Genomic DNA, 115343 nt, shown 5'->3' with positions numbered 1-115343 from the left:
ATCAATTGTTGTCAATGTTCAGCCTGAACATTGACCAATTATTGGTGATGTTTTACTCATCATTATGTTCATAAAAAGATATTCTTATTACGCTTTAGATTATTCTGATTGTCATAGCAGTTAAGGTTTAATCGATTTTCTTTTTTTGCTATTTGCAACTGAATTAAAAGATCGTTTTTTTAATTTTGTTACTCCTATTGTTCTACATGATATTAAGTTACACCGTAACACTCTAGCTATGTTGAGATATTGGTTATTCAGTGATTGAAATTGAATTTAACGTTCACTGTGCAAGTTGACACTGAAACTACTTCAGTTAGTCGAATTTTTGATTATTATAAAAATAATTTTCAATAATTATCAGTAACTTATAGATAATCTAATTAGGTTACCAAAAGTATACTAATTGAACTTTGTTTTTAGGTTACCATAATAAACCACTATCGGATGGGAAGTTCCCTCCCCTATTCAATTTAAGATAGTGAAAGGTAAAGACAATGATTAATGTACTGATTATTAACGCACACGAAGTTTCTCCTTATTCCCCAGGTCGTTTGAATGCGACTTTGGTTGATAAAGCTCAAACACTTTTACAGAGCAAAGGTTATGAAGTTCGTACTGTTTCTATGCAAGATGAAATAGATGTTGAAGAGCAACTTGAACATTTTGCATGGGCAAATAGAGTGATCATTCAGTCTCCCGTCAATTGGATGTCTGTACCGTGGTCATTTAAAAAGTATATGGATGATGTGTTTACTTCTGGTATGGGCGGTGCCCTTTGTGCATTTGATGGTCGAAGTGAAAGTGACCCTAAGAAAAACTACGGCACAGGTGGAACTCAAACCGGAACAAAGTACATGCTATCACTGACATTTAATGCTCCTGAAGAATCGTTTGATGATGACAATGAATATCTGTTCCAAGGTAAAAGCGTTGATGATTTAATGTTCCACATGCATGCAAATTTTCGTTTTTTTGGTATGACTTCTATTCCAACTTTTTCTTGCTTCGATGTCATGAAAAATGCGGATATTGAGCGTGATTTTGAACGCTTTGAAGCTCATCTTCAGGAGCATTTTTAAGTTTATATAGGTTGGATTTAAGGCTTTCATTATCAGCGTGGGCAGACCTAAAATCAGTTGCATTCGTTTCCAATGTAGGTACTACCGAACAAGCGTGCAGTATCGACTTGCTGTATACTAAGTTCAGTTAATGTGGAAGTTTATCGGGGTATTCATTATGCAAAGTTCCATTACTATAGATACGAAAGGTCGTAAAACGGTTGCGAATGTCTGCACTGAACCTTGTGCTATAGAAAAAGGTATGCGTTTAATTGGCGGTAAATGGAAAGGCTCCATTATCTATCACTTGAAAGATGGTCCCGTCCGTTTTAATGACTTAGCGAGAATGCTGGGTGGCGCGAGTAAAAAGATGATCGACCAACGATTAAAAGAGCTTGAATCTGAAGGCATGATTATTCGTAAAGTTATTAGCGATCGTCCAATTGCTGTGAGTTATGAACTGACTGAGTTTGGTTCAACAGCGTTGGGTATCCTTGAAGAATTACGGGTGTGGTCGGAAGATCACAACATACAACTTAAATAAATTTAATGTTACGTTAGATAAATAAAAGCCAGCTTAAGTTTCACTTAGCTGGCTTTTTACTTCTGTTTTAGGTTAGTAATCTAGTGTGCCGCGAATTGGGTAATGGTTATTAGGATCTCTTATCCAAGCTAATCCGCGTGTTAACGCCCCAAGTTCTGGACGTACGAAAGGGTTGTTTGAAATATCAACGACGTGTAACTCCCCTTTTTCATTAACGACGAACAATCCCGGTTCTGCAAAGTTATGATCGGTTTCTTGCTCTGAACGTGGAAGAGAAATGTAGACGCCGAGTATTTTCATTTGTTCTTCGGTGAGTCCGTACGCAATGGGAAAAGAGATATCGAGTTTCTCTAATTGTTCTTCTACCTGATGTTTTGCGTCTGCTGAGACTGCAAGAATATCGACACCAGCATCATTGAAGGCCTGTTTATAGCTTTCAATCTCATTGAGGTATTTTGTACACAATGGACAGTGCTTGCCCCTGTAAACGAATACCGCTTGCCATGTCATCCCTGATTTTGGCTCACCTAAGGTGACATTTGTTCCGTCGAGCAATTTTGCATTAATCGTAGGAAATGAATCCCCGGCCTTGAGTTTATTTGAGTGTCCCATCTGGTTCCCTTTTTTTCGAAATTGGATTCTTAAACCACTTCAAATATAGAAGTGATTCCCTTTAGTGACAAGCAGTTACCATTTAGTAACCTACCCTATCTATCACTCCTATGATGAGTTTTTTTGTCAATGTTCAGCCTGAACATAAGGCAATGTTGCTTGCCCTCAAATCTTGTTAGTCTGCCCTACTCTACTGGTTACCGGAGTTAAAGGTTTAAGTACAGGAGTAGATTGTGAACATTTAACCTATTATCAAGGCTAAAGAGTAAGCGCAGATTCTATAATGTAACTTCCAGTGTACTTGGCTACTGGAAGGTAGATTCGTGGCTTGAGATGTTGTCAATGTTCAGCCTGAACATTGACACATTTGATTGTCGTTTTTGTACAAATTGTTTTTGTAATAGATGTTGCTCGCTAGGCCACATCAAACCAATAAATAATGTTATATGCTTTTCAATAAGTAGAACCAAACATTAGTCTTTAAGGTCTCTCATGTTTACAAGCTTGGCGACACCAGAATTACCTGAAGAGCTGTACTTATCTGATACGGTAAGACAGGGAGAAAAACGAGTCGCAGAATTTCTCAATATTCCGATGTATGATTTGATGGAGCGAGCTGGAGAGTCAGTATTTTCTGTCATTCAGCAAAGGTATGAGCATTGTCGCCGTATTTTGGTGGTTACTGGAACGGGTAACAATGGCGGTGATGGTTATGTTGTTGCAAGGCTAGCATTGATGTCGGGATACAAGGTGACCTTATGGCAAGTTGGCTCACCTCAAAAGATAAGTGGAGATGCGAAGTCTGCAGAGCAACTCTTTCTATCTGCTGGCGGCAAAGTGCATGAACCAAGCTTTGAAGTAGACGATAGTGTCGACCTCATTGTTGATGGAATTTTGGGGACAGGGCTCAGTGGCAAACTCAGGGGGGCCGCCGAGTCAGTCATCATCACATTAAACAAGTCTAGCTGCCCTATCATCTCAATCGATGTTCCATCGGGGCTAGATAGCGATACCGGTAGACAGCTTGGAACGACGGTTAAGGCAAATGCGACTGTCACCTTTATTGCCATCAAAAGAGGCTTAGTTACTGCTCAAGCTCGAAGTCATGTCGGTGAGTTGCTGTTTGCAGGGCTAAGCATAGATAGAGCTTTTATTGATCATAATACACCAAATGCTTTGCTCACGAGTGCAAGGTGGCTAGATAACATGAAAGTCAGAGCTCAAGACTCACATAAAGGTAGTCACGGGCGTTTGTTGATTGTTGGCGGTGGAGACGGCATGAGCGGTGCAGCGTATCTCGCCGCTGCAGCTTCGTTGCGTTCCGGGGCGGGGTTGCTGGCCTCTATTGTCCATCAGTCTAGCTGCCTCCCTATGCGTTCTTTACTGCCTGAAGCTATGGTGTCAGATGTCGAGCAATTGTCTGAAAGACTAGAGTGGTGCACGAGTATCTGTGTGGGTGTCGGTTTAAGTAGACTCGATTGGGGTAAAAATGCTTATGAAGCGGTTATGAGTCGAGCTTATGATATGCCTAAAGTGATAGATGCGGATGGCCTCTATTGGTTAGCGCAAGATGACTTAGATACTCGTCCGGTAGAGAATACAGTTATCACGCCTCATCCTGGTGAAGCGGCAATGTTGCTCAATTGCAGTGTCAAAGAAGTTGAAGCCGATCGCTATCTCTCTGTTAAAAAGCTATGTCAAAAATATCAATGTGTAACTGTACTTAAAGGGGCAGGAACCTTAATTAGCGATGGTCACAAGACGGTAGTATGTCACGCAGGTAATGCTGGGATGGCAACTGGTGGGATGGGGGATGTACTTGCTGGCATCATCTCTTCATTCCTAGCACAAGGGTATCAAACTATTGAGGCTGCAATACTAGGTAGCGTCATTCACAGTATGGCTGCTGATCACAATGCCAATACGGATGGGCAGGTCGGTATGATGGCATCCGACGTATTGGGCTCTGTTCGTCATATCATTAATCGTCTAGATGACTAATCTGGAACTGCGATTATGTCCCTTTTTTGTCAATGTTCAGCCTGAACATTGACAACATAAAACCGCAATTCAATGTAGAACGTCGCGTCTAAGTTAGCGCTACGTTCTGCCGATGCCTCTATCCTTACATCGAATCAAGCCTTTTGATTTCTTTATATCTGGTGTGAAGCTAGGGGAGTTAAGCTCCCAAGTAAAAGATGTCGCTTTCTCTGAAAGCGCCCAGAGTCTTTCCGCCGCTTCTTCATCTAGGGCGATTGTTTGGCACGTATAGGTTCCTAGCGACCAAGGTTTTATATTTTTGTGACACTGCAATTCGATAGTTGCCACCTTTATTCGGACCACTATGAATGACTTGCTGCAATCTCTGCTATGTAAAAATGAGGAACAGTCGCAGTGATAATTCTTTTCAGTGACGTTGTCACCTTTGTGGTTAAGGAGAATCAACAATCAAGTTGACCGAGTCTGTTGGAGGCCAATATGAATCTATAGCGCTCAACATTGATGCGTTTTTTTGGTTCAACAAGTATTGAGAGAGGTTGAAAGTCCATTCATCTGATCGAGATACTCTGTTCATTTGGTTATACCTATCCGAATGAGCGCCATATCTAGTGGCACTTCTTACATCTTAGAAACCTATAAAATAGGATGTTCAGCCTGAACATTGACAGCGTTTAGATCTCTGTTTCTAATTAAATATTGAATACATTACCTTTACTTATCGGTATGTTGGCTAAGAAATGGAGTTACATTAAGCGCTAATATGTACCTACGTACCCGTATTAGCAGAAATAGGTCTACTCTTAATAGTATAAGTCACTAAGATTAATGCTATCAAAGAGTTATAAATGGACCCATTGACGCAAGGGATGCTGGGCGCAGCGTTGACACTGTCAGTAAGTAAGAGGGAGCACTTGAGAGCTGCAGCGGTTTTGGGCGGGCTCTCTGGTATGGCACCCGACTTGGATGTTCTCATCCGCTCGAGCCAAGATCCATTATTGTTTCTGGAATATCATCGCCAGTTTACTCACTCCTTATTGTTCATTCCTTTTGGCAGCTTGCTTTGTGCGTTAGTTTTCTATTTCATTTTTTCAAAACGGTGCGATCTCTCTTTCCAGCGGACATGGTTCTATTGTGCGCTGGGGTACGGTACTCACGGCGTGTTAGATACTTGTACCAGTTACGGAACGCAGCTGTTCTGGCCGATATCCGATGAACGAGTTGCCTTTAACATTATCTCTGTTATAGACCCGGTTTTTACACTACCACTATTGGTACTGGTTATTTTTGCTTTCTGGCAGTACAGATCTAAGCCAGCTCTGGTAGCGATGAGCTGGACGTCTGTCTATTTGATTATTGGTGGAATACAGAAAGATAGAGCGGAAACCGCTGGTTTGGAACTAGCCAAAGAGCGTCAACATACTCCTGTTGTACTAGAAGTAAAACCAACTCTAGCTAATCTTCTTGTTTGGAAAGTTGTTTATGAAGTGAATCAAACCTATTTTGTGGATGCGATTAGGGTAGGGGTTAACACGAAAGCTTATTCGGGTGATTCTATTGCAAAGCTAGACGTTGCAACAGACTTACAGTGGGTGGTGCAAGACAGTCAGCAGATGATAGATGTTGAGCGGTTTTCTCGCTTTTCAAATGGCTACCTCGCATTAGACCCTGACAACCAGCATCGAATTATCGATGTGCGATATTCAATGGTACCGAATCAAATCGATGCACTCTGGAGCATTGAGTTGTCTCAATCTGCTAATATCAGTGACCATGTAAAATACTTGGTAGACAGAGAGAGCACTCCTGCATCGATAAAAACCTTTACCAGAATGCTATTAGGGCGAGATTAAAGAGCCGATATGAGCCAGGCTCAATGACGGCTATTCCGGTACAGGATTAACAGCTGACCATGATGATGGTTCGCCATCTGTGGTTAGTGGAAACACACTTTTGTCTGGCTTAGCATAGCTTAAGCGGTTGATACGTTGAGTTCTGTGGTAACTGTCTAGCCCTGAGATCGTGACTGTGCCTAATGCGTCGAGGTCGAGAAAGCCATCATGCATGATCGCCATTCTTGGAACGTGAATGGTGTTGACCTCTCCAACAAGCATTACCGTGTCATTGCTTTTAATGTCAATACGTTCCTTCAGAGCTAAGGCGATCTTCAAACGGCTCTCTAGAACAAACGGGGCAGGGCAGTTGCCGTCGTAATAAGGCGTGAGTCCTACCTCATTAAACTCTGAAATTGATTTTGAGTATCGAGCCGATGTTTGATGTGCTTTTTGGAAAATCTTGTCGTTGACGCTGTTCACTGTGAACGACTTGGTCTCAATGATGTTTTGAAGCGTGTGTCTTGGCGTTTTACACGGGCGAACAACAAAGCCCAGTAAAGGAGGATGTGAACCCAAGTGAACGACAGAACTAACAATTGCAAGGTTCTCTTGTCCCTGTTGGTCTCTAGTCCCTATAAGATTCGCGCTTTTGAATCCCGATATCGAGTTGACCAATCGAGTACGAAAACGCTTTTCCATTGTTTGAATATCTTCGTGTGAAAAAGTTAGCTCTCTCATGTGTCTATCCGTAGTCTCAATGTCTTTGGTGAAGGCCTTATTTAAAAATATAGTTACGTCAAAGGTTTGTTCTGCGATCAACTGGTTGCGCGTTTATTGGTTTGACGTACATGTCTATCTAAAATTCGCGCTCCTTCATTTTTAACATCAATGCGTTTTTTCCACGACCACAGTCGTTCTCTCGCTTCGCGTGCTCTCTCGTTCAGATCGAAAATTGGGCCTAGGTATGGAGAATCTTGTTCCAACTGATACATCGCGGCTTCCATTGACGTCATCTTCCACGGTTCGAATATCAACGGCGTAGGAACTTGTTCTAACTCAGGCACCCACTTTTTGACAAACTCACCCTCTGAGTCATGTTCTTGTGCTTGCTTGATAGGGTTGTATATGCGGATGGTATTAATGCCGGTCACACCAGCTTGCATCTGGAACTGGGAATAGTGAATACCAGGCTCAAAGTCGAGAAATAACTGGGCTAGGTGAGTCACGCCTTCGCGCCAATCCATGCTCATGTGATGGGTGAGAAAACTAACCAGCATAGCCCTCATTCTGAAATTGATGTATCCGGTGTGATGTAAGCAGCGCATGCAGGCGTCGACCAAAGGGAAGCCAGTACTACCGGTTTTCCAAGCCAAAAGGTGTTTCTGATCTGTCGAGCAGGACTGCGAGAGCAAGCCCTCGTAGGCAGTATTGGTGCAACGAAACTCCATCTCACACTCTGATTCGAATTTTTGGATGAAATGACAATGCCAATGGAGCCGAGATGATAGGGCGATTAAGCTACGACGAAAGCCCGGCACGTTCCAATGTTGCAATAGCTCTTGGTAGACCTCACGAAGCGAGATGTTGCCCCACGCAAGATAGGGAGACAAGCGCGTGCAAGCATTTCTCGATGTGATTGGGCTAGAAAGGCTGCGATAGTAGTCTTTACCTCTGCGGTTAAAGAAGTCGTGAAGAGTTAGCCATGCAAGCTTACTTCCGCCTGTTTGCATACCACGACTTAAATTCGTCCATGATTTGGGAGGGATGAACGCATGGTCAGCTTGTTTAGAGTCTAAAGTATGTAAGTGTTCACTACACAGTTGAGGCTTTAAAATTTCAGAATGCATGACCAAAGACCAGTTTTTATCCCAATCCTCTCGGTTTGCTAATCCGCGCAAGATGGCCCCCTGCTGAGACTCTTGCCAAGCGATACTTTGGGCATCGAACCATCCCTTGAGCAAGCGATCGCGCTCGAAAGTACAATTCAAGCCGATCTCTTGATGGGAATAGACGGTGTCTATGTGGTATCTAGATTGTATCTCTTGGAAGCACTCTAACGCCTCTCCCTGCATTACAGAGACTTGATGTCCGTGATGAGCTAGCGTTTCGTTCATGCACTCAAGAGACTGCCACACAAATCGCCAATGCCGCTCTGAGTAGTGAGGGTTGTTGAGCAGTGATGGCTCAAATATGTAGAGCAAAATTGTCGGTCGCTCAGACGATAGTGCATTGAATAGAGGAGTATGGTCGGTGAGTCGAAGGTCGCGTTTAAACCATACTATGTTGACTGTTTGCATGTGGTTTCTCGTTTTTTAAACCACTACGTATTAGCAAACAAAATGTCTCAATTTTTATCAAAAAGTAACGAATATAGCCGGTGATACGGAGTGAGTGAGGATAAGTCGTCAAACTTTTTGAATGTCCAAAGCTAGCGCAATAGCTAAACTCAACCAAAACCAACAACGGCTAGGTGCTTAATTAAACAGCTCGTTTGGGTAAGGTTAGCTCATACTCTACGGCATCTCTAACTTCAGCGTGTAATTCAGTATAATTAGCAATGTTTTTCACTTTAGTGAAACCATTTCGTTCAAGTACTTTTTGTGAACCTTCGTTACCACGAAGAACTATCGCTCTCAAAGTATTCAGCTGCGTTTCTGAAACTAAGTAGTCGACCAGCTTACCGACCGCCTGTGACGCAATACCTTTTGAAGTAAATTGTTTCCCTATGCGATAGCCTAACTCACCTGAGTATGTATTTGATTCTATTCGGTGAATATTGATTCTGCCGCAAATTTCTTGAGAGTTACTGCGAATAAGCATTGGATACATTTCACCATTAGCATACTGTGACAGAAACTCTGAAATATGATTTCTTACCCCTCGTGATGTATAAAACTGATCATCTCGAGATGGAACGTGTTGCTCAAACCAACAACGATTATCTAATTCAAACGCTAGCAGTGCATCAGCATCTTCTAGAGAAATCAATTCAACTGATATATCCATTTAAGTTACCCTGACATTGTGTAAAGTTGTGCGTCACGCAGTATTGAAATATCCGCATAGTAGTTCATTTGTTTCAACTTATGTGAACTTAAAATACCGCGCGTGCAGATTCATTCGTAAGTGATTTTTAATAATATGTCGCTCACGGGATAAGTTTAATTTCTACCGTGTACTTCCACACGACAGCCTTATCTTCTATCAACTCATAACTCGCACTTTGGCCTTCTGAACTGAGAACAAATATTGGCATGTCCATTTGATAGTCAGTCTCTTCGTCGCTACATGACATCACTGCTTCAAGTTGTACGCTGTTTTCACTTTGTTGTGTCAACTTTCCCTTATAAGTACAACCATCGACGTGACTGGTTCCACTTTGGCCATTAGTCGAGACTTTAAATGTAGGAAAAACGAGTTTTGACTCTGGCTCTGTTACTGTCGCGAGTACTTCGTAATGAGCAGCTGCAAACGCAGTGCTATGAATTACTAACATAAATAAACATAGAATTTTTGACTTCATAGATTCTCTTTTTCTTCATACTGCGTTCTAACGTCTTGTACGGAGATTATCGCATTTTTGTTGTTGATGACTTATTGTTTTGTGCGAGCGCATCACATTCAAGGTGAAAACCTTACTCCTAAGATGAACTCAATGCCAATAGTGAACGTAGCAGTCTTTTTTTTATAGCGGTATTGATGAATGGCATTGAGTAAAGAGAGTGAGTCGCGGATTATCGAGATGGCTTGGGAAGACCGGACTCCGTTTGAAGCTATAGAGTTGCAATTTGGGTTGAGTGAATCGGAAGTGATTCGATTTATGCGAAAACAACTTAAACCAGGAAGCTTTAAGCTTTGGCGAGCGAGGGTTTCAGGTCGTAAGACCAAGCATACTAAGTTTCGTAGCCCTGAAGTCACGCGAGGTTATTGCTCGACGCAATATAAGCATCGCTAGGCGAAAGGCTAAAATGCAAAAGGCTGAAACTTATATTGGAAATATAGGTTTCAGCCTTTTTTGAACTAAATAAAGTGGGACTAGTTTTAACTATTTCGTTAGCTAGTCTTGCGTTGCTTTATCCAGTACCGCTTGTATCGCTTCGTCGAGTTCCGATTGCAGCTCTTTAGATAAGCGGCCAAACTCGTAAGAGAAATTACGACCTTTAACTTTCTTACGCGCAAACATTCCTTTACTAGTAAATTCAGCAAGTTGAGTGACTTCAGCTTTGTCGGTTGCTTTTTTAGATTCGGCTATTTTCAACTCTGACTTGATTAAAGAGAGTAAGGCTTCTTTGTTCTCGTCATTGCAATGTTCAACCTGAACATTGACAGCTTTTTTTCCCAGTTTTTGGATAAACGCTGTTAAGCCTTTACTGTCTTCTTGGTATGTCTTCATCACTTTTCCAAGTAGTGCATAATCTGTATGTGATAGTGCATTGACTACTGGGAACAAGGCGATGATTCGTTGGTCGATGCTCGCCGCTTTCAGTGCTTTACTTACCGCTGGTCGGCTGATGCCAATCATCGCAGCAACGTCTTCTTGAGTGTAGTTGCCACTGTTCATGATTGTTTGGCATTGAAGACCAATTTCACGTTGGTTGTGCTCTTTCGCTGTTTGTAACTGCTTTGCTAATGCCTTAGCATCGGAAGTCGAAATCTCATCTTGAGTGACAAGAATTCGGAACTCTTTTACACGCCCTTTATGAAGTAAGAACCAAGCACGACGTCGAGAACCATCGAGTACATCAATTTGACCATCGACTTCACGGCCAACGGCTGGATAAAATTGCTGGAACTCTAGAGAATTCAGATCTTCTAGAGACTCTTTAGTAAGTAGACTTTGGTCGCGACCATTTACGTCGAAAGTTACGTAGGTGTCTGCTTTTACTTGTTCGAATGACAGTGTCACTTCATTGAACGTTGCTGTTTTACCAGAAGCCAGTTTCCAAATCATTTGTTGGCCAACAGATTCAATACCGAATTTTTCTTGAAGAAAGTCAGCTGCTTTTTGCCCTGACTTTTCAAGCTCTTTCGTTAGTTGGCTAGTCAGCGTGTCTACTGTTGCTTTTGCTGCTGACTGTTGTGCTGCAATTGAACCGGGTGTATTTCCTAGAGGGCTACCGCCACGTTTCTTAGCCATTAGCTATTCTCCTGTTCACGCCACACGTTCAGAATATCGCGGAGGATCTGGCTTGTGACTTCGTAGCTGTTTTGTTGAGCGCTTTGGAAAGTCGCTTTACTTTTTGGGTACTCACTTTTCGACATATCAAAGACTGTCGAAAGAAGAGAAGACGCCTGACGAACCGCTTCGCTGTGTTTGAACTCTTTCGAGTATAGATACGGCGAGAATTGGTCGTAAAGGCTATTCATTAAGTCGGTTGTTGTTGAGCTATCACGATGATTTGTAAGTAAAATCTTCATGAAGTCGTAACCTTGATGGTTGGCGTTCTCTAGCAGTGCCCAAACTTGTGGGATGTAGCTAAAGTACGAACATGTCGCATCGATATCGTTTTCAGTAATAGACAAAGGGAACACTACATTGGTCGCGGCGTAGTATGCGTTAAACGTCGCATAGCCAAGTGATGGCGGTGTATCGATGATGATGATATCGAACTCGTCTTCAACGCTTTTGATTATGTCGTGTAGCAATGAGTATGGTGACGCCAGCGCTTGACTGAACACTCGCTCGTGGAACCAACCTTCCATAGCGCGGTCGCTTTGCGCTGCAGGCAGAATACGCAAGTTAGGGATGGTGGTTTCTAAGAATGCTTCGGATACGGCTTGCTCAAATGTCTCACCTTCGTCTAAATCAAAAGTGCGCATCATAAGATCGCCAACAGAAAGGTAACCTTCTTGTTCCGCTTCTGGTGCGTAGTACATAGAAAGTGTTGCTTGGCCATCCATGTCGATTAGGCCAACGCGATACTCTTGGTGGAACTCGGTTGCTAAACCAGAAGCAATAGTTGCAGCTGATACGGTTTTACCCACACCACCTTTTTGGTTTTGGATAACCATAACTTGCGCTTTTTGCTTATCGCTGCGGATAAATTTCGCATCTTTACGTAGGTTTTCTGGCAGTAGATCGCGCACTTTGTACATTTCTGAGATGTCGATAGACCATTGTGAGTCTTCATGGCGACGTGGATCAATCCCAGCAGAAGTTACGTAGCGATCGAGTGTTTTCGCATCAATACCTAAATAGGTTGATGCTTCTGCTCGTGTAAAGTTACGCAGTTCTTTACGGTGGTTGGCGAGTAAGCGTTGATTACGACGCTGAATGTAGGCGTCTGCTCCAGCTTTTAGCTGTTGAAACGTAGTCGTGGTGTTTTGGGTATCCATTTCTGCCTCCATCTAGGGATAAGAAAGAGTATATACCTCAATTTTAAAGGTGGGTAGTAAAAACTGATGGAATTGTATTTTATGAATGGTCGATTGCGCGAGATGTGACCTGTCTCGCGCAAATAATGAACAATTTTACAAGTTCTAAGGTTAAATTGTCCTTTTTCTTCTACTTACATTGAATAGTTCAAGCCCACCCAGAAAGAACGTCCAATCTGGTAATTTGATTCGCTGCCGTTAACTTCATCGAATAGGTTCTTGATTCGTAGGTCAATTGACGCATTGTGTTGCTTATATTTTAGGAAGCGATACGTTGCGTTTAGATCGACAGTGGTTTTTGCTTTCTGTTCTTCAACATCATAAATGTCATATTTGCTACCGTCTGTGTCGGTGTAGTTCGCTTTCGTATCGGTAAGGTATTCATACTTACTGCGGTAGTAAAGTGTTGCGTTAGTCATTAATACATCATCAAACCACAGTGCTGACCATGACGCTGATGCTCTAAACGGAGCAGCATAGTTTTGACGAGCATCATGCTCATACATGTCAGCTTTGGTCATGATTTGACCGTTGTAATAGATAAGCTCGGCTTCATCACTCGGGTTAGCAGTATAGTCGACTAAGCCATTGTTTTTGGTTTCAGACCAAGTTACGTTGGCATTGAAGAAGTGCTTTTTGTAATTCCCCGACCATTCGATTGAGTAGCCGTAGTAATCGCTCTCTCCGTTATTTGTCATTTCGTAGTAGTCGTCACCATTCGCATCAGTTAGCTCTTCACTCTTCGCAAACTGTGATCGGTTTTGACGATAAACGGTTTTGAAGCGTGCATTACCGTCTAAGAAAGTAGGGATAGTAATCGCTAGTGTCAGTTCGTCACTGTATGGCGTGTCTAAGTCAGAGTCGCTGTAGCTATCAACAGCTGGTTGATTTGAACATTCGTACCAATCACCAGGAACTCCGCCCCAACGACCATCGCTGCTATCTTTCATGTCACGCTGGTAACAGGTGTGGGCAGGTGTTTGTTCTTTGATCGCATAGCCAATCATCTTGTTGGCATAGTAACGGTTTGCACCCACGGTTAGGTATGTTTCTTCAATAAATTCCCAGCTCGCAGTTAAACGCGGTGCAAGGTTATGGTTTTCCATAAAGTCATCGTATGAGTAGCGCGTACCAGCTCTCATCTCTACTGGACCAAATTGAGTCAGATACTCTGCCCAAAGTGCATGGCTGTACACACCGACATCGGCATCAAACGCATCGTATTTGGTATGTTTCCAGTTGGCCATATCTGGGGTACAAGACTTATCATTGGGATCGCAGATGAAATCATCGGCTGCAGATTTTTTTGCACTATAGTAGTAATACACATCTTCTGGTCGTGATTTACCAACATCGGTGTATTTTATTTCGCTACCGTAGCTTAATGTCCCTTGGTCTAGCATCGTTGAGAACGAAGTTGTCCAAGCGTAATCGGTCTGTAATTGCTCTAAGTCGCCAATGCCGCCATCGTTACAATTTGATGTTGTATTACACCAGTCTAAGAACTCTCCATCCATTTGGTATCGTTCGTTGTTAGACGTACGTGATGCATCGTTATGCAAGACAGAAAGTTTGGTGCTCCAATCTGTCGCTCCGGAAAAGCCAGTCGCACTCAAATAACCTTGAGTGCCTGACGAGTTGGTAACTATCAGGTCATTACGAGCGTCCGGTAAGTCGCGTTCACTTTCGTAAGGGCTATGGATGATCTGGCCTTCGAAGGTGAGATTGTCTCTATACTCATACACGCCTTTTAATATGAAGTTTTCAGAAGTGTCACCATTGTCGCCAGTAGTGCCACCGTATTCTTCGTCTTGTGTGTATTCGACTTCCGACGTACTTTTGCTGTATGCCGCAAGGACACTAAGCTTTTCTGTCAGAGGCAGATCAAAGCTAACGGTCGTTTGTTGTTTAGTGAATTCTGGAGGAGCAATTGCATCGTCATCAGGATCGTACTCGGTAGGCTTGTGGTATTCCACCATGCTGTCGTTTTGGAAGCTGGTGCTCAAGCTGAAGCCAAACTCTTTTCTAGGCTTACGAAGCTCATAGTTAACAACACCACCAATGAAATCACCATATTCAGCAGATATGTTGGAATCCATGATCTCAACAGAGCCAATCAAATCGGGTGTTACATAAAGGCTTTGGCTCGTTTGGCCGACGACATTATTCCAATCTAAGTAATTGGTTGTGCCGTCAAGTTTGGTTGGCTTAACGACATCATGAATTGACGTTGCCGATACGCCATCGATTTGAATGTTGTTGTCGTAGTAGTTACCGCCTGAAATCGAGAAGTTTTGCGGGCGAATAGACTGTATATTTTCTTGCGTGGCGTCGTCTAAACTGTTGTCCATCTGAACATATGGTGACGATTTCAGTAAATCGGTTGTATCCATACCACCTGATTTATTGTTCTGGACGCTGGTTTCACTCATTACCGATGTACCTGAATCGATCGGGTCATAGCTTTCATAAATAACATCAGAATTTACAGCGCTGTCGTTACTGCTGTTTCCATCCGATATTTCAATATCCCCAAGATCAACTGGCTCATTGGCACAGCTGATCGGGCTTCCCAAAGCTGACAAAATTGCCAGCGCAATAACATTTTTATTCATTTAGTCGATTCTTTTATTTTTATTTAAAGATTCAAATGATGACTTTTCAAGCCATTCCACTGCACATTTTTTGATACCGTTACCAGAGGTGGTTTGAATGGTATTGATAATCATTCAACAATCTTTCCCCAATAATCCATGTCTAAAATGCGTTTTAATCCAAGTTCATGTACAGAAATAGTCCGCTTTGGGTACTTATTGGCTATTTCCACTTACTTGGGAAGCATTATTGAACATATTCCCATAGTAAATTTATGGATGATTTCCATAAAAATCTTGGATGTGCGTCGCATAATATAGTAGTCTTGGAATCGTTTTCAATGCTAATGAGAAAATTATTGATAATCATTATCAGATCGTTTTCTTATTTTCATGACTTTTTATTCACCATGTTATCGTGTTGTTATTATTATGTTTATTAGTAGGTGTGTTTCTATTTGTGTCATTGCATCCAGTTTGGTATTGGCCAATGTAGGAGCCTTCGCAAAAGAAATTCAATGGAGTGAAAACCTCAATCACGGCTATTTGGACAACGGCTTTCAATATGTTTTTCATAACAGCCAAGACCCAGAAGACCCTTTTAACCTTCGTTTGATCGTCAACGCCGGCTCTGTTGATGATGAGCATCGAGGTATGGCTCATATTGTTGAGCACATGGTTTTTCGTGCGAATCGAGCACACAGTATTGATATGCACCGTATGTTCGACCAAATAGGTTGGAAAACTGGCACTCAGATCAACGCAATGACACGTCAAACTGAAACTCAGTACATGGTGAGAACGCGTCCTAATGACTCATTAGATGCCCCGCAATCTGTTAAATTACTGAGTGATCTAGCCTTTGGTGCAAAAATGAACGATCACGATTGGCAGCTTGAGCGTGGAGTCATATTTGAAGAAATGAGGAGAGGGGCTGGTGTTGCTGAGCGAGTCAATACCGCTAAGAAGGAGGTGGTTCGCAATGGTTCTCGCTACGTAGACCGTCCAACTATTGGAACTAAGGAAGATATCTTAGATGTAGAAATTGAAGATATTCGTGCTTTCTACGACAGATACTATGTGCCTGGCAATATGACGTTGGTAGCGAGTGGCTATTTTGATGATCGCCAACTCATTGAGGCAATCGAAAACACTTTTGGGTATGAAGACGCTGCTCCTGTACCAAATAGAGACTATGTGAAGCTTCCTCTCAAAGAAGGCTTAGTGATCGGTAAGGTTCAAGATCCAAAAGGCACAACCTCAGCTGTTGTTTATGGTTTCAGAAGTGCAATGGATCCAAGTATCACCGAGGCGGGTGCCTATCAGAGACTGCAAAATTACTTCATTAGAAAGCTAGTAAAGCCTTCTGTTCGTTCATCAAAATCTGAGTACGATGCGTCGATTTCATCTGTTCATATCTCTTTTAGCCAACCGACCAATGATCGATTGATTGCTGCGATGGCTGCTAAGACAAGCGATCATGCTTTAGGTCAGCAAGTTGTACTGACTGAAATCGAACGACTAAAGCAGAACGGAATCAATGAGTCAGCTCTGCAGGCCTTGAAAGAGAAGGCGAGAGCCTCTGTCCAAAGAAACCGACAAATCATTCCAAAGCGTGATTTTGCTAAATGGGAAGACAAACTCACGTCTGCAGTGATGCAAGAAAGTGTAGAAGAAGATTATGAAATTAAATCTGTACGTACGCTTAAGTGGATCGATGCTCTAACGGTTGAAGAGCTTAACGAACGTCTTAAGCAAATCCTTAGCGCACCAGACCAGTTCATGTTCTATCAGATCCCTGGTGGACAGCAGCGCACACTGCCTACGATTGAGGAAATTGGACAACTTTCAAAGCAAATTTCATCGCAACGATATGCGGCTATGAAGGTGATTCCTGCACCAAAAGTAAACTCGGGCCAACTCACTGAAAGCCTGAGGAAGGAGAAAGCAATACAGACAGTTGAGCTTGCTAAGCCTGTACTTCCTACTCCTCATGTAACAAGCAAGCATAAACACTTTTCACCAGCCATTGTTCAATGGAAATTGGCAAATGGTGATCAAGTTATTTGGTTAGATCGCAAAACGTCCGATGGTGAGCTCTACGTTAAGGCTTTATCTAAAGCCGGTTACTACAGCTCTACATATCAATCGTGGCTTTTACAAGCAGCTCAACAAGTTTGGCAACAAACGGATTTTAATATGATCTCTAACCAATCGTTGCAGCAATGGCAAGACCAGCACAATGCGACTTGGAGCTGGGCACAATCAGGCGGTCAATTAGACTTGTCTGCAAAAGTGGCAGCTCCAAACCTAGAGCCGTTAATGCGTGCGTATTGGATTACTCAAACAAGCTGGATGCTGAATGCGGAACAGTTTGAAGAAGCTAAAGAAGCCATCAACGATTCTGTTCATGTTATGTCCACATACGAAACCGAACGTGCGGCGTTGTGGGGAACACCAAAAGATGCTTCACCAATAAGCAGTGATATTGAAGCGCTAAACATGAACCGTTTTACGTCAGCTGTTGAGGCCCTAAATCAACAACCTGTGTCTCTATTTATTGTTGGGCAAACCACTGAAAAAGAAATTGAAACTTCGGTACTGCCATACTTGGCTGCGGTGCAACGTCAATCTAATTTTGAAACGCTTCAACCTGTATTGCCAAGTGGTCATCACACGCTACAACAAGCGGTTCATGAGGAAGATAAATCAACGGTCACAATTAAAAGTGAAACAGATATGGTTTGGACGCCTGAAGCGAGCTTCTTAGTCTCGACGCTGAATCCAATTGTACAAAAAGCGTTGAAGAACAAGCTACGTCACGAATTAGGAGGTGTGTACTCGATCCGCTTTGAGATGACGCTCAACAAAGATAATAAAGTGCGCTTGTCGACCGAATTTACAACAGCACCAGAGAAAGTCGACACGTTAGTGGCCGCCCACAATACCGTTTTAGAAAACCTCTCTGAGCAGTTGCCATTGGAAAACTATCCGCGTATTCAACGCGATATTGAGTTCGCAGAGTCCCTGAGGCTTTCTGACGCAAATACTTGGCTTCGCCGCTTGGCACTCAGTTACCAAAAGTATCAAGGCCCAGATTATTTACAGTCGATGCAGACATTACCGCAACAAGTGACTGAGCAGCACTTAACTGAGATTGTTGACCAAATTATCCCTCTTTCTAGACAAGCAATTTTGATTGGCACACCAGTGTCATCTGAAGGTATGTAATTCATGTTTCGTAGTTTTTTCTTTAATAAGCGTTGGTACGTTTGGTCTTGGTTAGGCAGTGTGATCATTCTTTTCGCGACTTGGTATAAGGTGCAGTTAGATGTACAAGTCAACGAATGGTTTGGTGATTTTTACAATGCTATTCAACAGGCATTGACGAATCCGGGCTCTGTACAAGCCAATGATCTCTATGGCCATTTGTGGACCTTCTTACGAATCTCAGCGATCTTTATTGCGGTAGCTATTTTGCTAGAGTTTTTCATGCGTCATTACGTTTTTCGCTGGCGTACTGCTATGCACCACTACTACATGGAACACTGGGACAAAGTTCGTCATATAGAGGGTGCTTCCCAGCGTGTTCAAGAAGATACGATGCGTTTCGCCAACATTGTTGAGCGCTTAGGGGTATCCTTCTTACGTTCATTGATGACGTTATTGGCGTTTCAGCCTGTTCTATGGGAGCTGAGTAAACAAGTTAAGTCGGTGCCATTTTTTGGAGAAGTTGAGCACGTTCTTATCTACGTAGCTATTCTTTCTGCGCTATTTGGTACGGTTTTACTTGCGGTCGTTGGTGTGAAACTACCTGGGTTGGAATTCAACAACCAAAAGGCCGAAGCTGCTTTGCGTAAAGAGCTAGTGCTGGGTGAAGACGACCAAACACGTGCTCAGCCACAATCGATGAAAGAGCTGTTTCAACATGTGCGTACCAATTACATCACTATGTATCGCCACTACCTCTATTTTGATTTGTTTAAAGTGAGTTATCTGCAGCTCTCTTCAATACTTCCATACATCATGTTAACGCCGACTATCATTGCTGGTCTTATTACCTTCGGCACCATGCAGCAAATAATCCGTGCCTTTAATAAGGTGGAGGGATCGTTACATTACCTTGTGTTCAGTTGGTCTACCATTGTTGAGTTGATCTCTGTTTACAAGCGACTTAAAGCCTTTGAGCAACATATTCAAGCCGCAGAAGAACAGGAGGTGAGCTATGTTAATTGATTCTTGGACCATCGCGACAGGCGCGCCTTTGGTATTGTGCTCGGCATTCGCTCTAGCATTGGTGTTGGAACGCTTGTTTGTTGTGCTACGAAAGCGAGGCCTCACAAGAAGTGACAATCAAGCGATCTTTCAGGCGCTGCATAAACACGAAATGCAGAGTGCTTTGAACATTTTGAAGCATTCAGGAACAGGCTATCAGTTTGTCATCGATGAGTTGATTCATCATAAATCTAGCACCAAAGATGTTCGTGATGAGGCGATTAAAATTATGCTCGTTCGTTATTCGAACCGGCTAAAACGTCGATTGTCTGGTTTGACGACGATCGCATCGCTTGCTCCCATGTTGGGTCTGCTTGGCACCATCATTGGTTTAATGCGTTCATTTCGCGACATCGGTTTGAGTGACGGTCCAGTAAATCCGTCGATTGTCGCCGATGGCTTGTGGCAAGCACTTTCAACAACGGCAGCGGGTATGGTGATCGCCGTGATATGTGTGCTTTGTCATGCTTTGATTAAGTCGAGAATTCGAATCCATTTGGCTGAAGCTGCAGATGTGCTTAATCACTTCTCTCACTGTATTCAGTTGGAAGAGACTGAACATGATTGATTTGGAAGATGAAGAGGTATCTAGCTCACTGCAAGATGCGATGACGCCAATGATAGACGTTATTTTTGTCATCATCGCGTTCATGATGTTGATGATTAACGTACCGTTGTTGACGATGGAGGTCGAACTTCCAAAAGCCGTTGAAAAGCCAACGGTTACCAACGTGCAAAAAAATGTGGTTTCAATTGGTGTCGTTGATGGTGATGAGGCTTGGTTGGTTAACGAGAAACGAGTGGTTTCGATGGAAGCGCTTAAAGATGAGCTTGCTAAGCAGAAGTTGTTGTATCCAAGCCAACTGAGTGTCGTCATCCATAGCGATAAAAAAGTGCCAATGGAAAGAGTTGTCGCACTGTTTGGTGCATTGCAGGAGCTAGAGCTGAATGTATCGCATCTGGCTTTACAACAATAAGGGTAGAGCATGAATGTAAGATGCTCGGCCTTTACGGGTTTTGTGTTGCTTTCACTGGGAATTCATGTTGTTGGGGCCATATGGTTTTATTTCTCCCCCAAGGAAGAGACTGTCATCGCTAAAAGCACTGATATGCTGAGAATTAGTGTTGGCTTACAGGCAGCAATGATGGGGGCGACTGTGGTGACGCCGCAGAGTGTTGCGACGCCACAATTAGACACGGTCGAAGATGTTGTAGAACCTCCTCCAGAGCCAATAAAACAAGCGGTTCCTAAAAAAGCACCTTTAAAGAAACCTGAGGTACAAAAGAAAGAGCCAGTGAAAAAGAAAGCTCTCCTGAAAGAAAAGCCACCAACGAAAGAGCGCAAAGTTGAACCTAAGCCCAAAGAGAGGAAAGTCGAACCAACGCCTCAAAAGATGAAGGTACAACCTTCCCCTGAGTTGCTCGCGCAAAAGAAAGTTGGAGAGCAAGGTGTTGACGGTTCTAAGCAGCAAAACGTTCAGCAAAAGGAAACCGGTGCAGGGAACCAAGCGGGTGGTATCGCTGATGAGGCACAGTTTGACTACTTCATTCGACAACATCTGCTATCTAAAAAGGTGACGCCAAAAATACTAAAATCACGTCGCAAACAGGGTGTCGTCGTGGTGGTATTTACTCTCGATAGGTTCGGTATGATCAAAGATTATAAAATCGCGAAACCTTCTCGTATTCGTGAGTTTGATCGAGCCGCAATTAAGCTTGTCCGAAAAGCGGAACCGTTTCCTGCTGCGCCTGATTTCGTTACATGGAAGCAGCGCGAATACAGTATCGATATCTCATACAGTGTGAAATAGATAATTCACAGTTTGTAAGTGAACAACAAAGTTAAGTTTTAGAGTGAAAGTAAAATCAATCCAGGTCGCTTCCTTAAAGGCGGTTTCATCGGGCCTTACCACAACGGACTTTAACCTCCTGCAGTCGTTATGGGGTGAGAGAAAACAGTGTTCGCTGGGTCTGGCGTTGAACGAATTAACACAGGTTGATCAACGCCATGAACTCAACGTGCTTAGCGACGAAAATATCGACTTGAATACTTGGCTAAACGAATCCTTCGCACAGTTGATGTCTCTACATGCAGAACACACCCAATTGGGAACTGCGGTATGCGCATCTTTATGGCACAAGCAGTTAGTGGAGCTTATTTTCCCGACTTTAGTGGCATTACGTTGGAAGTACGGCATTGTTCCAGACATTGATGCAAAAGTGATTCATCTGAACATTGAATCAAATGGCCGAATCAATACGATTGCGATAGAAAGCCAAGACAGCCAAGTTTTGAGCGACCAAGAGTTAGATGAAAAGCTTGCTAAAATTGTCACCAATATTGGCGCTCAACTAGAGCCTATATTTGCAGAGCAACGTGTAAATCGAAAACGCTTTTGGGGTAACTTAAGTAATGCCTTGGCTCAAGGCTTCACCCGCTTGTCTGACAAGCACCTACATAGCTCAGGTGCTGATTTGAATCAGCGAGTAGAGCGTTGGTTGACGAAGATTCTGGGTGAAAAGAATAGCTTAGTAGAAGTGAAAACCGTATCAAGCAGTCAAGGGCATGCTTTGTTCGCTCGAAGAAAGACATGTTGTTTGAAGTACAAACTCAACAAAGTGCGCATGTGTAAGACTTGCAACTTGATGGACTCAGAAGAACAGCAACAGTTTTATCAAGCAAAGTACGCCAGTTAATGTAAACCGCATACTCGGTTTTAGTTTTATACTCAGTAAATAATGTCATTAAATCAGATGATTAGTATGATTTTCGTACTTGGCTCTGTGATACAGTTTATGTTTGTTTAAACTAATAACGACACTGCGCTTTTGTCATCATCGAGGAACCCCTGTGATTGAAGCCTTCGCGATTAAAAACTATCGCTCACTCAAAGAAATCGTTGCTCCGCTATCAAGTCTAAATGTGGTGACTGGTGCTAACGGTAGCGGTAAATCAAATCTGTATAAAGCGCTCAAGCTGCTCAGTGAAACCGCAGACGGAAACTTGATTTCTGCACTGGCTCAAAGTGGCGGTTTGGAGTCCATTTTTTGGGCGGGCCCAGAGCAATTATCGCGCGAGATGATCCAAGGCAGAGCCCCGATTCAAGGTGCGTACAAAAAGCAAAAACCGACTCGGCTGGAATTCGGCTTCTCTGGTGAAGAATTCAGCTACAGTATTTCTCTTGGTCTACCCGCTCCCGATCAAAGCCCTGATCCAACGCTGTTTGGGTTCGACCCAGTTATCCGCAGAGAATGCATTTGGGTGGGGTCATCATACCGGCCTGCAAGCTGTTTGGTGGACAGACAAGGCCCAATAGTCAAAATTCGTGACGGCCGCTCTTGGCGTGTGCATGCCGATCATCTTTCAACGTTTGATAGTATTCTTACCGAGCTTGCCGACCCGAGTAGCGCTCCTGAAATATTCCGGGTGAGAGAACAGATAAAACGTTGGCGTTTCTACGATCAGTTCCGCACGGATGTCGACTCACCCATTCGTCAGTCTAGAATTGGGACCTTTACGCCAGTGCTTGATCATGAAGGTCATGGGTTGCTTGCTGCTCTGAGAACCATTTATGAAATTGGTGATCGAGAAGCGTTAGCTGCAGCGATTGATGATGCGTTCCCTGGAGCGGCAATCTCGATCACGAAAGGTGAGGACAATCGCTTTTCATTGTTGTTCTTCCAAGAAGGGTTGTTAAGACCACTTAAAGTTTCTGAGCTCTCGGATGGAACGCTTCGCTATCTACTGCTTATTGCCGCGCTGCTGACACCAAGGCCTCCTTCTTTGTTGGTATTGAACGAACCGGAAACCAGTTTGCACCCTGATTTACTCCCAGCTCTAGGGCGACTTATTATTAAGGCTTCTGAAGTGGGGCAAGTTTGGGTTGTTTCTCACGCCTCTCGTTTGGTAGCAACGTTAGAAGAGCACCCTGAGTGTAACTCGATCTTCTTAGACAAACAGTTGGGCGAAACTTGTATTCCGGGACAAGGAATACTCGATCAACCGCTTTGGAAATGGGCCAATTAGTATACTTAGACTCCCTCTATATATAGCAAGGCTGCCCCACGCTGAAGGCAGCCAACCAAGTGCCCAAGTTAGAGAGATTATAGATAGAGTTTGCCAGCGTGGTACTTAAGCCCGTCTTCAACATCATCGCCAAGCAACACTGGGCCATCCAAATCAACCACCTCAGCGTTGGTCGCAATAGGCAATGCGGCTTTCATTGCGATCGAAGTACCAAGCATACAGCCGGCCATAATCGCGAAACCCTCCTCTCTGGCTTGCTTTTCCAAGAGTAATGCTTCTGTTAACCCGCCTGTCTTATCGAGTTTGATATTGACCATCTCATAAAGCCCCTTCAGGTCAACGAGTTGTGCTCTTGTGTGGCAGCTTTCGTCTGCACAGAGTGGAATAGGGTGCGTAATACTGGCTAGGAGCTGGTCTTCTCCAGAAGGCAAAGGCTGCTCAATCATGGTGATATTGAAAGGGGCAAGTTGTTCGAATAACTGTTCTAGATCGAGAGTACCCCAAGCTTCATTTGCATCGAGTATGATTTTGCTATGCGGAGCAGCGGCTCTCACAGCGGCAACTCGTTCAACCACCGATTCACCATCCAATTTCACTTTTAACAGTGTCGCGCCTTGGTCTACGTATTGTTTGGCTTGTGTTGCCATGGCTTCTGCTTCACCAATGGACACTGTCATAGCAGTCTCTATTGTTGGACTAATAGTAAAAGTAGGCGATGGAAAGGATGCCCCTTCTAGTTTGCTAATCAAATCCCAAAGCGCGCAATCTACGGCATTACGTGCTGCGCCCGCTGGCATTGATTGTAAGTGCTGTTTTGCTTCTTGTGGTGATAGGCTGACTAAGTCTGAAGTCCAGCTTTCTATTTGTGCTATTACTGACTCAACACTCTCACCGTATCTCAGGTAAGGTGTGCACTCTCCAGTCCCTTGTTGGTGGTCATGAGAGACGGTCACCCTCACTATGTGGCAATGAGTTCTGGCACCTCGTGATATAACAAAAGGGGTCGCCAATTTGATACTGTGTGGAGTCGCTTCTAATAACATGGTTTTTTCTCGCAAGTTAAAAGTTGGCATTGAGATCACTGGCAATAGACTGGATGCCGAAACGTACAGGGTCGGTAACAGGTACGTTGTAAGTCTCTTGCCAATCTGCACAAAGCGCTTTGGCTTCTTCTTCATTCAGAGCTGAAGTATTAAGACTAATTCCGGCTAGTTCTGCTTTTGGGTTTGTTAGTCTAGCCGCTGCCAAGTTCGCTTCTATCGTGGTAGAAATGGAAGGGAGTTGACAATGAGGAAGGTGGCGAATGTGAGGTCTACCAACTTCATGGCAAAGTACAAGTGCATCTGCTTGGGCACCATGAAGCAAGCCTAAGCTCACCCCTGCAAAGGAAGGGTTAAATAGAGAACCTTGTCCCTCGATGATATCCCATTGGTGGTCGTTAAAGCCTGGGCTTATCGCTTCTACGGCACCAGAAATGAAGTCTGCTACCACTGCGTCGATTGAGATACCATCGCCTGCAACGAGTATCCCGGTTTGACCCGTTGCTTTAAACTTTGCATCGACTTCTAGCTCTTTTAGGGCTTTTTCTAAAGCCAGAGCGGTAAACATTTTACCCACTGAACAGTCCGTTCCGACGGTGAGAAGGCGTTTGCCTTGGCGGGCTTTGCCTGTACCAACAGCAAGAGGTGCATCGTAGTGACGTACATCGTGAAGGTGCGTCTTTCCTTTGGCTTGAAGCTCTGCAAGTTCTGGGATCTCAGTAAGGCGGGAATGCATGCCCGATGCAATACTAAACCCAAGCTGTGCTGCTTTGATTAGCGTCGGCTTCCAAGTTTCAGGGATTACGCCTCCGGCATTGGCAGTACCGATAACCAATGTTTTAGCGCCTTGTTCTAGCGCTTGTTCTAACGAAAGGTTCTCTAGCCCTAACGAGACAGTTTTTGCCGTTAATCTTAGCTCCCCCACACATAGTTCAGGTCGCCATAGCGCAATACCGCGCGCTGTTTTGGCTGAGATTGAGTCGGTAACGTCGCCTAAGAAGAGTAGGTAGGGTTGGGCGATAGACATAAAAGCATCCTTGGTATCCTGTTGAATTAAAAAACAGAGTAGTGGTTCACCGAGAAGGGTTCGAATGCTTATTTGTTGGTTGCCTATAACAACAAGTTATAGGCTCGCTTCCAATTGTTGGACAAAGTTTCTTGCTGAAATGCTGAGTGGGCTGTGTTCGGCATAAAGTAGTGACACCGTAATATTGATGGTCGGCGTTAATCTTGCTCTGTGTACGCGATCTTTGTATTGATGAGCTGTCCAAGGGTCGACAATCGCACAACCTACTTGGTGGACGACTAATTCGGCAGCGGAGCTATAGTTTCGTACCGATACTGAAGGGTGGTATTCGGGCTCGAGTGCATGTATGGCTTGATGCAGTTGTGCACCCAATGGATCACGGCTGTCGAGACCAATCAATGTTTTGTCAGAATTGAGTACCTGTTTGAGACAAATAACCTCATCATCTGAACTTTGAGGAGGCGTGATCACACACATCTCAGACGTAAATAGCGTTTTTTGGACGAGAGAGGGCGGAGCATCTTGACCAAAACAGATTGCTAGATCGAGCTGATTCTTTAATAGAGCATCGCATAGTTCATCTTGATTCCCTGTTGAGACCTCAATGTTGTAGTCCCCGCTTTTACATAACTGAGCAATAATGGGTGCCAGCATAGTGGCAGAGAGAATTGGAGGTGCGCCAATAGTCAGGTGCCTTTCTCCTGCTTTTATTTTATTTGTTAGGTTACGAAATTGGCCTAACTGCTGATAGATTTTTTCTGCTTCAGGGAGTAGTTGATGCGCTTCCTTGGTAGGAACTAGCCTTCCTTTTATGCGTTCAAATAGGGCAAAACCCAATTGTTGCTCAGTGTGAGAGAGAACGCGAGTGACGTTTGGCTGTGAAACATGAAGTTGTTTTGCTGCACCAGAGACGGTGCCAGATTTTATCACAGCATAAAAGATTTCAAGTTGTCGTAGATTCACGTGCCAACCGTAGTCAATTTCAAGTTTCATCACAGTAAATGAAAACTTAAAGCAATTAAAGGGAAAAATTGTTTTGTGAATGTGCAATTATCGATTGTGAAAATCGGATATTTGAGGTGAAAAATACGTGCTAGAAGGTGGCTCAATTATTGTTTAAATTAAAATGATTAATATTATTATATTTGAATAATTATGCTTGAAAAATACAATTTTTGTAGATTGAATGAGTAATAAAACCGCTAGTTTTTTTATATATAAATGAGAGTCAATCCTAAGTGAAATAGCTCTCCCATTTTAAAATAGGGCAACCCCTCGAATTCAGGAATCTAAAAAATACCAAACAAAGTCAATTTCTAAGGTGTGAATCATTTTTGAAACGATCATGCAATATCCCCACTTACCTAAAGGTTTTTATTGACATTTTATTCTATCTATTGCTTATAAAATCAGCGAATTATCTCACTTTCATACTCAACAGGGTTGAAATCTCATTATGCATGGTTTTGTTTTTACTTAATCTATCACTGTTGGTAATATTATTTTATAAATTTAAATTATAACCACGCTCTCCTGTTGGATGATAAATATTATTCAAGAAATAGGGGGAGTGTTTTTACAATGGAAGTCAGGCATGACGTCAGTAATTGGCCATCGAATTAACTTACGATTACTTGTCTTATCTTTGTGTATCTTGAGTGTGGCTATTACGTTGATGAACGTATTTCATTCAAGCTACCGTGCTCAACATGAATTAATAATCAACAAAAACCTAGAGGCAAATCGAGTCTATGCTGACAAAATGGCGGCAATGACGGATGTATATGTTGAGCAAGTGATATCTCAACTAAAATACAGTGCGCGTCTACTCTCTTCTCGTATCGATGATGCGAACTTTGTTGAGCAAGAGACTGCAAGGCTCAAACAACAGACGGATTCATTTAACTCAGTGTATGTGGTGAATCATGACGGTGTGATCGGTTCAATTATGCCCAAGAGTGTCAACATTCAAGGGGTGAAATTAACGTCGGAGCGTTCTAGACAGTCAATACGAGCGAAGGCACCGTTGATTTCCGATCCATTCGTTTCACCTGCAGGAAATTATCTCATTAGTATGACGTATCCGATATTCTCTCCTCAAGGTAGATATCTTGGGTATGTCGGTGGCAGTATTTATCTAGAAAACTCTAGCCTTTTGAGTAACCTATTGAGCCGTCATAATTATAAAGATGGCTCGTATTTGTACGTGGTTGATCGAAACCGTTCACTGATTTATCACCCAGATAAAAACCGTATTGGTGAAGTGGTATTGGGTAATGACGCAGTAGAAACCGCGTTGAATGTTGGCGAGGGCTCTAAGGAAGTTGTGAATACTCAAGGTATCAGGGTGTTGTCGGGGTTTGCTCTGGTGAAAAGCACGGGCTGGGGTATCATCGCTCAAACCCCGAAAGATAGGGCCATTATGGAGCTAGAGACTCAAATGCAATACGTGATGTTTGAGTCTATTCCAGTCGGAATTGGCACTTTGATCTTCATTTGGGTCTCCGCTATTTGTATATCTAGACCATTGTGGCAGCTCGCGAATACCGTAAACAAATTCGATACCACGCATTCACTATCAACCGAACTGAGCAATGTTCACCCTTGGTATTTTGAGGCATCGCAACTCAAAGCAAGCTGCGAGAATACCTTTAACTTAGTATCGAACCAGATAGAGAAATTGCATTCTGAAAACCTGACCGATCCAATGACGGGCTTGTTGAATCGCCGAGGGCTCAAGCAAACAATAGAGACTTTCCAACAGAGTAATAAACCGGTATCGGTATTGGCATTGGATATTGATCACTTCAAGGCCGTTAACGATAAATATGGTCACCAGTTTGGCGACCAGTTGATTAAGCAGACGGCAAACTTAATGAAAGCTCAAGTAAGAGACGTAGATGTTGTCTGTCGTTCAGGAGGAGAAGAGTTCATTATCTTCTTAGATGGGGCGAGCATGGATGTGGCTTATGATATTGCCGAGCGCATTAGACGTTCCATTGAATCGGACATTACCTCGTTTGAGGAGGGGGCGACGATCTCGATTGGTGTTGCGCAATGGCATGGTGATACAACTCCGTTATCACTTACCTTGGAGTTAGCGGACAATGCTTTGTATGCTGCAAAAAGAAAAGGTCGAAATCGTACTGAAATTTTTTCTTATACCAATCACAGTAAATAAGTGGTCAAAAATAGCGCCGGGAAAAGGCTTAAGAACAAGGCAGAATTTTTCCGATAAGTAGTTACTCTACAATCAAAAATTCTAACGCAGTTATCAAGCGTTTTAACAAGCTAGGATGATCAGTTATTTACTACGATTGGTATTAAGCTAATGTTTCATCGAAAAATCTACAGTGGAACGATGTGGGGCGCGTGTGTAACTGCGCCCTTTTTTGTTTTGGGTAGTTCCAAATCGGAGCTAGTGGTTAACGGCCAGGCACGAGAGGGTTAGGTGCTTGATTGTTCTAAATAGACTTGCATTTCTGATTGTGGAACCATACCACCTCCTGTTGCCCAAACAAGGTGAGTTGCGTTTGCCATAATTGAACCGTCAAAGCCCATGCGCTCTCGATATTCACTATTGTTGGTCGAGATTACTGGACCAAGCATGCCTGCCAGTGCGGAAGGTTCAAGTTGAATGTTTTCCGATTTGCTGAGTTGACCAAGTAGGCGATACAAGCGCTCATCAGATACGGTGATGTATCCGTCCAACAGCCTTTCCATTGCTCTGCCAACAAAACCAGAAGCGCGTCCCACAGCAAGCCCGTCAGCTGCGGTGACATTGTCGATACCAATCTCTTGAACACTGATGCCATCATGAAGCCCGGTATGTACCCCAAGTAACATACATGGTGAGTGCGTCGGTTCGGCAAAAATACAATGAACGTGGTCACCAAACGCTGCCTTCAGCCCGAATGCGACACCACCTGGGCCTCCGCCGACACCGCAAGGGAGGTAAACAAACAGTGGGTGCCTAGCATCGACAGCGATGTTCTTTTCAGTGAACTGCTGCTTTAAGCGTTCTCCGGCCACGGAGTATCCGAGAAAGAGCGACTGTGAATTCTCATCATCAATGAAAAAGCAGTTCGGATCTTTCTCAGCTTCTTTGCGTCCTTGAGCTACTGCTACTCCGTAATCTTGTTCATATTCGACAACCGTTACTCCGTGATAACGCAGTTTGTCTTTTTTCCACGCTTTAGCGTCTGCGGACATATGGACTGAGACAGAGAAACCTAACTTTGCACTCATGATCCCGATAGACAACCCAAGATTCCCTGTTGATCCAACGGCGATGCTGAATTGGCTAAAAAATGCTTTGAACGGTTCGGTTGCTAATAGGGTGTAGTCATCATTTTCATTGAGTATTCCAGCGTCTATCGCCAATTTCTCTGCGAGTACAAGTACCTCATAGATACCACCTCTGGCTTTTATAGAGCCTGAAATGGGTAGGTGACTGTCTTTCTTTAACATCAATTGTCCTGCGATATGGGTTGTGTACTCACTGTCCAAAATCGCTTTCATCGATGGAATGGTGACAACTTCAGATTCGATGATTCCGTTACTTTCTTCTGTTTCTGGGAAAATATGAGCGAGGTAGGGCGCAAATCGATTTAATCTGTCGCTGGCATCTTTGATGTCGCTCTGATCAAGTCCCACATACGGCAATCCTTCCTCAAAGCTAGTGATAGCGGGGTTGAACCAAGAAATTTCTTTGAGCGAGATGAGCTCTTTAATAAGAGGGTATTGTTGGGTTAGTTGGTCAATTTCGATCGTCATCTTGATACCTTTCATTGTGACAAGTGAAGGTGAGTGTATCTCGCCAAGCCAACACTCACCACCATCTTTCCCCCCAATAGAGATTACTTCAAGTTAGAAGAACACTTTGTAGTTGAACCAAGCGACGGTATCGGTATCCATTTTATGAGTTACGCCATTCAACTTAGTCTCTCCAGACGTGGATTCAATTTTGATTTGTCCCCAACGCTTTCCATCTTCAGAAACGGGCGTTGCTGCCATCAGTGTCGTTTTAACCGTGTTAATATCCATATCGCCATTTAGGTAGGTAAACTCTGGGAAAGCCGCAAGGAAAGTGCCATCTTCACCGGTTTTTAATACCGCGTAACCTGCTGCCATTGCACCAGTCACGCTGCGGTCGTCTATTCCCACATTATTGGCGAAATCTTTATCATATTCCCCTGCTAAAACCGCACCACGAGCAAATAGCGTTAACGAGTCGATTGGCGTTCTAAATAGTGCAATCCCCCCTAATGCGGCTGTGGTAAAGGTATCGTTATTGATGATATCTAGAGAGGTGGCAATACGGGGTGTTACCGCACTATCAAGATTAAACACATGGAAGTACTGCAGGCGAGAATCTTTGTATTCGCCTTCTGAATCCATTGTTCCCTCTAGCGACGTCATCGCCATTTGACCATTATCAAATGTGTAAGAGAGTGACCCCGTGAGCTTTACATCACCTTGATTACTCACACCGACAATTGCGGTGGTATTGGCACGAGTTAAGTCTGATGCATCAAAATCTTCTTCTGCCATGACTGGCGACGCAAGGGCACTAAGCGCAAGGGCTGCGCTGGTTATATTTTTGTGTAACATAGTAAATTCCAGAATAAATAATTAAGTAACTGCAGAAGCCTTTCACGTCACTGTGAACCTAATCATCCTTAATCATCACCCGGTGTAACCTTGTCTAAAGCTATAGAATTGGCGACTATTTCAAATCTTTCATGAAACCACGGATGTATCCCGCTACGTTGTGCTCTTCAATACGATTGCTGAACCAAACGGCCACGGTGTTTTTGTCTGGAGAGATATACAGCCCTTGTCCACGCATGCCGCCTTTGTATAGATCACCATCTTCAAATACCGCATCGAACTGGTAGGTGCCGCCAATTGGTTCATCTGGGAACATGCCCACAAATCCTGTATGTGCAGGGCTCACTTTGTAAATACCTGGTTTTACAGAGTTTTGAATGTGTTTGACCATCGAAGAGGGTACGATTTGCTCTGTCGCGGTGGCAGACCATTGATCGGTGAATAACATGCCGAATCGCGCCATATCTTCGATGTTTGAATTGAATAAACCATGAATCACTTCATAGCCATCTGGTGTTAGCGTGAAATATCCATCCGCTGTCATTCCGGCTTTTGACCACACGCGTTCTTCGAATACTTCAGAGACAGTTTTATTCTCTACGGTAGAGATCAACAGTCCTAACATTTGTGTATTAGCGGAGCTGTATTCAAATGCTTCAGCGGGTTCGCGTCCCTTCTCCATATTGATTAAGGTTTGGTAGTAATCATCCGCTTCACCTGTTTCTGCCAACATCATTTGGTTAATAGCGGCTTTTGGGTTCGCTCGTGCTGCGTCGTTTTCCTCATGATCCATGCCGGACTGCATGTTGAGTACATCGATAACTTTGACTTCCCCCCAGTCTTTGCCATTGAGGTCAGCAATGTAGGTTTTGAGTGGCTTGTTCACATCAATCTTGCCTTCCGCTTCAAGCATTGCCACCAGCAACCCCGCAATTGCTTTGGCATTACTCATCCACACATGCTTTTCATTCTCTGGAATGTTGTGATGTTCAAAGATCACTTTTCCATCTCGAACAATCATCATCGAGTTGACCGATGGGTTGTCGCCAGTCATCAGGTTCGACAGTTTTTCACCATTGAATGTGGTATCGAACACCGCACTTGGACTGATGTAAGCACGCTCAAGTGCCACTGGGATACCAGCCTTCTTTACCGATGCTGTAGGGAGTACTTGATCTAGGTTTTCCCAATACCAAGATGCTTGTTCACTTGGGTACATGAACTTGAACATGCCGAATTGTTGTTGGTAGGTTTGACGTGTTTCGATGGTCAGTGCCGCAGCGTTAGCAGACATTGCTGCCATAGCCATCGTGATTAGAGTTTTCTTTAACATAGTGTGCCCCGTTGAGGTCTCTTGATAATCTAATTACGATTTTAGAGAGAGGGCTGGTGGGTTCCCCTACCATTTTCCGACATTTTGATGGTGGTGCTGTAAAAGAAAAAATAGTTGCGATAACCGTTATCGAACAAGGTTATCAGAGAGTAGGGTCTACTTAGACTTGTTGACTTTGATCTTGAGTTGAGTTGGAGAAAGCCCAGTTGTATTTTTTATTGCTCGAGTTAATTTAGCGGCATCAGAGTAGTTAAGAATGACGGAGATCTCTTCAACCGATAGACCTTGACTAAGCAACTGCTGGGTTTTGTCCACAATTAAACCATTAACATATCCTCTAAAACTCTCTCCCTGTTGGGTAAAGAGTCGTTGAATCGTTCTTTCTGAAACGCCAAATAGCCCTGACACGTAATCCATACTGAAGGCTTCATGGAGCAATATAGAGTCCGTAACTTTCTTTACTTGCTCAAGTTTGTCGAAATTGACGGGTGTTGGACTTTGTAAATACTCCTTCATCACCTCTTCAACATTGATTCCCAAAGGAATAAAGCTACAAGGTTGACCGGTATTGACCTTTGCGTGTTTCGTTAATGAATACACCATAGGTGTAGCAGTGAATTGAGGCTCAAAGTCCAAGTAATCAGGCTTCCACTTTTCCCCCATGAACTCTTGTAATACCGTAAGCAATCTAGAGGTGGTGAACATATGTGAATGCATAAAGCCTTTATCTTGCTTGCCTAATGCGCTTCGGTGAACCACACCTAACCCACCGTTTTTGTACGCCACGTTTATATGAAAATGCGATCCTTGTAGGTTTTGCAGTTGCGACACACTCAGTAAACAAGAAAGAAGCGAACCACTCTGTTCAATGCTTTTGAGCACCAAAGGGTGCATATCATGGCGTTCGTACTTGTGACCAGAAATCAGCCCGATGTCATTTAAGTTGGTCAATTGTGACGCTGTTTCTAGCGCGTAGCCAAGACAGTAGGAAGGTAGGTAAAGTTGACTATCATCGATCAGCTTTTGGTTTAACCCAAATGGCGTAAGGATAAGCTCTGGGTTTTGGTTATAGTCAGAGACAGATGTAAGGAAGGGTTTCAGTATTGATGCACGACTGATCGCGAAGTTTTTGGCCATAAGTCATTATCACACTGTTCCACGCTGGTTGTAAATTATATCTGTACCGCGCAACCGCAATCGATCAACCCAATGCATGAGTTCTCGTCGGGCAAAGCCAAATCCACAAATATGTACGAACAAAAAATCTAAGCGCATAAAAGCACGGAGTTTTTAGAGTCGTCTCACTAACGTGTTCTTGACCCAGATTTGGATTTGTAAAACGTTTTGGGACAAAAACGCTTTAGGTGTATTGCTCTAAAACGTTTCGTTCAGAATAGAAAAAGTATCTTAAACCTTATACGTTTGTAAGCTGTTGTTTTATACAGTGTGATGCATCTTCGGTTCCAATACACAGATAAAGATAATATGTTTGTATATAGAGACCTAATAGAAACTCAAGCTGAACTGAACAAACTTCTGGCACAGCAGCAAGAGCTAGAAAAACAACTATCCGAGCTGCACGCCCAGCCAAAGCTAACAGTAGAAAATGTATCGTACGGCAAATCGTCAGGAGGCAAGTTTACAGTTAAAGTGCTCGATCCCAGAAAGCGCAACGCAAAAAATAATTGGAATGGCGAGAACATTTACTTTCCATCATTCAGCATTGGCAAATGTGGACATCGTAAAGCTCAATACTTTGCAGAACTTACTAGGGACTACTTTCTTGTAGCACTAGGGCATACTTCTGACATTCATGGCATTCAAATTAGTGACCATGAGATAATCACCTAAAATATCGAAGCGTTTTGTCAAAACAAGCCGATGACTGATCATGCACCTGAGCAAGTAGTTGAAAAACTGAAAACTTTATTTGAAAACTTAGATTCAAACATCAACGAATAATTCTTCAAACTACGCTACTGAAGTATTTAGTTCCTCAGTAGCGTACTAGACAGCTAAGGCCTTGTTAACGGGCGACAACGCAATACCGCCTAACTCAAAAATGATGTCTTAAACACTGAAGCCGACTTGAATAAAAGTGGCCATGCGTTAGGAGTCCCTGTTGAACAATTTGTTATGTGTTTCTATAATGTGTACCTAAATACGTACATGACCACTTTGGAGTAAAAAATGGACGCTATTAGTTACACTGCCGCTAGAGCAAACCTCGCAACTACAATGCAAAAAGTCTGCAATGACCATGCTCCGGTAATCATTACACGTAAGAGCGAAGCACCTGTTGTGATGATATCACTCGAGGACTATGAAGCAATGCAAGAAACCACATATCTTTTGCGTGCCCCGACTAATGCTCGTCGGTTGCTTGAGTCTGTCGCGGAATTAGAATCAGGTAAGGGACAAGAGAGAGAGTTGCTGGAATGAAATTGACCTTCTCAACTAATGCTTGGGAAGACTATTTGTATTGGCAAAAAACTGACAAAAAAATTCTCAAGCGCATCAACACCCTTATAAAAGATATACAGCGTGAGCCATATGACGGCATAGGTAAACCTGAACCACTCAAACATGGATTATCTGGATATTGGTCCCGTCGTATAAATGATGAACACCGTATTGTTTATCGCTATCACGATGAAACGATTTTGATTGCTCAGTTGAGATTTCACTACGGCACATAACGCTATCTATCCGACTCCGAGATCCTCTATCCCATACCGTACAGTTGCTTTTTACTAAAGAGTGATATGAGACGTGCAGATTTAACTCAATGAAATCTAGTCGTTTTCTTTGGTGGCTGCACACAAATATCTTCACCAACTGGTTCACAGTTCCTTATATCGCCAGGCCAGCACTCCAGGGCGACCGCATGAGTGTCTAGTTTTTCACCACTTGACTAAAACCAGCACTTAATACCGCCTCTAACATGGACGTATTCATCATGCATCGTTTTTGCTTCCCAACAATGCTTAGCTTGGTTGGCTCTTCTCGGAGCATGTTCAAGCTTATATGACGTAGGCATGATAGGTTCTCTGCATCGTGATCTTTGTATATCTGACACGCATCTTCATCCATTGTGACATCAAGTACCCAGTGCATTGACTCTATGCCCCAATGTTCTCTGACAGCCATAGCAGCTTGCTCTGCACTAAGCTCTTTGGAGCTGATGTAATAACGGTACTCTAGGTCGACAGATTTACCTTTCTCAAGGCGGAAGTTTTCAACCATCACAATGCTCTTCAAGCCTTTCCAGCGCGAGAAGTTACCTTCAAGTTCAGTACTGTCAAAGACATAGCATTGGCGAGACTCTATACGTCCATGCCCTTGTTCAAGAGAGAGGTCATCTGCTACATTTGCTCGCTGAGATGAAAATGCTTTTTCTATCGCTTGTCGGAGTTTTCCTTGGTTACTCTTTACCGCAAGCAAGTAATCACCACCTTGTTCTACAATCGCTTTAGCTATCTTGGTTTGACAGGCCAGTGCGTCAATGGTCACCAGAGATCCCTTGATATCGAGCATCTTTATTAGTTCGGGGATTGCCGTTATCTCATTACTTTTCTGCTCGGTTTTAAGCTGTCCTAATACGAGCTTATTTGAAGAAGCATAAGCACTAATCATATGAATAGTGCTTGCTCTATCTTCCCGATTGTATGAGCCTCGAAGTGTTTTGCCATCGATCGCAACAACTTGGCCTTCAGTAAGGGAATGTATTGATGACATCCAGTTAACGAAGCACTCATGAAACTGCTCGGGGTCAATCGTAGAAATTATTCGAGCAATCGTGTCATCAGCTGGAATACCATTCAAGAACAGGTCATTACGCATAAACCAATCATGATGCCCGAGAATATACTCACGAATATCAAACCAACCTTTCGCACCAGCAATTACCGCACAAAGCGAGCCAAAGAGAACTTCAAACAAGCAATAAGTGACTTTTGCACCTTGGCGTTGGTCGGTAATCGTTTGAAAATGTTCTTTGAAGTGGTCAATGTGCATGAGGCTCTCCCTAAAAAGGGAGTATAAGATCACAGCTAAATCTGTTCGTCAAATGGAGTGCTGTTTTGTCTAAAAAATGTTCACGATCTCACCCTGGCCAGCACTCTGGCTTTAGCTATTTTGCAGCGAGTAATACCTCAGCTCGGCGTTTCAAGATTTCCCCGTAAAAGGCTCTGAGATTTTTTCTTAGTTCCAACATGGCCTGCGGAGAGCTTCCGATTGTTGTCCCATTAGCATGCAGTTGAATAGTGTTTTTAGAGGGTGTAATCTATTTAACTCACTATATTAAAAAGGAATTTATTATGATAAAGAAAGGGTATGCTATGTAAGCGCTTCATAAACCCCGCATTCTAATCACCTAACACACAGAATAAGATCAAGTCTCCAACCATGAAGAGATTTGAAATGGGAAAACGACGCACAAATCAAGAATGGCAAACGCTTATCGAACAATCTGAATCGAGTTCGTTGTCAACGCTTGCCTTTTGCAAGCTAAAGGAGATTAACCCTTCGACGTTTTATGCCAAGCGCCAGCAGCTCAATCAAATTGAGGTTTCTCAAGGCTTCGTAAAAGCTGAAGTTGTCGAAAAGACAACGAAGTATCAAGCTACAGTGGCAACGGCTAACATGACTCTGCTCGTCAATGATGTTGAGCTGAGCATTCCACAAAGCACGCCCGCCACTTATCTAGCAGAACTCATCGGTGCGCTATCATGAAACGCATGCTTAGCGCTCCAGAGATTTATCTGTATCGTGAGAGTGTCGACTTTAGAAAGTCGATCAATGGCCTTGCTGCGATTATTGAAAGTGACACCGACTTACCCTTGGCAAGCGGTGCACTGTTCCTGTTCACCAATAAACAGCGCGACAAAATCAAGGTATTGTACTGGGATAAAACAGGCTTTGCTCTCTGGTACAAACGCCTCGAAAAAGCCAAGTACAAATGGCCATCAAAAGAGAAAAATGAGGTGTTTACCCTGTAATGCCGATCAGTTGAATGATCCTACCAACATGTAAAAATCCGATGAACCCTGTTTATCGGATTTTTTTATGCACGTTTCTCAAGCCCTCGACATCATCAATAACTACAAACCTAATCAAGTCGAAACTCTCGCAGACCTCCTACCTATTGAGCTAATTAAAGATGCCTATGAGCTAACAGATACTGTCACCCTTAGAAAGCGAAAACTGACTTTAGAGTCAATGGCATGGCTATTAGTTGGAATGGCTATTTATAACGACAAATCTATGGCGGATATCGTCAATATGCTCGACATTGTTGACCGCTCTGGTAAGCCATTTGTTGCACCGAGTGCATTAACACAACGTAGAAAAAATCTCGGTGAATCAGCGGCTAAAGCTCTTTTTCAATGTACGCAACAACATTGGTTTAAACATGCAAATTTACCAAAGTGGAATGGGCTCACATTGCTGGGTGTTGATGGCGTTGTGTGGCGAACAGAAGATTCAAAAGATAATGCAGAAGCTTTTGCAAAACCGACCAATCGTGATGGTAAAGAAACGCAGTACCCACAAGTGCGTATGGTGTGCCAGATGGAGCTAAGTAGCCACTTAATCACAGGTAGCGCTTTTGACTGTTATACCGTGAATGAAATGAAGTTGGCCGAGCAACTGATAGAAACGACTCCTGATAACAGCCTAACCCTTTTCGATAAAGGCTTTTACTCCCTTGGTTTACTTCAAGAGTGGGGTTCTAAAGGCGTAAATCGACATTGGCTTATTCCGATGAAAAAGGGGCTCAACTATGAAGTCGTTCAGTCTCTTGGGCGACAAGATAAACTGATAAAGCTGAAGAGCAATCCGCAAGCACGTAAGAAATGGCCGAAGTTAGAACAAGAGGTTGTTGTACGTTTAATCACAAGGGTCAAAAATGGGAAGTCATACGATGTTCTTACCTCAATGACCGACCCGATGCTTTACCCTAAATCAGACATAGTTGGTCTGTATGGATATCGCTGGGAGATTGAACTCGGGTACAGAGAGCAAAAACAATACATGATCGGTAACCGCCTTACGCTGCGCAGTCGACTCCCAGAGCTCGTTAAACAAGAACTCTGGGGGATATTACTGACATACAACTTGGTTAGGTATCAAATGGTTCAGATGTGTAACACATTGAGTGGTGACTACTTACCATACCAACTTAGCTTCAATGGAGCATTAGCTCACATCATGCGCTTGATAGTGGGGCTTCCATACTCGTCACCAGGAGCAATACCAAGGCAACTCCAAAACTTCTACTCAATGAGCGAGAGCCTAATACTTGAGCCTAGACGAGAAAGATCCTTCCCAAGAGTAGTGAAGAAAAAGCCAAGCCGATACCCGAGAAAAAACAACGCCGCTCACCTTAAGTGAACGGCATTAGTGTTTACCCTGACTCAATTTGAGCTGGATAGACTGCTTTCAGGCTTCACGATTATCGGCCATAAACCCGTAAGAATAAACGATTTTACAATGACTTAAACGATAAAAAAGCCTTATCTACCAAGCGTTAGCGGCATGATTTAGTATAATGAATGCCATGAAAAAGACGCCAAATATCAACCCAGAAAGTTAAGATGTTGCCGAGCTACAAGCGATGGTGAAAGCCTTGATGTCGGAGAAAACAGAGTGGAAACAAGAGCGCCAGTCGCTACTTGAACAACTCAAGCTTGCCTTCGACCGCCAGTTCGCTAAACGTTCGGAGGCGTTAAAGCCTTACGATGAATCTCAAGGTGACCTCTTCAACGAAGTGGAATGTGAAGCTGCTAAGGAAGAAGAGGTCACAACCACCACCACAACGAAGAAGCGTGGTAAACGTCAGCCACTTCCAAAAACCTTGCCTCGTGAGGTTATCGAACTCGATTTAGACGACCATGAAAAGCAGTGCGCGTGCTGCAAGCATAGCCTGCATAAAATCGGTGAAGACCGCTCTGAAAAGCTAGAGTTCTCGCCAGCGGTACTTAAAGTGCTGGAATATGTTCGTCCTAAGTATGCTTGTCGTCAGTGTGAGCAAACTGAAGACAAAAGCCACATCGTTCAAAATCCAGCGCCGCAAAGCATTATCCCTAAAAGCTTCGCGACAGAAAGCTTGCTGGCCAATATCATCCTTGGCAAATACCAATACGCGATGCCACTGTATCGCCAAGAGTCACTGTTTACCCAATCGGGTATCGAACTATCGCGCACGACTATGGCAAGGTGGGTTATCCAAGTCAGTGAGAAGTTCGCACCGCTTTATGCTGCTTTGAAAACACATCTACTCGAGCAAGTGGTGGTTCAGGCGGATGAAACGCCGCTCAATGTCCTCAAGGAAGATAAGCAATGCTACATGTGGCTCTACTGCTCGGGCGCAGACTCGCCAGAAGCCGCACTTCCCAACGTGAAAAATATCGCCTTGTACGACTATCAAAACAGTCGCGCGAGGGCGTGCCCTGTTGCCTTCCTGAGAGATTACCGTGGTTATCTGCAAACCGATGGCTATGGAGCCTATGATGGGCTTCACCAAGTGACCAATGTTGGTTGCATGGCGCATGCACGTCGCAAGTTCATGGATGCGAAGAAGCTTCTAGGTAAAGGTAAGTCAGGCAAAGCAGATAAGGCGCTCGCCAAAATCCAGAAGCTGTATGGAATAGAATCCCGCTTAAAAGGGGCGTCTGTCGAGACACGAAAAGCAGAACGCCAACAGCATGCCAAGCCGATACTGGATGAGTTGTACGAATGGATGACGACTCAACAAGTGATAGCGTCCAGCCCGTTGGGTAAACCGATAAAATACACGCTCGGTCAATGGCCGAAGCTCATCCGCTATATCGATGACGGCCACTTATCGATAGACAATAACCGTGCTGAACGTGCAATAAAACCGTTGGTCATTGGCAGAAAAAATTGGTTATTCTCGACCACTGCAAATGGTGCTGACGCGAGTGCGATGCTTTACAGTATCGTCGAGACAGCAAAAGCCAACGGCCTTATCCTTTACGACTACATGGTCAAGTGCATGAAAGAGCTGGCGAAAGCGGAGCTAGATATCGATGCAATCCTACCTTGGAACTTCAAACATTAGTCATATCGCCCCGTGGGTTCATGGGGCGGATACAATGAAGATAGGTTAGCCGCAGACAAGAGCCATGATATGCAGTCTTACCCACACATCATGGCCTAATACCTTTAAAGAACAACTATGATGCACTGATGATGGCCGCTACCTTTTCAGGATGACTTAGTGGCAACCAATGCCCTGCGCCTTCAACGCGATGCAATTGGGCTTGGTCGCAAGATTGCACGATCAACCGCTGCTTATTTTCACCACAAGCCTGATCTTCACTACCGTAAATAAGATCAACAGGTAATGTGGATTGTGTAAGTGTGGCTCTAGTGTCTTGACGTGAACAAGCTAGCTCTGTCTGACAAGCATATTGCTCAACACTAAAGCGCTCAGCCATTTGCACAGCGAAGTCTACGCCACGCTCTCCAAGATTTTGCTGATCACAAGGTGAGATCTGCATCAAAGCTAATGCCTTAAAATCACCCTTTTGCTCGGCCAAGGCTAGTAATTCTCGGCGACGCGCTTGTGACTCTTCGGGATCCGCTAAAGCTGTAGACGCCACTAATACTAGGCGTTTGACTCGCTCAGGATATTGGGTGAGTAATGCCAGTGCCGCGATCCCTCCAAGTGAAAAGCCGACCAGAAGAAACTCTTCTGGTAAATCTGCGACTAGGTTTGCTAGTTCATCATCCCAGTTGCGATGCGCGCCTAGGGGTTTGGTGATCACCGGTTGAGTAGGGCTCAACTCAGCGATCACTTTATCCCATACTTGCTCATCACATAGTGTTCCTGGTAGCAGTACAATGGGTAATGCCATTAATAACCACCCGCAGAGACAGTTTCTTTCTCAATGTTGCCGATTTTGCCGACAAACTGCTGATAGGCATTTCTTAATGCGCCAGCATCATTGCCCGGAGTCACTAAATCAAAGCCTTGCTCTTTACGCTGTAGAGCATTCTCCAGACCAGAGCAGAAAATGCCGGTAAACAAGCCACGTTGTTTCGCTTGGCGCAACACATGTGCAATAGCGTCTTCCACTTTGTCACTGGTTGTACCTGGCTTTTCGCCAAGGCTATACGCCAGATCATTCGGGCCGATATAGATTCCGGTTAGCCCTGGAGTATCGAGGATCGCTTCAAGGTTATCCAACGCCTGCTGAGATTCAATCATCGCAAGAACCATGATTTCATTGTCAGCATGCTCAGTGTAATCCTTGCCACCATAGGTGAGACCACGGGTTGGACCAAATGATCGAGTACCTAGAGGAGGGTAGCGACAAGCTGAGACGAGCTCACGGCAGATCTCAGGAGTATCGACACTCGGGCAAATGATGCCGTAAGCGCCTGCATCCAATACCTTCATTACCATACTTGGTTCGCTGGATGGTACCCTCACCAGAGGTACCGCTGGTGAGCCTGACACTGCTTGAAAAATATGAACCAGATCACTAAATCCAATCATGCCATGCTGCATGTCCACAGTGACGCTATCGACACCCGTGTGAGCAATAACTTCAGCACCATAGCTACTTGGGATCGAAATCCAGCTATTGACCATTACCTGTTCTGCGGCAAATTTTTCTAGTAGTCGATTTTTTCTCATGATTAGTCTGCCAGTAGTGTGCTTTCTTCAACGATGAGGTTACGCTTAACAATGTAGCCACTCGCATCCAGTGTGTAACCTAGCTCGTATACGTCCGCTAGGATTTTATTGCTAAACTGAGGACGTTTTCTCGCATCACCTGCCGTGATCATAATGAATTCCGCTTCTTGCTCAGAGTTGTTGTTAATAGTACGCCATGCATCCGCTAGTACTGAGTAAGTATCGTTAGCTTCAATCGCGACTGTCACATCTTGCTGTTCATTCAAACCAAGCTCGATCTGACCGTGAGTCTGGATGATGACCATTTTCTCATCAATCTTGAAAGGACCAACTTTATTGCCAGCTGGCACTTTAACTACTTCCATCGTGAAGTTGTGTGGATTAGTAATATTGGGTTGAGAATTACGATTTTGGGTAATACCAAAGCCAATCACAGGTGCAATTGAACAACCATGACCCGGTAGTACAGAATCGATTAACGCATTTGAGTAGAATTGGCGGTTTTCGCGGCTACTGATACGCTGTGACATTCCTTCTAGATCCACTTGGCGTAGGTTCGCAAATTCTTCTTCTGGGAAAGCGGGCATTAATTCTGATTTGTCTTCTGGAAGCGTCCCGCCTGCTTCAAGATCGATTAGAACATTTTTCTTCGTTAAGTACATACCAGATTCATTCGCAGCTTGCATGATGCCTGGGTGCCAAATAACACCACCCGTGTCATCTTCGCCAAGGCATGTGAACAACCAGCTGCCATCAGGCCCAGTATTAGTAAAGCCACGGAATAGCCACGTTGGTACTGAAAGAATATCGCCTTCTTTTGCCGTGTACTCGTATTCACCTTTTGATCCCCAACGGAAGGTGTACTCACCATAAGTACACATGAATACCTCAGCACTAAAGTGGATATGTAGGTTATTCGTTACACCATTTGGCATTGATGCCGCACCAATATTAAAGCCATGTTTCTCTTTTAGGTTAACAACTTGGTTTTCACTTTGCGTTACGCCCGGACCAATGAGTGAGTAGTTACCTTTTGGAATGGAACCTGGTAGACGGCAATCAAGAAAGGCTTCGGTACAAGATACATATTCTTCACTTTTGATTAGGCGTTCTTGTGCTTCACGTTGAGTTACGTTCATAGGGATTTCCTTATTTCTGGGTATTATTGTAATGATTGATCCATGCCAATCCGGCTTGGGTTGTGCTTGCTGGTCGATATTCACAGCCAATCTGACCTTGATAGCCGTTGTTATCGATCAAGCGGAATAGATAGTTATCATTTAGCTCACCACTATTGGGTTCATTGCGATGAGGGACTGAGGCCGTTTGAATGTGGCCGACATAATTCATGTATCGTTCATAGAGTTTGGTTACATCCCCATGCACGATTTGAGCGTGATAGATATCGAACTGTAATTTCACGTTGTTCCGATTGATTTGCTCAATTAACGCGACCGCTTTATGAAAATCGCACAGATAGTAGTGCGGGTTGTCACGGCGGTTTAGCGGCTCAATCAAAACATCAATCTGGTGCTCGGCAAACAGATCGGCAGCATAGCGAATGTTATCGATAAAGATTTCATCACTGAACGATAACTCGTTTCCCTCAGGAAGACTGCCTGCCATCACATGCACTTTACGACATTCTAGGCCAACCGCGTAATCAAGAGCCTTGGCAATACTTTGTTGAAAACGCTCTTGATACTCGGCAATGGCAGCAAAGCCTCGCTCGCCTTGTTCCCATTCGCCAGCGGGAGCATTAAACAGTGAAAACTCAAGTTGATGCTTTTCAAGTGTTTGTTGCAGCGTTTCTATCGGCAGTGAGTAGGGGAACAAGCACTCAACATAGTCAAAGCCTGATGCGCTCGCTTGCTCAAAGCGCTGCTCAAAGGGGAACTCTTGGAACAGCATTGACAAATTTGCAGAAAATGTGGCCATTATTTTTTCATCTCGCGGAGCTCTTGTTGCTCTTGTTCATTTAAGTAACGCACGTCATGCCCTTTGAGCATCAGCGCCAACTTGGCTGTTTCTTCAAGCTCTTCAGCGTTATCGACCGCATCATAGAGATCCGTACCACAGACAACAGGACCATGATTAGCAAGCAAAAAGGCTCTGTTATTGGCGGCTAGACGAGCCAAGTCTTGTGCAATACGGGGATCCCCCGGCTTGTAATAGGGTACAACAGGTAATTGACCGATACGCATGATGTAGTAGGGTGTGCAAGCCTTAAGTGCATTGGTGTAATCCAAGTCTTTCAAACAGGAAACTGCTGTTAATGCCGTACAGTGAAGGTGAACAATAGCACCACAGTCAGGCTTCTCGCGATAAATCGCCAGGTGAAACTCTGCTTCTTTTGAAGGCTTATCACCACTTAAATGTTCACCGTCCATACTCACAACAGAGAGACGATCCATATTGAGTCGGCCTAGAGATGAACCTGTTGGAGTGGTTAAGATATTGCCATTAGGCAACCGCAGTGAGATATTACCAGCCCCACCTGTCGCGTAGCCACGTTCAAACAAAGACTGACACAAGTTCACAAATTCTTTTCTTAGCTCTGCCTCAGATTTAAACATGAAACATCTCCTGAGCTTGAGAAAAGAACTGCTCACTACCGAAGTTACCTGATTTAAGTGCTAAGGCAAAGTGACCGTCGAGTGAGAATACCCAAGGTACGCCTGGGGCAATCTCTTTACCAATATTGAGCGCCGCTAAGTTGAGGTGTTGAGTAACCACTCCAGAGGTTTCGCCGCCCGCAACAATAAAGTTTCGAATACCACGATCAGAGAGTATTTCTGTTAGTTTGGCAAAGAAAGCTTCAACAGCGGTGCTGGCTTTTTCTGCGCCGTATTGCTGCTGGATCTGCTTCAGCTTTTCAACATTGGCGGTTGCATACACCATCGGAGCATAGTCAAGACCTTGCTGCTCCATTACCCATTCAGATACTTGTTGGGCATAATAGTCATCAGTGAGGCAACGCTCAGCTTCAATAGCATAGGTAGGTGCTTTGTCTTGGTATGCTGCAACTTGAAGGTTGGTCATTTGTGAACATGAACCAGACAGAACGACACCCGGTACTTTGTTCGGTACTTTCATCTCTGAGTCTTGCTTCTTATGTTGAGAGGCAACGGCTGCGATATGATAAGCCAAACCCGAACCACCAGTAATAAGAGGCATATCGACCAAAGACTGTGCAATTAGAGATAATTGCTGCTCGTTGAATGCGTCCACTACAGCATATTTATGCCCTTCTTGCTGAGCGACGGCGTACGCTTTTAAGATGGCATCGCAACCTTGTTCTACCGTTTGGTAGTTGACGAGTGTTGTTGTCCCATTTGCTTGGGCATCCATCAAGCGTGCAAGGTTTGAGTCGCGCATTGGTGTGATTGGATGATCTCGCATACCAGATTCATTGAGCAACACTCCATTGACATACAAATTACCATTGAATACGCAACGTCCATTCAAAGGTAATGATGGACAAACAACGGTAAATTTGGTTTTTAATGCTGCCATTAATGCATCTGTTACTGGGCCGATATTGCCCTTCTCGGTACTATCAAACGTAGAACAGTATTTAAAGTAAACATGTGTACAGTCGTTCTGCTGTAAATACGCTAAAGCATTAAGTGATTGCTCAATTGCCTCCGAATGTGCACATGAGCGAGATTTCAAGCTGATTACAATCGCATCAGCATCGGTTTCGATTGGGCTTTGCGGTACGCCACTTAATTGCACTGTGTTTAGCCCGCCCTTTACTAAGAAACTGGCAATATCAGTGCCCCCAGTAAAGTCATCAGCAATAACCCCTATTCGCATTATTTACTCCATATCATCAGCATTATGTTCGGTACAGGCTCTACAATAACCGCATATAACATTTTTTAACACCCTGTAATTTTGTTAACTTAAAACGAAAATACAGGTTTTTTTAGTAAAAGTTGATAAATAACAAGTGGATATGTTCATTTTTGGTGAAGGGTGTCCTTGTTAATATTTGTGATGATAATCAAGATAACGCGAGTTTGTGTTAATAATTGTCATGATAAACTTGTAAATTGTTAATAATTGATAAATTATGAAAGGCGTAAGCACATGCTCATAAGACATAAATAAAATAAAACTATCTGAAATAGATTGAAAAGGACCCTACCATGAGAAAGATTGCCACACTATCCGCTGCTTTAACCTGTATGGTTTCCCTATCTAGCTTAGCGGAAACTACGATTCGTATTGCACACGATAGCCAACCAGGCTCTCCACTGTTTGTTGCGTTTGAAGCGTTTGAAAAAGATATTGAAACCCGTTCAAATGGCGATATTCAGGTTGAGATTTATGGTGCAGGCCAACTTGGTGGGGTACGTGAAACCACTGAAATGGTTCAAGCAAATAACCTTCAAATGACAACGGCAGCATCAGTACTGCTTTCCCCTATCATTCCACAATTTAACGTGCTTGATACTTTCTATATGTTCGAGGATCGCGCCCATGCTCACCGCGTTCTAGATAGTGATGCTGGTCAAGCCCTGCTTAGCAGCATGGATGAAAAAGGGTTTAAAGGCCTTGGCTATCTAGAGCTTGGCTTTCGTAGCTTTACTAATAATGAAAAGCCATTGAAAAACCTTGAAGATTTCAAAAACCTAAAGATTCGCTCAGCAGCAAATCCAAGTCAGATACAAGCATGGAGATCGGCAGGGCTGTCTCCAATGCCATTGGCATGGGGTGAGATCTACACCTCTCTTCAACAAGGGTTAATTGGAGGCCAAGAAAGTGCGATTGATTCTATCTATACTCAGCGCTTCTATGAAGTACAAAAATATCTATCTTTGACAGAGCACATGTACAGTAACCACGTTCTGTTTACGAATACAGCGTTTTGGGAGCAACTTTCCGATTCAGACAAAGCCTTGGTTGAACAATCGATCGAAACATTCATAGCGAATCAACGTACGCTAGCAGAGGAACAAAACCAAGCGACACTCGCAACATTAAAAGACGCGGGCGTCAACATTAATTCTGTTCCAACTGAGACTCGTGAGCAACTGAAACAAGCTCTCAATTCGGCTGTGATGGAAGAAATCAAAGCGAAGACAGGTGATGAACTGTACACATTCGTTATGCAGAAGACCGAATCTCTACGTTAGAAAATCATGGAGAGGGCACGACAGTGCCCTAATTAAGTTATGTTGAAAAAAACGTTTAACCTATTGGATAAATACTTTGAACCGAGCATTATTGTCACCTTTACTCTTGGTTTGTTTACTTTTATTTTCTTAGAGATTGTTTTACGTCCATTCAATATCTCAATTGCTTGGTCCGGTGAAGCGGCTCGCTTTTTATTTGTGTGGGTGATTTATCTTGGAATTAGTTATGCGATCCGTGACGGACGCCATATTCGTGTCTTAGCACTGGTCAAATTACTACCGGTTAAAACTCAACAGTTTTTGAATTTAGTTAGCAATTTAGTCTTTCTTAGCTATCAAGGCATCGTGCTTTATTATGCGATAAAAATTACCGAAAAGAGTTTTCGTCTGGGGCAACTTGCACCCGCAATGGAAATACCACTCGCATTCCTTTACGTCTGCCTTGTGGTCAGTGCTGCTCTTTCAATTATTAGATTATCTATCACCATTAAACGCGATATATCGATCCTTTTCAATATTTCAGCAAACAACGCAGTAACGAAACAAGCCTAACTGGATAATAACTATGACTACGCCAATTCTATTTTTTTCTCTCACTTTGCTGGTCGCAATTGGGGTTCCTATTGGTATTGCACTTGGCTCTGCAAGTATTCTCGCCATTTTGAATCTCCCGTTTCTTAATATAGATTTCTATGTTCAAGGGCTAGTATCTGGGCTAGATTCATTCCCACTCATCGCTATTTTGCTCTTTACACTGGCGGCAAGCATTATGAGCCATGGCGGTATTTCGAACCGCCTACTTGCACTTTGTCAGAGCTTTTTCGGCCATTACACTGGCGGTCTTGGTGTAGTAGCAATTATGTCGTGTATATTTTTTGCTTCTGTGTCAGGTACGGGCTCGGCAACCGTTGCGGCTATTGGTCTTACTATGATCCCGATGATGGTTAAAAGTGGCTATGACAAAGCCTATGCAGGCGCTATGATTGCGACAGCTGGTGGTATTGGTGTCATTATTCCACCGAGTGTAGTTATGATTGTGTATGCTATTGTTTCTGGGCAATCAGTATCTGCGATGTTCATGGCGGGTATTGTTCCGGGTATTGTTGTTGGTCTGTTTTTGCTTGGGTACAACCTGTATCAATCAAAGAAACATGGTTATGTGGGCACGCCACGAAAAGCGACATGGTCTGAGCGTTGGCAAGCATTCAGTGAGGCAAAAGAAGCATTGCTTCTGCCAATGATCATTTTAGGTGGTATTTACAGTGGTCTGTTTACGCCTACTGAGTCAGCAGCGGTTGCAGTGGCTTATGGCATTGTACTTAGTATGTTCTACTACAAAGAGCTAACACTAAAGGGGTTAGCTAAGATGACTCTTGAGTCTGCTCTTCTTGTTTCAACTGTACTGGTGATTGTTGGTGCATCCGTGGCATTTGGGCGTATCTTAACCATTGAGCGTATCCCAAGTATGATCACGGAATTTATCTTAGGGATTACTGAAAACAAGATTCTCATCCTACTGTGTATCAACTTGCTTTTATTATTAATCGGCACTTTCTTAGAAACTCTGGCCGCCATCGTTATTTTGACGCCTATCCTATTGCCAGTGACTGCATCTATCGGTATGGATCCGGTTCACTTCGGTATTGTTATGGTGGTCAACCTAGCCATTGGTTTTGTGACTCCACCATTGGGTGCAAACCTGTTTATGGCATCGCAAGTTGGCGATATTCGGTTTGAAGATCTCTCACGAGCCGTCATGGGTTGGATCGCTAGCATGATTGCAGCTCTTATGTTAATTACTTTCGTGCCTGAAATCTCGCTGTGGCTACCTAGCGTAATGGCAAAGTAAATTTATCTCGTGCCCTTGTTCTAAAATTATAAATAAAAACAAGGGCAAACCTAATATTCCTTAGACTATCTAGTGCTGTTAATATGACGGTGCTTACGAATATCGGAAACAACTATGATCCCAGCAGAGCGTCACAGAACTATACTTTCTCTACTTTCAACCCATGAGGTTATAAGTATTAATGAGCTAGCAGATCGGCTGCAAGTCTCACATATGACAATTCGTCGTGATATCGCCAAACTCGAAGAGCTGGAAAAAGTGACTTCAGTTTCTGGCGGTGTGCAACTCACTCAGATACTCGAGAGTGAGCCATCTCATGATGTTAAGTCGGTTCTAAAATCGAATGAAAAATCAGTCATAGGCTATATTGCAAGTCAATTGATTCCGAAGAAGAGCACAATATACCTTGATGCGGGTACAACTACACTCGAGATTGCTCATCATATTGCTCAGCGAGATGATTTGCTGGTGATCACTAACGATTTTGTAATTTCAGCTTACCTGTCACGCCATGGTGAATGTGAGTTATACCATACTGGTGGGCGTGTGGATAAAGCCAACCAATCCAGTATTGGAGGTAAAGTCGCGGAATTTTTAGCCTCGATGAATATCGATATTGCCTTTATTTCAACATCTTCATGGAATCTCAATGGAATTTCGACACCGAGTGAACCTAAGGTTGTTGTTAAAAAAGCGATAGCCAGAGCCGCACAAAAGAACATTCTTGTCAGTGACTCATCTAAATATGGGCGAGTTGCGACGTTTCATGCAATAGGCATCAAATGCTTTGACACAATTGTTACAGACACTGAGTTTCCAGTTCATGTTCAAAATGAGCTTGAAGATAAAGGTATTAAAGTTTTAACTGCCCATCTTGATGAACCTATCTCTTCTTTGAATAACAAGGTAACGATGCCCGATTGATAGGGCTGTGTTGTTAAAATTGACCCCCAGCTTTAATTTGGATATGAAGAACAATTATGTTGGACCTTCTAAATCAGCTGTCCTTCTCCCTTTCCATTGTTACGCCGATTTTTTTAATCATTTTGCTAGGCTACGCCTTTCGGCGTGTCAATTGGATTGATGCAAATTTTATCGACATTGCCTCGAAACTTGTTTTTCGAGTTGGTTTACCTGCGATGTTGTTTATTAGTATTGCTACTTCGGAGCATGACTTTACTCAAGCTTTTGATTTTATATTGTTTTCCGTTATTTTGACTGTGGCGTTTTTTATTGTTTGCACTCTATCGACCAAGTTGATCTTTAAACATTCGGAAGATCATGGTGTATTGATACAGGGCTGCTTTAGAGCCAATACGTCTATTATCGGTGTTGCTTATGTCGACAATGCATTTGGTAGTCAAGGTGTTGCACTTGCTGCTCTATATATCGCTGTGATTACAGTGGTATATAATATTCAAGCGGTTATCTGTTTATCACCTCGTAAGCAGGGCTCTCAGTCTATCAATATAACAACCCTTGTAACGAACTTAGGCAAAAATCCACTAATTATTTCAATTGTCTTGGGCTTACTTGTTGCGCTCTTTCCTATTAGTTTACCGAACGTGATGGTAGATACAGGTAATTATTTAGCGAAAATGACCTTGCCTCTCGCGCTCATCTGTACAGGAGGGAGCTTGAATTTAAAGATGTTACGCAATAATCAAGGGCCAACTTGGTTTGCGTCATCCTATAAATTGATAGTTGCTCCGCTGTTGTTCACCTTTTTTGCTTACTATTTTGGCTTTCGCGGTATTGAATTGGGGGTATTGTTCTTTATGAACGCAGCTCCAGTTGCGGCCGCAAGCTATGCAATGGTACTGGCATTGGGCGGTAATACTACTTTATGCGCCAATATAATCGGTCTGACAACCTTGCTATCTAGCCTCACAGTATGTTTGGGGATGTTGGTTTTAATGTTACTGGAGGTTAATTAGTAATCATTCGAACGAGATTAAAATAAGCATACGTATTGGCAGTTTTGCATGATGATACCGAGCTGGTTCTAATAAAGAGGTAGTGAAAAGAGCGCTCTTACTGACAGTGTAAGAGCGCATCAAAAGTCTTGAAGTATGCGTAGTCGAGTTATATTGAGTAATTAATGTGGTGATAACGATGGTTAGTTAACAAAGCTAATCCAACTACTCATCCACCAATTGTCGGATCACTTTTATCACCGGAAGTTGTTCTAGCTCTTTTAAGTAGATTAAATAGGACTTTGATTTTATCTCGAGGTCAGAAATTTTGACCATTGTAATGTTTGGATGTGGCTGAAACTCATGTAGCCCGACATAACTAATGCCAAGCCCATAAATACTCGCTTCTCTCACACCTTCGCGGCTGTCGATCTCAAGTTCATTGTGGATGACAACGCTATTTCGTATTAATTCATCCTCAATGATTTTTCGGGTTGTTGAGCCTGGCTCTCTATGGACAAGTTTGACTCCTTCTAACTCTGCTAGTGTTATCGATTTACGTTCAGCTAGCTTGTGAGTGTTAGGGACAACCAGTACCACCGGCTGCTCTGCCACTTTGGTTGAAACCAGTTTGGGGTTTGGGTCACGATAAGCCAGCATGCCTATTTCTAGCTCTCCGCTTAAAACACTATTGCGGATCTGATCTGAGCCACCGGTACGAATCTTTACATCAATATCAGGGTAATAACGTTTGAATCGTTCAATCAGTGATAGCACTGCCGCAGGGCTAACTGCTCCCACGTTAAATTGCCCAATCTTCAGTAAGCCGCGAGCTTCCAATAGCTTTTTGGCTCGTTCTTGCAGTGAAAAGATCAGTCGAGTTTGTTCATACAACTCTTTGCCTGTGTAGGTCAGCCGGTTGTTATTTCGTTGTCTATGCAGCAGGACTACGTTGTATTGCTCTTCCAGCTCACGAACTTGCGCCGTAATAGTCGGCTGAGAAATGTTGAGTGCCTCTGCCGCTTTAGCGAAGCTGCCGAGTTTTGCCACGGTGTGAAAAGAGCGTAATTGTGTGTGTTTCATTTCGTTTCCTAACTACTGACGTTGCCGCGCATATGTCGGTATCTAGCGGTCTATTGCTGTGCCTTACACGCACAGAACTGAGCTTCGGTTTTTTCTATGTTAGGAGTGATTAAATAGTATTTTCATTAAACATTAGTGTCATTTTCATAAATTAAAGTTTGCACATCGAAACGAACAAGACACGAGAGACACAACGATGTGGCAATTTCACAACCCAGTCAGTATTAGCTTTGGGCAAGACGCGCTACCTGCTTTGGACGCTGCGCTAAATGGACGTAACTACGCAATTGTGACTTATGATCATCCCTATTTTGATGAGTTAGCGGGAAAGATTCTAAGCTCTATTGCGGGTGGCCAAGCTGTATTTAATCAAGTCTCCGAAAACCCAGATATCGCCGACTTGCCTGTGATCTGCGAAGCCTTTTCAGCGCACGAATCAGATGTAGAAGTGTTAGTCGCCATCGGTGGTGGCTCGGTGATTGATACCACTAAGTCATTGGCGGTCTCCAAGTCGAATGCTTGGGTAATTCACAATGTTCTGGTGGAAGGTGAGGATGTTGCTAACGCACTACCCATGATTGTGTTGCCGACGACCACAGGTACTGGCAGCGAAGTCACCTGCTGGGCGACGATCTGGGACAATGCGTCAAGTAAGAAATTTTCTCTGAGTGACCCAAGCTTGTATCCAGAAACAGCGATTTGCGACCCGAAATTAACCCTAGAACTGCCTGTTTCGTTAACAGTACAAACTGGGTTAGATGCACTTTCCCATGCAATGGAGAGTATCTGGAATTGTAACTGTAACCCAGTGTCACTGATGTTTGCTCAGCAAGCGATCAAGACGATTCTTTCAACACTCCCAGAGCTCGTTAAGACACCAAACAACCTGCAGCTACGTAGCTTGATGATGCAGGGCTCACTCAACGCTGGCTTGGCATTTTCGAATACCAAAACATCCATCTCTCATAACCTTTCTTATGCGGTCACACTAAGCAAAGGGCTACCTCATGGCATTGCTTGCTCATTTACTTTGCCTGCGGTTCTAACCTCGTTCTCTGATTCGGATTGTGAAACTTCGATGCACCTGCGAACGATTTTTGGCGCAGATCTTAACGCAGCGGCGGAAGAACTCGAAACATGGATTCATGCATTAAACGTACAAACTCAACCAGAAGATTATGGTTTTACACGCTCAGAGTGGAAGCAAGTGGTGGAAGACGCCCTGCAAGGAGAGCGTGGCAAAAACTTTTCTGGTTGTTCCAAACAACTAATGAATATTTTCTTTTAAAGGTAACGGATTATGAACACCAAAAAATCACTACTGAAATGGTCTATTGCGGCCAGTACTGTATTCGCTTCTTTGTCGGTACAGGCGTTAGATGATCTCAAAATAGCGCTGATTCCTTCAGAAGATTCACGCGCGATGATCAAACAAAGCGAAGTGCTGATTAATAGTTTGAGTGAACAGCTGGGCGTTGAAGTCGAAGGTTTTGTCGCGACCGATTACAACGGTGTGATTGAAGCTTTGCGAGCAGGCCACGTCGATATTGCTTATCTTGGTCCATTTTCGTACGTGAAAGCTGCGGAAGTTGCCGATGTTGAAGCGTTTGTTGTGGCAGAAACGGTTAAAGCGGGTGACGTGGCGTACCACAGCCAAATTATTGCACCAGCGAATGCAGACAATATCAATCAATTGTCTGATCTCAAAGGTAAGGACTTTGCGTTTGTTTCTCCGACTTCGACTTCTGGCTACGTGTTTCCATATGTTGGGTTACGCAGTGAGGGGATAGAGCCTCGCCAATTCTTTGCCAACGTGGTGTACACCGGCGCACACGATGCCAACATTCTTGCTGTGAAACATGGCCGAGTGGATGCCGCTACGGTTGCAGACCGTATTCTTAACTCTGCAGTTGAGAAGGGCATTATTGGCAAAGATGAGTACAAAGTGATTTGGCGTTCGGAATCGATTCCAGAGTCGCCAATGGTGTGGCGTAACGATATTCCAGAAGCTGATAAAGAGCGTATTAAACAGGCGTTTCTATCAATGAAATCCGTGCAATTTGGCGACCAAGGCATTGTGAACCGCTATGTCGAAACCAATGATGCAGCATACGACCCAGTGCGCGAAGCGGCTAAATTTAAGTAACTGAGTTGCTAAGGAACCATGATGTTAAAAATTAATAAGTTACATAAGTCTTATGGTGATAATCAGGTACTGCGAGGCATCGACTTAACGATCAACGAAGGGGAGTTTGTGGTGATTTTGGGCCCATCGGGTGCGGGTAAATCCACACTGCTACGTTGCATCAACAGGCTCACCGAAGCGACGGACGGCGAAATTGAACTGAACGGCCACAATATTGCTCATGTGAAAGGCAAAGATCTGATCAAAATTCGCCAATCCGTCGGGATGATATTCCAGCACCACAACCTCACTAAGCGTTTGTCGGTGCTTAAAAATGTGTTAGTTGGACGTATGTCTAACTTACCGTTTTGGAGCTGTGCATTGCAGCTATTTCCTAAACAAGACATCGACATTGCCAAAGAGTGTTTAGATCAAGTTGGCCTTGCCGATAAGCAAAACGCTCGTGCCGATAGCCTAAGTGGCGGCCAGCAGCAGCGCGTAGGTATCGCGCGAGCACTGGCGCAAAACCCAGCATTGATGTTGGCCGATGAGCCAGTTGCGAGCCTCGACCCTAAATCGTCACGTAAGGTGCTGACTTACATCCAAAACAGCTGTAAGCAGCGTAACATCGCCGTGCTGTGTAACTTGCACCAAATTGATTATGCGATGGAGTTTGGCGAGCGGATTGTGGGCTTATCGGAAGGCAAAGTCATTTTTGATGGACTGCCAGAAGACTTAACACCAGACATCGTGAGCAAAATCTACTCCGGCCTAGAAGACGACAGCATTAGTCAGCTTGTATTACGCATGGCTGAAAAACGCCGTCAGCAACGCATCCAACAAGACAAGGTGGCTTGAAATGAAATCTAGCAACTTACAGTTTATTGCCAACCCTCCAAAGAAAGGCTGGTGGGTTTTGATCCCAATCGTGGCAGCTATTTATGCGCTGCTGCATTGGTCGGCCATCGGTGCCCGCATGGATGTATCTTCGTTGGTGAAAGGCTTGCCTTGGATTTGGGATTTTCTCTCTCGCATGTTGCCACCAAACCTAGGTTACATTAGCGATAGTCTAATTGACCCAGCCATTCAAACTCTGCAAATCGCCTTATGGGGAACAGTACTTGCGGTTGTGCTGGCGCTACCGACTAGCTTTCTTGCGGCTAAAAACGTCACACCCAATATAGCGATATACCACTTATCACGCCAAATACTGAATGTACTGCGTGGTATTAACGAGCTGATTCTGGCACTGATCTTTGTGGCGGCCGTGGGGCTTGGGCCTTTTGCTGGCGTACTAGCACTATCTCTGCACGGCACGGGCATGGTAGGGAAATTCTTTGCTGAAGCCATAGAAGAGATGGACCAAGGCCCAATTGAAGCAATGAAAGCTTCGGGTTGCTCCAAGTTACAAATCATTCTATTTGCAGTGCTTCCACAAGTATTTCCGAACTGGATCAGCGTCATCTTGTATCGCCTTGAAGCGAACATCCGAATCTCAGCAGTACTAGGAATGATTGGCGCTGGCGGGATTGGCTTTGAACTGATGACTTCTATGAAGATGTTCGAATACAGCGATACAGCGGCTTGTGTACTGGTTATTCTGGCGTTGGTGTTCTCTACTGACATTATGTCGGCAAAGTTACGTCAAATGATTCGATAAGTTTCAAAACGGAAAAATTCAGGCTGTGACGTTGATAGATATAAATAGAGCTAACTGTTGAAGTTAGCTCTAAGGGGAGTATTGCTAATCAATTAAATAGCCACGCTATGTATCTGGCTCTGCTGACAGAAAAATACGTCATGCAGCGCACATATAGACATTTGATACTCGTTGTCATCAACGACAAACTGAACATTGACATTACGTATTGATGAATGAACGGCGATTGGAGTGATATCTTTTTCCATTAAAGCCAAGACGCCTTTAGCCAGTGCCTCATTGGTATCAAACTGAGAACCAATAACAGAGATCAGGGCAACCATTCGACCTTTAATGTTGGCCTGCGGGAAACGTTTCTCCGTCTTATAAAGCACTTTATTTAACGCATCAGTACTTCCTGTTAGGTAGTACGTCATCGAGTTGGCGTTCATCTCTTTTCCGACAAGCCTAACGCGAGTATCTGTGATGATCTCCATTAAGTCATAGCTGACATTATCGACACAGCCAACCATCGCTTGATCAAATAGATGTAGAGCGAATACTTTCTCTTTACCTGCGATGATCTCCACTTTATCCATAGTGGGGCGGTATTCCCCTGAGATCAGTGTGCCAGGGTGAAGAGGTTCGAACGTGTTTTTAATTTGTAGTTCGATGCCACTCTCTCTCAGGCCGGCCGCTGCGTTGGGATGAATCGCTTCCATGCCGAGGTTGGCAAGTTGATCGGCAACGTCGTAATTTGTTTCTCCCAATGGGAGTACTTTTTCAGCTCCGACGACACGAGGATCTGCCGAACTCAGGTGATACTCTTTATGGATGATGGCCAAGTCAGCATGAGTTAATGAAGCAATTCGACTGAATGTCATTTCGCTGTAGCCGCGGTCATAAGTGGACATGAGCCCTTCTTTACATGACGCATATCCAGTGACAATAGGAAGTTCTTTACTTGTATCGATGTCTGAAAATGCTTGGAGAATACATTCGTCCAAACTCGCTGGCACTTGTGTGTCCCAGCCAGATAAATCTACAAAACGAGCATTGTAGCCCATATTTTTTAGCTTCAACGCCGTGTTGTACGCACTGTGCGCTTCACCAATGGAAGCAAGAAATTCTCGAACCTGGGGCAAGTAATGACGAAGTGAAAACTGTCCATATTGGCAGGTTTCTAATATATTCGAAATGCACACTTTCGCTTCTGAAATACGAGAACGAATAAACTTGTCCGCACGCATGCGATTCATCGGATCTGCAAACATATGTTCATTGGTGAGTAACATTTGCTGCTCAACGTAGTCTAGCGCTTGCTGCCAGTTATCTTCTCGCTTAGCAACCAATTGATAGACGCCGGGTTTACTGGTTTTTTTGCATTCGAGTAGGGCGTCAGTAATGCCAGAGTAAGCCGATACGACAAACACTCGGTTATACATTTCCTCCTCGCTATCTTTGATTAAAATATTATCTAGAACAGCATCGAATGCGGTCATGGAAGTACCGCCGATTTTCTCTACGGTATAAATCATGTTAAAGCCTTTTGTTTGATTGTGAGTTGTGCAGGTGTGGTGGCTAGGTCGTTATGACCTAGCCAGGAAACGTTTTTTAGTCGATGAGTGGGTAAACGCCATTTTCATCGTGCGTTTCTTTACCTGTAATAGGTGGGTTGAACACACATGCCATCACCATCTCTTTTCCTTTATAGGCACGAAGATAGTGTTCATCATGTTTATCTAAAATGTAGAGTGTCCCTGGTTTAATTGGGTAAGTCTTACCGCCTACCACTTCAATTTCGCCCTCACCACTCATGCAATAGACGGACTCTAGATGATTTTGATAGTGGATGTGCGTTTCTGTGTTTTCAAAAATGGTAGTGATATGAAAGGAAAAGCCCATTTTGTCATCTTTCAATAACATGCGAACACTTTCCCATGTTTCAGAAGCAACCCTACGCTCGCTGTCACGGCACTCTTCTAATGTACGTACAATCATCTTGTTTCTCCCAGTTACGACGCTTTTTTAAATTGTTGCTCGATGATAGATTCAACGGCATTTTTAAAGATATCTAGGCCTTGTTGTAGCTCAGACTCGGTGATCGTTAGTGGAGCAAAAAATTTGACCACTTCATCGTTTGGTCCCGCGGTTTCAATGACTAAGCCATTGTCAAAGCAGTGCTTGACGATATCGCTTGCCAACTCACCACTATGACACTCAATCCCCATCATCATTCCGCGACCTTTGCGAGCGACGAACTTATCCGGGTATTGGAGCAGCGTAGACTGGATCACTTCAGAAACCAGTGCTGAACAGTTTGAGATGTGCTCCTCGAAAGGGGCGCTGTCGGTCCAATACGCCTCAATTGCCTTTGTCGCCGTCACAAATGCGTGATTGTTACCGCGGAATGTGCCGTTGTGTTCACCCGGATTCCAAATATCAAGCTCTGGTTTCATCAGAACAAGCGCCATCGGAGAGCCATAACCGCCAATGGATTTTGATAGTGTTACCATATCTGGTTTGATGCCCGCAGATTCGAAGCTGAAGAAGGTGCCTGTGCGCCCGCAACCCGCTTGAATATCATCCACAATCAGTAGGATGTCGTGCTTCGAACAGATGTTACTCAATCGCTTTAACCAAGCATCAGAAGCTGCATTCAAACCACCTTCACCTTGCACCGTTTCAATAAGGACGGCAGCAGGTTTGTCCATGCCTGCAGAGTTGTCATTCAACATGGTTTCGAATAATTTCAATCCATCAACGTCGGCATACCCTTCAAATGGAATGCGAGTCACATCGTTTAAACTGGTCCCCGCGCCTTGGCGGTGGTGCTGGTTACCTGTGGCAGCGAGAGCGCCTGCGGTGCAGCCGTGAAAACCATTGGTAAAGGCGACGATAGAGCTACGCCCTTTGGCTTTTCTCGCGAGTTTGAGTGCGGCTTCTACAGCGTTCGTCCCTGTAGGGCCAGTGAATTGGACCTTGTAGCTCAAGCCTCGTGGTTGAAGGATATGCTTGTACAGTGCCTTCAAGAAATCTGCTTTCGCGCTCGAGTGCATGTCCAACCCATGTGTAATACCGTCACTCTCAATGTAGTTAAGCAACGCTTCTTTAAAAATCGGGTTGTTGTGGCCGTAGTTGAGTGACCCAGCACCAGCAAGAAAGTCTAAGTATTTTTCTCCTGATTCTGTTTCTAGCCAACACCCTTTTGCTTTAGTAAATATGACTGGGAAGCTATTACAGTAAGAACGTACTTGTGATTCTTGTTTGTCAAAAATGTCCATGATTAAACCGTTTATCTATCCTTTGGTTTGAGTGGGTTTTAGTGGGATGCGATACAAATACTCAGTATCGTGCTTTCCCTTAAAATGTGTTGCGTGGTCAAGAAAGGTCGAAACACGCCCCTTCTGATCATTTTCTTGATCAATTTTTTTAAACAGCGCCCAAGATGCGCTGTTATCTTGAGTAATCGTTGTTTCAACCGCTTCTATGCTTCTTAAAACTTCCCTTGTGAGCAGTGACTTAATCATCTGATAGGCCAAGCCTTTACCACGGTGATTGGGAGAAACTGCAACCTGCCAAATGAACAGTGTCGTTGGATCGTCGGGCTTGATGTACGCCGAAACAAAACCTGACACCTCATTGTCACAGCGAGCAAGCACACAGGTTTGGCTAAAGTGTGTTGACTGTAAAAAGTTACAGTAGGAGGAGTTCGTGTCGAGCGGAGGGCACTGGGCGATTAAATTGAAAATCTCGTCGCCATCTTCTGCTTTGGGTTCGTTAAACGAACTGTGAGCAAGGCGCTGCTCTTCGATTTCTGGGTAAGCCACCCAAGGTGCTGATACGATCATAGGGATATGCATTTACTTTGAGTTCTAATTAATTTCTAAATCTATTATCACACGTAAATCGCTGTAAAAAGCAAGTAATGCGCGGGTTTAGCTGTTTATTTGTGATTTAAGTCACACTTTGGTGGGTTCGTTGGGGTTGATTTTTGTTTGATGTCTAATGTTTAGTTCAGTAATATTTAAATATGGCGTAACTGAGTTGAGTTAGATACTGAAAATGAAAACCCATATTGCTATGTTTTACTTTTGATAGGCGTTTATTCTGAAGGTTGTTTGTTTTTTTTGTTCAATATCAATATTTTAATGTCTTTTTGTGGCTTGGGTTATAAATCGAGAATCTAAAACAGTTGCTGAGTTGCAAGAAGGCTCAACGCCAATTTGTTTGAATTAGGTTCAAATTTTGTTTAGAGTACAAAATATGAGTGCAAATGTGCATCCAAAGGAGGATTATTTTCATGGCTCCCATACTGGAAGTTAAGGGACTCTATAAGGTGTTTGGAGAAGACACCGAACGCGCTTTTTCTATGATGGAATCTGGCGCAGATAAAGACCAAGTGTTCGCCAAAACAGGACTTACGATAGGTGTCAACGATGCCTCTCTTTCGATTAATGAAGGTGAGATATTCGTCATCATGGGACTATCCGGTTCAGGCAAGTCGACACTAGTCCGCCTGCTCAACCGTCTCATCGAGCCAACAAAGGGTAGTGTTCTGTTTCGAGGGCGAGATATTGCCACGATCTCCGCAGAAGAGCTCAGAGCTGTTCGACGTAACAACATCTCCATGGTGTTTCAGAATTTCGCGTTAATGCCACACATGACGGTGTTAGAGAATGCCGCATTTGGGTTGGAGTTGGCGGGGATGGACTTGGCAACACGTCAAACCTACGCGTCACAAGCTCTCGAAAGCGTTGGGTTGAGTGCTTACAACGAATCCTTTCCAGATGAATTATCTGGAGGTATGAAACAACGAGTCGGTTTAGCGCGAGCGTTGGCTTGCGACCCTGATATTTTATTGATGGATGAAGCGTTTTCTGCGCTCGATCCATTGATTCGAACCGAAATGCAAGATGAGCTTATTCGCCTGCAAAACGAAGATAAACGTACGATCGTATTCATTTCTCATGACCTAGACGAAGCGATGCGTATTGGCGATCGTATTGCCATTATGCAAGACGGCGATGTGGTGCAGGTGGGTACACCGGATGAAATTCTTCATAAGCCAGCTAATGACTATGTTGCCGCTTTTTTCAAAGGGGTAAACATTTCGAGTGCTTTGACAGCCAAAGACATCGCGAAGAAAACACCTGCAGCTGTATTTAAGAAGTCAGAACATGATGGGCCCGCCTCCGCATTGCAACTACTGACCGATAATGACCGCGAGTTCGGCATCATTGTCGATAAGAGTAACCGTTACTCAGGTATCGTTTCACTCGACTCCCTCCGTTTGGCATACAAAGAAAACCGTTCCCTATCAAGTGCTGAGCTGGATTCGACAATCACGCTCGATCCAGAACAATCGATCAATGACATTTTAGGCTCTGTGGCAGAAGCCCCTTATCCAGTCCCTGTGGTTGATGATTCAGGCAAGTACTTTGGGATGATCAGTAAGTCAAGATTGCTTCAAACTTTGGATAAGGAGTAGCACCATGTCATCAGAACAAGCTCAAAATGACCCGTGGTCACAAAGTAGTGAAACGGCGAGCAGCGATCCGTGGGGGGCAAGTCAAGCTAGCACGTCCGCGGATTGGTTAAGCAGCGAAACGGTCGAGCAAAAGCCTTTCGATGTTCTAAACCCTTTTGAAGAATCAGTTTTACCACTGGACTCATGGGTGGAATCAGGGCTCAACTGGTTGGTTGAACATGGTCGACCACTTTTTCAAGCGATTCGTGTCCCAATCGATTTTATTTTAACGTCGTTTGAAACCGCGTTGGTATCTACACCAGCACCTTTCATGATTATGATTTTGTTTCTGCTTGCGTGGCAGTTTTCAAGTTTACGTCTTGGTGTTGCGACATTGCTATCGTTGACGTTTATAGGTTTGATTGGAGCATGGTCGCAAGCCATGACAACACTTTCTCTGGTCATGACATCGGTGTTTTTCTGTTTGTTAATCGGCCTCCCGCTCGGCATTTGGCTGGCGCGTAGTCATACTGCCGCCAAGTTTATTCGTCCCATTCTTGACGCCATGCAAACAACACCTGCTTTTGTCTATTTAGTACCAATAGTCATGTTGTTTGGCATCGGTAATGTGCCGGGTGTCGTTGTGACAATCATATTCGCCTTACCGCCAGTGGTGAGACTCACCATTCTAGGTATACAACAAGTACCAGAAGAGCTCATTGAAGCAGGGCATGCTTTTGGTGCCAATGACAAACAAATGCTTTACCGCATTCAATTGCCTCTTGCTCTACCGACCATCATGGCTGGTGTGAATCAGACCTTAATGTTGTCTTTATCTATGGTTGTCATCGCGTCAATGATTGCTGTAGGCGGTTTGGGACAAATGGTTCTGCGAGGTATCGGTAGGCTCGATATGGGTTTAGCTGCCGTGGGTGGATTGGGTATTGTTGTACTCGCCATTTTATTGGATCGCATTACTCAAGAGCTCGGTCAAAACGTGGGAGACACCAAGACGCGCTGGTATCAAACGGGGCCAATCGCCTTTGTATCAAAAATAATCAAGCAATCTAAACCTTCAAAAGCATTACTTAAGGAGAATTTAAAATGAGCGATTCATGGAAGAAAGCAATTTCAATCAGTGCGTTATCAAGTATTGCATTGTCCTACTCAGTATCGGCGAGCACACTTCCAGGAGAGGGCGTCTCTGTTCAACCCGTTCAATCGACTGTTGCGGAAGAGACCTTTCAAACTTTGATTGTGAACCGAGCACTTGAGGCTTTGGGGTATGACGTCAAAGACACCAAAGAAGTAGACTACAATGTGGCATACACATCGATTGCTAAGGGCGACGCGACGTTTCTAGCAGTTGGTTGGTTCCCGCTTCACGCAGACAAATACGCCATGTCAGGAGGCGATGAAAAGTTCTACCGTCATGGCAACTATGTAAGTAGTGCGGCACAAGGTTACCTGATTGACAAAAAAACAGCCGAAAAATACGGCATTACCAACATCGGCCAGCTCAAAGATCCCAGACTAGCCAAGCTGTTTGATGCCAACGGTGACGGTAAAGCAGACTTGACGGGGTGTAACCCTGGATGGGGTTGTGAAATGGTCATTGAGGAGCAACTTAGTGCCTTTGAATTGAGAGATAATGTCACGCACAACCAAGGCAATTATGCCGCGATTATTGCCGACACGATTTCTCGTTACAAAAAAGGCGACCCTATCTTGTATTACACGTGGACTCCATACTGGGTAAGTGGTGAGCTTGTTCCTGGTAAAGATGTAGTTTGGTTGGAAGTACCGTTTTCCGCATTACCTGGTGAGCGAGAAAATGTCGACACTACTCTACCAAATGGTAAGAACTACGGCTTTGAAATGAACTCAATGCGCATTGTCGCTAACAAAGCGTTCGCAGAGCAGAACCCAGCCGCAGCAAAGTTATTTGAGATCATCAAGCTCAACATTAACGATGTAAGCGCGCAAAATATGATGATGAGCCAAGGTAAGAATAGCTCAGACGATATCGAATCTCATGTTAACGGCTGGATTAAGGCTAACCAAGCACAATTTGATGCCTGGATCTCTGAAGCGAAAAAAGCCGCCTTGTAAGCGATCGTAAATACCTCCCATAAGTGTCTGCTTCAGGCACTTATGTTACCTCTTTCTTTAAAACTTCCTTGGCAAACGCATCATTTCAAATGCCTTCCACCATCAAGGTGTAGTGTTCTTCCTGTCATGTAGTGACTGGCCAACACATATTTAATCCCATCTATCACTTCTTTAAAGCCGGCCTCCGCAGGAATCAAAGCTTTTTGCAGAGCTTTCGCCTTGTAAGCATCGTCATCATGATCATTGAACTTGATCATAGCCGGAGAGACGGTGTTTACTTTGACCTTGGGAGCCAACATGGCAGAAAACGAGAGCGTTAGGTTATTGAGCGCGGCTTTACTGGCGGCATAAGCGATATGTTTTTTACTGCCTTTCTCCGCGACATAATCACTGATATGGATGATGTCTGAAGTTTCGTCACTAGCCACTAGTTGCTCTTTGAGTGTTAAATTGATCAGATAGGGCACGCTCGCATGTACCGTCATCATCTGGCTGATGATTTGAGAGGCGTTTTCACTCGGGTTTTGTTTGTTTTCTGGCTTCCAATCGGAGGCATTATGTATCACTGCTCGAAGTGTCCTGTACTCTCGAGCAACGTAATGAAGAAAACTCTCTAGGCTGCTTTGTTGATAAAAGTCTACCTGCTGCAGGTCCGCTCCACAGTCGCGAAGCTGTTGCAGTTGAGGGTAGTCGCTTCGGTAAGTGCCGATCACTTTATACCCATCTGACAGAAGCTGCTGCGCCAGCGCGAACCCTAGTCTTTTGCCCACACCGGTTATTAGAATCGTCTCACTCATCGTAAAAACTCAGCTCTGGTTTGAGGGTTAGTTTTGAAGATACCACCCAACGCGGTCGTCGTGGTTTCAGAGTTGGCATCCATAACGCCTCTCGATTTCACGCAGTAGTGAGTGGCTTTGATGGTTACGGCAACGTTTTCTGTTTCAACCAGCGCCTGTATTGCGACTAAGATTTGTTGTGTCAGACGCTCTTGAACTTGAGGGCGCTGAGCAAAGAATCGAACAATACGATTGATTTTCGATAACCCCAGTATTTTAGATTCAGGGATATAGGCGACTTGTGCTAGGCCATCGATGGTGATGAAGTGATGCTCGCACGTTGAAGTTAAGTCGATGTCGGATACTTTAACTATCTCATCAACCGACATTTTGTTGTCTATAACGCTGATTTTTGGGAAGTTATTGTAGTCGAGCCCAGAAAATATCTCGTGTACATACATCTTGGCAATTCGGTGTGGTGTCTCAGCGAGGCTGTCATCGGTCAAGTCCAATCCTAGTGTGCTCACTACTTCAGTTAGCAGCCCTTTGATACGGTTGTACTTCTGATCGCTGTTCATTTCGCTCGGTGTCATTGGCGTTTCAAGCCCTTTCGCCAACAAAGCTTCTCTTACTTTTTCTGCTTCTTTAGTTAACATAGCCTCGATCCTTATGCATTGTTGTCTTGGTCTGCTTCATAGCTCAGGGTAAGCGAAACGGAATCCGCAAAACGCAGTGCGTGAGGCTTGTCAATTCTCACTTGCGCGTAACGAACCCATGAATGGTCGATACAGATTCCAAGCACATCGCTGGTTAATTTTTCTAGGAGCAAAAATCGTCCGGATTCGACGTGCTGAATGATTTTCTTGCAAATGTTTTTGTAGTTAAGCGCATTGTCCACATCATCAGCTAGGCACAAGTTGTTGGCGGGGTAGTGGATTTCCGCGTTGATAACGATGTCTTGCTGCTTGGTTTTCTCTTCTTCGTTGAAGCCAATGTAGGTTCGTAGTCTGAGATTTGTAATGGTGATAATGGCGTTGTGATTCATAAAAGTTTCCCGTCCTTTGAAAGTGAAGTCAGTTACGTGCTTTTTTCAGGAAAAGATCAGTAAGGGTGAAGAGATACAGAGCTTGCCTGCTACCTTTCTTCGTGTAGAGCGGCCTAGGTAACATGCCGAGTAAAAGAGATGGGCTGAGTTTTTTGACTCGATTGGTCGAAGTTGTCCCATAGCTGCTGATAGGAAATGTCGAGAGTAGGGTGGCGTTTTTGAGCAGCGATATCGACAAGTGGTCGCAGCACGAAAGCGTATTCGGTGATTTCACCTCTAGGCAGTTCTACTCCGTCAATAACTCCGACTAGATCATCGTAAAGAAGGATGTCGATATCCATCGTCCGTGCTGCAAATGCTTTGGTTTGACGCTCACGACCATTATCTAATTCGATCTGATGAAGTATCTTCGACAAGTCGGCAACCGAAAGATCGCATTCAAAGCCGACGACTAGGTTAAGGAAATTGTCCCCTTCAAAACCAACCGGCACACAATCGTAGAACCTGGAAATATGAAGAGGGGCGAAGCGAGTTTCCAGTGCCTCAAGAGACTGTGTGACGTGATATTCGCGATTGATGTTGCTGCCGATGCTTACATAAACGGTTGCCATAGAATTTTCTTCCCTTTTTAGGCAACCAGTTACGTTTCATTTCGTAGTTAAGATCAGGTGTGTGTCTCTTAGTGCCTGTAGGCTCAAAGAAAACGAAGCACCGTTGTAATTAAAAACACCTTGCTTGGGTCTTATCTTTACTCAATGGTCTGTTGGTAATAATGTATTCTTAAATATCCTGAATGAGGTCTGGAACAATCGTGTTTCACAAGGGTACACTTTCAGCCAAAGCCTTTTGCTAGGCATCTATGACAAGCGTTGTTCGCCACCACATTGGTGAAGCGACGTTCTTATCACTTAACTAAGTAACAATATGACGAAAAAGTACACAACCTCCAGTCACTGGGGGGCAGGGATTGCAGAGGTCAAGGACGGCAAATTAGTTCGCGTCAGTGCACATCCACTTGATACGGATCCTTCTCCTATCAATGACAATATGCATAGCTCTCTTTATGGCTCAGCCAGAATAAAGAAACCGGCTGTTCGTAAAAGCTATCTTGAGAATGGTCCACAGCACAAAAATAACACAAGGGGTCAAGAGCCTTTTGTCGAGGTTTCTTGGGAAACAGCCTTCGGCCTCATCAGTAAAGCGGTTAAGTCCACTCGTAATGAGCACGGTAACGAAGCGATATTCGGCGGCTCTTATGGTTGGGGCAGTGCGGGTCGCTTTCATCATGCACAAAGTCAGCTTAAACGATTCTTAACCTGCGCTGGTGGATTTGTAAGTAGTGAAGGTAACTACAGCTACAACACGGCACTTATCCTGTTGCCACATATTGTCGGTGACTTTAACAAAATGACATCGACTGCAACTCGCTGGTCTACGATCGCCAAAGAGGGGGAGTTGGTCGTTATGTTTGGTGGGGTACCACTTAAGAGCGCTCAAGTGTCTCCTGGCGGTTGTACACGTCACCGATTGAAAGACGAGCTACTGGCATGTCGCAAAGCGGGTGTGGAGTTTATCGACATCAATCCGTGTCGTTCAGATTCTCCGGCAGAAATTGAAGCAGAATGGCTGGCTGCAGTACCGGGATCTGATTCCGCGATCATGCTTGGACTTGCACATACCTTACTTGTTGAAGACCTTCATGACAGCGCATTCCTCGACAAATACACGGTTGGGTTTGACGAAGTTAAGGCTTATCTGCTTGGTGAGAAAGACGGCATCGCTAAAACGGCAGAGTGGGCGAGTGCTTTATCGGAGATTCCAGCTGAACGCATTAAACAGCTTGCTCGCCAGATGGCAAAGTCACGCACCTTTATCTGTACCGCAGCAGGGGTTCAAAGAACGGAGCATGGCGAACAGACGCTTTGGGGAACGATCACCCTAGCTTCTATGCTTGGCCAAATTGGCTTACCTGGTGGTGGCTACGCTATTGCATACGGTTCTGATGGTGGGATTGGACTGATGCATCGTCCTATTCGCTGGCCAGCATTTCCACAACGCAAAAACGACGTTGACGCGTTTATTCCGGTGGCGTGTGTCTCTGACATGTTGCTCAACCCTGGGGCTGAATACCAATACAACGGTATGGATCTCACTTATCCGGACATTCGTATGGTTTGGTGGGCCGGCGGCAACCCATTCCACCACCATCAAGACATTAACCGCTTGATAGAGGCATTCCAACAGCCAGAAACTATTATTGTTAATGAAATTAACTGGACATCAACAGCAAGATTTGCCGACATTGTATTACCTGTAACAACAACACTCGAACGAGAAGATATCGGTGCTGGCTCTCGTGACAATAGCTTGATCCCTATGCCTAGAGTCGTTGAGCCGGTTGGCGAAGCTCGTGACGAGTTTGATATTTTCACAGAGATAGCAAAGCGCTTAGATATTGAAGAGGACTTCACGCAAAACAAGACCTCACGTCAATGGCTTGAGAGCATGTGGCAAAAGCTTATCCCTGAATCGAAAAACTTAGGCGTTGAACTTCCCGATTTTGAAACGTTTTTGAATGGGGACGTTATTGAATTTGCGGATCCGAACCCAGACACTGTATTGCTTGCAGACTTTAGGCAAGATCCAGATTTGCATCCATTGACGACACCAAGCGGTAAGATCGAACTTTACAGTGAACGTATTGCTTCGTTTGGATACGATGATTGTCCAGGGCAGTTTACCTGGTTACCTCCGACAGAATGGTTGAAATCCAAACAAGCGGAAACCTTCCCGCTTCATATGATTTCAGGACAGCCGAAAACTAAGCTGCATAGCCAACTCGACTCAGGTAGTTACAGCCGAAATGCTAAGATTAAAGGGCGTGAGCCAGTGATGATCAATCCGGTAGATGCGAAGGCTCGAGGCATTGAAGACGGCGATATCGTTAAAGTCTTCAATGAACGAGGTGCCTGCCTAGCGGGTGCGGTTGTGACTGAAGATATTCGAGAAAGAACCATATATCTGTGTACTGGTTCATGGTATGATCCGATGAATCCAAGTGAAAAAGGCAGCCTTGATAAGCATGGTAATCCGAATGTTCTCACTCACGATAAACGCACATCGAAGCTGTCACAAAGTACTGCCGCCCACAGCGCGTTGGTCAATATAGCGAAATTTGAAGGCGACTTGCCGGAGATAACGGTATTTGACTCGCCGAAGATGTCCTTTGATTAGTTAGCGCTATTAGAGAGAAAAGTAAAAGAGTTTAATAAAAACGTAATAGCAAGGATGGTTTAGGTTATAAACCATCCTTGAAGCGTATGAACTTACCAAGACCTTAGAACTGCCAGGCTGGTGGTTAAGAGATAGCGACTTCTAGCTATTAAATTTTAGATGTTTAAAGAATGTTTTCTTTATCTCTATTTTTTAATAGCTCGATAGCGGATTGGCAAGAGAGGTCGATATGCGAGGTGAGAGTTTCAATCGCTTGGCTGATATTTCGATCAAGCGCAAGTTGTAATAGCTCACTGTGCTGCTCATCAAGCTTTTGGCGGATCTCTGGGTTAGGTTCCGCAATACAACGATATTTATCGAGTGCTAGGTTCAGCCGTGTTGAAAATTGAATCAGATACTTGGAATCACTGCCTGAGAGCAAAATTGAATGAAAATTTTCGTGAGCTTGGCTCCACGCCTCTAGATCTTTTACTGAAAGACTTAATCGCTCAAGTTTATGGTGTGCAGCAACCAAGCTCGCTTCCCATTCCATGTCACCATTCTTTAGAGATAACTCCAATGCAGCCGTCTCAATCAATATACGAGTTTGTTTGATATCGAGAATATCGCTATAGCTCAACTTAGGGACTGAAAAGCCTTTATTAGTCTCTTGATCCAATAACCCCTGCGCTGCTAATTGACTTAATGCTTCCCTTAAGGGAGTTAAACTAACATCATAATCTTCTTTGAGCTTAGATATTTTTAGCTTTTCACCTGAGGGTAGCCGACCCTCTGAGAGATCTTGTTTTATTTTCTGATAAATTATCGAACTTTTAGTCTGTGTCAATGGTAAGTCCCTTTTAACATTTGTTATTGACTAGATCATTGGTGTGTGATTAATTTGTTGCACAATGTTAAAATAATCGATTATTTTAAAAAAGTACATAATATTGATGCTTTGTCACAAAAGACAGGTGGTCTAATCCGTAAGTCGGATTACACCACTTACGGACGTGGTCAGATTATCGTAAAAGACCCTCAGACAGGCGTATTGTGCGGTGGCACAGAAGCACGTACTGACGGCTCAATTGCAGCATTCTAGAGGCAATCATGAAAACACAAATTGATTTGTTTAATGCCTTTTTCCGCATTGGCGTATTTGGCTTTGGTGGCGGCCCGACCATGATTCCGTTGGTCCACAAAGAAGTGGTTGATAACTACAAATGGATGGAAGACGATGAGTTTTCCAACGTGCTCGCGATTGGCAATACACTCCCTGGTCCTATCGCGACCAAGATGGCCGGCTATATAGGCTACAAAGTCGGTGGGGTTGTTGGCTGTATCAATGCCGTTGTGGCGACTATTGTTCCGTTGATAATCGTGATGATTGCGGGACTTGGCTTACTAAACGAATATCGTGACACTCCTTGGGTTGCGGGTATGGCACAAGGTGTGGTGCCAATCGTAGCTTGGATGATGACAAAGCTGTGTTACGACTTTTTTCTTAAAGGACATAAAGCCGTTGGTGCTATGGCAACGGGTACATTAGCGCTAGGTTCATTGGGGCTTATTCTAGGCTTGGGTGTTCACCCTGGTCTTATTGTGGCGGCAGTCTTGATTGCTGTCTTGGTGAAGCCAAAAAAGAAGGCCGAACTAGAAACTACTAAGCAGAAGGGATAATTATGCAGGTTTATATTGATATCTTTTTAGCTTTCTTTATTCCAAACATTGTCGGCTATGGTGGCGGTCCTGCGATCATCCCTTTGATTGAGGCCCAAGTAGTGGGTCATTATGGGTGGATGGATGCAACGCGTTTCGCAGAAGTGTTGGCGTTAGGTAATGCACTGCCAAGCCCAATTGCGACTAAGATGGCAGGTTATATTGGCTATGAAGTTGGTGGCTCTTTGGGTGCGTTTATTGCGGTATTTGCCACAGCAGCGCCAACCATTCTTATTATGGTCGTTGCTATGAGTATTTTGTTTAAGTATCGTAATTCTCCAAAAGTTAAAGCCTTGAGTGCGTGGGTACTACCTGTTATCGCAGCACTGATGGTTATTCTTAGCTACAAGCTTGTGATGTCTGGCGTAGAGGCCGGGATTGGTCATTTTGTTTTGTTGTTTGTCTTTGCAGCCGTTGCCTTAGAGAAACTAAAGCTTCATCCAACTTGGGTAATCAGTGCGGGTTTAGTATATGGAGCGTTAGTTTTAGGTTGATGCCACGATCCACATTATCCCGCCCTAAAATAGGTGGGTAACTTTAAGTAGGCCAACAACTAGCTAGGTTGGCCTTTTTTAATGCGAGAAGTATTTACTGCTCAATAATCTCCTTTTTCATTGCTTCGATGATCCGCTCATACATCATAAAAATTGTTAAATGCTCGGCTATATTTGGACATAAAAAGACCCCCAATAGTTGGTGTACCACTATCGGGGGCAGTTTACTGTTGTTTAAGGATTTGTTTACGAAAGGGGCAGGTGTTTCACTGCCCTTTGTCTTTCTGAGCCTAAACCTTAGTTCAGGTCAAAACGGTCTGCGTTCATGACTTTCGTCCATGCAGCGATAAAGTCTTTTACAAACTTCTCTTTTGCATCGTCACACGCGTATAGTTCAGCGAGCGCTCTCAACTGAGAGTTAGAGCCGAAGACTAGGTCTACACGTGTTGCTGTCCACTTCTTCTCACCCGTTGCTCTGTCTGTGCCTAAGTAAGCGCTATTGTTTGGACAAACAGGTTTCCACTCAGTCGCCATATCAACTAGGTTTACGAAGAAATCATTGCTTAATACGCCAACCTTATCGGTTAGTACACCGTGAGGCGTTCTGTTGTGGTTCGCGCCCAGTACTCGCAGCCCTCCGATAAGAACCGTCATTTCTGGTGCTGATAGACCAAGTAGTTGCGCCTTATCTAGCAGCATCTCTTCTGCAGGTACGCTGAAAAGCTTCTTCGCAAAGTTACGGAAACCATCTGCCTCTGGTTCAAGAACAGCAAAAGACTCAGCGTCAGTGTGCTCATCTGAGGCATCAACGCGGCCTCCTGAGAATGGGACGTCGACATTAAAACCACCATCTTGAGCTGCTTTCTCAATCGCAGTGTTACCCGCCAGAATGATCAGGTCAGCAATAGAAATACCACGGTCGTTGGTGTTGAATGCCGAACGAACGGACTCGAGTTTAGTCAGTACCTTGTCCAACTGTTCTGGTTGGTTTGCTTCCCAATCTTTTTGAGGATCCAAACGGATACGAGCGCCATTTGCACCACCTCGGTAGTCTGAACCTCGGTATGTCGATGCACTAGACCACGCTGTGTAAACCAGTTCGGATACCGTTAGGTCAGTTGCTAGAATCGCTTGTTTCAGCTCTGCGATATCACTGTCTGATAGTGCACCAAAGCTTGCTGCTGGTAGTGGGTCTTGCCAGATCAAATCTTCTGCTGGAGACTCTTCACCTAAATAGCGGCTCTTAGGACCCATGTCACGGTGCGTTAATTTGAACCAAGCACGAGCAAATGCGTCAGCAAATTCTTCAGGATTCTGGTGGAATCGCTTCGAAATCGGACCGTAGATAGGGTCCATGCGCATTGCCATATCTGCCGTGGTCATGATGGTTTTCACTTTCACAGAAGCGTCGTGGGCTTTCGGTGCCATGTGATCTTCCGTCACGCCAATCGGTTCCCATTGCCACGCACCTGTTGGGCTTTTCACTAGATCCCAGTCGTAGCCAAATAGCATATCGAAGTAGCCGTTATCCCACTGAATCGGGTTTGGCGTCCAAGCGCCTTCAATGCCGCTGGTGGTTGTGTCGTCGCCTTTACCGCTGCCGAAGCTGTTTTTCCAACCGAAGCCCATCTCTTCAAGTGGTGCCGCTTCTGGCTCTGGGCCCATAGCTGATTCAGGGCCAGCACCGTGCGTTTTACCAAAGGTATGGCCACCTGCGACTAGAGCAACGGTCTCTTCATCATTCATACCCATACGCGCGAATGTATCGCGAATGTCTCTTCCTGATGCCAGGATAGTAGGCTCACCGTTCGGACCTTCTGGGTTTACGTAGATTAGCCCCATTTGTACGGCTGCCAGTGGCTTTTCAAGCTCACGGTCACCAGAATAACGCTCATCACCTAGCCATTCACTCTCAGCACCCCAATAGATGTCTTCTTCTGGTTCCCAAATGTCCTGGCGACCGCCAGAAAAACCGAAGGTAGGTAGACCCATTGATTCGATTGCAACGTTGCCCGCAAGAATAAATAAGTCGGCCCACGAAAGGCTATTGCCGTATTTTTTCTTAATAGGCCACAGAAGGCGACGAGCTTTGTCTAGGTTACCGTTATCTGGCCAACTGTTGAGTGGTGCAAAGCGTTGGTTGCCCGTATTGCCGCCCCCGCGTCCATCTGACGTTCGGTAGGTTCCTGCTGCATGCCATGCCATACGGATCATGAATGGGCCGTAGTGACCATAGTCCGCTGGCCACCAATCTTGCGAGTCGGTCATCAGCGCTTCAAGGTCGGCTTTTACAGCTTTTAGGTTCAGAGCTTTAAACGCTTCAGCGTAATTAAAGTTTTCATCAAGCGGGTTCGACTTGGTGTCGTTTTGGTGGAGGATTTTTAGGTTCAATTGGTTAGGCCACCAATCGACGTTTTTTGTTGCTTTACCACCAAGGGTTGTATTACCGCCATGCATAACTGGGCATTTGCCCGCATTACCATTTTGCTCACCGTGCATATCTATCTCCTGAATCCGACGAAGTTAATAAATAACCAACCTTAAACTCGATTCGTGAAAGGGGGTTATCTATCCAGTTTGAGGTATTTGTATTATTAATTAAATATAACCATAAGATAATTATGGTTATATGTCTATACATTAAGAATGGCATCAAAACGGCAAAAAAGCAGATCACTTATTTCTATTTCTTTGATAGAAAAATCCTATTGATCTGTTGTGAAGGGTGGTGGGCAGGTGAGTTGGGTTGTTTAACTAAGATAAAAAAACGCCTCAAACGAATTGTTCCGTTTGAGGCGTTATGTTGTTTAAATTAAACCGTTACTTAGTGTGAAAAATTTGCTCGGTCTCTAAGTGAGTCATTGCGCGCACTTGACGCCAGATGTAGTAAAAAATACCAAACATCATCAGCATGCTTGGGATGGCAATCGCTGGGTAGCTGTAAAGAGTGAGTTTGCCTAGCTCTTCATTAAACGCTGCTGTGCCAGCAGGGCTAGTTACAATCCACGTTGCTAAGAAGTAGTTCATTGCTGAAGAGAAAGCGAACGTACTTGCGAATAGGTAGTTTGAAGACATTAAGCAACGATCAAAGGCTTCTTTTTTGCCGTTGGCTTCAAGACGTTCATTGATGAGCGGTAGGTTAAGCACGCTGTCGTTAAGAAGCATTTTTTGCATCAATGGGTAACGAGTAAATGTTGAGCCCAAGACTGCTAAGCCGATAAGCCCCGGGATCAAGGCTTCTTTAAGTGCTAACCAACGAGTGTCTAGCTCAAGTAGGCCAATCCCCCCCGTTAATAAAACGCTAATGAAACCAAGCGCTGCGATGAAATTGAATTTCTTGTTACGGATAAGATCCATACCACCGTAAATGACAGGGAATAGCAAGGCAACAACTAGCGCCATTGCGGTGCCTAAGTGTTCTTCGCCACTAAACTTCATCAAGATGAAAGATGGAATAAATACGTTAAAAAGGATCTCGAATAGGGGATTCGACTTTTTTTCGGTCGTGTTGTTCATAATGCTGTATTGACTCGGTTATATCGCTGCTAGTTACTTCATTAGAAGTTTCGATTGCATGGCAGCAGATGTAAAGTGTTCATGCGTCGCGTTGTGTAACGAGTTATGAAATATTTGCGGCCATTGAGCCATAAACTGAAGAGTCAGGCAAGGATACTGGGTTAAAAGTTGTAAAGAGAGGTGGATAAAGAAACGTGGTCACTATACTTCATAATGAAACTTTGAAACTGTCCGTGAGGTTACTGGCCTGGTATGAATCTGCTGTTGCAGCCTGTCCTTAATGAGCGATATCATATGCCTCTTTTGTTCGCCAAGGTTTCACGATGTCAGACGAAGAATTAGCGCTAGAGTGGATGCGCCAACAAGCTCGTAAAATAGATCCATACGTTGAAAACCCAACTTTCGACGAATGTGCAGAGCTGCTTGAACCAGCTTTTAAAAAAGGTAAAACGATTGGTCAGCTAAAGTTTCTGTTAGGCGAAGCAGACCGAAGAGCAGGTGCGGCAGAACGTAAGCACGCAGCACTAAAGTATGCAAAAGAAAAGAGCCCAAATGCAGGGCAAATTTTGCGATTGCAGAGTAAACTGCAACAAGTTCAACTGGCGCTCAAGTTAGCGACGGGAGACAACAATATGACCATCTCTCAATTCTGCGCCGAATATGAAGTGAGCAAGCGAGATGGAAGTACGGCATGGCATGAGAAATTAGTACAACAGGGTAAGAAGCGATAGTTTCGTTTAGGTTATTCGAAAAGCCACCGATTTATCTGACATTACGATAAATCGGTGGCTTTTTTAGTTTTGGTCTTTCTGTTAAAGACAGCTTTGCTATATAGCTTTAAGTTTCGTATGAGAATGAGTGGTGTGAACATCACGATAATTGTTATATTATAACATCATCTAAAAGCCGTAAATGTTCACCATGAAACCTCAACTTCTATTTATCCATTCCTTTTTGCACATTGTGTCTCGCCTCATCGATTGTATGGTGCAGCTTCGCCCTAACAGATTGGCTTTCTCTTCTCTTGCACTGCTCTTTGTGACTCCTAACTTACAAGCTCACCCTCACTCCTGGATCGAAATGAAAACCCATATAGAAGGGGAGAATGGGATGATCACTGGCCTATCGATGGAGTGGTCGTTTGATGCCATGACGTCTATGTATATGCTCGATGGTGAAGACATAGCCGCAGAGAGTGAAGAAGAGACTTTTAAGAAGCTTGCGTCATCTGTGATAGACAACATGATGTATGAGCACTACTTCACTTACTTCTATGATGGTGAAACGCCAATAAAATACGCCATAGCCGAGAATGCTAAGTTTGAGCGAGATAAAGCGAAACTCGTGATGACTTTCGATCTGCCCCTCTCTAAGCCTAAGGCGGTGAAGAGAGATGCCCTACGATTACTTATTTTTGATCCAAGCTATTTTGTTGATATGTCGTGGAGCTCTAAGAGCGACGTCAGTTTATCACCTGATTTGGAAAGGCAGTGCTCACTTAAGTTGGTTGAACCTAACCCGACGCCAGAGCAGATGAGTTATGCGATGTCGTTGTCAGTTGATGCTGACCCTGATAACACGTTAGGTCAGCTATTTACTCAATCCATCGAACTTAACTGTGCAACAGTCACCGATTCTCAGTGATGCTGTTGGTAACAAATGAAGAATTATAGGTTCTAATCCAATGCAGAAAAGTCAATTTAAAACAAACCACTGCCTGATCGGGGCCGGCGCAGCGCTACTTGTGATTGTTGGTCTCTACCAGCTTTGGACAATGTGGCCGTCTTTGGTTTTATCAAGTATTCAGTGGCAAAGAGAAGTAAACGCTCAACTTGCTGATTTACTCTATGAAGCAAAGTCTTCACCATGGGCTGCAGGGAGTTACTTAATTGGTTTTAGTTTTGTTTACGGTATGCTTCATTCACTGGGACCTGGACACGGCAAAGTGATTGTTTCGACTTACTTAGCAACCCATCCCACAAAAGCTAAAGCGAGTTTGGTGCTTACTGTCGTTTCTGCATTATTGCAGGCATTGGTTGCGATAATGCTGGTTAGTGTTTTGATCTGGGGCTTCAACGCATCAATGCGCGTGGTGAATGATAAAGCAAATATGTTTGTTTTATTGAGTTTTGGTTTGGTTGCTGCTGTTGGTGCTTTGATCTGTTGGAAAGCGCTGCGCAACATCTATCAAACTATGCGAAAACCTAAACTTAAAGTGAAAGCCATTACTGGCTTCGCGACGAGTGGACAGTCACCGCTAACAATGCAAGCACCAACCATAAACTCGATAAGCATTCAAAAGCCAGCTGCTCATACGCATCACGCAGACTGTGGATGTGGCCATCAACATGTAGCAGACGCAGAGGCAATTAATAAAGCGTCAACCTTACGAGAATATGCTGGGATTATTGTGACCATTGGCGTAAGACCGTGTACTGGTGCGGTTATGGTACTGCTGTTTGCCAATGTTGTTGGTATGTATTGGATGGGCGTATTGAGTGCGTTGGCGATGGCTGTCGGCACCGCGTTGACCACTTCGCTGATCGCCATAATGACGCTTACTGGAAAACACTTAGTAAAACGTTATCTATCGGCAGGTAATAAAAACGGTAGCGAAACATGGAAAGTTGCCGGCCATTACTTGCAGCTGTTTGGTGGAATGCTACTAATCGTTATCGGAACTCTGCTTCTCAACGGACAACAGAGTGGCATGTCGCCTGTCTTTACGATGTGATTTTGGATTCTATGTCAATGGCATTGTTGCGGGATGCCACCTTGGGCGAGGAAGTGACGCGATAACTATCAATCTATTGCGCTTAAATACGACTAACCCATTGATGACTTAAAGTGTCATCAAAAGATCGAAAATGCCCATTAGCAATAGTCGCTAAAGGGCATTGAAAAGTCGTTCATTTCTGAGTTAGGAAATTACTCGTAATCTGAAGCGTAGGTATCTTCGTAAGAGTGTGAGTAGAACTCAAATAAGTTACCAAACGGGTCTTCTAGGTAAACCATTTGTGCTTGCTTAGCGTCGTCTTCTGGGTGGTAGCGCATGATATCCATACGTACTTTACCGCCAAACTCTTCAACACGTTGGATCGCTGATTCAAACTGCTCTTTTGGTAGCTGCAAACAGAAGTGGAAGATACCTAGACGAGAGAAGTCAACGTTATGACGCTCTTCACGGTCAACCATTTCGAACAGCTCTACGCCAATACCATCTGATGTTACTAGGTGAGCAATGTTGAAACCTTTGAAACCTTCACCAAACACAGCAATACACATACGGCCAATTGCTGACTCACGCTCTTCCATCACTTTGGTGTTGTTCATTACAACGCGAAGACCTAGGGCTTTCGTGTAGAACTCTACCGCTTTGTCCATATCGCCAACCATGATACCAACGTGATTCATTTTCATATTCTGCTCCAAAATCTGTCTAGATAAATTGTCTTGTTTTCAGCGTTTCGCTTCGATGGAGAGAATAATAGGGGCTTACTTTAATTAAATGAAATTATCATAATTTATATTAATAATAATTTTATGTTATCAATTTGATTCGAGAAATAGTTCAATGAATCTTGTTCGAAAAATTTGAATTAATGCATCAAAACTACCGGATTCTTTCTGTTAGCCGTGCCGCCTAGACTGTTCATCAACAGCTGAGGGAGAGCAGTTAAGCGACCTCACATTGATCGAATAACTTTAAGGACACAACTATGAAAGCACTTCTTCAAAAACTCGCACAATCTAACGCTGGCTTTGGTGCACTGGCACTTCGAGTCCCCGTTGGTGTTATCTTTATGGCACACGGTGCTCAGAAACTATTTGGCTGGTTTGGTGGTTATGGCCTTGAGGGCACAGGACAATGGATGGCATCAATTGGACTTGGCCCTGGGATGTTGATGGCCTTCTTGGCAGGCAGCGCAGAGTTCTTCGGTGGCCTATTTATTTTTTTAGGGTTGCTTACACGTCCGGCTGCGGCGGTACTAGCGGTAACCATGTTAGTGGCTATTTTCTCGGTCCATTTTGAAAACGGTCTGTTCATGTCAAATAATGGTTACGAGTTTGGCTTAGCACTGCTTGCCGCAAGTGTCTCTTTGGCGTTCTCGGGCGCAGGGAAAGCAGCAATTGACGAAATATTAGCTAAAAAATTGGCTTAAGCCGGAAGCTGAAGGGGAAACCATTATGATCACATTACGTCATGCAAACGATCGAGGAACAGCAAACTTCGGTTGGTTAGATAGCAAACATACATTCTCATTTGGTCACTACTACGATCCAAAACACATGGGGTTTTCGGCTTTGCGTGTGATCAATGATGACTTAGTCAAGCCGGGCGCGGGCTTCGATACCCATGGACACCGTGACATGGAGATCATTAGTTACGTCCTAGAGGGTGTGATTGAGCATAAAGACAGCGAAGGTAATGTACAAACGCTACCTGCTGGAGAGTTCCAACTTATGTCTGCCGGCAGTGGTATTTATCACAGTGAATACAACGGTTCACAAAGTGAGGACTTAAAATTCCTACAAATTTGGATTCAACCAAATACCTCTGGTAACAAGCCGGGTTACCAACAGAAATATTTTGGTAAGAACACTGGCCTTACGGCTATAGTAACTCCCGATGGTCGCGATGGTACCTTACATATAAAACAAGATGCTTCACTGTTCCAACTTATCCTTGAACCGGGACAGAGTATTGAACTGCCGATTGCCAATGACCGGAAGGTGTATGTTCATCAAGTAACAGGGCAGCTATCGGTTGATGACGTACTTCTCACCTCTGGAGATGGTGCGAAAATCGAAGCTCAGAGCCAATTGAGTTTTGCTAACCAATCAAATGAATCAGTAACGGCACTGGTGTTTGATCTGCCGTAGTGAAGCTCTAACCCTCCTGCCTAATTGACAAAAGTAGCCCCAGAACTCAACAGTTTGGGGCTGTTTTCGTTTTAAAAGGTTGGAGGATTACCATTCAACCTCTGAACCATCGAATACTTTGAAACTACCAGACTCTTCGAACGGCAGGGATTCCGCAACAGCGATAATCCCTGAGACGCTCTCTTGAGCGGTAAAAGTAGCGTCTGTTCCACCCATGTCTGTTTGAACCCAGCCTGGGTGGACCGCGAGTGTTTTTACTCCGTACTCTGCAAGGTTTCTCGCTGCAGAGACTAGGATCTGGTTGAGCGCAGCTTTAGACGTTCTGTAGCTATACATGTTACCAGAACCATTGTCGCCAATACTGGCCACTCGGCTGGAAATTCCTACGATAGTTTTTAGCTCGCTTGAAGCGACATTGTTTCTCAATGCTTGAATGATCAGTGCAGGGGCGACGGTGTTAATGTTCAACACTTCTAGCCACTTAGATTGTGTCATTTCGCCAAGTGTTGAGCAGTTTTCTCCCAATACGCCTGCATTAAGAACTAGGTGGTCAATGGCTCTATTTTGGAGGGACTTGCCCAACTGATTGATATCTTCCTCTATAGTCACATCGAGCTTTATCAATTCAACGTTGGCCGTGTGTGACAGCTCTACTAAATTCTCAGCACTCTCTGGCGAACGACAGGTGGCAATAACATCCCACCCTTTGTTTAGATACTGTTGTACAAATTCCAGTCCTAGCCCACGATTTGCGCCGGTAATTAAAACAGTCGACATTTCTTCTCCTCAATTTATTGCTTTGATGTCGATTATTCTATTGGACGTCGATACCAACAGGCGTCAAGGTAACAATTAACGCCTATATATTCGATAATGTCGAACGGAGAGGTAAGCGAGCGAACAATCTTGCCTTGATCATTTACTTAGAAACAGGTTAGCGAAGTGTTCCAACCGAGCTTGAGTGAGTTCTTTAGCATCGCCACTGACACCAGCTACAGCAACGAGTTCACCTTCTTGGTACAAAGGAATTGCCAGACAGTGTAGATTTGGTTCCGCTTGCTCCAAGTCGAGTGCGAAGCCTCGTTTTTTGACTTTTGCTAGCTCTTTTTCGAGTTGCGACGATACCTGTCCTTTGAGTCTTAGGTGACGAAGTAGAGAGTCGTCGAACGACAGGAATACCTTTCCTATTGCCGACGATATGAGCCCCTCTCGTTTACCACGGGGGCTGCGAATGGTTAACGGGTTGTTCTTCTCAACAGCATCGATGTACAGATACTCTTGCGCGCCGCTTTGGACAGCGAGATAAGCAGTGTTGTCTGTCATTTTTGCCATACGTTCAATTAAAGGATAGAAGTGTGAACGGATCGCCTCGTCTTTTTGTTCCAATGGCTTTGAGAGCTCTCTAAAGCGTAAACCTAAACCATACCCCGCTTTGTTTTTTGTGACATAACCGAGCGAGTGCAGTGTCGCGAGTAAGCCATGAGCTGTGGTTTTGTTAAGGCCGACACTTACACTGATCTCATGAAGGGATAGTTCTGTTGGGCTTAGAGATAGAGTCTCGAGTATTAAGAAAGTGCGCTCTACTGACTGAATGTTGCGTGTATTATTCACGATATGATTTGGCCTTTTAAACAACTCTTCGCGACTTGCGTTATCGCTGTGATTATATCTGACTTTAGCTTAGAGGCTTTAGAATAGAGGTTATAACACTAAACGAATGTAAGGGAGTTTGTCCGCTTTCGTAGATATCCTAAGAGTTTTAGCTCCTTTTAACTAATGTTTTTCTGAAGATTATCTCATTGTAAAAACTGAGGTCGCAGTAATTTTATATGTTTGAAATCATCCCAATAGACTCAAACTCTCGATTGGAGTTCCAAGTTACATAAGGTTTTCATAGAACTGAAGCCAGCTCTCTGTGGAAAGAGCTGGCTTTATCAATTAACTGAATGTCAGTTTCTCGTGTTCAGGGCGCCAACTGCGAGTTCGCAATGAATGCGAATGCAAGTTATAGGTGATGGTCGTTTTGTTACCATCTTGATTGATACTGAATGTGATTTCAGTGTCGTTCCAAGAGACGTCTTCAAGTAGAAGCTCTGCGCTTTCCGATAGGTCGTGTAGCACCAAGGTGTTTAACGCGGTCGCATTAGAGCGAATCAAGGTGTATGCAAGGTTTGAAGTCGCAGGGTTATCTGGCGCTTCACCAATCAAGACATCACATGGCGAACTGAATACCATTCTCTGGCTAAATGGTGTTTGTCCTTCAATGGTATAGTGATGGGAGTGTGCTGAAACCGAGCTTAACTGACGTGTATTTGTCATCCGGTTGAGTGCGCCCGGCAACGGGTTAGAGCAGTTCTCAAAGTTATCCGTGTCGGTATGCTCACCGCGAACGTGGTAGGTCAAATCCAACTGTTGCTGATGTGGATTGGCGATCAGGTTGGCTTCAACATAGGCTTCACCAACACAGAATAAGATACGTCTGAACATAACGTTCTGATATGCCTGACTATCCCATTGCTCAATGGTGTGACTATCGACTTCCGCTGGTGGTTGGTTCCAATCAGCAAGCGTATCTATAACTTTGCAAATCGGTGAGTCCGAGAAATGAAGCAGTATAGGGTCGATTGGCGATTGATTCTGTTGATTCACGACGAGAGTGTTATGCGTAGCGGTATTCTTGTAGTAGCCGTAGTGCAGCTCTGCGCCATACCCGGTGGTGCCGAGATCGGGCAGGATCTCCTTGCCATTGCGAACAATGATTAAGCCCAATCGATCGTAGTGATCGTGTTCACCGCCATACGGACTGTGCTTGAGAAGTAGCGAATGATCATTGCTCTGGTCGTAATGAATCGTCACGCCTGCTTGAGCGGTATGGATAGATTGACATTGCAATGGCACCGCCTTTGGCAGTTCATCAACACCGTAAAGTAGCGCATCGATGTTATCCCTAGAGATGTTGTGATAGATGTTGGTTAGAACACTCGCAAACTCATCACAAGGGTACTGCGCGTAGGCAAACTCAAACAGGTGTGAATGAGTAATGCGCTCTTGGCCGGCGATACAGTCATTGAGACGAGGGAAATCACCCGTATTAAGCACTAAGTTGAGAGGGAACTTGAGCATCTTCAGAAAGTTAGGATTTGAGCTTACTGAATGAGGCGTCGAGTAGGCAATCTTTTCAAAGTTCAACAGCGCTTGTAAGGCGTAGTAGTGATAGTGAATCGAACCTTCAAACCACATTCCCTCTTCTGAGCAGCCATGGTTAAGTTGATAATGGATTCCGTAGTCAGTATTCAGAGCAAAATCGATGTAGCGGCTCTCTTCTAAGATAAGCCCAATGACACCAATCGTGGCGTTGATTTTCATCTCATGGTTGTGGAGCTGGTCAGTTCGGTACTCCATTAAAAACTCAGCCCCTTCACGCAATAGGCGCTGTTCGATGTACGACTGCTCGTCCGAGGTCAGTTGCTCACGAATGAAGTCATAACCGCGAGCAAGATCTAGGTGACAGTTTGCCTCGCATAGGGTTTGCGCATTGGCTTTACCGGGGCCGTTGTACGGGATACCGCCATGAACCTCGTAATCCGGATAGTATTTAGCGGATTGGAGTAGGATGTCTTTTACCTTGTCAAAGAAACGTTGCTCACCGGTTAGATTCCACAGTAAGCCAAGGTCGTAGCACGCTTTTGCATTCAGGCCATTTAGCCATCGCCACCAAGCGCCGTCATAAGGTTCACCTGTAAACTCTTTGCCGTCAACAGGGCAGCAGTGTGAGAGGGGTTTTTCACGATCCCACGTTAGGCGGACGCCATGTTCAGGGCAAAAGTAATAGAGGTTCCAAGTCGCACGACCATCAGGGGGAACCAAGGTGTCGCTATTAAGCACAACACGATTGTCTTCTATTAGTTGGGCGATGGTTTGCTCAGAAGCGCGCTGTTTGATGGATTGGATTTGTTGTTCGCTAAACTGGATCATTGAGCATCCCCTGTGAGTTCGGATTGAGGAAAATTAAAGTAGCGCTCTGCGTTGTAATAACAGATGTTTTCGATGGTTTCTTTGAGCAGAGCGTCATTATTTGGAAGCTCGCCATTTTCAACCCATGAGGCGAGTTGGTTGCAGAGTACACGGCGGAAATATTCGTGACGACTCATGGAAAATACATTGCGAGAATCGGTCAACATACCGATGAATCGCCCTAGAGTTCCTAAGTTCTTTAATGTGGTGAGCTGCGCTTCCATGCCGTCTTTGTGGTCGTTAAACCACCATGCTGCGCCAAATTGGATTTTTCCAGCGGGGGAGTCACTGTCTTGAAAAGCTCCGGCAATACAACTGAGTAACGCATTGTGATTCGGATTGATGCTGTACAATACCGTCTTCGGTAGCTGGTTGGTTAAATCTAATTGACTGAGAAGTTGGGTTAGGTTTTCGGCAATGAGGCGATCATTCATAACGCTAAATCCGGTGCCACCGCCAAGCTCCTGTTTTCTGCGTTCGTTGACATTAACCAGAACGCCTATATGGAGCTGCATTGCCCAGCCACGGCTGTGATAGTGTTGACCTAATTGGTTGAATAGATAAGAGCTAAGCTGTGTGCTTTCGGTATCTTTGAGGACTTGCCCGGATAGCAGTTTCTCAAACAGTTTCTGAGCCGTATTGTCTGAGCAAGGAGCAAAATTCACCTGAGTGAGCCCAAGATCGGACAACCGGCAGCCAGCGTCATGAAATGCTTCGACTCGCTTTGAAATCGCGTTGAGGAAGTCATTGATGGAGGCAATATGAAGAGCAGTGATTGTGCTCAATGTATCAATCATATTGAGAAATGCAGTTGGCGAGTCAAACGCAAAGAGTTCGTCTGCTCTAAATGTAGGAAGCACCTCAACGTCAAAGTCGGACTCGGCAATCAGTTGGTGATAGCGAAGATCGGAGAGCGGTGAGTCTGTCGTGCAAAGGGCGGTGACGTTGCACTGCTTTAAGACATTCTGAGTTGTGAGTCTGGATGTAGCAAGCTCGGCTTCACAGTGTGACCAAATAGCATCGCAATTGTCTGGATTCAATATTAGTGAACAATTGAAGAATCGCTCTAGCTCTAGGTGAGACCACTGGTAAAGCGGGTTGCCGAGTAGGTAAGGGGCCGTTTGACACCACTTTGCGAACTTTTCCATATCGGAAGCGTCGCCAGTTATATAGTGTTCTTCAATTCCATTGCTGCGCATCGCTCGCCATAAATAATGATCACTATGCAGCCAGCATTCAGCGATGTTACTCGGACGGTGGTTTTCCCAGATCTGCTTTGCATCTAGGTGATTGTGATAATCAATAATCGGCATGGCTTTGGCATAGTCATGAAACAAGCGGCGAGCCAAATCTGAGGTTAGAAGAAAATCGTCATGGATGTATTGGTTCATGGGTTTCATCTCGAAATATTTTTTGAAAACTCAACAGTGACATTGGTTACAATGATGAAATAGGTCACTGGTCGCTAACGGTTTGCTAAACGCAAAATAGGGGCTGGTGGCCAGCCCCTTGTCGTTACGTTAACTTTGAGTTTGCACCTTGAGCACTTTGGTCTCTTTGGCGCTTTTTAACAGTAAAGCGCCTACGGTTAGTACCACGCCGCCACAGAACAAGAATGCCATGCGACCCCAGAATGGATTTGGTATCAGTACCATAGCGACAACCAAAACACCGAAGATTAAGATGAGCTTACCAAGCATGCTGCGCTGCTGGCGGTCGACCGCATCTTGTCCCTCTTCCTCGATAACAGGGGTTGCCACATCAGTCCAAAACTCGTTAAGTTCTGTTTTACGTTCGCCTTGTGGCTCTTTGTAGAACTTAGTGGTTAGGCAGAAGAAACCGCCAGTGAACACAAGGTGACCAATGATGCCATTCATTACCGTTAGGTCTGATGCCTCGCGACTGGTGAAGCCGCCCTCGATACCGAGTAGGTTCGCGATGACATCTGGTGTGATGACAAAGCTCACCATGTAAGAGACCACCATACCGACAGCTAGCGTTGCCCAAGCTGCCCAATCTGGTGTCTTCTTAATGAACATGCCGAAGAACAGAGGAACTAGGATAGGCATTTGTAGCAATGTACTTACGTACATCATGGCATCAAATAGGCTCAATCCACGAAGCGAGTTGATGAATAGAGCTACCGCGATAATCAGAGCGCCAAACACCATGGTGACGCCCTGGCTGACACGCATCAGTTTTTTCTCAGATGCTTTCTTGTTGATGATTGGACTGTAGAAGTTACGAACAAAAACACCCGCGTTACGATTAAGGCCTGAGTCCATTGACGACATGGTTGCCGCAAATACCGCTGACATAAGCAGACCGACCATACCGACAGGCATCACACGTTCAACGAATACCAGATAAACCGCATCTGCTGCTTTGCCGCCAAGCGCGTCAGCGTGGGCTAGTGCAGCATCAGGGTAAAGAACCGCTGTCACCCATGGCGGCATGAACCAAATCGCAGGACCGATTAGCATAAGAACGAAGGCTAGCAGCGCCGCTTTACGCGCATTGGTCGAGTCTTTGGCCGTCAAGAATCTGTATGAGTCTTGCATGTTGTTGATGTTTTGAAGCTGTTTAACAAACATGAAAATGAACCATGCCACGAACAGTAACGGGTAGTTCATGTTCGCACCCATAATTGAGTCTGCTGGGAACTGTTCAATTAGATTACTCGGGCCTCCAATTTTTATAAGGGCTGCAACGGCACACACGACGGTGACCGCCATAATGACGACCATTTGCACAAAGTCGGACGCAACCACACCCCAAGAGCCGCCTATAACGGAAATAAACAGAACAATCAGACCGGTCACAACAATGGTTGTCTCAATATCGATTTTGAATACTGCACTAACGAATAGCGCTAGACCGTTGAGCCAAATACCCGTGTAAACGATGCTGGTTGGCATGGTTGCCCAAGTAAAGACTTGCTCGTTTGTCGTGCCAAATCGACGTCGTACACCTTCTACTGGGGTTACAACGCGCATTTGACGGAAACGGTAGGAGAAAAACAACCAAGAAAGTAGGAAGCCGAATGCGTTGGCCATGAAAATGACCATGATAGGGAAACCATCGGTAAAGGCTTTGCCTGCTGCTCCAGTGAACGTCCATGCACTGAATTGGGTCATAAAGGCTGTGGAGCCCACCATCCACCACAGCATTTTGCCTCCCCCACGAAAGTAATCGCTGGTTGAGTTGCCTGCTAGACGCTTGAATATGACACCTACAGCGATCATGAAGACGAAGTAGACACCGACAACAATAATGTCAATATTCATAACACTTACCTCTAAAGTTAAATTGACTAATTCGAAAAAATAAAACGATGGTTCAATATTGCTTTAAATAGGTGTTGATTACCAAAAAAACTGTGCGCTTTTGTGATGAATGAAACGGTTTTTCATTTTTTTATTCGGATTGGTGCTTTTTCTTTCATGGTTTATATCTAACTTAAAGAGATCCTCCAATTTTGCCCTCAATGAGTCTTGGGTGTGGTTATTACATAGGCAGTAACAGACTCGTACTTTTCTTTTATGTTGCTCGTTAACTACACAGTACGGACTCATTTGTGGACGCCTATTTGACCTTTTTACAACTGTATCAGTAACGCCTGGTTGTGCATGTTGCACATTCTTTGACCGCGTTAACATAAAACAACACGACCAGAAATAATTAGTTACACAAGTCACATAATGACCTAAACGCGCTTTATAAAAACGTCATTTACCAAATAATGAAACGGAGTTTTGAAAAATTAATCTTGAAAAATAAAGAAATGTAAAAGGAGTTCAGAATGAATGTCGATATGCTCGTCGTGGGCGTTTACTTTATCTTCATGATAGCGATAGGCGTCATCTTTAAACGCTTTGCGGGTAGTTCCACCAGCGACTATTTCCGAGGCGGCGGTAAAATGCTGTGGTGGATGGTGGGCTCCACAGCCTTTATGACCCAATTCAGTGCATGGACGTTCACTGGAGCAGCAGGCAAAGCCTTTACCGATGGTTTTCCTATCATGGTTGTTTTTATGGCCAACGCATTCGGCTTCCTACTTTCTTGGTTGTTTTTCTCCTACCGTTTCCGTCAAATGCGCGTTGTAACCCCTATAGAGGGGGTCCGTCGTCGCTTTGGTGGCACCAATGAACAGGTATTTACTTGGGCGACCATGCCAACCAGCATCGTTTACACGGGTATTTGGCTCAACGGTCTAGCGCTTTTCGTAAGCGCGGTATTTAAAGTGGACATCGAGACAACCATTGTTGTGACCGGCCTTATCGTTCTATTCATTTCTGTAATTGGCGGTGCTTGGGGTGTGGTTGCGTCCGACTTTGTGCAAATGGTCGTCATTATGGCGGTCACCGTCGTTTGTGCCGTTGCTGCTTTAGTTAAGATTGGCGGTCCAACAAACCTTATTGAGCAGTTCCCCGCTGATTCAATTATGGGTTCAGATATGAATTATCCACTACTGTTCGTGGCATGGTTCATCTTCATGTTTGTTAAACAGCTTCAAAACATCAACAACATGCAAGACTCATATCGTTTCCTAACTGCGAAAGACTCGACCAATGCGCGTAAAGCCGCACTACTGGCGTTTGTTCTTATGCTAATCGGTCCCGCAATTTGGTTCCTACCACCTTGGGTAACGGCAGTCATGTACCCAGATGCAGCTACTGTTCATGCTGCAGAACTGGGTAAAAAAGCTGCGGATGCGGTATATCTAGTGTTCGTAGAGAACGCAATGCCTGTTGGTATGGTTGGCCTGCTTATGTCTGCGGTATTTGCAGCGACCATGTCGTCAATGGATTCAGGTCTTAACCGCAACTCTGGCATCTTTGTTCGCAACTTCTATGCGCCAATCCTTGATAAAAAGGCTGACGACAAAAAACTGATGCGCGTAAGCCAAATTGTCACTATGTGTTTTGGTGGTCTCATTATTCTCGTCGCACTGTTTATCAACTCGCTTCGTGGATTGAGCCTATTTGATGCCATGATGTACGTGAGTACATTGCTTCAGATGCCAATTCTCGTACCACTATTCTTCGGTATCTTCATTAAGAAGACACCAGATTGGGCTGCATGGGCAACACTGGCCGTCGGTATCGTGGTCTCTTACCTAGTTAGCTTTGTGATTACGGCTGATGTGGTGGCAAACTGGCTGAACCTAGAAACACCATTTACCGGTCGTGAAGCGAAAGATCTTAAGGTGCTACTAGGCATTATGGGTCACCTATTCATCACTGGTGGTTTCTTCTGCCTCACAACTCGATTCTACAAAGAGCCAGTGGGTGAGCGTAAGTCTGAACTGACGGAGTTCTGGAATGATGTTGCGACTCCAGTTGTAGAAGAAGCTGGTCAAGACGAGCTAGATCGTCAACAACGCAATATGCTAGGTAAATTGATTCTTGTATTTGGCCTTCTAGTGACACTAATGGTACTTATCCCTAATCCATTCTGGGGACGAATGGCCTTTGTCTTCTGTGGTGCGGTCATTGTGACCGTAGGTAGTTTGCTTCTTAAGAGTGCCAAACAGGCGGATAAGCTAACAGCAAGTAGTGCTACATAGCCTGATTAACCCCGATTGAGGAGCTACGCAGTTCACAGTAGCTCCTTTTTTAACCAGTAATGAAACGAAGTACACCTTAAACACGGAAGGGAGATCCAAACGTGAAAATGAACGTGAACACACTCGCCATACTTATACCTCTTATTCTATATAGTGCCCCTGGTCTTTCTGCTCCAGGTTATAAACAAGGTGCAACGTTACCTACGACATTTCCAAACACTATTTATGCTGTTGACCATGGCATTATCGCAGATGACGGGATCGATGATTCTGCAGCACTGCAAGCCATCATTGATAATGAGGTTACTGCCTCGACGAGTAACAATACTTTGATTGTACTGCCAAAGGGCACTATCAACCTGAGCGATGAAATCCATATCGACAAGTCAGGGGTGGTAATCAAAGGGGCGGGCAGCGATCCCGATACGGGTACGCAAATTGTCGTCAAATCTTGGTCCCCTTACGGAGTGGATGCCAGCAATGCGCCTGATTTTGATAAGAAATATTGGCCTGGTTTTGGCGTATTCCGTGTCGAGACTCGAGAAAAACATGCCAAAGAGCCTGCTTACGAGGGGAGTGTTAACTTTCATTGGAAACATAGCATTGAGTTTGCACAGCCGGCGAAAATGGGTGATACCAAAATTGTCTTAGAATCAGGAAAAGCTGGCGAATTTAGTCAGGGTGATCTTATATATGTTGGCGCCGCTACTGACCGAGCGTTTTTGGATGAAGGACAAGTGCCGGAATCGAGAAGAAGTGCTAGTCACATTAAAACTGGCCACATGCGCACACAGATTTTTAAAGTAACGGAGGTAAATACCAGCAGTAATACAGTCACCCTTGATGGCGCGCTTGAATTTGATATTCCGCTAAACAATGAGGGTGGTTATAACAGCCGTGTTATGCCAGTGCGTGCAATAGAAAATTTTGGTTTACAAGATTTCTTTCTAACTATGGACATAGAAGGTAGTCACTGTGAAGGGTACAACCGCAACCAATTCTCGGAGAGTAACCCTAATGGTGTCTTGTATCGTTATGAGAACGTATGTGCACAAGATGCGATTCACGGCATCATACTCAAGTGGGCGTATAACGGCTGGGTCGATAATGTCCGTATCGACATGATTGGCTCGCACCCTATTGTTAGTGAGTTTGCTAAAGCAGTCACCATTTCCAACAATACTATCGACGGTTCATGGAACAAGGGTGCTGGTGGTAATGGTTATGTACGTGGTTCAAAGTTATACAATAGCTGGATCCACAATAACGATATTCGAAACATTCGACACCTTGCTCTACAGTGGTCTGCAACAGGAAATATCGTTGAGAACAATACACTGAATGTTGATATGAACTTCCACGGTGGCTGGGAGCGTAACAATTTGGTTCGTTCTAATTATATTGCAGTGCCGTTTGAGCATCGCAGTTGGTCAAATGGAGCGCCAGAGTCTGGAGCAACGTGGCAACCTATTTGGGTCGGTTCTGGCGATCATGCAAGCAAGTGGTCAGGACCAACTGGACCAAATAACGTCCTAGTTAATAACACGCTGAAGAAAGCAAAGAACTCGGGTGACAGCATTATTCGATGGGGGCTGTTTGATGAACCGGATGTCGAGTACGCGCTCAACTGGGATGGTAGCCAATATAAACACCTGAATATCAACGGGGAGCCAATAGCGACTTGGAGTCAAACATTGGCAGAGGGCGTTCATCAGCAGATCCCGCAGTCTGGTGTTACTGTTGCAGGCGGATCATGGCCACCAGAAGGTGTAGATCCGGAAGAGCCTGTTGATCCGGTCGATCCGCCGGTTTCTGAGGGGTGTGATTCGGTGACCCAATATAGTTGGAAGCAGCAAATGGAAATAGACCTTTCTCAAGCCAATTGTATAGCGATTGATAGAGATCTCTCTGGGAAAACGGTACAAGTTTGGGATAGTGATGCAAACAGCAGTTGTGACTTCAGAGGTACGTTATCCAGTGTGGATGGTACTGGCTCAATTAGCGTGACGTCAAACTATGTGAGCAGCAATGCTCTTACAGGTAAGCTGATTAAAATGACAGAAAATAATAATTGTCAGTATGTTAAGTTTAGGTCCTATTGATTTTAAATGGGTATTTGACCCGTCCTGATATGGGTTGACACTTTTTAGTCAAAACGCTCGATGTACTTCATCGGGCGTTTTGTATTTTAAGGCCGTATGTGGCCTCATCTGATTATAGATTTCTACTGACTCGGCGACCATTTTTCTCGCCTGAGCAACATCTTTAGGTTTCTTCAACAAGTATTCCATTTTCAAAATACCATTTACTCTCTCTGCCAAGGCATTTTGATAGCAGTCATATCCATCAGTCATGGAACACACGATCTTGTGCCTAGAGTGTAAGTCTTGGTACTCCTTTGAACAGTACTGTGAGCCTCTATCTGAGTGATGGATTAAGCTTTCCTGATTTCGACGTTCTCTCAAAGCTCTTATAAAAGCTTGTTTTACGGCCTTCGTCTGCATGTTGTCATCCACGCTGTATCCGACGATCTTTCTGGAATAGGCATCAGTGATAAGACTGACGTAACTGTTTCCCTCATAGGTTGGAAGGTAAGTAATATCAGCAACCCACAACTGTTCCGGTCTTTCGGGCTTAAAGCCATCCTTTATTTTATTTGGGTGGCAGTAAAACCTATGATGGCTATCCGTTGTTCGATGGTAAGCACGTTTAACCTTCACAAGCAGCCGATGATGTTTAAGCAGAGAAAATAGATAATCCCGACCTACTTTCATTCCAGCTTTTTCCATCATGTACTTAAGCTTTCTCGTTCCTATTCGAGCCTGTTTGATGCGAGTTTCACGAACAAAGCTCAGAAGAGCTTTGTCACGCTGCCTGTTACGATCGTCAATAAGACACTGTTTATAATATGCTTGCCTAGATATATTGATGATTTGGCAAAATCTAGTCACCGTGAGCTGAGCTATGTTTTGCTCTTGGACGACGCACCTTTGTGCTTTTTTACGACGCGGACACCATGGTCTCGTTCCATAACTTTTACTACTTCTTCAAAGAAGTCGGCCCTCAGTTTGGTATCCTCGAGTTTCTTTTCTAACTCTTTGATACGTTGCTCTGGTGTAGGTGGTGAATTGAATTCAGACATAGGTAAACCTTTCTTCATGAATCGAGGTGTGCCCCCAGACCAATCAAGTCGACCGTGCTTTCGGAGCCACACTAATACTGTAGAACAACCTTGTATGCCGTACTTGTCTTGTGCTTGTTTGTAAGTCAGTTCACCTCGCTCGACTTGATCAACAACATCCAATTTAAAAGCGAGGGAGTAATCACATTGAGTTCGTCTAGTTATTGATTTCATAACACTCTCCAATTTTCTGCTTGGGGAGTGTCAACCTTATTTAGGACGGGTCAATTAAATATAAAAAAGGAGCTCATCGAGAGCTCCTTTTTTATTTAATAACCCTCACTCATAAGATTTAAAAAGTTTGATAAAAATCACAATTACTAGCGTGCATATAACATCTATGTAATTAAATGATCTTGATCTTGTTTTTAAACCGTTGTTTCAATTAATATTGAATTTAATTTCATTAAGGAGTTTTTATGATTATCAAGAAAAGTATGATTGCTGTTTCTCTTGTTCTTTCTTGGGGGGCAATAGCTGGGAATATAGATTTCATCTCATACGATGAAGTCGCACTTGAATATAACAAGCAAAATGTAACGGTGAAGCAAGATTCAATTGACGAGTTAATCGCAAAGGCTGATAAAGCATTGGATGCATCAATAGATCCTGTGACTAATAAAACGTTATTACCGGCGAGTGGCGACAAGCATGACTATTTCAGCTTCGGACCTTATTGGTGGCCGAACCCTGATACCAAAGATGGTCTACCTTATGTCCGCCGCGACGGTGAATATAATATGGCGACCAAAAGCGCAGCAACGGACAAACAGCGCTTTATCCGTTTTACCAAAGACGTGACAGACTTGAGCCTTGCTTATTACTTCACTGATAATCAAGCTTACGCTGACAAAGCGAAAGCTCAGCTTATCGCCTGGTTTGTCGACCCGAATACACGAATGAATCCAAACTTAAACCATGCACAAGCGATACCTGGAATTGTTGATGGGCGTGGTATCGGCATTATTGATAGCCGCTTGCTGATACCAGTTTTAGATAGTATCAATATTTTAAAACAACAGCTTACCCCACAAGATTATCAGGCTATGGTTGATTGGTTTAGTGATTTTAATCACTGGTTGCTAACCAGTAATCATGGTTTTGAAGAGGACAATTGGCATAACAATCATGGCACATGGTATGACGCACAAGTCGCTGCCTTTGCCATCTTTGTGGGTAACGAAGATATTGCTAAGCAGCGTCTGAGAATCACACAAATGCGCCGAATTGGTAGTCAGTTTGATATGAATGGTCGTCAGCATGGAGAGCTAGAACGCACGCGTCCTTGGCATTATTCAAACTTCAATCTTGAAGCCTACAATCACCTAGGGCACTTCGGAGATAAGCTCGGTGTTGATGTTTGGAATTATGAAATTGATAAACATTCTCTAGCGAAAGGTTATCAATATATTGCAAAGCATGCCAATCAACCTGATAAATGGCAATACAAAGAACTAAAAGGATTTGATGGTTCTAAAGCTTTCGTAAATTTACTTTATGCGCAAAAAGCATACGGTGAGCCGTTATTTACCGATGCGATCTCTGAATTAAGTAAAGAGAAGGTAAATAGCAAAAAAGTAGCTAATCTATTGTTTAAATAAAAAGGAATTATACTGTGTCTAAGTTTTATAAAATAGCTTCAATTACGGTTTTGGCATTAGTTTCGAGTGCCTCTGTTTCTGCTGCATCTCTTGATTTCCGTCAAGAATACAAACACGAAAGTGAAACTTATGCGAGCCGCGTTAAACTTGGTGCGGGCGTAGGAAATATGTACTTTGGTGTTGAAGCAATGCAGCAAGGTAAGCCGTTTTCAGAATGGGAATCGAAAGGCAATGAATTTGACTTCGGCTATAAATATAAAATTGATGATAATTGGATGCTGATTCCAGGTATGCCAATTACCTTCTTCCCTGGTCACGTGACCTATAAACCTCAGCTTCGCGCTCAGTACTCTTTTGATTCAGGGGTTGTTACTAAGCTTCGCTACCGCCATGAGTTCCGTAACTTCTCTGATGATCGCTCTGCCGAGCAAAAAAGCAAAGTCACGGCCAACCTCGATTACAAATACAACGGTTTTCAGTTTGGCCTAGAGGCGAACTACGAGAAAGGTTTGGATGACCAAGTATTCTTTGATAACGGCGACACCAATTGGGATGCACTTTTCAAACTTGGCTACAAAGGCGAAGACTGGAGCTGGCGTCCATATGTGGAGTTCGCCAATGTTTCAGTTTCGAGCTCTTCAAGCGATCGTCAACTTCGAAGCCGTATCGGCATTACTTATAGCTTCTAGGCGTTTACTGTAATTGACTGTCCGTTTGGCCACACTAGGTTGTTAGTGTGGCCATTTTTATAGTGAGGGATTATGACACTAATAAAAAGAGGTGCACTGCTGTTGGTAACAGCCATGTTGGGTATCGCGCTGATTGTTTTTGTAAGCTTGGACTCAATCAAAACGTCATTGGTTGAGACTAAAAAGCATGAAGTTGCTTCGTTACTTTCATTTGCAAAGAAACAAGCATCAGATGCTATTTTACAAAGTCGTTCTCCGGAAGAAGCTGAGCAGCGTGTAATTACTGTGTTGTCTACCTATCGTCTGGGAAATGCTTACATTTGGGCGAATGATCACAATGCCATTGCTCGCGTGCATGTACGTAGCGAAAAACTGGGGACGTTTCAAAGCTCCTACGCTCGCCATGTAAATCTGCTTAAAGATAATGAGTTCAATTACGTAATCGGTGAAGTGAGTAAGCCTAACTCGTCGGAAAAGGTGACCAAGGTGAGTGCGATCACCATGATTCCCGAGCTTAAATGGGTTATGGGGCTTGGGATCTACATGGACGATGTTGAAGAGAGTTATCAACAACTCGTGATGCGCCTTCTAATCTACAGTGGTGGGATTCTAGCGGTAATGTTGCTGATTATCAGTCTTATTGCGCGCAGTATTTTTCGCTCGGTGGGTGGAGAGCCAAGCGTTGTTGTTTCTTTGACGAAGCGTATTGCAAATGGGCAGTTAACTCACTCTGTGACGAAATCCGCTCCGCAGGGAAGTATTTTAGAATCCGTAGGCCAGATGCAAACTTCCCTCAAAGAGTTTGTTGATAAAATCGCCTCGGTTTCATCAATGGTTAATCAGTCTACAGACAGTCTAGATCGAAATGTTGTTGCGACGACGCAAAGCCTAGGGCAAATACGCTCGATTTCGGATGATACGCTCAATTCTATGAAAGCGCTTGAACTGAGTATAGACGAAATCAATACAGGCATTGATAAAGCACAATCGAATAGTTTGCAGTCTCAATCACTGTCTGAAGAAGGAGTAGAGGCTATTCAACTGATGGAGGGTTCTGTCGAGGACATTCGCACTAGCCTTGATAGTTCACTACAAAGCTTTGGCCTGTTGGCAGCAAAGTATGAACAGATAACCGGGGTTGTTGAGGTGATCCAAGGCATCGCTGAACAGACAAACTTGCTTGCCCTAAACGCTGCGATCGAAGCCGCGAGAGCTGGCGAACAGGGGCGTGGCTTTGCTGTCGTTGCTGATGAAGTGCGAAGTCTTGCCGCCAGAACATCCGATGCAACGGTAGAAATATCTAATATGAGCGCGCATATCTTGTCGGAGTCTGAACATGTTTCCAATGAATTGAGATCGCTTCTCGAAAAAATCTCTCAAAGCGAAGAGAAATCGGAACAAGTAGGTGTGATTTTTAGTCAAGTGAAGCAAGGTGCGAGTGACGTTCAGAGCATTGTTTCTGACTTAAAACGGTCAACAAAGACTGAGCTGGCTATTTCTGAGCAGGTTTATCTTTCTATTGAGCAACTTCTCAAGATTCAAGAGGCAAACTTGAGTCGAATAGAACAGTTTTCTTTGAGCTCAAGTGAGCTTAAACAGCTATCGGAAGATCTACAATCCAATAGCCATGGCTTTGAAAAATAACAGCATGTGGCAGCTCAAGTTGCCACACTTAACAAGGCTTATATATCACGTCGGTGAGTGGGCGATGGCAGAGTTTAAGTCTTTTTACTTGTGCCAAAAAGAGCTCAGCGCAACCGAGTGCATCACTGGCTGCTGAATGAGCTTGATAATCGGGAAGGTTATAGTGTTGGCGCAGGTCATCAAGTTGGAAGCTGGTATGGCCGCGATTCTTACCCAAGTAGCTAAATCGCTTCTCAAGCAATAGAGTGTCTATCATATAGCACGGCAGTTTTTGCAGTTGGTAGCGCCTTTTTAGATACGACGACAAAAAGCTATATTCAATGCATGCACTATGAGCGATGATAATTTTACCTGCAAGATGCTCGATCAAGCTATCGAGCGCAAGCTCAGCCTCAATTCCTTGTTCTTGAACTTGCATTGGCATAATTTCATGAACGACCGCGCTTTCCGGTCGGATAGTGACATCTTGGCGCAAAATCACTTCGCTGACACTGGTTAGTTCTATCTCTTCGTAGCTCAACTCCACCGTTCCAATAGACAGGATTCTATCTGAGTCTGGTTCCAGCCCCGTTGTTTCAAAATCGAGAGCGACGAACTGTTGCTCGGAAACTGGGCGCTCTGCATTGGGAAGCGGGTGGGCAAAGTAGTGCTCTAGTGCACGAGATGGCCAACGCTTGGCCCTCATGGACTGGTGCAAATCTTCGATGTTGTCGCCATTAGAAAATAGCTTATGTAACGTTTTGGCCAGCATGTTAGAACCCACTCATGAACTTGAGTTTAGCGACGTCTTGCAGTTCGCTAATGATCTTGAAGGCTTCTTTAAGGTGTTTGCGTTCAAAACTGCTGAACTCGTCCGGACGTATATTGTTGTCAGGAGAATCACCACGAAGCTGCGCGTTGAGTTGGTGTCTAAATCGCACCTGCATAAGAAAACGGTAAGCGCCAATAATGTTATCGCAGCTGTCTTGAGACAAGGTGCCTTGCTCGACGGCATATCGAAAACGCTCTTCCGTGCCTGTTAAAGAGCCTCCAGCTGATAGGCTGTATATGCGAGCGAGGTCGATAATTAGGTTCAAGGCAAACTTTTTGATATTGAGTGATTTGGTATTGTCTCCGCTTTTCTCAAGAACCAGACTGTTGAAAATGCCAAGTGGGGGGGACGTTTCGATGGCATCGCGTGTCAGTGCTGGGATAAAGCGAGGATTTGCATGAATGGTTTCGTGCAGGTGGTTTTGAAGCGTATCGACTAGCTCCGCGTTTCCGTAGACGCAGCGTATCTCCATAAAGACACTGATACTAAGCAGTTTGTTGTACTCAGGACTCGCCACCCATTTCGTGTAGTAGTCCTTCCAGCGACCGACGTTCTGATTCCATTTGGCTGTCGCGGCCATGTATTTACCGCTGCATAAAGGGTAGCCCACGGCCGCTAATCCATTACAAACGCGCATCGCAAAGTAGGCGAAGTAGAATCGGTCATCCTCAGTGGCATCTTCCGCGAGAACCAGAGCATTGTCTTGATCCGATAGCATGTGCACTTCGTTCCGCGCATGTGAACCAGCTACCATCCATGCATAGTCACAAGGCGGCGGACCGAGCACCTCTTCGGTTAGTTGAATTATTCGTCTATTGAACGCATCCATGATCATCGACATCACTTGGCCATGAATCTCGGCACTCACGCCACTTTCGACTAAGGCCTGGAAAATGGTTTCCCTTTCGTCTCGAAGATTCGCGAGATCACTTATCGAGTTCGCATACTTGATCTTTTCAATTAAAAATAACGACTGCGTTCGATGATTGTGAACTAGGTGAGTGGTGGTCAATAAGCCCTTCACTTCGTGCTTGGCAATGACTGGTAGGCAGCGAATGTTGTATTGCAGCATCAGTGAAATCGCTTGAATTACTTTATCTTCGCTGTTAATCAAGATGGGATTGCGCGTCATGACTTCATGAATAGGGCGCTGGGTGTCTACCCCTCGAGCGACGACGTGTTGTGTCATATCTCGATCGGTAACCAAGCCGACGATTTCTCGCCCTTTTAGTACGACGGCACACGAACTGCGCCGTTTGCCACACATGGCTTTAGCGACGTCCATGATGGATTCGCAATAGTCAGAAACAGTGATGTTTTCGCTGGCAACTTCGCCAACCGTTCGGAAGAACAGGCTTTTCTCTTCTTTATTGACGATCGAACGTATTGCAGAGTTCAATCTCGTTTTTGCTGTAGCGGCAAAGTAATCTTTGAACTCTGGGTGCAGCTCGCACGTTTCTTGAATGTTTGCGTGAGGTATCAAGTAAAGTAGTGAGTCTTCAATAGCTTCTGCTCGATAGCCATCTTCTGCTTCTTTGAGTGGTTCCAGAAAAGTAAACCCAAATTGATCCTCTTCTCCAAGACGAGCCCTTAGTTTATTAATTTGGGTTCGCTGTTCGATTGCACCTTTTCGGATTACATATAGATACCTTTTTTGGCACATCGAGTGAAACTCAATACATTCTCCCTTAGCGAGATATTTGACCGTTACGGAGCTTGCCAGTGATTTGACTACCTGTCTTGGAAGAAGGTCGAAGGGATCAAGATGAATCAAAAAGTCGAAAATATTATTTGAAGCTGAATTGCCCATATAAATCCTTAGTTGAAACGGTGTTTCATTAAATTATTGGGTGGTAAAAAAAGCAGCACGAATGCTGCTTTTTTCTTTATTACTTTTAGACAGGGTAATTGTGGTAGCCCAGGTGCTCCGATACATTGCGACCAGCTGCGTGGAGAAGAGCGATGTACTCGCGCTTGCGGCTCTCTTCAAATCGAATAGTAGGAAACGAAACGGAGATGGCTGCAATAGGATCACCAAAACGATCGTAAATTGGTACGGCGATACAACGCAAACCTGGTTCTTGCTCTTCATTGTCTTCACCAAAGTGCTGCTCACGAACAAGGTCTAACTCTTCAAGTAGTTGGTCTACATTCTCATGCGTGCGCTGTGTGTGCTTTTTAAATTCAACATTAGCCAAAAGATCTCGCACGTCTTGGTCTTCCATATGAGACATCAATACCTTACCAATTGCTGTGCTGTAGAGCGGGTTTCGACGCCCAATGCGTGAGTGCATACGTAGATGGTAACTGGAGTCTATCTTGTGCAGATAGATGATAGAGTCTTCGTCAATGGAGCCTAAGTGAACAGTTTCATTGATGATCTTTGAGATTTTCGCCATTTCAGCATTGGCGAGATCAACCAGATCGACATGCTCTAGAGCTTTTGAGCCCAGCTCAAACAATTTTAGAGTTAGGGAGTATTTATCGGCTTCCCCTTCTTGCTCAACAAACCCGAGTGTCTTCATGGTTTGCAAAAAACGATAAGTCGTCGCCTTTGACATCATCAAGCGTTGAGAAAGTTCTGATACACCAATCTCTTTTTGGTCAGCTAGCGCTGAGAGAATGTTGAACACTTTTAATACTGACGATACAGCTTCCGGTTGAGTTGATTTTTCCATTTCACGCTCTGAGTCATTGTTGATAACGCCAAATTATACCTGACATACTTGGACGAGTCAGTAGTTTCGAAAAGCCATTTCATTTATTTAAAACCAACATTTGAGACATCAATCACATTTGAGATGGCGAACCTAAAAAAATAAAACGCAATTTCAAAAATAACTTTCAGTATTGTCATTTTTTGTGTAATGTTGGTTTTAACAGAGTGAGCAGCCCCTTTTATTTGTTCACCACACATTCACTACAAAGGAACAGACTATGATTCTTGATTCATTTAGCCTTGAAGGCAAAGTAGCAGTGGTAACTGGTTGTGATACTGGTCTAGGTCAAGGTATGGCATTAGGTCTTGCAGCGGCAGGTTGTAAAGTTGTTGGTGTCAACTACGTTGAACCAACTGAAACCATCGAAAAAATGAATGCGGCAGGCTACACGTTCCTAGATGTTCGCGCTAACCTACTAAAACAAGACGATATCCCTCATATCATCGACAGCACTGTGACTGAATTCGGTAAAGTGGATATCCTAGTAAACAACGCAGGTATCATTCGTCGTGAAGATGCAATCGATTTCTCAGAGCAAAACTGGGATGACGTGATGAACATCAATTCGAAAACCGTTTACTTCATGTCTCAAGCAGTAGCACGTCAGTTTATTGCTCAAGGCACTGGCGGTAAGATCATCAACATCGCCTCTATGCTTTCTTTCCAAGGCGGCATCCGTGTACCTTCTTACACTGCATCTAAGAGTGCGGTTATGGGCATCACTCGTGCAATGGCAAACGAGTGGGCTCGTCATAACATAAATGTCAACGCAATTGCACCTGGCTACATGGCAACCAACAACACTGCGGCACTGCGTGCAGATGAAGATCGTAACGCAGCTATCCTAGAGCGTATTCCTGCTGACCGCTGGGGTACTCCAGAAGATGTTGCTGGCCCATGTGTATTCCTAGCGTCTGACGCTGCGTCTTACATCAATGGTTACACTGTTGCTGTAGATGGTGGCTGGTTGGCGCGCTAATTTGGAATCTAGCGTTTAACCTTGGTTGGGCGCTGACAAAAGAGTAGATGGTGTGGAAAAAAATACAATTGCACAAATCCTCGGATTCTTGAGTTTCTTTTTAGGTGTGTGCACCTTTTATCAAAAAGACGATAAGAAGCTGAAGATTTTGATGTTGGTTTTTCATCTAAACCATCTACTGCATTTTTTCTTGCTAGGTTCTTTAGTGTCGGTAGTCAGTTCAGGGCTTTCAGCACTTCGAACTGCTACCGCGATTTATATTTCATCGAAAAGAGTCGCAGCAATATTCATCGTCATCAGTATAGCCAGTGGCTTCTATATTATGGAATCGCCACAGGACATCTGGCCAATATTGGGCACTGTCATCGGGACGTTCTCGGTGTTTGTTCTCAAAGGCGTTGCGATGAGAATCGGTTTTTTGGTCGGGGCGTTATGCTGGCTGACCAATAATTTCATCATAGGATCGATTGGTGGAACTCTGCTGGAGATGACGCTAATAAGCGTTAACTTAATGACCACAGCAAAATTGCTCAGAGAGCAAAAGAAAGTGAAGCTCGTCGATAACGAAGAGAAAGAAGACCCATGTTTGTATACAACAAAGACATCAAACTAGAAGACTTAGGCGACGGTATCTCACGTAAAGTGCTTGCGCACAGTGACAACATGATGGCCGTTGAAGTGCACTTTGAAAAAGGTGCCATTGGTTCTATGCACAACCACCCACATGAGCAGTTGACTTACGTACTGTCTGGTAAGTTCGAATTCACTATCGGCGATGAGAAGAAAATTGTTGAAGCGGGCGACACTATGTACAAAGAGCCAAATATTGAGCACGGCTGTGTGTGTCTAGAAGCAGGTGTGTTAATCGATAACTTCACGCCAATGCGCAAAGATTTTGTATAAGTTTTAAAAAAAGATTTCGTATAAGTTTTAAAATTAGTTACGCGGTTCGCCGCAGGAGAATTCAATGAAAATTGCACTAACTATGGAAAACAGCCAAGCACCTAAAAACGCTATGGTTGCTGCTGAGCTAAACACGGTTGCTGGTGGTCTAGGTCACGAAGTATTCAATGTAGGTATGACTGACGAAAACGATCATCACCTAACGTACATCCACCTAGGTATCCAAGCGAGCATCTTACTGAACTCTAAGGCAGTGGATTTCATCGTAACTGGTTGTGGTACAGGTCAAGGCGCACTAATGGCAAGCAACCTACACCCAGGTGTCGTTTGTGGTTACTGCCTAGAGCCATCTGATGCGTTCCTATTCAACCAAATCAACAACGGTAACGCGATTGCTCTAGCGTTCGCAAAAGGTTTTGGTTGGGCTGGTGAACTGAACGTTCGTTACATTTTCGAAAAAGCGTTCACTGGCGCTCGTGGCGAAGGCTACCCAATCGAGCGTGCTGCACCTCAGCAAGCAAACGCTGCCATCCTAAACAACGTTAAAGCAGCAGTATGTAAAGACGTTGTTGATTCACTAAAAGCGATTGATCAAGACTTAGTTAAGCAAGCTGTTGGCAGCGCCCAGTTCCAAGAGTGTTTCTTTGCTAACTGTCAAGTTACTGAGATTGCAGAGTACGTTCGCAGTCTGATTGACTAATTTAATTTGCTGTGGCTTCAGAATTTGTTAAACCCTAACCTTTGAGGTCACTGCTTAATTAAACGTAACACTACTTATTGACTGTTTTATTCTTTATTTTGCTATCCATATCGGGATTTTCCAGCCAGTGTTGTCACTGGCTTTTTTTTATTTTTGGTCAAAGGCTTATACCCATTCTTTTACAGTAAAAAAAATAGCAGCTTGAGCAGATGTTTCTGGCTCCTTAATAACCCAATTAATGTTGATCCTCTAAAACGCATTCAGCCCCACGGCAAAAGCTGTTGGGGCTGACTTTTTTAATCGAAGATCGAATTAGTTAACGTGAGCAACCGCGTCTTTAACCAGTTGGCCAAGCTCATCCCAGCGACCTTCGTCGATAAGGTTGGTTGGAACCATCCAAGTACCGCCACAAGCCAATACCGATTTGATAGATAGGTAGTTATCAACATTCTTAAGGCTTACACCACCTGTTGGCATGAACTTTACTGGATAAACAGCGGTTAGTGCCTTTAGCATGCCCACACCACCAGATGGTTCTGCAGGGAAGAACTTCAATGTACGCAGACCCATTTCCATAGCTTGCTCAACAAGACTTGGGTTGTTAACACCCGGTACGATTGGAATGTTTTTGTCGATACAGTATTGAACTGTGCGTGGGTTGAACCCAGGGCTAACGATAAAATCAACACCAGCTTCAATCGCTTGATCGACTTGATCGTTAGTAAGAACGGTACCTGCACCAATTAGCATCTCTGGGTAAGCTTGACGCATTGCTGCAATCGCGTCAGCTGCACACTCGGTACGGAACGTGATTTCTGCGCAAGGCATGCCGTTGTCTACGAGTGCTTTACCTAGAGGAATAGCATCTTCAACTTTGTTAATGGCAATGACAGGAATTACTTTAAGGCTTGCTAGTTGTTCATTTAGAGTAGTCATTTATGTTGTCCTATTAATCAAGGGTTGGCGTTGCAGTATCTGGAATGATTGCACCGCGATATTGAATTACGGTACCCGCAACTTTGTGACCCATTGCGGCAGAGCTAAATGCGTCTCCACCTGTTAGGCGCTTGGCTAGATAGCCGGCGCTGAATGAGTCACCTGCGGCTGTGGTATCAATTACGGAGTTAACCGGTTTAGGAGCGATGTATTCAGCACGACCCTCACTAAGAACCAGACACTCTTTCGCACCACGTTTAATTGCTATTTCAGAGACGCCTGCTTGCTGAGTACGTCCAATGCACTCTTCTAGGCATACGTCACCAAACAGGTCTTGATCATCTTCGAAGGTGAGCAATGCAGTATCCGTGAAACCTAGCATTTTGAGGTACGTGTCTTGAGCGGTTTTTCGGCTTTCCCACAGTTTCGGACGATAATTGTTGTCAAAGAAGATGCTGCCACCTTTTGCTTTAAACTTCGTTAAGAAGCTAAATAAGACGTTACGTCCTGCATTAGTCAGAATAGCTAAGGTGATACCACTTAGGTAAACCGCATCGTAATCCATCAATGAATCGACGAGGAGAGCACTCTCAGGCTGATCGAATACGAATTTAGCCGCGGCATCATTGCGCCAATAAAAGAAGGATCGCTCACCGATTTCGTCGGTCTCTATGTGATAAAGACCGGGCATTTTGTCACTTAGACGTAGTACCTTGTCGGTATTAATGCCCTCTTTAGACCAGGTTTGTAACATTTCGGAAGAGAAAGGATCATTGCCCAGAGCAGTAATATAGCTCACTGAAATGTCGTAATTTTTCGTCAGTCTAGAAAGGTAGAGCGCCGTGTTCAACGTGTCACCGCCGAAACTTTGCTTTAGTAAGTCTTTCTTGCGTTGTAGCTCCACCATGCATTCACCGATGATCGCTATTCTGTATTGGCTCATAGTCAAATTTCCAGTTTGAGAGTGACCAGTTTTTTCATGTTCACTATGTTAAATTTCTTTGTTAATTGTCCGTCTTTAATTTTAAATGGACAGTTGAGTCATTAAATTTAAAATGACGTTTTAATAAAATCAAACATTACCAATGCGACTTGAATTTAAGGTAGTAATATTTCTACTTTTGAGTACTAAATGTGATTTAGGTCGATTTTCAGTGTTGGGCCCACTAACTTCTGTATGGAAGACGAAACTCATTGTTATTGTTGTCGGTAACTTGCTTGGGAGGGTTGTCACTGATAGGTCGAGTGTGAAACGAATAGGGGTGGATGGTGGAAGCGATTGCTTTAATGACACTGTTTACACGATAGACCTTTTTTATTGACACTCACTGCACTGTTTGTGTTCAGGCTTCTTTTGATAGGTTTTACCTACTGAATTGATAGAAAACTCCAAATTTACCCTTCTGATAATTCAATGCAATATAAACCCAACAGCGCAAGAGAGCGCGAACATAACCGAATTATTGAGAGAGTAAAATCATGATCAACACAGAAATCAAACCATTCAACGCAACAGCATTCAAAAACGGCGAGTTCGTAGAAATCACAGAGCAAGACGTGAAAGGTAAATGGGCAGTATTCTTCTTCTACCCAGCAGATTTTACTTTCGTATGCCCTACTGAACTTGTAGACCTACAAGAGAAATACGCAGAGCTTCAGTCTCGCGGCGTGGAAGTTTACTCAGTATCAACTGACACACACTTCTCTCACAAAGCGTGGCACGACACTTCTGACAAGATCGGTACTATCGAGTACTTCATGGTAGGCGACCAAACTGGCACTATCACAAACAACTTCAACGTAATGCGTGAAGGTCAAGGCCTAGCAGACCGTGCTACATTCCTAATCGACCCACAAGGGGTTATCCAAGCAATGGAAATCACTGCTGAAGGCATCGGTCGTGACGCTGAAGACCTACTACGCAAAGTTAAAGCGGCTCAGTACGTTGCAAACAACCCAGGTGAAGTTTGCCCAGCGAAGTGGAAAGAAGGCGAAGAGACACTAGCACCATCTCTAGACCTAGTAGGTAAGATCTAAGCATCTGTAAACCCGTTCTACAAGCGTGCCTTAGCCTGCCTCCTAAAGGGCTTAGGTACGCCACCCTAAATCCTAACGCCGTGTCATGATACTGAGCTAGCCTGTTTGGTTATGGAAGTAGATTACATGGTGGGGCGTAGGCTCTCCCTCTGTCCAACACGTTCTTGTTAGAAACTTGTCGCAAATTCGACACCACTCCTATGGATTTAGGAGTGGCTTTTTTACTGTTATTGTAAAGCAGCTAAGATAGTTTCGGCTTTGCTTGCTTCAAATTGTTTTGGCTCCTCAACATTGAGTTGAGTCACTACGCCATTTTCCACGATCATCGCGTATCTTTGAGAGCGAACGCCGCCAAATGTCGCAGTATCCATATCTAATCCAAGTGCCTTGGTAAAACTCGCGTCGCCATCTCCTAGCATAAGAATTTCAGATGCGTTGTGCGTTTTACCCCATGCGTTCATCACAAATGCATCGTTAACAGACACACATGCAATCGTATCAACGCCCGCGGCTTTGATTTGATCGGCTAAAACGACATAGCCAGGTAGGTGAGCCTCAGAACATGTTGGCGTAAATGCCCCAGGCACTGCGAAAAGTACGACTTTCTTGTTTGCAAAGAGCTCTTCAGTTGAGTGATTCTGCATCCCTTCATCAGTTAGTTCACTAAGAGTTGCACTCGGTAATGTTTGGCCTTGCTGGATCATGTTGCGTTCCTTGTTGTGTTTGTTTTAAACAGTGTAGCGATCAATAGCGAATGGAACCACCGATAGAAAGTAAGGGATTGAGAGTATTACTAAAAGTGAGTTATAGACTATCAGCCTCACGCGCGATATCTTGGTGATGACATAGATTTAGCACTTGAAAATCAGTCACTTTTTTCAATCACGAAGCTAGCGTCAGTTGGTTAGCAATGACGTGATACTTTTAGGTATGTTGTTTGCCTGAGCAAGCATGCTAGTTGTTGACGTTGAACGCATTTTTTCTTGGAGCATATTCGTCGTTTCCTTGGCGAAATCGGTGTCTTTTATGCGACTGTTACTTTCATTAATATTGATTTCTTGATTTGATAAATTGTTAATTGCCTTATCTAACCGGTTTTGTGTGCTCCCGATGTCTCCTTGAAGCTTATTAACTTGGTGAAGGATAAGGTCACATGTATAAATCAGAGCATTACGGTCATTAATGTAGTCTGTTTCATTGGGCTTATAATGCTCAATGTGTTCGAAGTCATGGTGAATCAACTCAGTCAGGCTGCGATCTAAGCCAAAAGCGACAAAAGGATTTCCGCCCTTAAGCAGATAACTTCTTGAGCCATCTGCTTTGGTTAAATTAGCAAAGTGCTCTCCTGATATTCCAAATATCTCCCCATTTGAATAATCTGAACCTTTCTCATACGCATAGGCTAAGGTGCTTTGCTCTACACCATCTTCATCTTCACGATCAGTTAGAAAAAATCTCACTTTTTCGTCGAATTGATTGTTGAGGTAATTGACCACACCTTCAATGTTTTGACCTTCCGGGAGTTCTATTCGCGTTTTTTTCTCCCCATTATTTTTAATAAAAAGAAAGTCAATGTAGTCTCCTTTTTCGGTGCGCCAATCTAAAGGGACAGGATCACCGGTATAAGATGAAGGTGTAGTCCGAATGATACGTTCTTCGTTTAGAGCTTCTAGATTAGGTAGACCGAAAAGCATTGCCTCACCGGTTTGAGATCCTATTTGAAAGCGTAAACTTTCTTTTGAGCCATTGAGCAGGTTTAAACCCCCATAATTACCAGTTTGAGTGATACGGTGTAGCTCGTCACCCAGGGCTCGAATCTCTTTCTCTATTGCTTCAATGTCTTCGGGGGTGTTTGTACCATTGACGGATTGCAGAGCCAAATCTCTGATTTGCTGAATACTTGATGTGTACTCTGAGATAGCGCCTTCGGTCACTTGTAATATCGATATTGCATCATTTGCATTGCGCATTGAAACATCTAGCCCACGGCTTTGTGTACTCAGGCGATTGGATATCTGCAATCCTGCGGAGTCATCTTTGGCTTGATTGATCTTTTTCCCGGAGCTCAGCTTCTCAAAGGAGGATGCCAAACCCTGCTCAGAGGTTCTGAGCCTGTTTCGCGTCTCTGTTGCGATATGATTACTTAGGACGGTTAAAGCCATGGCATTTATAGGTTCATAGGTTATTTTACTAACTTATATGCAACTTAAGTGCCATGCCTGTAGTTGCTCATGTGTGGGTGTTGAGCGGTTTGATTGATTATTTTGCTGATATATTATTGATTGTCGGCAAAATTTTGCCGGCCATATGAAAAGAGCTTAAAGCAGTCACTTTAAGCTCTTTGTTTAAATTGTGGTTTAGAACGCTAGATTGGATTACTGCAGGTACGCATTTAGCATCCACATTAACTTCTCTTGTTCACGGATGTAGTCACCCATAAGTGCCGCTGTACCTTCATCAGATGCATCTCCTGCCTGTTAAAGCTTCGCGAGTAAAAAGTGACTAGAAGCCAACGTAATGGATTTTATTTAAAGTGTGTTAGAAGTGTTGTCATACCAATTTAAGTAAAAATATTATCTAATTGATGCTGTTACTTCTTCGTGAACAAAGATGCTACGGACAGCCTCGATAACATTGATTTTAAAAAACTTGATAGCCGACAAAATCCATTCAAATGAAGATGCGATTGCTCGCATTGATCCACTTAAAGATGGTCACTTTCTAACCCAGATTGCTAAGTTCTTTATGGTAAGTAGAATGAGTGTGAATAAATGGGTACAAACATTCCTTGAAGAAGGGCGTGAGGAACGGTAAGAGAAGCTAAGAACAGAACACCCAAGATTCTTCAACGCTCAGCAGTGTGAACAACTAATCCCGTTTATCAAGGCACGTGTCGAAGACTTATCTGAGGGGAGGTTAACAGGTACTGATATTCATGCTTTTATCGTGAAAGAGTCTGGTAAACACTGCCACCCAGAATCCATCTAGTATTTACTTAATCATATGGGTTTCTCTCGGATAACATCACGCTCCAAGCACCCTTGTAAATCCCTGATGATTTTAAAAAATTAAAAATTGACACGATACTGAATATCCCCGATCACATGGGGATTGATAACGTCGCTGTCTAGTTTCAATATAAAACAACACATGGTCAGCAAAACACGACAATTTGATTTTGGGCTAAATGTGGATCAAGACCAAGAATAGTTAAGCAGCAGTTTGAATATGAGCATTTGTTTCGTTCAGTATGTCCTGCTAAAGGTATTGGCGAGTCGCTGGCCTTTCCCTGGGTTAACAAGGACATTATGGTTGAGCACCTTAAGCAGCTCTCCTCGATGGCTGAAACAGGTCGCCACGTAGTGGTCATTATCGATGCTGCTGGCTGGCATACAAATGACATTGCAGAGCAGTTATGTCTGTATCGTGAAGCTCCCGCCATATTTACCAAAGCTAAACCCGATAAAGCAAGTGTGGATTTGGCTTAGACGACACTATCTTGCTAATCAGAGTTCTACCGACGACTAAAATATTGTGTCGAAAGTATGCACTGTATGGAATCGATTCTTGGGGTATGCAGACAGAGTTACCAACTAGATTAACCTGACGAGTTAATTTTCCAGATTGATATCATAACTTATTTCAGACGATGCGAATTTTTGCTCAGAAAGTCCAGAAACAATTAACGGTTTATAGAATCAAGTTTCGTTCCACCGAGGCTGACTTTCATTACATGAATGGCGAAGTCGAATGCTTATAGAAAGCAGACAAAAGAGAGTTCTTGTCGAAAAGCCGTTCGTACGGCGATTGATGACTCTGCTGGTACGAGAAAAGTCACAGACAAGGTTTAAAACTGAAACGTTATTACATTTTTAAGATTTTAAAATTGTTAGGGCTGGTAAATAGCCAATAGCCAATAGCCAATAGCCAAGCGTCGAAGCTCCGTTATAGAAAGGTATCTCAAGAACAAATACAGATACCAAACCACCTGCCTCGATAATTTTCTTTACCAATCCAGCCCATATCTAAGGTGGTGATTTGATGTATATATGGACAGATCTGCTCTGAATATATCTTGCTTTTATCATCGATATTTTTTGGTGAGAAAGCATGTTGGTTGAGTGATGCCACTATCACCCCAATCACCCTATAACAAGTCGACGTGGAAAGCACTCTATATGACGTTCGAATTACTAGGTTAGTTCAAAGGCATTATGTTCCACAGTGACAAAGAACTCAGGACACAAGTCGTTCTTATCGGTAACTGTAGTTCGATGGAGCAGGTCTCCAGAAGCGCCAAAGACAGAATGGTACATTGTCGGGTGTGTGGTCGTAATGTCTGTTGTTAGAAAAGACCGTTCATTTTAAAGTAAAGTGAACGGTCCAGAGCAAGAGACTTAGTTTTTTTGAATTATGTGTTTTGCTTTATTCTCTAGGAATGAATTGTATACCCATATGAATAGAGAGAAATTCATTAAAAGTACGACAATAATCGCTGGGAATCCGCCTAGATTCGACAGCATCTTGATCCCATCTATTCCAATGAATCCTGTCATGATCCAAGCAACAGTAGCAATAAGCGTACCGAAAAGTATTTTAAGGACGTTGCGTTGCCTGTTGATTTGATTGTTGTCGTCTTGTTTTTTAAGGCAGAGTGAAGATATCGCCTCGGTATTTGAGTCTGCTGCTGTTACATAGGCTAGGTAAACGATGAATATGAAACCTAAGATAAGGAAATGACCGCCGGGTAGTTGATCTAATAATGCATAAATGACTGCCCCAGGTCCACCTTCTGACATTATTTGGTAGTAGAATCCTGATTTTTGCATATCGATCGTTAAAATGGTGCCTGAGAATATACTCATCCAGATAATTGAGAATATAGCGGGTACAGCTAGATTAATGACAATGAACTCACGAACGGTGTAGCCACGCGCTATTTTGCCTAAAAATAGAGCAGTGATTGGGGCCCAAGATAACCAGTTTGTCCAGTAAAACACTGTCCATGATAGAGGCCAAGTGTCATCGGAATCATATACGGTCCCCAAACTGCGAGGTAAGAACGTAGTTATGTACTCACCCAAAGCCGTTACTGCACCTGAGACAATCTTCGTCGATGGTCCGAATATGAATGCGATAATCGCGATAGCGACGAATAGGACTGCGTTTAATGAAGAGAGTCTCGCAATTCCTTTTTCTATACCTGAAATTGATGATGCGATGAAGCTGATCATGATTATGAAGATAACGATGCCAAGAAGTATTACATTATCTGCAAGGTCAGTGATATTGCTTAATCCACTCGAAAGAACGAGAGCTCCAGTACCTAGAGAAGCCGCCATACCTGCGACTAGGGCTAACATGGCAAGTGAATCAACAACATTACCAATGTGCTCAGCTTTATTTTTACCAAATAGCGGTTCAATTGAGGAACCCAGTGAGAAGTTACCGCTTCGATTGTAAAGGGCTAGTGCGAAAGCTAAAGCAGGTAAGGCGTAAATAGAAAATGGGATGATTGACCAGTGCATAAACATAGTTGATAGAGCAAAAGTGGCACTTGCTACCGAATTTGGCTCAATGTTAAGTGAGTCCGGTGGACCATATAAGTGGTAAAGTGGTTCAGCTGTTCCCCAGAAAAGCATACCGGCAGCCGTTGTTGTACAGACCGCGATAGATGCCCACCTCCATTTCGATAACAATGGTGTTGAATTCTCTCCACCAATCCTTTTTTTCCCTAGCGGTGAGAGGTAAATAATGAGCAGGGTGGTAAGCATCAATAGCGCACCACCTGAGAATAACCATGATAACTTGCTCAACATCCAGTTATTTATGGCCGATGTTACGTTTAAGAACGACTCCATGTTTGTGTAACTTAAAATTACAGTGATAAGTAGCAATGCCAATGGTATAGCCATTACTTTTGTTCTTATATTACTCATTTAAACCTTCCTTTTTCCTTATTCATTGGAACTTTCCTTTTTTGGCTTTTCTGCGTTTTGGATTAATTTTTCAATAACTTCCTCTAAGAAGATAAAAAACAAGGTTCTCGGCCTTTTATATTGCTTTATCTTGTTATTTTGAGAAACTCTAGTTAAATAGAAAACCTTGTAACTCGTTAGTTCTGGTAGGTTGACTAGATCTTCGAAAAGAAATAATTTCTCTCCAGAGTTTACCTTTATTAAATTTGTGTAGTTGTCATATAAACCTGATGTTGAGATCGTAATTAACAACGTATCTTGGTTGCAATAATGTTGAAGCATGTTCATGTCGCTTACTGCTGTAGCTCTTTTTTGGGTGACCATCTGGATTCTGTCGCTGAAATAAGCAGCACATGCGAAAGACGGTCCTGCACCATATAAGACAATATTTTGGTATTTTTGCATTTCATTATAAAATGAGTCGACTAATTCTTGATTAAAATTTTCTAAAAATGTCTGAATTGAAGAAAGGTGACTGTTCTGTATCGTGCAGACGCTGCTCATTTCTATTTCATCATTTTTATTGTGCAGTCTTTTGAACTCTTTGAAATTTTCAAACCCCATTCTTCTCACGAACTTTGAAAGTTTTGATGGTGAGATATTCAGCTGCTCACTTGCTTTAGATATGGATATGTTTCTTTCTTTTTCTAGGATCGGAGTGATCTCTCTCAAAATCTTCTTTTCTAAATTATTAAGCATACTGTTTGTTATTAATGACGCCATATCGTGTTCCTTTGATTAATGAATAGTATCACTGTGACATGATAGTTAAATAGAAAATTTTCCATTTAAGGCTTTGTATCACACTTTTATGGAAAATTATCTTTGCAATGCGGTGCAAAAACATTATGATTCTTAGAGTTAATTATTTCCTATGGAGTGTTTTAATGCTAGACAATATGCTTGATTTTAACATGGATATGTTCTCGTTAGAGGGCAAAGTAGCTCTGGTCACAGGCGGGAATAGTGGTTTAGGACTGTCGTATACGATTGCTTTTGCAAAAGCCGGCGCTAAGGTAGCGGTGGTTTCTGTTACTGACACCACTGATGAAGTAGCGGAAATACTGGACGCGATGGGAGAGTCTTACTTATTTATTAAAGCGGATATCACTTCTGACGGTTCTCCGCAAAAAATTGTGGATCAAGTTGTCTCTCATTTTGGTCATATTGATATTCTTGTGAATAATGCAGGTCGCTGTGTTATTGAAAAAAATGTTTTAAATTTTGATAGACCTAAATGGGATGCGATGGTGAGTTTAAACTTAACTGCTGCTTTTGAAATGTCTCATGCCGTGGCTAAACATTTTATTCCTCAGAGGTCTGGAAAGATTATCAATATTGCTTCGATGTTTTCTTATTTGGGGGGGAAATGGTCACCGGCTTACTCTGCGACTAAGCATGGAATTGTAGGTTTAACAAAATCTTACTGTGACGAGCTTGCTCAATTTAACATTCAAGTGACAGGTATCGCTCCTGGTTATTTCGCAACGCCGATGACTGAGACAACTAGAAACAATGAAGAGGCAAATAACAATATAATTTCTCACATTCCGGCTGAACGCTGGGGAGATTTAAAAGATTTAATGGGAGCGGCTGTATTTTTGGCATCCAGCGCATCAAATTACATCAATGGCTCGGTAATCGACGTTGATGGTGGGTATTTAGTAAGGTAACTAAGGAATAATTATGGAAAATGCTCAATTGTTAGATGGTCTTCTTTCTTTTTTGGATAAAAGTCAGATTGTAACCACTGAATCGGAGTTATATGAGGCTTCTGCTGACCGTTATAAGAAATATGCGAAGGTTAAAGGTGAGTTAAATAGCATTCTTCCTTCTGCTATTGTTGAACCTAATTCGGCTGAAGAAGTATCTATGATTTTATCGTTCTGTAACAAGAACAATATTAACGTCATTCCCCGTAGCGGTAAAACTTCAACTGAAGGCGGTCTTGAGAACTGGAAAGAAGGCACGATTATTATTGATAGTAAGCGCCTTAATCAAATCATCAAGATCGATGAGTACAACATGCAAGTAACGGTGCAAGCGGGTGTGTGTTTACAAGACGTTGAAGATGAAGTTCGTAAGTTAGGTCTGACAACAGGCCATTCTCCTCAATCTAAGCCTGTGGCTCAATATGGCGGTTTGGTGGCGACTCGTAGTATCGGACAATTCTCCACATACTATGGAGCCATTGAAGATATGGTTGTTGGTCTTGAGTGTGTTTTTCCTAACGGTCATATATCTCGTGTCAAAAATGTTTCTCGTCGTGCAGGTGGCCCAGACATTCGTCACGTTGCTATCGGTAATGAAGGCACGTTATGCTTTATCACTGAGGTGACAGTCAAGCTATTTAATTACTATCCAGAAAACAACCGTTACATCGGTTACCTGATTAAAGATGTGGCGTCTGGTATTAACATTCTTCGTGATGTTATTTCGTCTGGGTACAAAGTGTCTGTTGCACGAGTTTATTCTGAAGAAGATGCTGCCCAGCACTCTAAGTTAGCAGCGTTCAGCGAGAACAAGTGTTTGTTAATTCTGACTCTCGAGGGGCCAGAACGATTGGTAAACGCGACTTATGAAGGGATTGAAGAAATTCTTACTCTGCATGCTGACAATGTCATCAAGAAAGCCCCTTCTGAACAAGTTCAAGATTGGTTTGAAAATCTAAACTGGAGCGTGGACCGTATCGAACAAGAAATTGCGGAGATGCGTGACCACAACCGACATGACGGCTACACTACTGAGATATCTGCTGATTGGAGTACGGTACCTAAGATTTACGACAATGTTATTCACCGTATACGTACTGAATTTGACCGTGCTGAGGACCTTACTATGCTTGGAGGGCACTCTTCTCACAGCTACCAAAACGGCACGAACATGTACTTCGTTTATAACTACAATATTCATTGTGATCCAAAAGATGAGATGCGTCTTTACCATCACCCTTTACAGCGCATTATTGTTGAAGAAACGCTTAAACTGGGTGGTTCTATGTGTCATCATCACGGTATAGGTAAATATCGTAATGAGTGGACAAAAGCAGAACATGGTTCAGCTTACTACATGCTTGAGTCACTCAAAGCAGTTTTCGATCCAAATAACATTATGAATTTTGGTTCTATTTTTCCTCAAGAAGGTACTGAGAAGTTCTTCAAGTAGTCCAGGTAATCGTTATCAATTTGAGGGAGCCGTATGAGTTCATATTTTATTGGTATTGATAATGGGTCTCAGAGCACGAAGGTAGCCATTTATTCTAGCCGAGGTGAGGAAGTTTGTTCCGCTTCGATTTTGCTACGCCCTACCGACTGTAATGATCTAGGGTGGGTTACCCATCCAGATGATGATATTTGGGATAGTGTTTGGATGGCCTTAGAACGATGCGTGTCATCATTTCCTTATTCGAAGGAGCTAATTAAAGGTATTGGTCTGTGCAGTATTCGTTGCTGTCGAGTGCTTTTAGACCGTGAACGGGAGTTAGTCGAACCTGTTATTAGTTGGATGGATGTGAGAATGGGGAAGCCTTACGTTCATGTGGACGATAGGGTTAAGTACGTGACCACGACATCGGGGTATCTATCGCATAAGCTCACAGGGAATACGACCGACTCAGCATCTAATTATGAAGTTCATTGGCCTATTAATCCCGATTCAATGGAATGGTCTGATGATTCGGAAATAGCAGCTAAAGGCTTAGTCAGATCACAACTTTTTGAACTAAAGAATCCTGGTAGTAGCTTGGGTGTACTTAGATCTGACCTTTCTAGTTGTCTAGGGCTTAACTCTGATGTTTGTATCTACGCCACTGCGAATGATAAAGCTGTTGAGGCTTTGGGGGCGGGCGTTGAAAAGGGAGAAGAAGTGATGATCTCTCTCGGAACGTTCATCTCGGCAATGATGGTCGGTGATGAACATTTCCCGAATGAAACTAAGTTTTTTTCAACACTAGCTTGTGAACCTTATAAGTATGTTTATGAATCTGAAGGTATTCGCCGTGGCATGTGGACCATTAGTTGGTTTAAGAACCTAATAGGGCAAGAACTCGTGGAATTGGCTCATCAGATGAAAATGTCCGAAGAAGATGTTTTAAATGAGTGCGCTCAGTCCATACCTGTAGGCTCGGATGGGTTGATCACAATCCTTGATTGGTTGAGCCCTATCGATAAGCAATACCGAAAAGGTGCAATGCTGGGTTTTGATGAGAGGCATACGAAATATCATATGTATCGTTCTTTACTTGAAGCTATTGCTTATTCTCTTAACTCGAACCTGCTTGATTTGTTTGAGGCAAAGCAAGAGGTATTGAAAGCGATAGTGGCTACCGGAGGGGGCGCTAAAAGTGCTTTGCTACTTCAAATCATAAGTAACGTTACTGGTGTGCCGGTTAGGACCGTCAGTACAACTAGCGTTGCTTGTTTGGGTGCCGCGATGTGCGCGGGGGTGGGCTCTGGAACGTTTTCTTCTTTTGCTTCGGCGAAGGAGTGTATGATCAAGTACTGCCCAGAAATTACTCCTCATCCTATCGACTCAAATCACTATCAGGAGATTTATCATAATCATTATAAAAATATTCGCCACTATACCGACCCGTT

At 43.9% G+C, this 115343-nt stretch carries 106 protein-coding genes and 1 pseudogene (1 of these 107 cut by a window edge); 56 read left to right on the top strand and 51 right to left on the bottom strand.

Annotated features, from left to right (window positions below; all coding sequences use genetic code 11):
• Positions 1 to 497: 497 nt before the first annotated feature.
• Together vsple_RS21445 and vsple_RS21440 are read left to right on the top strand one after the other, a co-directional pair.
• The gene (locus vsple_RS21445) at positions 498 to 1082 is read left to right on the top strand and encodes an NAD(P)H-dependent oxidoreductase (protein ID WP_261884117.1); all 585 of its coding nucleotides are present in this window, start codon (positions 498 to 500) and stop codon (positions 1080 to 1082) included.
• Positions 1083 to 1239: 157 nt separating this feature from the next.
• The gene (locus vsple_RS21440) at positions 1240 to 1605 is read left to right on the top strand and encodes a winged helix-turn-helix transcriptional regulator (protein ID WP_255232833.1); all 366 of its coding nucleotides are present in this window, start codon (positions 1240 to 1242) and stop codon (positions 1603 to 1605) included.
• Between the two features lie 72 nt (positions 1606 to 1677).
• Here vsple_RS21440 and vsple_RS21435 read toward each other — a convergent pair whose 3' ends face one another.
• The gene (locus vsple_RS21435; protein WP_261884116.1) at positions 1678 to 2217 is read right to left on the bottom strand and encodes a redoxin family protein; all 540 of its coding nucleotides are present in this window, start codon (positions 2215 to 2217) and stop codon (positions 1678 to 1680) included.
• Positions 2218 to 2709: 492 nt separating this feature from the next.
• On the opposite strand from vsple_RS21435, the gene vsple_RS21430 reads away from it, so the two are divergent.
• Together vsple_RS21430 and vsple_RS21425 are read left to right on the top strand one after the other, a co-directional pair.
• Positions 2710 to 4218 carry an NAD(P)H-hydrate dehydratase gene (locus vsple_RS21430; protein WP_261884115.1) on the top strand — a complete coding sequence of 503 codons (1509 nt, stop codon included), beginning with the start codon at positions 2710 to 2712 and terminating at the stop codon, positions 4216 to 4218.
• A gap of 845 nt (positions 4219 to 5063) precedes the next feature.
• Positions 5064 to 6068 carry a metal-dependent hydrolase gene (locus tag vsple_RS21425; protein WP_261884114.1) on the top strand — a complete coding sequence of 335 codons (1005 nt, stop codon included), beginning with the start codon at positions 5064 to 5066 and terminating at the stop codon, positions 6066 to 6068.
• Positions 6069 to 6098: 30 nt separating this feature from the next.
• On the opposite strand, the gene vsple_RS21420 is transcribed toward vsple_RS21425, so the two are convergent.
• From vsple_RS21420 to vsple_RS21405, 4 genes are all read right to left on the bottom strand, one after another.
• Entirely contained in the window at positions 6099 to 6788 is a 690-nt protein-coding gene (locus tag vsple_RS21420; protein WP_261884113.1) for a flavin reductase family protein, read from the bottom strand.
• Positions 6789 to 6865: 77 nt separating this feature from the next.
• The gene (locus tag vsple_RS21415; RefSeq protein WP_261884112.1) at positions 6866 to 8347 is read right to left on the bottom strand and encodes a cryptochrome/deoxyribodipyrimidine photo-lyase family protein; all 1482 of its coding nucleotides are present in this window, start codon (positions 8345 to 8347) and stop codon (positions 6866 to 6868) included.
• Between the two features lie 181 nt (positions 8348 to 8528).
• Positions 8529 to 9056 carry a GNAT family N-acetyltransferase gene (locus tag vsple_RS21410; protein ID WP_261884111.1) on the bottom strand — a complete coding sequence of 176 codons (528 nt, stop codon included), beginning with the start codon at positions 9054 to 9056 and terminating at the stop codon, positions 8529 to 8531.
• A gap of 142 nt (positions 9057 to 9198) precedes the next feature.
• On the bottom strand, positions 9199 to 9573 hold the full coding sequence (locus tag vsple_RS21405; RefSeq protein ID WP_261884110.1) for a hypothetical protein: 375 nt from the start codon (positions 9571 to 9573) through the stop codon (positions 9199 to 9201).
• Between the two features lie 180 nt (positions 9574 to 9753).
• Between vsple_RS21405 and vsple_RS21400 the strand changes: the two genes are divergently transcribed.
• The gene (locus tag vsple_RS21400) at positions 9754 to 10005 is read left to right on the top strand and encodes a TIGR03643 family protein (protein ID WP_261884109.1); all 252 of its coding nucleotides are present in this window, start codon (positions 9754 to 9756) and stop codon (positions 10003 to 10005) included.
• Positions 10006 to 10107: 102 nt separating this feature from the next.
• Here the strand turns inward: vsple_RS21400 and vsple_RS21395 are convergent, their stop codons facing one another.
• From vsple_RS21395 to vsple_RS21385, 3 genes are all read right to left on the bottom strand, one after another.
• Positions 10108 to 11187 carry a ParB family protein gene (locus vsple_RS21395; protein WP_261884108.1) on the bottom strand — a complete coding sequence of 360 codons (1080 nt, stop codon included), beginning with the start codon at positions 11185 to 11187 and terminating at the stop codon, positions 10108 to 10110.
• The gene (locus vsple_RS21390) at positions 11187 to 12386 is read right to left on the bottom strand and encodes a ParA family protein (protein WP_261884107.1); all 1200 of its coding nucleotides are present in this window, start codon (positions 12384 to 12386) and stop codon (positions 11187 to 11189) included. The genes vsple_RS21395 and vsple_RS21390 overlap by 1 nt, the downstream gene beginning before the upstream one ends.
• A gap of 173 nt (positions 12387 to 12559) precedes the next feature.
• The gene (locus vsple_RS21385) at positions 12560 to 15040 is read right to left on the bottom strand and encodes a TonB-dependent receptor plug domain-containing protein (protein ID WP_261884106.1); all 2481 of its coding nucleotides are present in this window, start codon (positions 15038 to 15040) and stop codon (positions 12560 to 12562) included.
• 411 nt (positions 15041 to 15451) lie between these two features.
• On the opposite strand from vsple_RS21385, the gene vsple_RS21380 reads away from it, so the two are divergent.
• The 7 genes from vsple_RS21380 (at position 15452) to vsple_RS21350 (ending at position 23321) form a co-directional block, all read left to right on the top strand.
• A complete protein-coding gene (locus vsple_RS21380) occupies positions 15452 to 18250 on the top strand; it encodes a M16 family metallopeptidase (protein WP_261884105.1) in 2799 nt (932 codons plus the stop codon).
• Positions 18251 to 18253: 3 nt separating this feature from the next.
• Entirely contained in the window at positions 18254 to 19255 is a 1002-nt protein-coding gene (locus vsple_RS21375; protein WP_261884104.1) for a putative transporter, read from the top strand.
• Positions 19245 to 19862, top strand: coding sequence for a MotA/TolQ/ExbB proton channel family protein (locus tag vsple_RS21370; RefSeq protein WP_261884103.1), 618 nt, complete (start codon positions 19245 to 19247; stop codon positions 19860 to 19862). The genes vsple_RS21375 and vsple_RS21370 overlap by 11 nt, the downstream gene beginning before the upstream one ends.
• Positions 19855 to 20271 carry an ExbD/TolR family protein gene (locus vsple_RS21365; RefSeq protein ID WP_261884102.1) on the top strand — a complete coding sequence of 139 codons (417 nt, stop codon included), beginning with the start codon at positions 19855 to 19857 and terminating at the stop codon, positions 20269 to 20271. The genes vsple_RS21370 and vsple_RS21365 overlap by 8 nt, the downstream gene beginning before the upstream one ends.
• Before the next feature lie 132 nt (positions 20272 to 20403).
• Complete coding sequence (locus vsple_RS21360; RefSeq protein ID WP_261884101.1) at positions 20404 to 21105, top strand: TonB family protein; 702 nt, start codon at positions 20404 to 20406, stop codon at positions 21103 to 21105.
• Between the two features lie 43 nt (positions 21106 to 21148).
• Positions 21149 to 21991, top strand: coding sequence for a siderophore-iron reductase FhuF (fhuF, locus tag vsple_RS21355; RefSeq protein WP_261884100.1), 843 nt, complete (start codon positions 21149 to 21151; stop codon positions 21989 to 21991).
• Between the two features lie 154 nt (positions 21992 to 22145).
• A complete protein-coding gene (locus vsple_RS21350) occupies positions 22146 to 23321 on the top strand; it encodes an AAA family ATPase (protein ID WP_261884099.1) in 1176 nt (391 codons plus the stop codon).
• Between the two features lie 77 nt (positions 23322 to 23398).
• Here vsple_RS21350 and dgcA read toward each other — a convergent pair whose 3' ends face one another.
• From dgcA to vsple_RS21335, 3 genes are all read right to left on the bottom strand, one after another.
• The gene (gene dgcA / locus vsple_RS21345) at positions 23399 to 24364 is read right to left on the bottom strand and encodes an N-acetyl-D-Glu racemase DgcA (RefSeq protein WP_261884098.1); all 966 of its coding nucleotides are present in this window, start codon (positions 24362 to 24364) and stop codon (positions 23399 to 23401) included.
• A gap of 16 nt (positions 24365 to 24380) precedes the next feature.
• Entirely contained in the window at positions 24381 to 25388 is a 1008-nt protein-coding gene (gene dgcN, locus vsple_RS21340; RefSeq protein ID WP_261884097.1) for an N-acetyltransferase DgcN, read from the bottom strand.
• A 96-nt stretch (positions 25389 to 25484) separates the two neighbouring features.
• A complete protein-coding gene (locus vsple_RS21335) occupies positions 25485 to 26351 on the bottom strand; it encodes a LysR family transcriptional regulator (RefSeq protein WP_261884096.1) in 867 nt (288 codons plus the stop codon).
• A 631-nt stretch (positions 26352 to 26982) separates the two neighbouring features.
• On the opposite strand from vsple_RS21335, the gene vsple_RS21330 reads away from it, so the two are divergent.
• Positions 26983 to 28569 (top strand): sensor domain-containing diguanylate cyclase, encoded by a 1587-nt coding sequence (locus vsple_RS21330; RefSeq protein WP_261884095.1) that lies wholly within the window; start codon positions 26983 to 26985, stop codon positions 28567 to 28569.
• A 266-nt stretch (positions 28570 to 28835) separates the two neighbouring features.
• Here the strand turns inward: vsple_RS21330 and vsple_RS21325 are convergent, their stop codons facing one another.
• The 4 genes from vsple_RS21325 to vsple_RS21310 form a co-directional block, all read right to left on the bottom strand.
• Entirely contained in the window at positions 28836 to 30164 is a 1329-nt protein-coding gene (locus vsple_RS21325) for a D-serine ammonia-lyase (protein WP_261884094.1), read from the bottom strand.
• Between the two features lie 93 nt (positions 30165 to 30257).
• Positions 30258 to 31001 (bottom strand): hypothetical protein, encoded by a 744-nt coding sequence (locus vsple_RS21320; RefSeq protein WP_261884093.1) that lies wholly within the window; start codon positions 30999 to 31001, stop codon positions 30258 to 30260.
• Positions 31002 to 31116: 115 nt separating this feature from the next.
• Positions 31117 to 32334: a serine hydrolase domain-containing protein gene (locus tag vsple_RS21315; RefSeq protein WP_261884092.1), complete on the bottom strand. Its 1218-nt coding sequence runs from the start codon at positions 32332 to 32334 to the stop codon at positions 31117 to 31119.
• 156 nt (positions 32335 to 32490) lie between these two features.
• A complete protein-coding gene (locus tag vsple_RS21310; protein ID WP_261884091.1) occupies positions 32491 to 33471 on the bottom strand; it encodes a helix-turn-helix domain-containing protein in 981 nt (326 codons plus the stop codon).
• 348 nt (positions 33472 to 33819) lie between these two features.
• Between vsple_RS21310 and vsple_RS21305 the strand changes: the two genes are divergently transcribed.
• The 3 genes from vsple_RS21305 to vsple_RS21295 all read left to right on the top strand — a co-directional run bounded on the left by vsple_RS21305 (position 33820) and on the right by vsple_RS21295 (position 35033).
• Complete coding sequence (locus vsple_RS21305) at positions 33820 to 34185, top strand: hypothetical protein (protein WP_261884090.1); 366 nt, start codon at positions 33820 to 33822, stop codon at positions 34183 to 34185.
• A gap of 339 nt (positions 34186 to 34524) precedes the next feature.
• Complete coding sequence (locus vsple_RS21300) at positions 34525 to 34776, top strand: type II toxin-antitoxin system Phd/YefM family antitoxin (protein WP_261884089.1); 252 nt, start codon at positions 34525 to 34527, stop codon at positions 34774 to 34776.
• Positions 34773 to 35033, top strand: coding sequence for a Txe/YoeB family addiction module toxin (locus tag vsple_RS21295; protein ID WP_261884088.1), 261 nt, complete (start codon positions 34773 to 34775; stop codon positions 35031 to 35033). The genes vsple_RS21300 and vsple_RS21295 overlap by 4 nt, the downstream gene beginning before the upstream one ends.
• Before the next feature lie 196 nt (positions 35034 to 35229).
• Here vsple_RS21295 and vsple_RS21290 read toward each other — a convergent pair whose 3' ends face one another.
• Positions 35230 to 36351: an ISAs1 family transposase gene (locus vsple_RS21290; protein ID WP_261884087.1), complete on the bottom strand. Its 1122-nt coding sequence runs from the start codon at positions 36349 to 36351 to the stop codon at positions 35230 to 35232.
• 405 nt (positions 36352 to 36756) lie between these two features.
• On the opposite strand from vsple_RS21290, the gene tnpA reads away from it, so the two are divergent.
• From tnpA to tnpC, 4 genes are all read left to right on the top strand, one after another.
• On the top strand, positions 36757 to 37068 hold the full coding sequence (gene tnpA, locus vsple_RS21285; protein WP_261884086.1) for an IS66 family insertion sequence element accessory protein TnpA: 312 nt from the start codon (positions 36757 to 36759) through the stop codon (positions 37066 to 37068).
• The gene (gene tnpB / locus vsple_RS21280; protein WP_261884085.1) at positions 37065 to 37334 is read left to right on the top strand and encodes an IS66 family insertion sequence element accessory protein TnpB; all 270 of its coding nucleotides are present in this window, start codon (positions 37065 to 37067) and stop codon (positions 37332 to 37334) included. Before tnpA ends, tnpB begins: the two co-directional genes overlap by 4 nt.
• 67 nt (positions 37335 to 37401) lie before the next feature.
• Positions 37402 to 38727, top strand: coding sequence for an IS4 family transposase (locus vsple_RS21275; protein WP_261884084.1), 1326 nt, complete (start codon positions 37402 to 37404; stop codon positions 38725 to 38727).
• Positions 38728 to 38950: 223 nt separating this feature from the next.
• The gene (gene tnpC, locus vsple_RS21270; protein ID WP_261884083.1) at positions 38951 to 40417 is read left to right on the top strand and encodes an IS66 family transposase; all 1467 of its coding nucleotides are present in this window, start codon (positions 38951 to 38953) and stop codon (positions 40415 to 40417) included.
• Between the two features lie 115 nt (positions 40418 to 40532).
• On the opposite strand, the gene vsple_RS21265 is transcribed toward tnpC, so the two are convergent.
• The 6 genes from vsple_RS21265 to otnK are packed head-to-tail and all read right to left on the bottom strand — an operon-like array spanning position 40533 to position 45820.
• A complete protein-coding gene (locus vsple_RS21265) occupies positions 40533 to 41216 on the bottom strand; it encodes an alpha/beta fold hydrolase (protein ID WP_261884082.1) in 684 nt (227 codons plus the stop codon).
• On the bottom strand, positions 41216 to 42001 hold the full coding sequence (locus vsple_RS21260; RefSeq protein WP_261884081.1) for an HpcH/HpaI aldolase family protein: 786 nt from the start codon (positions 41999 to 42001) through the stop codon (positions 41216 to 41218). Before vsple_RS21260 ends, vsple_RS21265 begins: the two co-directional genes overlap by 1 nt.
• 2 nt (positions 42002 to 42003) lie before the next feature.
• The gene (locus tag vsple_RS21255) at positions 42004 to 43140 is read right to left on the bottom strand and encodes a cupin domain-containing protein (protein ID WP_261884080.1); all 1137 of its coding nucleotides are present in this window, start codon (positions 43138 to 43140) and stop codon (positions 42004 to 42006) included.
• 10 nt (positions 43141 to 43150) lie between these two features.
• Positions 43151 to 43939 carry a 2-oxo-tetronate isomerase gene (gene otnI, locus vsple_RS21250; protein WP_261884079.1) on the bottom strand — a complete coding sequence of 263 codons (789 nt, stop codon included), beginning with the start codon at positions 43937 to 43939 and terminating at the stop codon, positions 43151 to 43153.
• A complete protein-coding gene (gene otnC / locus vsple_RS21245; protein ID WP_261884078.1) occupies positions 43939 to 44577 on the bottom strand; it encodes a 3-oxo-tetronate 4-phosphate decarboxylase in 639 nt (212 codons plus the stop codon). Before otnC ends, otnI begins: the two co-directional genes overlap by 1 nt.
• Entirely contained in the window at positions 44570 to 45820 is a 1251-nt protein-coding gene (otnK, locus tag vsple_RS21240) for a 3-oxo-tetronate kinase (RefSeq protein WP_261884077.1), read from the bottom strand. The genes otnC and otnK overlap by 8 nt, the downstream gene beginning before the upstream one ends.
• 335 nt (positions 45821 to 46155) lie before the next feature.
• Here otnK and vsple_RS21235 point away from each other — a divergent pair, with 335 nt between their 5' ends.
• The 5 genes from vsple_RS21235 to vsple_RS21215 all read left to right on the top strand — a co-directional run bounded on the left by vsple_RS21235 (position 46156) and on the right by vsple_RS21215 (position 50931).
• Entirely contained in the window at positions 46156 to 47145 is a 990-nt protein-coding gene (locus tag vsple_RS21235; protein ID WP_261884076.1) for a TRAP transporter substrate-binding protein, read from the top strand.
• Positions 47146 to 47208: 63 nt separating this feature from the next.
• Positions 47209 to 47697: a TRAP transporter small permease gene (locus tag vsple_RS21230; RefSeq protein ID WP_261884075.1), complete on the top strand. Its 489-nt coding sequence runs from the start codon at positions 47209 to 47211 to the stop codon at positions 47695 to 47697.
• A gap of 13 nt (positions 47698 to 47710) precedes the next feature.
• Positions 47711 to 48994 (top strand): TRAP transporter large permease, encoded by a 1284-nt coding sequence (locus tag vsple_RS21225; protein WP_255232859.1) that lies wholly within the window; start codon positions 47711 to 47713, stop codon positions 48992 to 48994.
• 114 nt (positions 48995 to 49108) lie between these two features.
• Complete coding sequence (locus vsple_RS21220; RefSeq protein WP_261884074.1) at positions 49109 to 49918, top strand: DeoR/GlpR family DNA-binding transcription regulator; 810 nt, start codon at positions 49109 to 49111, stop codon at positions 49916 to 49918.
• Between the two features lie 56 nt (positions 49919 to 49974).
• Positions 49975 to 50931, top strand: coding sequence for an AEC family transporter (locus tag vsple_RS21215; protein ID WP_255232861.1), 957 nt, complete (start codon positions 49975 to 49977; stop codon positions 50929 to 50931).
• Between the two features lie 204 nt (positions 50932 to 51135).
• Here the strand turns inward: vsple_RS21215 and vsple_RS21210 are convergent, their stop codons facing one another.
• Positions 51136 to 51993, bottom strand: coding sequence for a LysR substrate-binding domain-containing protein (locus vsple_RS21210; RefSeq protein ID WP_261884073.1), 858 nt, complete (start codon positions 51991 to 51993; stop codon positions 51136 to 51138).
• 196 nt (positions 51994 to 52189) lie between these two features.
• Between vsple_RS21210 and vsple_RS21205 the strand changes: the two genes are divergently transcribed.
• Genes vsple_RS21205 through phnE form a run of 4 tightly spaced genes read left to right on the top strand, consistent with a single transcriptional unit; the run spans position 52190 to position 55778 of the window.
• Entirely contained in the window at positions 52190 to 53281 is a 1092-nt protein-coding gene (locus vsple_RS21205; protein WP_261884072.1) for a phosphonoacetaldehyde reductase, read from the top strand.
• A gap of 12 nt (positions 53282 to 53293) precedes the next feature.
• Positions 53294 to 54139: a phosphate/phosphite/phosphonate ABC transporter substrate-binding protein gene (locus tag vsple_RS21200; RefSeq protein WP_261884071.1), complete on the top strand. Its 846-nt coding sequence runs from the start codon at positions 53294 to 53296 to the stop codon at positions 54137 to 54139.
• 18 nt (positions 54140 to 54157) lie between these two features.
• Positions 54158 to 54976, top strand: coding sequence for a phosphonate ABC transporter ATP-binding protein (gene phnC / locus vsple_RS21195; protein ID WP_261884070.1), 819 nt, complete (start codon positions 54158 to 54160; stop codon positions 54974 to 54976).
• Position 54977: 1 nt separating this feature from the next.
• Positions 54978 to 55778: a phosphonate ABC transporter, permease protein PhnE gene (gene phnE / locus vsple_RS21190; RefSeq protein ID WP_261884069.1), complete on the top strand. Its 801-nt coding sequence runs from the start codon at positions 54978 to 54980 to the stop codon at positions 55776 to 55778.
• Positions 55779 to 55870: 92 nt separating this feature from the next.
• Here the strand turns inward: phnE and vsple_RS21185 are convergent, their stop codons facing one another.
• The 4 genes from vsple_RS21185 to ectA all read right to left on the bottom strand — a co-directional run bounded on the left by vsple_RS21185 (position 55871) and on the right by ectA (position 59608).
• Positions 55871 to 57295, bottom strand: a complete 1425-nt coding sequence (locus vsple_RS21185; RefSeq protein WP_255232867.1) for an aspartate kinase — start codon at positions 57293 to 57295, stop codon at positions 55871 to 55873.
• Positions 57296 to 57371: 76 nt separating this feature from the next.
• Positions 57372 to 57758, bottom strand: a complete 387-nt coding sequence (locus vsple_RS21180) for an ectoine synthase (protein WP_255232868.1) — start codon at positions 57756 to 57758, stop codon at positions 57372 to 57374.
• A 14-nt stretch (positions 57759 to 57772) separates the two neighbouring features.
• On the bottom strand, positions 57773 to 59041 hold the full coding sequence (ectB, locus tag vsple_RS21175; protein ID WP_261884068.1) for a diaminobutyrate--2-oxoglutarate transaminase: 1269 nt from the start codon (positions 59039 to 59041) through the stop codon (positions 57773 to 57775).
• Positions 59042 to 59056: 15 nt separating this feature from the next.
• Positions 59057 to 59608: a diaminobutyrate acetyltransferase gene (ectA, locus tag vsple_RS21170; RefSeq protein ID WP_261884351.1), complete on the bottom strand. Its 552-nt coding sequence runs from the start codon at positions 59606 to 59608 to the stop codon at positions 59057 to 59059.
• Between the two features lie 452 nt (positions 59609 to 60060).
• Between ectA and proV the strand changes: the two genes are divergently transcribed.
• Genes proV through proX form a run of 3 tightly spaced genes read left to right on the top strand, consistent with a single transcriptional unit; the run spans position 60061 to position 63339 of the window.
• The gene (gene proV, locus vsple_RS21165; RefSeq protein WP_261884067.1) at positions 60061 to 61248 is read left to right on the top strand and encodes a glycine betaine/L-proline ABC transporter ATP-binding protein ProV; all 1188 of its coding nucleotides are present in this window, start codon (positions 60061 to 60063) and stop codon (positions 61246 to 61248) included.
• Positions 61249 to 61252: 4 nt separating this feature from the next.
• On the top strand, positions 61253 to 62335 hold the full coding sequence (gene proW / locus vsple_RS21160) for a glycine betaine/L-proline ABC transporter permease ProW (RefSeq protein ID WP_261884066.1): 1083 nt from the start codon (positions 61253 to 61255) through the stop codon (positions 62333 to 62335).
• Positions 62332 to 63339: a glycine betaine/L-proline ABC transporter substrate-binding protein ProX gene (gene proX, locus vsple_RS21155; RefSeq protein ID WP_261884065.1), complete on the top strand. Its 1008-nt coding sequence runs from the start codon at positions 62332 to 62334 to the stop codon at positions 63337 to 63339. Before proW ends, proX begins: the two co-directional genes overlap by 4 nt.
• 80 nt (positions 63340 to 63419) lie before the next feature.
• On the opposite strand, the gene folM is transcribed toward proX, so the two are convergent.
• The 4 genes from folM to folK all read right to left on the bottom strand — a co-directional run bounded on the left by folM (position 63420) and on the right by folK (position 65771).
• Positions 63420 to 64136: a dihydromonapterin reductase gene (gene folM, locus vsple_RS21150; RefSeq protein WP_261884064.1), complete on the bottom strand. Its 717-nt coding sequence runs from the start codon at positions 64134 to 64136 to the stop codon at positions 63420 to 63422.
• Positions 64133 to 64771, bottom strand: a complete 639-nt coding sequence (folE, locus tag vsple_RS21145; RefSeq protein WP_261884063.1) for a GTP cyclohydrolase I FolE — start codon at positions 64769 to 64771, stop codon at positions 64133 to 64135. Before folE ends, folM begins: the two co-directional genes overlap by 4 nt.
• Positions 64772 to 64782: 11 nt before the next feature.
• Positions 64783 to 65160 (bottom strand): dihydroneopterin triphosphate 2'-epimerase, encoded by a 378-nt coding sequence (gene folX, locus vsple_RS21140; RefSeq protein WP_255232876.1) that lies wholly within the window; start codon positions 65158 to 65160, stop codon positions 64783 to 64785.
• Between the two features lie 113 nt (positions 65161 to 65273).
• Positions 65274 to 65771 carry a 2-amino-4-hydroxy-6-hydroxymethyldihydropteridine diphosphokinase gene (gene folK / locus vsple_RS21135; RefSeq protein WP_261884062.1) on the bottom strand — a complete coding sequence of 166 codons (498 nt, stop codon included), beginning with the start codon at positions 65769 to 65771 and terminating at the stop codon, positions 65274 to 65276.
• Positions 65772 to 66084: 313 nt separating this feature from the next.
• On the opposite strand from folK, the gene vsple_RS21130 reads away from it, so the two are divergent.
• Complete coding sequence (locus tag vsple_RS21130) at positions 66085 to 68394, top strand: molybdopterin-dependent oxidoreductase (protein ID WP_261884061.1); 2310 nt, start codon at positions 66085 to 66087, stop codon at positions 68392 to 68394.
• Between the two features lie 163 nt (positions 68395 to 68557).
• Here vsple_RS21130 and vsple_RS21125 read toward each other — a convergent pair whose 3' ends face one another.
• Entirely contained in the window at positions 68558 to 69220 is a 663-nt protein-coding gene (locus vsple_RS21125; RefSeq protein ID WP_261884060.1) for a GntR family transcriptional regulator, read from the bottom strand.
• A gap of 111 nt (positions 69221 to 69331) precedes the next feature.
• Here vsple_RS21125 and vsple_RS21120 point away from each other — a divergent pair, with 111 nt between their 5' ends.
• From vsple_RS21120 to vsple_RS21110, 3 genes are read left to right on the top strand one after another with little or no spacing between them, the layout of a single operon-like run.
• A complete protein-coding gene (locus vsple_RS21120; protein ID WP_276538452.1) occupies positions 69332 to 69475 on the top strand; it encodes a hypothetical protein in 144 nt (47 codons plus the stop codon).
• An 8-nt stretch (positions 69476 to 69483) separates the two neighbouring features.
• Entirely contained in the window at positions 69484 to 70053 is a 570-nt protein-coding gene (locus tag vsple_RS21115) for a chromate transporter (RefSeq protein WP_261884059.1), read from the top strand.
• A 2-nt stretch (positions 70054 to 70055) separates the two neighbouring features.
• Positions 70056 to 70586 carry a chromate transporter gene (locus vsple_RS21110; RefSeq protein ID WP_255232880.1) on the top strand — a complete coding sequence of 177 codons (531 nt, stop codon included), beginning with the start codon at positions 70056 to 70058 and terminating at the stop codon, positions 70584 to 70586.
• A gap of 297 nt (positions 70587 to 70883) precedes the next feature.
• Here the strand turns inward: vsple_RS21110 and katG are convergent, their stop codons facing one another.
• Together katG and vsple_RS21100 are read right to left on the bottom strand one after the other, a co-directional pair.
• Positions 70884 to 73085 carry a catalase/peroxidase HPI gene (gene katG / locus vsple_RS21105; protein ID WP_261884058.1) on the bottom strand — a complete coding sequence of 734 codons (2202 nt, stop codon included), beginning with the start codon at positions 73083 to 73085 and terminating at the stop codon, positions 70884 to 70886.
• 321 nt (positions 73086 to 73406) lie between these two features.
• Positions 73407 to 74102, bottom strand: a complete 696-nt coding sequence (locus tag vsple_RS21100) for a VC0807 family protein (RefSeq protein ID WP_032550739.1) — start codon at positions 74100 to 74102, stop codon at positions 73407 to 73409.
• Positions 74103 to 74425: 323 nt separating this feature from the next.
• On the opposite strand from vsple_RS21100, the gene vsple_RS21095 reads away from it, so the two are divergent.
• The 3 genes from vsple_RS21095 to vsple_RS21085 all read left to right on the top strand — a co-directional run bounded on the left by vsple_RS21095 (position 74426) and on the right by vsple_RS21085 (position 76836).
• A complete protein-coding gene (locus tag vsple_RS21095) occupies positions 74426 to 74833 on the top strand; it encodes a hypothetical protein (protein WP_261884057.1) in 408 nt (135 codons plus the stop codon).
• Positions 74834 to 75086: 253 nt separating this feature from the next.
• Positions 75087 to 75746, top strand: coding sequence for a DUF1007 family protein (locus tag vsple_RS21090; protein ID WP_261884350.1), 660 nt, complete (start codon positions 75087 to 75089; stop codon positions 75744 to 75746).
• Between the two features lie 40 nt (positions 75747 to 75786).
• Positions 75787 to 76836: a nickel/cobalt transporter gene (locus tag vsple_RS21085; protein ID WP_261884056.1), complete on the top strand. Its 1050-nt coding sequence runs from the start codon at positions 75787 to 75789 to the stop codon at positions 76834 to 76836.
• A gap of 194 nt (positions 76837 to 77030) precedes the next feature.
• Here the strand turns inward: vsple_RS21085 and vsple_RS21080 are convergent, their stop codons facing one another.
• Positions 77031 to 77522, bottom strand: coding sequence for a VOC family protein (locus tag vsple_RS21080; RefSeq protein WP_255232883.1), 492 nt, complete (start codon positions 77520 to 77522; stop codon positions 77031 to 77033).
• Positions 77523 to 77821: 299 nt separating this feature from the next.
• Between vsple_RS21080 and vsple_RS21075 the strand changes: the two genes are divergently transcribed.
• Positions 77822 to 78265: a DoxX family protein gene (locus tag vsple_RS21075; RefSeq protein ID WP_261884055.1), complete on the top strand. Its 444-nt coding sequence runs from the start codon at positions 77822 to 77824 to the stop codon at positions 78263 to 78265.
• 25 nt (positions 78266 to 78290) lie between these two features.
• Positions 78291 to 78986, top strand: coding sequence for a pirin family protein (locus vsple_RS21070; protein WP_261884054.1), 696 nt, complete (start codon positions 78291 to 78293; stop codon positions 78984 to 78986).
• Between the two features lie 87 nt (positions 78987 to 79073).
• On the opposite strand, the gene vsple_RS21065 is transcribed toward vsple_RS21070, so the two are convergent.
• The 5 genes from vsple_RS21065 to vsple_RS21045 all read right to left on the bottom strand — a co-directional run bounded on the left by vsple_RS21065 (position 79074) and on the right by vsple_RS21045 (position 86287).
• The gene (locus vsple_RS21065) at positions 79074 to 79763 is read right to left on the bottom strand and encodes an SDR family oxidoreductase (protein ID WP_261884053.1); all 690 of its coding nucleotides are present in this window, start codon (positions 79761 to 79763) and stop codon (positions 79074 to 79076) included.
• A gap of 138 nt (positions 79764 to 79901) precedes the next feature.
• Positions 79902 to 80600 (bottom strand): IclR family transcriptional regulator, encoded by a 699-nt coding sequence (locus tag vsple_RS21060; protein ID WP_420833831.1) that lies wholly within the window; start codon positions 80598 to 80600, stop codon positions 79902 to 79904.
• A 324-nt stretch (positions 80601 to 80924) separates the two neighbouring features.
• Entirely contained in the window at positions 80925 to 82961 is a 2037-nt protein-coding gene (locus vsple_RS21055) for a heparinase II/III domain-containing protein (protein ID WP_261884051.1), read from the bottom strand.
• Positions 82958 to 84391: a glucuronate isomerase gene (gene uxaC / locus vsple_RS21050; RefSeq protein WP_261884050.1), complete on the bottom strand. Its 1434-nt coding sequence runs from the start codon at positions 84389 to 84391 to the stop codon at positions 82958 to 82960. Before uxaC ends, vsple_RS21055 begins: the two co-directional genes overlap by 4 nt.
• Before the next feature lie 129 nt (positions 84392 to 84520).
• Positions 84521 to 86287, bottom strand: a complete 1767-nt coding sequence (locus vsple_RS21045; RefSeq protein WP_261884049.1) for a sodium:solute symporter family protein — start codon at positions 86285 to 86287, stop codon at positions 84521 to 84523.
• A 515-nt stretch (positions 86288 to 86802) separates the two neighbouring features.
• Between vsple_RS21045 and vsple_RS21040 the strand changes: the two genes are divergently transcribed.
• Complete coding sequence (locus vsple_RS21040; RefSeq protein WP_261884048.1) at positions 86803 to 88569, top strand: sodium:solute symporter family protein; 1767 nt, start codon at positions 86803 to 86805, stop codon at positions 88567 to 88569.
• A gap of 107 nt (positions 88570 to 88676) precedes the next feature.
• Positions 88677 to 90671 (top strand): glycoside hydrolase family 55 protein, encoded by a 1995-nt coding sequence (locus vsple_RS21035; RefSeq protein WP_261884349.1) that lies wholly within the window; start codon positions 88677 to 88679, stop codon positions 90669 to 90671.
• 48 nt (positions 90672 to 90719) lie between these two features.
• Here vsple_RS21035 and vsple_RS21030 read toward each other — a convergent pair.
• Positions 90720 to 91924, bottom strand: a protein-coding gene (locus vsple_RS21030) for an IS3 family transposase (RefSeq protein WP_261881532.1) whose coding sequence is annotated in 2 segments (ribosomal slippage) — positions 90720 to 91555 and positions 91555 to 91924 — 1206 coding nt in all. Because the reading frame shifts where the segments join, the coding sequence is not laid out codon by codon here.
• Positions 91925 to 92169: 245 nt separating this feature from the next.
• On the opposite strand from vsple_RS21030, the gene vsple_RS21025 reads away from it, so the two are divergent.
• The 3 genes from vsple_RS21025 to vsple_RS21015 all read left to right on the top strand — a co-directional run bounded on the left by vsple_RS21025 (position 92170) and on the right by vsple_RS21015 (position 95684).
• On the top strand, positions 92170 to 93351 hold the full coding sequence (locus tag vsple_RS21025) for an alginate lyase family protein (protein ID WP_261884341.1): 1182 nt from the start codon (positions 92170 to 92172) through the stop codon (positions 93349 to 93351).
• A gap of 14 nt (positions 93352 to 93365) precedes the next feature.
• Positions 93366 to 94040 carry an oligogalacturonate-specific porin KdgM family protein gene (locus tag vsple_RS21020; protein WP_261884340.1) on the top strand — a complete coding sequence of 225 codons (675 nt, stop codon included), beginning with the start codon at positions 93366 to 93368 and terminating at the stop codon, positions 94038 to 94040.
• Positions 94041 to 94112: 72 nt separating this feature from the next.
• Entirely contained in the window at positions 94113 to 95684 is a 1572-nt protein-coding gene (locus tag vsple_RS21015) for a methyl-accepting chemotaxis protein (protein WP_261884339.1), read from the top strand.
• A 28-nt stretch (positions 95685 to 95712) separates the two neighbouring features.
• Here the strand turns inward: vsple_RS21015 and vsple_RS21010 are convergent, their stop codons facing one another.
• From vsple_RS21010 to kdgR, 3 genes are all read right to left on the bottom strand, one after another.
• Positions 95713 to 96435 carry an exonuclease domain-containing protein gene (locus vsple_RS21010; RefSeq protein WP_261884338.1) on the bottom strand — a complete coding sequence of 241 codons (723 nt, stop codon included), beginning with the start codon at positions 96433 to 96435 and terminating at the stop codon, positions 95713 to 95715.
• Position 96436: 1 nt separating this feature from the next.
• Positions 96437 to 98305: a DUF294 nucleotidyltransferase-like domain-containing protein gene (locus tag vsple_RS21005; protein ID WP_261884337.1), complete on the bottom strand. Its 1869-nt coding sequence runs from the start codon at positions 98303 to 98305 to the stop codon at positions 96437 to 96439.
• A gap of 85 nt (positions 98306 to 98390) precedes the next feature.
• Positions 98391 to 99173, bottom strand: a complete 783-nt coding sequence (gene kdgR, locus vsple_RS21000; protein ID WP_261884336.1) for a DNA-binding transcriptional regulator KdgR — start codon at positions 99171 to 99173, stop codon at positions 98391 to 98393.
• A 259-nt stretch (positions 99174 to 99432) separates the two neighbouring features.
• Between kdgR and kduD the strand changes: the two genes are divergently transcribed.
• The 4 genes from kduD (at position 99433) to vsple_RS20980 (ending at position 101797) form a co-directional block, all read left to right on the top strand.
• Positions 99433 to 100194 carry a 2-dehydro-3-deoxy-D-gluconate 5-dehydrogenase KduD gene (gene kduD / locus vsple_RS20995; RefSeq protein ID WP_255232896.1) on the top strand — a complete coding sequence of 254 codons (762 nt, stop codon included), beginning with the start codon at positions 99433 to 99435 and terminating at the stop codon, positions 100192 to 100194.
• Between the two features lie 52 nt (positions 100195 to 100246).
• Complete coding sequence (locus vsple_RS20990) at positions 100247 to 100807, top strand: YgjV family protein (protein ID WP_261884335.1); 561 nt, start codon at positions 100247 to 100249, stop codon at positions 100805 to 100807.
• Positions 100777 to 101097 carry a cupin domain-containing protein gene (locus vsple_RS20985; RefSeq protein WP_255232898.1) on the top strand — a complete coding sequence of 107 codons (321 nt, stop codon included), beginning with the start codon at positions 100777 to 100779 and terminating at the stop codon, positions 101095 to 101097. The genes vsple_RS20990 and vsple_RS20985 overlap by 31 nt, the downstream gene beginning before the upstream one ends.
• 64 nt (positions 101098 to 101161) lie before the next feature.
• Entirely contained in the window at positions 101162 to 101797 is a 636-nt protein-coding gene (locus tag vsple_RS20980; RefSeq protein ID WP_255232899.1) for an RpiB/LacA/LacB family sugar-phosphate isomerase, read from the top strand.
• A gap of 312 nt (positions 101798 to 102109) precedes the next feature.
• Here the strand turns inward: vsple_RS20980 and vsple_RS20975 are convergent, their stop codons facing one another.
• Positions 102110 to 102733, bottom strand: a complete 624-nt coding sequence (locus vsple_RS20975; RefSeq protein WP_261884334.1) for a bifunctional 4-hydroxy-2-oxoglutarate aldolase/2-dehydro-3-deoxy-phosphogluconate aldolase — start codon at positions 102731 to 102733, stop codon at positions 102110 to 102112.
• A gap of 13 nt (positions 102734 to 102746) precedes the next feature.
• On the bottom strand, positions 102747 to 103676 hold the full coding sequence (gene kdgK, locus vsple_RS20970; RefSeq protein WP_255232901.1) for a 2-dehydro-3-deoxygluconokinase: 930 nt from the start codon (positions 103674 to 103676) through the stop codon (positions 102747 to 102749).
• A gap of 536 nt (positions 103677 to 104212) precedes the next feature.
• On the opposite strand from kdgK, the gene ahpC reads away from it, so the two are divergent.
• The gene (gene ahpC / locus vsple_RS20965; RefSeq protein ID WP_004413034.1) at positions 104213 to 104770 is read left to right on the top strand and encodes an alkyl hydroperoxide reductase subunit C; all 558 of its coding nucleotides are present in this window, start codon (positions 104213 to 104215) and stop codon (positions 104768 to 104770) included.
• Between the two features lie 227 nt (positions 104771 to 104997).
• On the opposite strand, the gene vsple_RS20960 is transcribed toward ahpC, so the two are convergent.
• The 3 genes and pseudogenes from vsple_RS20960 to vsple_RS20950 all read right to left on the bottom strand — a co-directional run.
• Positions 104998 to 105474 carry a peroxiredoxin gene (locus tag vsple_RS20960; protein WP_261884333.1) on the bottom strand — a complete coding sequence of 159 codons (477 nt, stop codon included), beginning with the start codon at positions 105472 to 105474 and terminating at the stop codon, positions 104998 to 105000.
• 192 nt (positions 105475 to 105666) lie between these two features.
• Positions 105667 to 106932, bottom strand: a complete 1266-nt coding sequence (locus tag vsple_RS20955; protein WP_261884332.1) for a flagellin N-terminal helical domain-containing protein — start codon at positions 106930 to 106932, stop codon at positions 105667 to 105669.
• A gap of 213 nt (positions 106933 to 107145) precedes the next feature.
• Positions 107146 to 107244 (bottom strand): annotated as a pseudogene (locus tag vsple_RS20950) (ferritin-like domain-containing protein); the annotation flags it as partial.
• 762 nt (positions 107245 to 108006) lie between these two features.
• On the opposite strand from vsple_RS20950, the gene vsple_RS20945 reads away from it, so the two are divergent.
• Positions 108007 to 108258, top strand: coding sequence for a hypothetical protein (locus tag vsple_RS20945; protein ID WP_261884331.1), 252 nt, complete (start codon positions 108007 to 108009; stop codon positions 108256 to 108258).
• Entirely contained in the window at positions 108233 to 108298 is a 66-nt protein-coding gene (locus vsple_RS22060) for a hypothetical protein (protein ID WP_420833830.1), read from the top strand. The genes vsple_RS20945 and vsple_RS22060 overlap by 26 nt, the downstream gene beginning before the upstream one ends.
• Before the next feature lie 869 nt (positions 108299 to 109167).
• Here the strand turns inward: vsple_RS22060 and vsple_RS20940 are convergent.
• Both vsple_RS20940 and vsple_RS20935 read right to left on the bottom strand, forming a co-directional pair.
• Positions 109168 to 110709, bottom strand: coding sequence for a BCCT family transporter (locus vsple_RS20940; RefSeq protein WP_261884330.1), 1542 nt, complete (start codon positions 110707 to 110709; stop codon positions 109168 to 109170).
• 18 nt (positions 110710 to 110727) lie between these two features.
• Positions 110728 to 111471: a MurR/RpiR family transcriptional regulator gene (locus vsple_RS20935; RefSeq protein ID WP_261884329.1), complete on the bottom strand. Its 744-nt coding sequence runs from the start codon at positions 111469 to 111471 to the stop codon at positions 110728 to 110730.
• 191 nt (positions 111472 to 111662) lie between these two features.
• On the opposite strand from vsple_RS20935, the gene vsple_RS20930 reads away from it, so the two are divergent.
• The 3 genes in view from vsple_RS20930 to vsple_RS20920 are tightly spaced (at most 33 nt apart) and all read left to right on the top strand, a layout consistent with a single transcriptional unit that may run on beyond the window.
• On the top strand, positions 111663 to 112421 hold the full coding sequence (locus tag vsple_RS20930) for an SDR family NAD(P)-dependent oxidoreductase (RefSeq protein WP_261884348.1): 759 nt from the start codon (positions 111663 to 111665) through the stop codon (positions 112419 to 112421).
• Positions 112422 to 112434: 13 nt separating this feature from the next.
• Entirely contained in the window at positions 112435 to 113913 is a 1479-nt protein-coding gene (locus vsple_RS20925) for an FAD-binding oxidoreductase (protein WP_261884328.1), read from the top strand.
• A gap of 33 nt (positions 113914 to 113946) precedes the next feature.
• Positions 113947 to 115343: the 5' portion of an FGGY-family carbohydrate kinase gene (locus tag vsple_RS20920; protein WP_261884327.1), read on the top strand. 34 nt of this gene lie beyond the right edge of the window; the window shows 1397 of its 1431 coding nt (coding positions 1-1397); the start codon lies at positions 113947 to 113949; its stop codon lies off the right edge, out of view.

The sequence above is a fragment of the Vibrio pelagius genome (assembly GCF_024347575.1).
GTDB lineage: Bacteria > Pseudomonadota > Gammaproteobacteria > Enterobacterales > Vibrionaceae > Vibrio > Vibrio pelagius.
Note: the sequence above shows the minus strand (reverse complement) of the source record. Positions and strands in the feature narration are given on the sequence as shown.

What these genes read in the sequence shown, in the direction of transcription:
- vsple_RS21205 (WP_261884072.1), top strand. Translation starts at nt 52,190, where the DNA reads ATGTGGCAATTTCACAACCCAGTCAGTATTAGCTTTGGGCAAGACGCG.
- vsple_RS21385 (WP_261884106.1), bottom strand. Translation starts at nt 15,040, where the DNA reads ATGAATAAAAATGTTATTGCGCTGGCAATTTTGTCAGCTTTGGGAAGC.
- vsple_RS21220 (WP_261884074.1), top strand. Translation starts at nt 49,109, where the DNA reads ATGATCCCAGCAGAGCGTCACAGAACTATACTTTCTCTACTTTCAACC.
- vsple_RS21040 (WP_261884048.1), top strand. Translation starts at nt 86,803, where the DNA reads ATGAATGTCGATATGCTCGTCGTGGGCGTTTACTTTATCTTCATGATA.
- vsple_RS21055 (WP_261884051.1), bottom strand. Translation starts at nt 82,961, where the DNA reads ATGATCCAGTTTAGCGAACAACAAATCCAATCCATCAAACAGCGCGCT.
- vsple_RS21365 (WP_261884102.1), top strand. Translation starts at nt 19,855, where the DNA reads ATGATTGATTTGGAAGATGAAGAGGTATCTAGCTCACTGCAAGATGCG.
- vsple_RS21415 (WP_261884112.1), bottom strand. Translation starts at nt 8,347, where the DNA reads ATGCAAACAGTCAACATAGTATGGTTTAAACGCGACCTTCGACTCACC.
- vsple_RS21075 (WP_261884055.1), top strand. Translation starts at nt 77,822, where the DNA reads ATGAAAGCACTTCTTCAAAAACTCGCACAATCTAACGCTGGCTTTGGT.
- vsple_RS21440 (WP_255232833.1), top strand. Translation starts at nt 1,240, where the DNA reads ATGCAAAGTTCCATTACTATAGATACGAAAGGTCGTAAAACGGTTGCG.
- vsple_RS21390 (WP_261884107.1), bottom strand. Translation starts at nt 12,386, where the DNA reads ATGGATACCCAAAACACCACGACTACGTTTCAACAGCTAAAAGCTGGA.
- vsple_RS21200 (WP_261884071.1), top strand. Translation starts at nt 53,294, where the DNA reads ATGAACACCAAAAAATCACTACTGAAATGGTCTATTGCGGCCAGTACT.
- folX (WP_255232876.1), bottom strand. Translation starts at nt 65,160, where the DNA reads ATGAATCACAACGCCATTATCACCATTACAAATCTCAGACTACGAACC.
- vsple_RS21255 (WP_261884080.1), bottom strand. Translation starts at nt 43,140, where the DNA reads ATGAACGTAACTCAACGTGAAGCACAAGAACGCCTAATCAAAAGTGAA.
- vsple_RS21225 (WP_255232859.1), top strand. Translation starts at nt 47,711, where the DNA reads ATGACTACGCCAATTCTATTTTTTTCTCTCACTTTGCTGGTCGCAATT.
- vsple_RS21015 (WP_261884339.1), top strand. Translation starts at nt 94,113, where the DNA reads ATGACACTAATAAAAAGAGGTGCACTGCTGTTGGTAACAGCCATGTTG.
- vsple_RS20935 (WP_261884329.1), bottom strand. Translation starts at nt 111,471, where the DNA reads ATGGCGTCATTAATAACAAACAGTATGCTTAATAATTTAGAAAAGAAG.
- vsple_RS21305 (WP_261884090.1), top strand. Translation starts at nt 33,820, where the DNA reads ATGTTTGTATATAGAGACCTAATAGAAACTCAAGCTGAACTGAACAAA.
- vsple_RS21425 (WP_261884114.1), top strand. Translation starts at nt 5,064, where the DNA reads ATGGACCCATTGACGCAAGGGATGCTGGGCGCAGCGTTGACACTGTCA.
- vsple_RS20985 (WP_255232898.1), top strand. Translation starts at nt 100,777, where the DNA reads ATGTTTGTATACAACAAAGACATCAAACTAGAAGACTTAGGCGACGGT.
- vsple_RS21090 (WP_261884350.1), top strand. Translation starts at nt 75,087, where the DNA reads ATGGTGCAGCTTCGCCCTAACAGATTGGCTTTCTCTTCTCTTGCACTG.
- vsple_RS21180 (WP_255232868.1), bottom strand. Translation starts at nt 57,758, where the DNA reads ATGATTGTACGTACATTAGAAGAGTGCCGTGACAGCGAGCGTAGGGTT.
- vsple_RS21420 (WP_261884113.1), bottom strand. Translation starts at nt 6,788, where the DNA reads ATGAGAGAGCTAACTTTTTCACACGAAGATATTCAAACAATGGAAAAG.
- vsple_RS21360 (WP_261884101.1), top strand. Translation starts at nt 20,404, where the DNA reads ATGCTGAGAATTAGTGTTGGCTTACAGGCAGCAATGATGGGGGCGACT.
- vsple_RS21025 (WP_261884341.1), top strand. Translation starts at nt 92,170, where the DNA reads ATGATTATCAAGAAAAGTATGATTGCTGTTTCTCTTGTTCTTTCTTGG.
- kdgK (WP_255232901.1), bottom strand. Translation starts at nt 103,676, where the DNA reads ATGAGCCAATACAGAATAGCGATCATCGGTGAATGCATGGTGGAGCTA.
- vsple_RS21185 (WP_255232867.1), bottom strand. Translation starts at nt 57,295, where the DNA reads ATGATTTATACCGTAGAGAAAATCGGCGGTACTTCCATGACCGCATTC.
- vsple_RS21235 (WP_261884076.1), top strand. Translation starts at nt 46,156, where the DNA reads ATGAGAAAGATTGCCACACTATCCGCTGCTTTAACCTGTATGGTTTCC.
- vsple_RS21035 (WP_261884349.1), top strand. Translation starts at nt 88,677, where the DNA reads ATGAACGTGAACACACTCGCCATACTTATACCTCTTATTCTATATAGT.
- dgcN (WP_261884097.1), bottom strand. Translation starts at nt 25,388, where the DNA reads ATGTCTATCGCCCAACCCTACCTACTCTTCTTAGGCGACGTTACCGAC.
- vsple_RS21215 (WP_255232861.1), top strand. Translation starts at nt 49,975, where the DNA reads ATGTTGGACCTTCTAAATCAGCTGTCCTTCTCCCTTTCCATTGTTACG.
- phnE (WP_261884069.1), top strand. Translation starts at nt 54,978, where the DNA reads ATGAAATCTAGCAACTTACAGTTTATTGCCAACCCTCCAAAGAAAGGC.
- otnI (WP_261884079.1), bottom strand. Translation starts at nt 43,939, where the DNA reads ATGGCCACATTTTCTGCAAATTTGTCAATGCTGTTCCAAGAGTTCCCC.
- vsple_RS21275 (WP_261884084.1), top strand. Translation starts at nt 37,402, where the DNA reads ATGCACGTTTCTCAAGCCCTCGACATCATCAATAACTACAAACCTAAT.
- vsple_RS20955 (WP_261884332.1), bottom strand. Translation starts at nt 106,932, where the DNA reads ATGGCTTTAACCGTCCTAAGTAATCATATCGCAACAGAGACGCGAAAC.
- folE (WP_261884063.1), bottom strand. Translation starts at nt 64,771, where the DNA reads ATGTTAACTAAAGAAGCAGAAAAAGTAAGAGAAGCTTTGTTGGCGAAA.
- vsple_RS21310 (WP_261884091.1), bottom strand. Translation starts at nt 33,471, where the DNA reads ATGGCCAAAAACTTCGCGATCAGTCGTGCATCAATACTGAAACCCTTC.
- vsple_RS20925 (WP_261884328.1), top strand. Translation starts at nt 112,435, where the DNA reads ATGGAAAATGCTCAATTGTTAGATGGTCTTCTTTCTTTTTTGGATAAA.
- uxaC (WP_261884050.1), bottom strand. Translation starts at nt 84,391, where the DNA reads ATGAACCAATACATCCATGACGATTTTCTTCTAACCTCAGATTTGGCT.
- kdgR (WP_261884336.1), bottom strand. Translation starts at nt 99,173, where the DNA reads ATGGAAAAATCAACTCAACCGGAAGCTGTATCGTCAGTATTAAAAGTG.
- proV (WP_261884067.1), top strand. Translation starts at nt 60,061, where the DNA reads ATGGCTCCCATACTGGAAGTTAAGGGACTCTATAAGGTGTTTGGAGAA.
- vsple_RS21010 (WP_261884338.1), bottom strand. Translation starts at nt 96,435, where the DNA reads ATGCTGGCCAAAACGTTACATAAGCTATTTTCTAATGGCGACAACATC.
- vsple_RS21265 (WP_261884082.1), bottom strand. Translation starts at nt 41,216, where the DNA reads ATGGCATTACCCATTGTACTGCTACCAGGAACACTATGTGATGAGCAA.
- dgcA (WP_261884098.1), bottom strand. Translation starts at nt 24,364, where the DNA reads ATGTTATTAGAAGCGACTCCACACAGTATCAAATTGGCGACCCCTTTT.
- vsple_RS21115 (WP_261884059.1), top strand. Translation starts at nt 69,484, where the DNA reads ATGAAAACACAAATTGATTTGTTTAATGCCTTTTTCCGCATTGGCGTA.
- kduD (WP_255232896.1), top strand. Translation starts at nt 99,433, where the DNA reads ATGATTCTTGATTCATTTAGCCTTGAAGGCAAAGTAGCAGTGGTAACT.
- vsple_RS21410 (WP_261884111.1), bottom strand. Translation starts at nt 9,056, where the DNA reads ATGGATATATCAGTTGAATTGATTTCTCTAGAAGATGCTGATGCACTG.
- vsple_RS21260 (WP_261884081.1), bottom strand. Translation starts at nt 42,001, where the DNA reads ATGAGAAAAAATCGACTACTAGAAAAATTTGCCGCAGAACAGGTAATG.
- vsple_RS21375 (WP_261884104.1), top strand. Translation starts at nt 18,254, where the DNA reads ATGTTTCGTAGTTTTTTCTTTAATAAGCGTTGGTACGTTTGGTCTTGG.
- proW (WP_261884066.1), top strand. Translation starts at nt 61,253, where the DNA reads ATGTCATCAGAACAAGCTCAAAATGACCCGTGGTCACAAAGTAGTGAA.
- vsple_RS21005 (WP_261884337.1), bottom strand. Translation starts at nt 98,305, where the DNA reads ATGGGCAATTCAGCTTCAAATAATATTTTCGACTTTTTGATTCATCTT.
- vsple_RS21130 (WP_261884061.1), top strand. Translation starts at nt 66,085, where the DNA reads ATGACGAAAAAGTACACAACCTCCAGTCACTGGGGGGCAGGGATTGCA.
- vsple_RS21100 (WP_032550739.1), bottom strand. Translation starts at nt 74,102, where the DNA reads ATGAACAACACGACCGAAAAAAAGTCGAATCCCCTATTCGAGATCCTT.
- vsple_RS21210 (WP_261884073.1), bottom strand. Translation starts at nt 51,993, where the DNA reads ATGAAACACACACAATTACGCTCTTTTCACACCGTGGCAAAACTCGGC.
- folM (WP_261884064.1), bottom strand. Translation starts at nt 64,136, where the DNA reads ATGAGTGAGACGATTCTAATAACCGGTGTGGGCAAAAGACTAGGGTTC.
- proX (WP_261884065.1), top strand. Translation starts at nt 62,332, where the DNA reads ATGAGCGATTCATGGAAGAAAGCAATTTCAATCAGTGCGTTATCAAGT.
- vsple_RS21430 (WP_261884115.1), top strand. Translation starts at nt 2,710, where the DNA reads ATGTTTACAAGCTTGGCGACACCAGAATTACCTGAAGAGCTGTACTTA.
- vsple_RS21445 (WP_261884117.1), top strand. Translation starts at nt 498, where the DNA reads ATGATTAATGTACTGATTATTAACGCACACGAAGTTTCTCCTTATTCC.
- vsple_RS20930 (WP_261884348.1), top strand. Translation starts at nt 111,663, where the DNA reads ATGGATATGTTCTCGTTAGAGGGCAAAGTAGCTCTGGTCACAGGCGGG.
- vsple_RS21370 (WP_261884103.1), top strand. Translation starts at nt 19,245, where the DNA reads ATGTTAATTGATTCTTGGACCATCGCGACAGGCGCGCCTTTGGTATTG.
- vsple_RS21405 (WP_261884110.1), bottom strand. Translation starts at nt 9,573, where the DNA reads ATGAAGTCAAAAATTCTATGTTTATTTATGTTAGTAATTCATAGCACT.
- vsple_RS20980 (WP_255232899.1), top strand. Translation starts at nt 101,162, where the DNA reads ATGAAAATTGCACTAACTATGGAAAACAGCCAAGCACCTAAAAACGCT.
- vsple_RS21400 (WP_261884109.1), top strand. Translation starts at nt 9,754, where the DNA reads ATGGCATTGAGTAAAGAGAGTGAGTCGCGGATTATCGAGATGGCTTGG.
- vsple_RS21435 (WP_261884116.1), bottom strand. Translation starts at nt 2,217, where the DNA reads ATGGGACACTCAAATAAACTCAAGGCCGGGGATTCATTTCCTACGATT.
- tnpA (WP_261884086.1), top strand. Translation starts at nt 36,757, where the DNA reads ATGGGAAAACGACGCACAAATCAAGAATGGCAAACGCTTATCGAACAA.
- ectA (WP_261884351.1), bottom strand. Translation starts at nt 59,608, where the DNA reads ATGATCGTATCAGCACCTTGGGTGGCTTACCCAGAAATCGAAGAGCAG.
- vsple_RS21065 (WP_261884053.1), bottom strand. Translation starts at nt 79,763, where the DNA reads ATGTCGACTGTTTTAATTACCGGCGCAAATCGTGGGCTAGGACTGGAA.
- vsple_RS21110 (WP_255232880.1), top strand. Translation starts at nt 70,056, where the DNA reads ATGCAGGTTTATATTGATATCTTTTTAGCTTTCTTTATTCCAAACATT.
- vsple_RS21085 (WP_261884056.1), top strand. Translation starts at nt 75,787, where the DNA reads ATGCAGAAAAGTCAATTTAAAACAAACCACTGCCTGATCGGGGCCGGC.
- vsple_RS20975 (WP_261884334.1), bottom strand. Translation starts at nt 102,733, where the DNA reads ATGACTACTCTAAATGAACAACTAGCAAGCCTTAAAGTAATTCCTGTC.
- vsple_RS21315 (WP_261884092.1), bottom strand. Translation starts at nt 32,334, where the DNA reads ATGTTAAAGAAAACTCTAATCACGATGGCTATGGCAGCAATGTCTGCT.
- tnpB (WP_261884085.1), top strand. Translation starts at nt 37,065, where the DNA reads ATGAAACGCATGCTTAGCGCTCCAGAGATTTATCTGTATCGTGAGAGT.
- vsple_RS21045 (WP_261884049.1), bottom strand. Translation starts at nt 86,287, where the DNA reads ATGAATATTGACATTATTGTTGTCGGTGTCTACTTCGTCTTCATGATC.
- vsple_RS21080 (WP_255232883.1), bottom strand. Translation starts at nt 77,522, where the DNA reads ATGAAAATGAATCACGTTGGTATCATGGTTGGCGATATGGACAAAGCG.
- vsple_RS21330 (WP_261884095.1), top strand. Translation starts at nt 26,983, where the DNA reads ATGACGTCAGTAATTGGCCATCGAATTAACTTACGATTACTTGTCTTA.
- vsple_RS21380 (WP_261884105.1), top strand. Translation starts at nt 15,452, where the DNA reads ATGTTTATTAGTAGGTGTGTTTCTATTTGTGTCATTGCATCCAGTTTG.
- otnK (WP_261884077.1), bottom strand. Translation starts at nt 45,820, where the DNA reads ATGCGAATAGGGGTTATTGCTGATGACTTTACTGGGGGCACTGATATT.
- katG (WP_261884058.1), bottom strand. Translation starts at nt 73,085, where the DNA reads ATGCACGGTGAGCAAAATGGTAATGCGGGCAAATGCCCAGTTATGCAT.
- vsple_RS21320 (WP_261884093.1), bottom strand. Translation starts at nt 31,001, where the DNA reads ATGTTACACAAAAATATAACCAGCGCAGCCCTTGCGCTTAGTGCCCTT.
- vsple_RS21325 (WP_261884094.1), bottom strand. Translation starts at nt 30,164, where the DNA reads ATGACGATCGAAATTGACCAACTAACCCAACAATACCCTCTTATTAAA.
- phnC (WP_261884070.1), top strand. Translation starts at nt 54,158, where the DNA reads ATGATGTTAAAAATTAATAAGTTACATAAGTCTTATGGTGATAATCAG.
- tnpC (WP_261884083.1), top strand. Translation starts at nt 38,951, where the DNA reads ATGGTGAAAGCCTTGATGTCGGAGAAAACAGAGTGGAAACAAGAGCGC.
- vsple_RS20960 (WP_261884333.1), bottom strand. Translation starts at nt 105,474, where the DNA reads ATGATCCAGCAAGGCCAAACATTACCGAGTGCAACTCTTAGTGAACTA.
- otnC (WP_261884078.1), bottom strand. Translation starts at nt 44,577, where the DNA reads ATGTTTAAATCTGAGGCAGAGCTAAGAAAAGAATTTGTGAACTTGTGT.
- folK (WP_261884062.1), bottom strand. Translation starts at nt 65,771, where the DNA reads ATGGCAACCGTTTATGTAAGCATCGGCAGCAACATCAATCGCGAATAT.
- vsple_RS21070 (WP_261884054.1), top strand. Translation starts at nt 78,291, where the DNA reads ATGATCACATTACGTCATGCAAACGATCGAGGAACAGCAAACTTCGGT.
- ectB (WP_261884068.1), bottom strand. Translation starts at nt 59,041, where the DNA reads ATGGACATTTTTGACAAACAAGAATCACAAGTACGTTCTTACTGTAAT.
- vsple_RS21295 (WP_261884088.1), top strand. Translation starts at nt 34,773, where the DNA reads ATGAAATTGACCTTCTCAACTAATGCTTGGGAAGACTATTTGTATTGG.
- vsple_RS20940 (WP_261884330.1), bottom strand. Translation starts at nt 110,709, where the DNA reads ATGAGTAATATAAGAACAAAAGTAATGGCTATACCATTGGCATTGCTA.
- vsple_RS21290 (WP_261884087.1), bottom strand. Translation starts at nt 36,351, where the DNA reads ATGCACATTGACCACTTCAAAGAACATTTTCAAACGATTACCGACCAA.
- vsple_RS21095 (WP_261884057.1), top strand. Translation starts at nt 74,426, where the DNA reads ATGTCAGACGAAGAATTAGCGCTAGAGTGGATGCGCCAACAAGCTCGT.
- ahpC (WP_004413034.1), top strand. Translation starts at nt 104,213, where the DNA reads ATGATCAACACAGAAATCAAACCATTCAACGCAACAGCATTCAAAAAC.
- vsple_RS21300 (WP_261884089.1), top strand. Translation starts at nt 34,525, where the DNA reads ATGGACGCTATTAGTTACACTGCCGCTAGAGCAAACCTCGCAACTACA.
- vsple_RS21395 (WP_261884108.1), bottom strand. Translation starts at nt 11,187, where the DNA reads ATGGCTAAGAAACGTGGCGGTAGCCCTCTAGGAAATACACCCGGTTCA.